The organism is Ruegeria sp. AB10, from assembly GCF_056542745.1.
Genome location: NZ_JBQGAI010000002.1, coordinates 223,111 through 335,068, shown reverse-complemented (window position 1 = coordinate 335,068; position 111,958 = coordinate 223,111). Strand labels below are relative to the sequence as shown.

At 59.8% G+C, this 111,958-nt stretch carries 106 protein-coding genes and 1 pseudogene (1 of these 107 cut by a window edge); 59 read left to right on the top strand and 48 right to left on the bottom strand.

Annotated features, from left to right (window positions below; translation table 11 throughout):
• A protein-coding gene (locus tag ACR0NT_RS06630; RefSeq protein WP_170671963.1) for an efflux RND transporter permease subunit crosses the window boundary here: on the bottom strand, nucleotides 1–906 show its 5' portion. It extends 2,898 nt beyond the left edge of the window; the window shows 906 of its 3,804 coding nt (coding positions 1–906); its start codon is at nucleotides 904–906; its stop codon lies off the left edge, out of view.
• A complete protein-coding gene (locus ACR0NT_RS06625; RefSeq protein ID WP_170443268.1) occupies nucleotides 903–2,135 on the bottom strand; it encodes an efflux RND transporter periplasmic adaptor subunit in 1,233 nt (410 codons plus the stop codon). The genes ACR0NT_RS06630 and ACR0NT_RS06625 overlap by 4 nt, the downstream gene beginning before the upstream one ends.
• 225 nt (nucleotides 2,136–2,360) lie before the next feature.
• Here ACR0NT_RS06625 and ACR0NT_RS06620 point away from each other — a divergent pair, with 225 nt between their 5' ends.
• The 5 genes from ACR0NT_RS06620 (at nucleotide 2,361) to ACR0NT_RS06600 (ending at nucleotide 7,761) form a co-directional block, all read left to right on the top strand.
• Complete coding sequence (locus ACR0NT_RS06620) at nucleotides 2,361–3,032, top strand: hypothetical protein (RefSeq protein WP_170443270.1); 672 nt, start codon at nucleotides 2,361–2,363, stop codon at nucleotides 3,030–3,032.
• Nucleotides 3,033–3,071: 39 nt separating this feature from the next.
• On the top strand, nucleotides 3,072–4,394 hold the full coding sequence (locus tag ACR0NT_RS06615; RefSeq protein WP_170443272.1) for a PQQ-like beta-propeller repeat protein: 1,323 nt from the start codon (nucleotides 3,072–3,074) through the stop codon (nucleotides 4,392–4,394).
• 48 nt (nucleotides 4,395–4,442) lie between these two features.
• Nucleotides 4,443–5,906, top strand: coding sequence for a ribosome biogenesis GTPase Der (der, locus tag ACR0NT_RS06610; RefSeq protein WP_170671961.1), 1,464 nt, complete (start codon nucleotides 4,443–4,445; stop codon nucleotides 5,904–5,906).
• Between the two features lie 164 nt (nucleotides 5,907–6,070).
• Nucleotides 6,071–7,057 carry a fatty acid desaturase gene (locus ACR0NT_RS06605; protein WP_170443275.1) on the top strand — a complete coding sequence of 329 codons (987 nt, stop codon included), beginning with the start codon at nucleotides 6,071–6,073 and terminating at the stop codon, nucleotides 7,055–7,057.
• Between the two features lie 92 nt (nucleotides 7,058–7,149).
• A complete protein-coding gene (locus ACR0NT_RS06600; RefSeq protein WP_170443277.1) occupies nucleotides 7,150–7,761 on the top strand; it encodes a helix-hairpin-helix domain-containing protein in 612 nt (203 codons plus the stop codon).
• 53 nt (nucleotides 7,762–7,814) lie between these two features.
• Here ACR0NT_RS06600 and serS read toward each other — a convergent pair whose 3' ends face one another.
• Both serS and ACR0NT_RS06590 read right to left on the bottom strand, forming a co-directional pair.
• Complete coding sequence (gene serS / locus ACR0NT_RS06595; RefSeq protein WP_170443279.1) at nucleotides 7,815–9,107, bottom strand: serine--tRNA ligase; 1,293 nt, start codon at nucleotides 9,105–9,107, stop codon at nucleotides 7,815–7,817.
• A 72-nt stretch (nucleotides 9,108–9,179) separates the two neighbouring features.
• Nucleotides 9,180–10,844 carry a mechanosensitive ion channel domain-containing protein gene (locus ACR0NT_RS06590; protein WP_170671959.1) on the bottom strand — a complete coding sequence of 555 codons (1,665 nt, stop codon included), beginning with the start codon at nucleotides 10,842–10,844 and terminating at the stop codon, nucleotides 9,180–9,182.
• A gap of 202 nt (nucleotides 10,845–11,046) precedes the next feature.
• On the opposite strand from ACR0NT_RS06590, the gene yajC reads away from it, so the two are divergent.
• The 10 genes from yajC (at nucleotide 11,047) to ACR0NT_RS06540 (ending at nucleotide 17,954) form a co-directional block, all read left to right on the top strand.
• On the top strand, nucleotides 11,047–11,334 hold the full coding sequence (gene yajC, locus ACR0NT_RS06585; RefSeq protein WP_170325331.1) for a preprotein translocase subunit YajC: 288 nt from the start codon (nucleotides 11,047–11,049) through the stop codon (nucleotides 11,332–11,334).
• A 33-nt stretch (nucleotides 11,335–11,367) separates the two neighbouring features.
• Nucleotides 11,368–13,029: a protein translocase subunit SecD gene (gene secD, locus ACR0NT_RS06580; protein WP_170671957.1), complete on the top strand. Its 1,662-nt coding sequence runs from the start codon at nucleotides 11,368–11,370 to the stop codon at nucleotides 13,027–13,029.
• A 1-nt stretch (nucleotide 13,030) separates the two neighbouring features.
• Nucleotides 13,031–13,999, top strand: a complete 969-nt coding sequence (gene secF, locus ACR0NT_RS06575; RefSeq protein ID WP_170443285.1) for a protein translocase subunit SecF — start codon at nucleotides 13,031–13,033, stop codon at nucleotides 13,997–13,999.
• Nucleotides 13,980–14,738: a sulfite exporter TauE/SafE family protein gene (locus ACR0NT_RS06570; protein WP_170443287.1), complete on the top strand. Its 759-nt coding sequence runs from the start codon at nucleotides 13,980–13,982 to the stop codon at nucleotides 14,736–14,738. The genes secF and ACR0NT_RS06570 overlap by 20 nt, the downstream gene beginning before the upstream one ends.
• Before the next feature lie 9 nt (nucleotides 14,739–14,747).
• Entirely contained in the window at nucleotides 14,748–15,101 is a 354-nt protein-coding gene (locus ACR0NT_RS06565; RefSeq protein WP_170671955.1) for an Mth938-like domain-containing protein, read from the top strand.
• A gap of 66 nt (nucleotides 15,102–15,167) precedes the next feature.
• Entirely contained in the window at nucleotides 15,168–15,782 is a 615-nt protein-coding gene (gene ccmA / locus ACR0NT_RS06560; protein ID WP_170671953.1) for a heme ABC exporter ATP-binding protein CcmA, read from the top strand.
• Entirely contained in the window at nucleotides 15,779–16,435 is a 657-nt protein-coding gene (gene ccmB, locus ACR0NT_RS06555; protein WP_170443293.1) for a heme exporter protein CcmB, read from the top strand. Before ccmA ends, ccmB begins: the two co-directional genes overlap by 4 nt.
• 61 nt (nucleotides 16,436–16,496) lie before the next feature.
• Nucleotides 16,497–17,270, top strand: coding sequence for a heme ABC transporter permease (locus tag ACR0NT_RS06550; protein ID WP_170443295.1), 774 nt, complete (start codon nucleotides 16,497–16,499; stop codon nucleotides 17,268–17,270).
• Nucleotides 17,267–17,425 (top strand): heme exporter protein CcmD, encoded by a 159-nt coding sequence (gene ccmD / locus ACR0NT_RS06545; protein WP_170443297.1) that lies wholly within the window; start codon nucleotides 17,267–17,269, stop codon nucleotides 17,423–17,425. The genes ACR0NT_RS06550 and ccmD overlap by 4 nt, the downstream gene beginning before the upstream one ends.
• Complete coding sequence (locus tag ACR0NT_RS06540; RefSeq protein ID WP_170671951.1) at nucleotides 17,418–17,954, top strand: DsbE family thiol:disulfide interchange protein; 537 nt, start codon at nucleotides 17,418–17,420, stop codon at nucleotides 17,952–17,954. Before ccmD ends, ACR0NT_RS06540 begins: the two co-directional genes overlap by 8 nt.
• A gap of 116 nt (nucleotides 17,955–18,070) precedes the next feature.
• Here ACR0NT_RS06540 and acnA read toward each other — a convergent pair whose 3' ends face one another.
• Entirely contained in the window at nucleotides 18,071–20,761 is a 2,691-nt protein-coding gene (acnA, locus tag ACR0NT_RS06535; protein ID WP_170671949.1) for an aconitate hydratase AcnA, read from the bottom strand.
• A 238-nt stretch (nucleotides 20,762–20,999) separates the two neighbouring features.
• Between acnA and ACR0NT_RS06530 the strand changes: the two genes are divergently transcribed.
• Entirely contained in the window at nucleotides 21,000–21,701 is a 702-nt protein-coding gene (locus ACR0NT_RS06530; RefSeq protein WP_170671947.1) for a DUF1223 domain-containing protein, read from the top strand.
• Here the strand turns inward: ACR0NT_RS06530 and ACR0NT_RS06525 are convergent, their stop codons facing one another.
• The 4 genes from ACR0NT_RS06525 to purB form a co-directional block, all read right to left on the bottom strand.
• Nucleotides 21,702–22,625: a lysophospholipid acyltransferase family protein gene (locus tag ACR0NT_RS06525; protein ID WP_170443305.1), complete on the bottom strand. Its 924-nt coding sequence runs from the start codon at nucleotides 22,623–22,625 to the stop codon at nucleotides 21,702–21,704. It lies immediately after the preceding gene.
• Between the two features lie 91 nt (nucleotides 22,626–22,716).
• Nucleotides 22,717–23,805 (bottom strand): FliG C-terminal domain-containing protein, encoded by a 1,089-nt coding sequence (locus ACR0NT_RS06520; protein ID WP_170671945.1) that lies wholly within the window; start codon nucleotides 23,803–23,805, stop codon nucleotides 22,717–22,719.
• 68 nt (nucleotides 23,806–23,873) lie between these two features.
• Nucleotides 23,874–24,419, bottom strand: coding sequence for a hypothetical protein (locus ACR0NT_RS06515; RefSeq protein WP_170443309.1), 546 nt, complete (start codon nucleotides 24,417–24,419; stop codon nucleotides 23,874–23,876).
• A gap of 380 nt (nucleotides 24,420–24,799) precedes the next feature.
• Complete coding sequence (gene purB, locus ACR0NT_RS06510; RefSeq protein ID WP_170671943.1) at nucleotides 24,800–26,104, bottom strand: adenylosuccinate lyase; 1,305 nt, start codon at nucleotides 26,102–26,104, stop codon at nucleotides 24,800–24,802.
• A 317-nt stretch (nucleotides 26,105–26,421) separates the two neighbouring features.
• On the opposite strand from purB, the gene ACR0NT_RS06505 reads away from it, so the two are divergent.
• Nucleotides 26,422–26,982, top strand: coding sequence for a hypothetical protein (locus ACR0NT_RS06505; RefSeq protein WP_170443313.1), 561 nt, complete (start codon nucleotides 26,422–26,424; stop codon nucleotides 26,980–26,982).
• Between the two features lie 12 nt (nucleotides 26,983–26,994).
• On the top strand, nucleotides 26,995–27,324 hold the full coding sequence (locus ACR0NT_RS06500; protein ID WP_170443315.1) for a hypothetical protein: 330 nt from the start codon (nucleotides 26,995–26,997) through the stop codon (nucleotides 27,322–27,324).
• Nucleotides 27,325–27,334: 10 nt separating this feature from the next.
• Here the strand turns inward: ACR0NT_RS06500 and ACR0NT_RS06495 are convergent, their stop codons facing one another.
• Nucleotides 27,335–28,549 (bottom strand): bifunctional alpha/beta hydrolase/OsmC family protein, encoded by a 1,215-nt coding sequence (locus ACR0NT_RS06495; protein WP_170443317.1) that lies wholly within the window; start codon nucleotides 28,547–28,549, stop codon nucleotides 27,335–27,337.
• A gap of 234 nt (nucleotides 28,550–28,783) precedes the next feature.
• Between ACR0NT_RS06495 and ACR0NT_RS06490 the strand changes: the two genes are divergently transcribed.
• Nucleotides 28,784–28,972, top strand: coding sequence for a hypothetical protein (locus ACR0NT_RS06490; protein ID WP_170443319.1), 189 nt, complete (start codon nucleotides 28,784–28,786; stop codon nucleotides 28,970–28,972).
• Between the two features lie 4 nt (nucleotides 28,973–28,976).
• On the opposite strand, the gene dddP is transcribed toward ACR0NT_RS06490, so the two are convergent.
• A complete protein-coding gene (dddP, locus tag ACR0NT_RS06485; RefSeq protein WP_170671941.1) occupies nucleotides 28,977–30,320 on the bottom strand; it encodes a dimethylsulfonioproprionate lyase DddP in 1,344 nt (447 codons plus the stop codon).
• Nucleotides 30,321–30,441: 121 nt separating this feature from the next.
• On the opposite strand from dddP, the gene ACR0NT_RS06480 reads away from it, so the two are divergent.
• The gene (locus tag ACR0NT_RS06480) at nucleotides 30,442–31,182 is read left to right on the top strand and encodes a heme-dependent oxidative N-demethylase family protein (protein WP_170671939.1); all 741 of its coding nucleotides are present in this window, start codon (nucleotides 30,442–30,444) and stop codon (nucleotides 31,180–31,182) included.
• Nucleotides 31,183–31,218: 36 nt separating this feature from the next.
• Here the strand turns inward: ACR0NT_RS06480 and ACR0NT_RS06475 are convergent, their stop codons facing one another.
• The 5 genes from ACR0NT_RS06475 to ACR0NT_RS06455 form a co-directional block, all read right to left on the bottom strand.
• A complete protein-coding gene (locus ACR0NT_RS06475) occupies nucleotides 31,219–32,133 on the bottom strand; it encodes a hypothetical protein (protein ID WP_480442762.1) in 915 nt (304 codons plus the stop codon).
• Nucleotides 32,134–32,332: 199 nt separating this feature from the next.
• Nucleotides 32,333–33,121 carry a lytic murein transglycosylase gene (locus ACR0NT_RS06470; RefSeq protein WP_170443327.1) on the bottom strand — a complete coding sequence of 263 codons (789 nt, stop codon included), beginning with the start codon at nucleotides 33,119–33,121 and terminating at the stop codon, nucleotides 32,333–32,335.
• Nucleotides 33,122–33,187: 66 nt separating this feature from the next.
• Entirely contained in the window at nucleotides 33,188–33,832 is a 645-nt protein-coding gene (locus tag ACR0NT_RS06465; protein ID WP_170443329.1) for an MSMEG_1061 family FMN-dependent PPOX-type flavoprotein, read from the bottom strand.
• Between the two features lie 102 nt (nucleotides 33,833–33,934).
• Nucleotides 33,935–35,341: a type I glutamate--ammonia ligase gene (glnA, locus tag ACR0NT_RS06460; protein ID WP_170443331.1), complete on the bottom strand. Its 1,407-nt coding sequence runs from the start codon at nucleotides 35,339–35,341 to the stop codon at nucleotides 33,935–33,937.
• 30 nt (nucleotides 35,342–35,371) lie between these two features.
• Nucleotides 35,372–35,710, bottom strand: a complete 339-nt coding sequence (locus ACR0NT_RS06455; protein ID WP_170443334.1) for a P-II family nitrogen regulator — start codon at nucleotides 35,708–35,710, stop codon at nucleotides 35,372–35,374.
• Between the two features lie 169 nt (nucleotides 35,711–35,879).
• Between ACR0NT_RS06455 and ACR0NT_RS06450 the strand changes: the two genes are divergently transcribed.
• From ACR0NT_RS06450 to tig, 3 genes are all read left to right on the top strand, one after another.
• Nucleotides 35,880–37,568 carry an NAD(P)H-hydrate dehydratase gene (locus ACR0NT_RS06450; protein WP_170443336.1) on the top strand — a complete coding sequence of 563 codons (1,689 nt, stop codon included), beginning with the start codon at nucleotides 35,880–35,882 and terminating at the stop codon, nucleotides 37,566–37,568.
• A 304-nt stretch (nucleotides 37,569–37,872) separates the two neighbouring features.
• On the top strand, nucleotides 37,873–38,997 hold the full coding sequence (locus ACR0NT_RS06445) for a porin (RefSeq protein ID WP_170671935.1): 1,125 nt from the start codon (nucleotides 37,873–37,875) through the stop codon (nucleotides 38,995–38,997).
• A 182-nt stretch (nucleotides 38,998–39,179) separates the two neighbouring features.
• Complete coding sequence (gene tig, locus ACR0NT_RS06440) at nucleotides 39,180–40,511, top strand: trigger factor (RefSeq protein ID WP_170443339.1); 1,332 nt, start codon at nucleotides 39,180–39,182, stop codon at nucleotides 40,509–40,511.
• Nucleotides 40,512–40,610: 99 nt separating this feature from the next.
• Here tig and ACR0NT_RS06435 read toward each other — a convergent pair whose 3' ends face one another.
• The 6 genes from ACR0NT_RS06435 to rpsF all read right to left on the bottom strand — a co-directional run bounded on the left by ACR0NT_RS06435 (nucleotide 40,611) and on the right by rpsF (nucleotide 44,383).
• A complete protein-coding gene (locus tag ACR0NT_RS06435) occupies nucleotides 40,611–41,465 on the bottom strand; it encodes an acyl-homoserine-lactone synthase (protein WP_170443341.1) in 855 nt (284 codons plus the stop codon).
• A gap of 107 nt (nucleotides 41,466–41,572) precedes the next feature.
• Nucleotides 41,573–42,274, bottom strand: a complete 702-nt coding sequence (locus tag ACR0NT_RS06430) for a LuxR family transcriptional regulator (RefSeq protein ID WP_170443343.1) — start codon at nucleotides 42,272–42,274, stop codon at nucleotides 41,573–41,575.
• Nucleotides 42,275–42,509: 235 nt separating this feature from the next.
• Nucleotides 42,510–42,989 carry a lytic transglycosylase domain-containing protein gene (locus ACR0NT_RS06425; RefSeq protein WP_170443345.1) on the bottom strand — a complete coding sequence of 160 codons (480 nt, stop codon included), beginning with the start codon at nucleotides 42,987–42,989 and terminating at the stop codon, nucleotides 42,510–42,512.
• Nucleotides 42,990–43,141: 152 nt separating this feature from the next.
• Entirely contained in the window at nucleotides 43,142–43,762 is a 621-nt protein-coding gene (gene rplI / locus ACR0NT_RS06420) for a 50S ribosomal protein L9 (RefSeq protein WP_170443347.1), read from the bottom strand.
• Between the two features lie 12 nt (nucleotides 43,763–43,774).
• Complete coding sequence (gene rpsR, locus ACR0NT_RS06415) at nucleotides 43,775–44,002, bottom strand: 30S ribosomal protein S18 (protein WP_005608650.1); 228 nt, start codon at nucleotides 44,000–44,002, stop codon at nucleotides 43,775–43,777.
• A gap of 27 nt (nucleotides 44,003–44,029) precedes the next feature.
• Complete coding sequence (gene rpsF / locus ACR0NT_RS06410) at nucleotides 44,030–44,383, bottom strand: 30S ribosomal protein S6 (protein ID WP_170354526.1); 354 nt, start codon at nucleotides 44,381–44,383, stop codon at nucleotides 44,030–44,032.
• A 283-nt stretch (nucleotides 44,384–44,666) separates the two neighbouring features.
• On the opposite strand from rpsF, the gene ACR0NT_RS06405 reads away from it, so the two are divergent.
• Together ACR0NT_RS06405 and ACR0NT_RS06400 are read left to right on the top strand one after the other, a co-directional pair.
• Nucleotides 44,667–45,185 (top strand): hypothetical protein, encoded by a 519-nt coding sequence (locus ACR0NT_RS06405; protein WP_170671933.1) that lies wholly within the window; start codon nucleotides 44,667–44,669, stop codon nucleotides 45,183–45,185.
• A gap of 126 nt (nucleotides 45,186–45,311) precedes the next feature.
• The gene (locus ACR0NT_RS06400) at nucleotides 45,312–45,884 is read left to right on the top strand and encodes a YceI family protein (protein WP_170325292.1); all 573 of its coding nucleotides are present in this window, start codon (nucleotides 45,312–45,314) and stop codon (nucleotides 45,882–45,884) included.
• Nucleotides 45,885–45,937: 53 nt separating this feature from the next.
• On the opposite strand, the gene ACR0NT_RS06395 is transcribed toward ACR0NT_RS06400, so the two are convergent.
• Nucleotides 45,938–47,164, bottom strand: coding sequence for a cytochrome b/b6 domain-containing protein (locus tag ACR0NT_RS06395; RefSeq protein ID WP_170671931.1), 1,227 nt, complete (start codon nucleotides 47,162–47,164; stop codon nucleotides 45,938–45,940).
• Nucleotides 47,165–47,335: 171 nt separating this feature from the next.
• Here ACR0NT_RS06395 and fabD point away from each other — a divergent pair, with 171 nt between their 5' ends.
• From fabD to mltG, 7 genes are all read left to right on the top strand, one after another.
• Nucleotides 47,336–48,274 carry an ACP S-malonyltransferase gene (fabD, locus tag ACR0NT_RS06390; protein ID WP_170671929.1) on the top strand — a complete coding sequence of 313 codons (939 nt, stop codon included), beginning with the start codon at nucleotides 47,336–47,338 and terminating at the stop codon, nucleotides 48,272–48,274.
• A gap of 41 nt (nucleotides 48,275–48,315) precedes the next feature.
• Nucleotides 48,316–49,053 (top strand): 3-oxoacyl-[acyl-carrier-protein] reductase, encoded by a 738-nt coding sequence (gene fabG / locus ACR0NT_RS06385; protein ID WP_170443354.1) that lies wholly within the window; start codon nucleotides 48,316–48,318, stop codon nucleotides 49,051–49,053.
• A gap of 211 nt (nucleotides 49,054–49,264) precedes the next feature.
• Nucleotides 49,265–49,498, top strand: a complete 234-nt coding sequence (locus ACR0NT_RS06380; protein ID WP_008756330.1) for an acyl carrier protein — start codon at nucleotides 49,265–49,267, stop codon at nucleotides 49,496–49,498.
• A 143-nt stretch (nucleotides 49,499–49,641) separates the two neighbouring features.
• A complete protein-coding gene (locus ACR0NT_RS06375) occupies nucleotides 49,642–50,181 on the top strand; it encodes a GNAT family N-acetyltransferase (protein ID WP_170443356.1) in 540 nt (179 codons plus the stop codon).
• 120 nt (nucleotides 50,182–50,301) lie between these two features.
• Nucleotides 50,302–51,045, top strand: a complete 744-nt coding sequence (locus tag ACR0NT_RS06370) for a 1-(5-phosphoribosyl)-5-[(5-phosphoribosylamino)methylideneamino] imidazole-4-carboxamide isomerase (protein ID WP_170443358.1) — start codon at nucleotides 50,302–50,304, stop codon at nucleotides 51,043–51,045.
• A 204-nt stretch (nucleotides 51,046–51,249) separates the two neighbouring features.
• On the top strand, nucleotides 51,250–52,515 hold the full coding sequence (fabF, locus tag ACR0NT_RS06365) for a beta-ketoacyl-ACP synthase II (RefSeq protein ID WP_170671927.1): 1,266 nt from the start codon (nucleotides 51,250–51,252) through the stop codon (nucleotides 52,513–52,515).
• Entirely contained in the window at nucleotides 52,516–53,676 is a 1,161-nt protein-coding gene (mltG, locus tag ACR0NT_RS06360; protein WP_170671925.1) for an endolytic transglycosylase MltG, read from the top strand.
• A gap of 37 nt (nucleotides 53,677–53,713) precedes the next feature.
• Here mltG and ACR0NT_RS06355 read toward each other — a convergent pair whose 3' ends face one another.
• On the bottom strand, nucleotides 53,714–54,970 hold the full coding sequence (locus tag ACR0NT_RS06355) for a DEAD/DEAH box helicase (protein WP_170671923.1): 1,257 nt from the start codon (nucleotides 54,968–54,970) through the stop codon (nucleotides 53,714–53,716).
• Nucleotides 54,971–55,970: 1,000 nt separating this feature from the next.
• Here ACR0NT_RS06355 and ACR0NT_RS06350 point away from each other — a divergent pair.
• The 6 genes and pseudogenes from ACR0NT_RS06350 to ACR0NT_RS06325 all read left to right on the top strand — a co-directional run bounded on the left by ACR0NT_RS06350 (nucleotide 55,971) and on the right by ACR0NT_RS06325 (nucleotide 62,953).
• Entirely contained in the window at nucleotides 55,971–57,341 is a 1,371-nt protein-coding gene (locus ACR0NT_RS06350) for a DNA-packaging protein (RefSeq protein WP_480442831.1), read from the top strand.
• A 92-nt stretch (nucleotides 57,342–57,433) separates the two neighbouring features.
• Nucleotides 57,434–57,976 carry an Imm26 family immunity protein gene (locus tag ACR0NT_RS06345; protein ID WP_170443366.1) on the top strand — a complete coding sequence of 181 codons (543 nt, stop codon included), beginning with the start codon at nucleotides 57,434–57,436 and terminating at the stop codon, nucleotides 57,974–57,976.
• A 35-nt stretch (nucleotides 57,977–58,011) separates the two neighbouring features.
• Nucleotides 58,012–58,371, top strand: coding sequence for an immunity protein Imm33 domain-containing protein (locus tag ACR0NT_RS06340; RefSeq protein ID WP_170443368.1), 360 nt, complete (start codon nucleotides 58,012–58,014; stop codon nucleotides 58,369–58,371).
• Between the two features lie 23 nt (nucleotides 58,372–58,394).
• Nucleotides 58,395–58,682 (top strand): annotated as a pseudogene (locus ACR0NT_RS06335) (C40 family peptidase); the annotation flags it as partial.
• Complete coding sequence (locus ACR0NT_RS06330; RefSeq protein WP_170671921.1) at nucleotides 58,683–62,648, top strand: baseplate multidomain protein megatron; 3,966 nt, start codon at nucleotides 58,683–58,685, stop codon at nucleotides 62,646–62,648.
• Between the two features lie 8 nt (nucleotides 62,649–62,656).
• On the top strand, nucleotides 62,657–62,953 hold the full coding sequence (locus ACR0NT_RS06325) for a DUF7742 family protein (protein WP_480442754.1): 297 nt from the start codon (nucleotides 62,657–62,659) through the stop codon (nucleotides 62,951–62,953).
• Here ACR0NT_RS06325 and ACR0NT_RS06320 read toward each other — a convergent pair.
• Nucleotides 62,934–63,272: a TraR/DksA C4-type zinc finger protein gene (locus ACR0NT_RS06320; RefSeq protein ID WP_170443377.1), complete on the bottom strand. Its 339-nt coding sequence runs from the start codon at nucleotides 63,270–63,272 to the stop codon at nucleotides 62,934–62,936. The genes ACR0NT_RS06325 and ACR0NT_RS06320 overlap by 20 nt on opposite strands.
• A gap of 84 nt (nucleotides 63,273–63,356) precedes the next feature.
• Here ACR0NT_RS06320 and cysE point away from each other — a divergent pair, with 84 nt between their 5' ends.
• Nucleotides 63,357–64,166, top strand: a complete 810-nt coding sequence (gene cysE, locus ACR0NT_RS06315; RefSeq protein WP_170443379.1) for a serine O-acetyltransferase — start codon at nucleotides 63,357–63,359, stop codon at nucleotides 64,164–64,166.
• Nucleotides 64,167–64,207: 41 nt separating this feature from the next.
• Here the strand turns inward: cysE and ACR0NT_RS06310 are convergent, their stop codons facing one another.
• From ACR0NT_RS06310 to ACR0NT_RS06280, 7 genes are all read right to left on the bottom strand, one after another.
• Nucleotides 64,208–64,450, bottom strand: a complete 243-nt coding sequence (locus ACR0NT_RS06310) for a hypothetical protein (RefSeq protein ID WP_170443381.1) — start codon at nucleotides 64,448–64,450, stop codon at nucleotides 64,208–64,210.
• Nucleotides 64,451–64,598: 148 nt separating this feature from the next.
• Nucleotides 64,599–65,900, bottom strand: coding sequence for a pyruvate dehydrogenase complex dihydrolipoamide acetyltransferase (locus ACR0NT_RS06305; protein WP_170671917.1), 1,302 nt, complete (start codon nucleotides 65,898–65,900; stop codon nucleotides 64,599–64,601).
• Between the two features lie 14 nt (nucleotides 65,901–65,914).
• Nucleotides 65,915–67,285: a pyruvate dehydrogenase complex E1 component subunit beta gene (locus tag ACR0NT_RS06300; RefSeq protein WP_170443385.1), complete on the bottom strand. Its 1,371-nt coding sequence runs from the start codon at nucleotides 67,283–67,285 to the stop codon at nucleotides 65,915–65,917.
• A gap of 15 nt (nucleotides 67,286–67,300) precedes the next feature.
• Nucleotides 67,301–68,290, bottom strand: coding sequence for a pyruvate dehydrogenase (acetyl-transferring) E1 component subunit alpha (gene pdhA / locus ACR0NT_RS06295; protein ID WP_170443387.1), 990 nt, complete (start codon nucleotides 68,288–68,290; stop codon nucleotides 67,301–67,303).
• Between the two features lie 176 nt (nucleotides 68,291–68,466).
• On the bottom strand, nucleotides 68,467–68,766 hold the full coding sequence (locus ACR0NT_RS06290) for an FtsB family cell division protein (RefSeq protein WP_170443389.1): 300 nt from the start codon (nucleotides 68,764–68,766) through the stop codon (nucleotides 68,467–68,469).
• 129 nt (nucleotides 68,767–68,895) lie between these two features.
• Nucleotides 68,896–69,240: a lysozyme inhibitor LprI family protein gene (locus tag ACR0NT_RS06285; protein WP_170671915.1), complete on the bottom strand. Its 345-nt coding sequence runs from the start codon at nucleotides 69,238–69,240 to the stop codon at nucleotides 68,896–68,898.
• 65 nt (nucleotides 69,241–69,305) lie between these two features.
• Nucleotides 69,306–70,496: a phosphoglycerate kinase gene (locus ACR0NT_RS06280; protein WP_170671913.1), complete on the bottom strand. Its 1,191-nt coding sequence runs from the start codon at nucleotides 70,494–70,496 to the stop codon at nucleotides 69,306–69,308.
• A gap of 134 nt (nucleotides 70,497–70,630) precedes the next feature.
• Here ACR0NT_RS06280 and ACR0NT_RS06275 point away from each other — a divergent pair, with 134 nt between their 5' ends.
• Both ACR0NT_RS06275 and ACR0NT_RS06270 read left to right on the top strand, forming a co-directional pair.
• Nucleotides 70,631–71,137: a peptidylprolyl isomerase gene (locus tag ACR0NT_RS06275; protein ID WP_170443396.1), complete on the top strand. Its 507-nt coding sequence runs from the start codon at nucleotides 70,631–70,633 to the stop codon at nucleotides 71,135–71,137.
• Complete coding sequence (locus ACR0NT_RS06270; protein WP_170443397.1) at nucleotides 71,130–71,678, top strand: peptidylprolyl isomerase; 549 nt, start codon at nucleotides 71,130–71,132, stop codon at nucleotides 71,676–71,678. The genes ACR0NT_RS06275 and ACR0NT_RS06270 overlap by 8 nt, the downstream gene beginning before the upstream one ends.
• A 43-nt stretch (nucleotides 71,679–71,721) precedes the next feature.
• Here ACR0NT_RS06270 and aqpZ read toward each other — a convergent pair whose 3' ends face one another.
• The 6 genes from aqpZ to ACR0NT_RS06240 all read right to left on the bottom strand — a co-directional run bounded on the left by aqpZ (nucleotide 71,722) and on the right by ACR0NT_RS06240 (nucleotide 76,796).
• Nucleotides 71,722–72,408, bottom strand: coding sequence for an aquaporin Z (gene aqpZ / locus ACR0NT_RS06265; RefSeq protein WP_170443399.1), 687 nt, complete (start codon nucleotides 72,406–72,408; stop codon nucleotides 71,722–71,724).
• A 123-nt stretch (nucleotides 72,409–72,531) separates the two neighbouring features.
• Nucleotides 72,532–73,341, bottom strand: coding sequence for a M90 family metallopeptidase (locus tag ACR0NT_RS06260; protein WP_170443401.1), 810 nt, complete (start codon nucleotides 73,339–73,341; stop codon nucleotides 72,532–72,534).
• 97 nt (nucleotides 73,342–73,438) lie between these two features.
• The gene (locus ACR0NT_RS06255; RefSeq protein WP_170443403.1) at nucleotides 73,439–73,939 is read right to left on the bottom strand and encodes a polymer-forming cytoskeletal protein; all 501 of its coding nucleotides are present in this window, start codon (nucleotides 73,937–73,939) and stop codon (nucleotides 73,439–73,441) included.
• Nucleotides 73,929–75,254 carry a DUF5930 domain-containing protein gene (locus tag ACR0NT_RS06250; protein WP_170443405.1) on the bottom strand — a complete coding sequence of 442 codons (1,326 nt, stop codon included), beginning with the start codon at nucleotides 75,252–75,254 and terminating at the stop codon, nucleotides 73,929–73,931. Before ACR0NT_RS06250 ends, ACR0NT_RS06255 begins: the two co-directional genes overlap by 11 nt.
• 179 nt (nucleotides 75,255–75,433) lie before the next feature.
• Nucleotides 75,434–76,249 (bottom strand): ferritin-like domain-containing protein, encoded by an 816-nt coding sequence (locus tag ACR0NT_RS06245; protein ID WP_170672444.1) that lies wholly within the window; start codon nucleotides 76,247–76,249, stop codon nucleotides 75,434–75,436.
• A gap of 85 nt (nucleotides 76,250–76,334) precedes the next feature.
• Nucleotides 76,335–76,796: a peroxiredoxin gene (locus tag ACR0NT_RS06240; protein ID WP_170671911.1), complete on the bottom strand. Its 462-nt coding sequence runs from the start codon at nucleotides 76,794–76,796 to the stop codon at nucleotides 76,335–76,337.
• A 68-nt stretch (nucleotides 76,797–76,864) separates the two neighbouring features.
• On the opposite strand from ACR0NT_RS06240, the gene ACR0NT_RS06235 reads away from it, so the two are divergent.
• The 4 genes from ACR0NT_RS06235 (at nucleotide 76,865) to ACR0NT_RS06220 (ending at nucleotide 83,397) form a co-directional block, all read left to right on the top strand.
• Nucleotides 76,865–80,245 carry a YhdP family protein gene (locus ACR0NT_RS06235; RefSeq protein WP_480442747.1) on the top strand — a complete coding sequence of 1,127 codons (3,381 nt, stop codon included), beginning with the start codon at nucleotides 76,865–76,867 and terminating at the stop codon, nucleotides 80,243–80,245.
• A gap of 31 nt (nucleotides 80,246–80,276) precedes the next feature.
• Nucleotides 80,277–81,323, top strand: coding sequence for a tRNA preQ1(34) S-adenosylmethionine ribosyltransferase-isomerase QueA (queA, locus tag ACR0NT_RS06230; RefSeq protein ID WP_170671907.1), 1,047 nt, complete (start codon nucleotides 80,277–80,279; stop codon nucleotides 81,321–81,323).
• Between the two features lie 114 nt (nucleotides 81,324–81,437).
• Complete coding sequence (locus tag ACR0NT_RS06225) at nucleotides 81,438–82,724, top strand: MFS transporter (protein ID WP_170671905.1); 1,287 nt, start codon at nucleotides 81,438–81,440, stop codon at nucleotides 82,722–82,724.
• Between the two features lie 94 nt (nucleotides 82,725–82,818).
• The gene (locus ACR0NT_RS06220; RefSeq protein ID WP_170671903.1) at nucleotides 82,819–83,397 is read left to right on the top strand and encodes a DUF924 family protein; all 579 of its coding nucleotides are present in this window, start codon (nucleotides 82,819–82,821) and stop codon (nucleotides 83,395–83,397) included.
• Here ACR0NT_RS06220 and ACR0NT_RS06215 read toward each other — a convergent pair.
• Entirely contained in the window at nucleotides 83,394–83,828 is a 435-nt protein-coding gene (locus ACR0NT_RS06215; protein ID WP_170671901.1) for a hypothetical protein, read from the bottom strand. The genes ACR0NT_RS06220 and ACR0NT_RS06215 overlap by 4 nt on opposite strands.
• 215 nt (nucleotides 83,829–84,043) lie before the next feature.
• On the opposite strand from ACR0NT_RS06215, the gene lpdA reads away from it, so the two are divergent.
• On the top strand, nucleotides 84,044–85,438 hold the full coding sequence (lpdA, locus tag ACR0NT_RS06210; RefSeq protein ID WP_170671899.1) for a dihydrolipoyl dehydrogenase: 1,395 nt from the start codon (nucleotides 84,044–84,046) through the stop codon (nucleotides 85,436–85,438).
• A gap of 138 nt (nucleotides 85,439–85,576) precedes the next feature.
• On the opposite strand, the gene ACR0NT_RS06205 is transcribed toward lpdA, so the two are convergent.
• Nucleotides 85,577–86,965: a M20/M25/M40 family metallo-hydrolase gene (locus ACR0NT_RS06205; RefSeq protein ID WP_170443420.1), complete on the bottom strand. Its 1,389-nt coding sequence runs from the start codon at nucleotides 86,963–86,965 to the stop codon at nucleotides 85,577–85,579.
• 323 nt (nucleotides 86,966–87,288) lie between these two features.
• Between ACR0NT_RS06205 and hemA the strand changes: the two genes are divergently transcribed.
• The 3 genes from hemA to ispG all read left to right on the top strand — a co-directional run bounded on the left by hemA (nucleotide 87,289) and on the right by ispG (nucleotide 91,042).
• Nucleotides 87,289–88,512, top strand: coding sequence for a 5-aminolevulinate synthase (gene hemA / locus ACR0NT_RS06200; protein WP_170443422.1), 1,224 nt, complete (start codon nucleotides 87,289–87,291; stop codon nucleotides 88,510–88,512).
• A gap of 128 nt (nucleotides 88,513–88,640) precedes the next feature.
• Nucleotides 88,641–89,849, top strand: coding sequence for a helix-turn-helix domain-containing protein (locus tag ACR0NT_RS06195; protein ID WP_170671897.1), 1,209 nt, complete (start codon nucleotides 88,641–88,643; stop codon nucleotides 89,847–89,849).
• 71 nt (nucleotides 89,850–89,920) lie between these two features.
• Entirely contained in the window at nucleotides 89,921–91,042 is a 1,122-nt protein-coding gene (gene ispG / locus ACR0NT_RS06190) for a flavodoxin-dependent (E)-4-hydroxy-3-methylbut-2-enyl-diphosphate synthase (RefSeq protein ID WP_170443426.1), read from the top strand.
• 87 nt (nucleotides 91,043–91,129) lie between these two features.
• On the opposite strand, the gene ACR0NT_RS06185 is transcribed toward ispG, so the two are convergent.
• Entirely contained in the window at nucleotides 91,130–92,026 is an 897-nt protein-coding gene (locus ACR0NT_RS06185) for an FkbM family methyltransferase (RefSeq protein ID WP_170671895.1), read from the bottom strand.
• A gap of 266 nt (nucleotides 92,027–92,292) precedes the next feature.
• On the opposite strand from ACR0NT_RS06185, the gene ACR0NT_RS06180 reads away from it, so the two are divergent.
• On the top strand, nucleotides 92,293–93,120 hold the full coding sequence (locus ACR0NT_RS06180) for a hypothetical protein (RefSeq protein WP_170671893.1): 828 nt from the start codon (nucleotides 92,293–92,295) through the stop codon (nucleotides 93,118–93,120).
• A gap of 33 nt (nucleotides 93,121–93,153) precedes the next feature.
• On the opposite strand, the gene ACR0NT_RS06175 is transcribed toward ACR0NT_RS06180, so the two are convergent.
• Nucleotides 93,154–93,912 carry a DsbA family protein gene (locus tag ACR0NT_RS06175; protein WP_170671891.1) on the bottom strand — a complete coding sequence of 253 codons (759 nt, stop codon included), beginning with the start codon at nucleotides 93,910–93,912 and terminating at the stop codon, nucleotides 93,154–93,156.
• On the bottom strand, nucleotides 93,909–95,291 hold the full coding sequence (locus ACR0NT_RS06170; RefSeq protein ID WP_170671889.1) for a M48 family metalloprotease: 1,383 nt from the start codon (nucleotides 95,289–95,291) through the stop codon (nucleotides 93,909–93,911). Before ACR0NT_RS06170 ends, ACR0NT_RS06175 begins: the two co-directional genes overlap by 4 nt.
• Between ACR0NT_RS06170 and ACR0NT_RS06165 the strand changes: the two genes are divergently transcribed.
• The 7 genes from ACR0NT_RS06165 (at nucleotide 95,290) to ACR0NT_RS06135 (ending at nucleotide 104,552) form a co-directional block, all read left to right on the top strand.
• Complete coding sequence (locus ACR0NT_RS06165; protein ID WP_170671887.1) at nucleotides 95,290–96,453, top strand: aminotransferase class I/II-fold pyridoxal phosphate-dependent enzyme; 1,164 nt, start codon at nucleotides 95,290–95,292, stop codon at nucleotides 96,451–96,453. The genes ACR0NT_RS06170 and ACR0NT_RS06165 overlap by 2 nt on opposite strands.
• 66 nt (nucleotides 96,454–96,519) lie before the next feature.
• The gene (locus ACR0NT_RS06160; protein ID WP_170671885.1) at nucleotides 96,520–97,740 is read left to right on the top strand and encodes an N-acetylmuramoyl-L-alanine amidase; all 1,221 of its coding nucleotides are present in this window, start codon (nucleotides 96,520–96,522) and stop codon (nucleotides 97,738–97,740) included.
• Nucleotides 97,741–97,835: 95 nt separating this feature from the next.
• Complete coding sequence (locus ACR0NT_RS06155; RefSeq protein ID WP_170671883.1) at nucleotides 97,836–100,322, top strand: PBP1A family penicillin-binding protein; 2,487 nt, start codon at nucleotides 97,836–97,838, stop codon at nucleotides 100,320–100,322.
• 90 nt (nucleotides 100,323–100,412) lie between these two features.
• Nucleotides 100,413–101,540, top strand: a complete 1,128-nt coding sequence (gene prfB, locus ACR0NT_RS06150) for a peptide chain release factor 2 (RefSeq protein WP_170671881.1) — start codon at nucleotides 100,413–100,415, stop codon at nucleotides 101,538–101,540.
• Nucleotides 101,541–101,564: 24 nt separating this feature from the next.
• A complete protein-coding gene (locus tag ACR0NT_RS06145; RefSeq protein WP_170443444.1) occupies nucleotides 101,565–102,248 on the top strand; it encodes a M50 family metallopeptidase in 684 nt (227 codons plus the stop codon).
• A 96-nt stretch (nucleotides 102,249–102,344) separates the two neighbouring features.
• Entirely contained in the window at nucleotides 102,345–103,739 is a 1,395-nt protein-coding gene (locus ACR0NT_RS06140) for an amidase (protein WP_170671880.1), read from the top strand.
• A 30-nt stretch (nucleotides 103,740–103,769) separates the two neighbouring features.
• A complete protein-coding gene (locus tag ACR0NT_RS06135; RefSeq protein ID WP_170671878.1) occupies nucleotides 103,770–104,552 on the top strand; it encodes a DUF2189 domain-containing protein in 783 nt (260 codons plus the stop codon).
• A gap of 1 nt (nucleotide 104,553) precedes the next feature.
• Here the strand turns inward: ACR0NT_RS06135 and ACR0NT_RS06130 are convergent, their stop codons facing one another.
• The 3 genes from ACR0NT_RS06130 to ACR0NT_RS06120 all read right to left on the bottom strand — a co-directional run bounded on the left by ACR0NT_RS06130 (nucleotide 104,554) and on the right by ACR0NT_RS06120 (nucleotide 107,960).
• Nucleotides 104,554–105,306: a helix-turn-helix domain-containing protein gene (locus ACR0NT_RS06130; protein ID WP_480442742.1), complete on the bottom strand. Its 753-nt coding sequence runs from the start codon at nucleotides 105,304–105,306 to the stop codon at nucleotides 104,554–104,556.
• 282 nt (nucleotides 105,307–105,588) lie between these two features.
• Nucleotides 105,589–106,149: an acetolactate synthase small subunit gene (gene ilvN, locus ACR0NT_RS06125; RefSeq protein ID WP_170443449.1), complete on the bottom strand. Its 561-nt coding sequence runs from the start codon at nucleotides 106,147–106,149 to the stop codon at nucleotides 105,589–105,591.
• Nucleotides 106,150–106,208: 59 nt separating this feature from the next.
• Nucleotides 106,209–107,960, bottom strand: a complete 1,752-nt coding sequence (locus tag ACR0NT_RS06120) for an acetolactate synthase 3 large subunit (protein ID WP_170443451.1) — start codon at nucleotides 107,958–107,960, stop codon at nucleotides 106,209–106,211.
• 424 nt (nucleotides 107,961–108,384) lie between these two features.
• Here ACR0NT_RS06120 and ACR0NT_RS06115 point away from each other — a divergent pair, with 424 nt between their 5' ends.
• Together ACR0NT_RS06115 and ACR0NT_RS06110 are read left to right on the top strand one after the other, a co-directional pair.
• Entirely contained in the window at nucleotides 108,385–109,230 is an 846-nt protein-coding gene (locus tag ACR0NT_RS06115; protein ID WP_170671876.1) for a HalD/BesD family halogenase, read from the top strand.
• 200 nt (nucleotides 109,231–109,430) lie between these two features.
• Nucleotides 109,431–109,658, top strand: a complete 228-nt coding sequence (locus ACR0NT_RS06110; protein WP_480442739.1) for a VOC family protein — start codon at nucleotides 109,431–109,433, stop codon at nucleotides 109,656–109,658.
• Nucleotides 109,659–109,739: 81 nt separating this feature from the next.
• Here ACR0NT_RS06110 and ACR0NT_RS06105 read toward each other — a convergent pair whose 3' ends face one another.
• Nucleotides 109,740–110,378 carry a response regulator transcription factor gene (locus tag ACR0NT_RS06105; RefSeq protein WP_170671873.1) on the bottom strand — a complete coding sequence of 213 codons (639 nt, stop codon included), beginning with the start codon at nucleotides 110,376–110,378 and terminating at the stop codon, nucleotides 109,740–109,742.
• Nucleotides 110,375–111,808, bottom strand: a complete 1,434-nt coding sequence (locus ACR0NT_RS06100; protein ID WP_170443459.1) for a cache domain-containing protein — start codon at nucleotides 111,806–111,808, stop codon at nucleotides 110,375–110,377. The genes ACR0NT_RS06105 and ACR0NT_RS06100 overlap by 4 nt, the downstream gene beginning before the upstream one ends.
• Between the last annotated feature and the right edge of the window lie 150 nt (nucleotides 111,809–111,958).

Here is a 111,958-nt window from a genome sequence, read left to right as displayed (position 1 = left end):
AAGAGTTTCTTTCACCTGCGCCACGGTGTCGATCAGGTTGAAGCCCTTGCGTTTGACCACCTGCAACGCCACGGTGGATTCGCCGTCGAACCGGGCGGTGCCTTCGCGGTCTTCAAAAGTATAGTTGATCTGCGCCAGCTCACCCATGGTCACGACACGGTCGCCATTGACCTTGACGGGCAGGCTGTAGACATCCTCAGCGGTTTTGAACGACGACGGGATCTTGACCGAGAATGTGCCTTGCGCGGTGTCGACCTCACCTGCGGCGATCAGCTGGTTGTTGTTTTGTACGACGCTGATCAACTCATCCGCCGATACGTCGTAGGCCTCAAGCCGCAGCGGGTCGATGATGACTTCAAGCAGTTCGTCGCGATTGCCCGCTATCCCGGCCTCAAGCACCGAATCCAGCGCTTCCAGATCGTCCTGCAGGTCTTTGGCAATGCGCGCCATCGTGCGTTCGGGCACAGCACCGGTCAGGTTGACGATGACGATGGGGAATTCGGAGAAATTGATTTCGAACAACGAATACTGCTCGGCTCCGTCCGGGAAATCGGCCTGAGCGCTGTTCATCGCATCACGCACATCCGCCATGATCGCGGTCTTGTCCCAGCCGAAATCGAATTCGAGCGCGATACCTGCGTATCCCTCGGCGGCAGTGGCGGTCATCTCTTTCAGACCGTCCAGATCCGCCAGCTCGGTTTCCATCGGCTTGATCAGCAGGTTTTCCGAATCCTCGGCAGAGATGCCAGGAAACTGGACCGAGACGAACAGGGCCGGGATTTCGATATCCGGCTCGCCTTCCTTGGGCAGGCTGACATAGGCAAACCCGCCGACAATCAGCGAGATCGCGATGAAGGCCAGAACCATGCGGGCCCTGTCGGCGGCCCATCCTACCAATCCGGTCATTGTTCAGCTTCCCGATAGGTGGGCTTGACCGTGACGCCCTGTGTCACAAATTCCTGCCCCACAACGATGACATCCGCGGTTTCCGGTAGCCCGTCGACCCAGACGCCCTCGGCCGTGTCGCGCAGCAAACGGATCGGCATGAAGCCGACCAAATTCTCGGCGCCTACGGTGCGGACGCCAACCTGACCTTCGTTATTCAGTGTCAGGGCAGACTGTGGCAGCAGATGCGCCTTGGCTCCTTCGGCCGAAATGCGGATATCGGCGGTCTGACCATCGCGGATAGTCAGGTTCGGATTCGGGACGGTGATCTCAACCTCGAAGGTACGGGTCGTTTCATCGGCAGACCGGCTCAGGAATGTGACACGGCCTGCGACCTGAAGACCGGTCACCAGCCGCGCCGACGCTTCCGAGCCGACAAGGATTTTGTTCACATCGACCTCGGGCACGAAACCGACCAGCTTGATCGGGTCCAGCTGAATGACGGTGGCACACAGTGAGCCGGGTTGCATCAGGCTGCCCAATTCGGCGGTGTCGCTTTCCAGCAGCCCTTTGAACGGGGCTTCGATGGTCTGACGGTCGATCTCGCGCTGGGCGGCCTTGACTTCGGCGATGGCGGCTTCGATGCCTGCACGGGTGGCTTCCAGACCGGCCTCGGCGGTTTTCACACCGGCCTCGGCCGAGCGCATTGCGGCCTCGCTGGAAATCCGGCGGGTTTCCGATCCGAATCCGGTTTCCGAAAGTTTCTGCGCGGCCGTCAGGTTGATCTGCGCCTCGGCGACCAGCGCGTGCGCTTCTTCCAGACGGGCCTCGGCCTCGGGGATGCGGCTTTCGGCCTCAAGCCGGGCGGCTTCGGCCTCGGCCAGACTGGCGGGGCGGGTGCCGGGGTCCAGCTCGCACAACAGGTCACCTGCCTCGACAAAGGTGCCCTTGCGCTTGGGTTCCGAAATCACGGTCGAGGTCGTTTCGGCCAGAACTTCGACCTGACGGTTGGCCTTGGTCTGCCCGCGCACCAGCACGGCACTGTCGATTTCCCGAGCGGCGGACCGCAGAACAACAACGCCAATGGCGTTCTGGCCTGACGTTACGTCGCCTGCGGATTCCGTGCTGGATGCCGCATCGGCCTCAGAGTCGCCACGACCGGCAAAAGCAAACAGCGCGTCCCGTTCGAAAACCAGAAAGAACAGTGCTGCAATCACCAAAATCGCATTCACGAATGAAATCAAACGCATACAGAGACTCTCCCAGAATTCGCCGCCGATTGTCCTTCGACGTGTATGCCTGAAAATGGAGTCAGGCACGTATCATTTCTACACTAAACTGAATAGTTCGGTTCACTTTTTTGCGCAAGGGTGGCGCGTTGCGGTGAAAATGCGCGAATTCCGGCCCTTGGCTTGGCAAAGGCGCCGGGGTATGACATGGCGCCATACGAACAGGTTACAGCCCAGGGAGCAGGGATGAGCGACACCGACAGTTTTATTGATGAGGTGACCGAAGAGGTCCGCCGCGACCGCCTGTTCCTGCTGCTGCGCCGCTGGGGCTGGATTGGCGTTCTGGCCGTCATCCTGATCGTGGGCGGTGCCGCCTTCAACGAGATCCGCAAGGCCCGGACCACAGGCGCCGCAGAAAAGCTGGGGGATCAGATTCTGAGCGCGCTGACGCAGAATGACTCGGCCGAACGTGCCGCCAGCCTGGCCAGCATCGACGCGGCCACGCCCGGTGGTGATGCGGTTTTGAACCTGCTGCTGTCGTCTTCGCAGATTGAGACCGGATCGCGCGAAGACGCTGTGAACAGCCTGAACGCCGTTGCTGTTCAGGGTGATCTGCCCGAGATTTACCGCGCCATTGCCGCCTTCAAGGCGCTGCTGCTGCAAAGCGACACTCTGCCGGTTGCTGACCGCCGCCAGCAGTTCGAAGCCCTTGCAGCACCGGGTGCCCCTTTGCGGTTGCTGGCCGAGGAACAGCTGGCTCTGATCGACATTTCCGAGGGCAACACCGATGCGGCGATTGAACGGCTGCAGGCGATGCGTCAGGACGCAGAGGTCGGCGTTGACCTTCAGCAGCGTGCTGCACAATTGATTGTCGCGCTTGGCGGCGAACCAGAACCGTTGGTCGCCCAGCAGGGCTGATCCGGCGGCGAAAAATATGACAGGCGAGTTCGGAGTACTATGGTGACAAGTCTTTTCTCCCGCGTTGGATTGACGGTTGCGGCGCTATCGCTGACGGTGCTTGCTGCCTGTGAGGAACAAGAACTCATCCTGCCTGGCGAGCGCGAAGATATCCGCCCGGCCTCGGATACCGAAAAGGTCGAAACCCGCGGCGCGAAGCCGATCAGCCTGCCGGCGCAAAAGGCGAATGCCAACTGGTCGCAAAGCGCCGGAACGCCGACCTACCGCACCACCAATGCTGCCCTGCGCGCCACGCCTCAGCGCATCTGGTCGACCTCGATCGGTGACGGGGATTCGCGCAAGCTGCGCATCACTGCCGAACCGGTCGTTGCTGGCGGCCTGATCTATACGCTGGATTCCCGCGCGACCGTTTCTGCGGTGACCCCGCAGGGGCAGGTGGCGTGGAACACGAACCTGATCCCCGCAACTGACGGGGATTCGGATGCGACGGGTGGCGGGCTGGCCTATGCCAATGGCGTGCTCTACGTGTCATCCGGGTTTGGGCGGCTGACGGCGCTGGATGCGAAATCCGGCGCGATCAAATGGCAGAAGCGCCTGAACGCCACCGGCAGCGGTGCGCCTCTGGTCAATGACGGCCTGCTGTATCTGGTTGCGGGTGACGAAACCGGATGGGCGGTGAATACCAAGGATGGTCGCATCGCGTGGCAGGTTCAGGGTACGCCGAGCGTCGGCAACGTGCTTGGCGCTCCGGCTCCGGTCATAGCGTCCGAGTTTGCCGTGTTTGCTTTTGGCTCGGGTGACGTGGCCGCAACGTTCCGCAAGGGCGGCATCCGGCGTTGGAATGCCTCGGTCGCGGGTGGGCGCCGGGGGCGTGCCGCAGCGCAGATCGTCGACGTGACTGGCGGACCCATGGTCGCTGGCGACAAGATCTATATCGGCAACCACTCGGGCCGGACCGTGGCATTTGACACGAATTCGGGCGAGCGGGTCTGGACTGCGGACGAAGGCGCGGTTGACACGGTTTGGCCAGCCGGCAACAGCCTGTTCCTGATCAGCGACCGCAGCCAGTTGGTCCGGCTGAATATCGCGGACGGCTCGATCGTCTGGGCGCAAGACCTGCCGGGTTTCGTGAAGGACAAACCGAAACGCCGTGGCCCGATCGTTGCACATTATGGTCCGATCATGGCGGGCGGTCGCATCGTGGTCGCTTCGAATGACGGTTATCTGCGGTTCTTCAATCCGGTGGACGGGACGTTGGTCAACAGGGTCGAAGTCCCCGGCGGCGCCACTACGGCCCCCGTTGTGGCGGGGCAAACGCTGTATGTCGTGTCGACCAAAGGTGATCTACACGCTTTCCGTTGACGACAAGATGCGTTAAAGGGCGCGTCTGAGTCTTGAAAGTTGAGTATCATGTCGCTGACCCTCGCCATCGTGGGGCGCCCGAATGTGGGCAAATCCACCCTGTTCAACCGCCTTGTGGGCAAACGTCTGGCTCTGGTCGACGACCAGCCCGGCGTGACGCGTGACCTGCGCGAGGGCGAAGGGCGTCTGGGCGATCTGCGTTTTACCGTGATCGATACGGCGGGTCTTGAGGACGCAACCGATGACAGCCTGCAGGGCCGGATGCGCCGCCTGACCGAGCGTGCAGTAGACATGGCCGATGTCTGCCTGTTCATGATTGACGCGCGGGTGGGCCTGACCCCGACCGACGAGATGTTCGCCGAGATTCTGCGGAAACGCTCGAAACACGTGATTTTGGCAGCCAACAAAGCCGAGGGCAGCGCGGCGGATGCGGGTGTGCTTGAGGCCTATAACCTGGGCCTTGGTGAGCCGGTTCGCTTGTCGGGCGAGCATGGCGAGGGGATGACCGACCTCTATGCGCAGCTGATGCCTCTGGCTGATGCAGCAGCCGAAAAAGCCGAGGACAACGCCCCGGAAACCGATATCGAACTGGATGAGGATGGTGAGGGCGAAACGCCTTTGATCACCGCAGCCAAGCCGTTGCAGGTGGCGGTCGTTGGGCGCCCGAATGCAGGAAAGTCCACTCTGATCAACAAGATCATCGGTGAAGATCGTCTGCTGACCGGCCCCGAGGCCGGAATTACCCGCGATGCCATCAGCCTGCGGATCGACTGGGCGGATCCGGATGGCGAAAGCACCCCGATGCGGATTTTCGACACGGCGGGGATGCGCAAGAAGGCCAAGGTGCAAGAGAAGCTGGAAAAGCTCTCGGTCTCTGACGGTCTGCGTGCAGTGAAATTCGCCGAGGTTGTAGTGGTTCTGCTGGACGCCGCCATTCCGTTCGAACAGCAGGACCTGCGCATTGCCGATCTGGCGGAACGCGAAGGCCGCGCCGTGGTTGTCGCCGTGAACAAATGGGACATCGAAGAAGACAAGCAGGAAAAGCTGCGCGATCTGAAAGAGTCCTTTGAACGTCTGCTGCCACAACTGCGTGGCGCACCTCTGATCACTGTGTCGGCCAAGACCGGCCGTGGGCTGGAACGCCTGCGCGCCGCAATCCTGCGCGCCCATGACGTCTGGAACCGTCGCGTCCCCACCGCGGCGCTGAACCGCTGGCTGACCGCGATGCTGGAACAGCACCCGCCGCCAGCCCCGCAAGGCCGCCGGATCAAGCTGCGCTATATGACCCAGGCCAAGACCCGCCCCCCCGGGTTCGTGGTCATGTGCTCGTATCCCGACAAGATGCCGGACAGCTATACGCGCTATCTGGTCAACGGCCTGCGCGAGGATTTCGACATGCCGGGTACCCCGATCCGCCTGACGTTGCGCGGGCAGGGCGACAAGAACCCCTACAAGGGGCGGCGCAAGAAAAACGCGGGCGCTCTGGCCAAGCATCTCAAAGGTCGCGCGTAACTGCGCCAATTTTCAGCATTTTTGGCTGAGGGGCGTGACAGCCCGCCTGCCGCAGGCTAACATTCGCCTGCGCGCATGTGTTTCTGTGCGCGCTGCTTGAATAACAGAAAGATGCAAATAGTTTCGTTGTGATATTAACTTGGCCACTCGTGGGGACAGGCTGAATGAATTTGCGGGAATATACACGACAATATGCAGTGCAGGACAATCGGCTGGCCGCGCTGAGCTATTTTGGAACATTCGCGGTTTATTTCACGTCGCTGGCACTGGCCATCATGTATGTCGACCGTTGGTACATCATGATCCCCGCCGGGATCGTCTTCGCCTTTTCCGCCGTGCGGCTTTATGTGTTGCAGCATGATTGCGGCCACCATTCCCTGTTTGAAACGCGTGAACAGAATGAATGGGCCGGACATGGGCTTTCGCCTTTCACCTTTGCTCCGTTCGAGGTGATGAAGCAGAACCACAACCTGCACCACGCGGGCATCGGCAATCTGGAGCACCGGGAAACCGGTGAGATCCACACCATGACCCTGCGCGAATGGAATGCGGCGGACTGGAAAACCCGCATGTTCTATCGGCTTTACCGCAACCCGTTCGTCCTGGTCCCGGTTGGTGCGCTGTTCACCTATTTCATCCGCTATCGCTGGCCCAAGAACACAGTGCGGTTCGGGATCACGGGCGTGGTGCTGCACAACCTGTCCATCGTGGTGTTTCTGGGCCTGCTTTATTTGATTGCGGGCACGACGGGCATTCTGGTCTGGCTGGTGTTTTCGCTGTTGGGCGGAATGCTGGGTGTGTTCCTTGTCTACCTGCAGCACAATTTCGAGGACACCTATTGGGACCGCCGCCCGGACCTGGACCCGCAACTGGCGGCGCTGCAGGGATCGTCCGCGTTGGATTTCGGCTGGTGGTTCGACAATGCGGTCGCGTGCATTACCTTGCACGACATCCATCACTTCAACGCGCGCATTCCGTCTTACCGGTTGCGGGCGTGTCACTATAACCTGCCGCCCGAATACACGCCGCGCCGGATCAAATTCCCCGAAGCGGTGGCGGCGCTGAACCTCAAACTCTGGGACGAGGACGCCAAGCGCCTCGTGCCATTTCCGAAAAAGGACACGACCGGTACGCTGGCACACAGCAGTTGACACCTTGAGACGGCTTTGACCGTCCATCGGCCTGCTGTTGTGTATAGGTAGCGTGCATATGGTTGTGCACAGGCAGAAAGAAAGGATTCGTAATGACCGCAGTGACCGACGTTAAGGGTGTAGGTGAGGCGCTGGGACAAGCGCTGGTCGCCAAGGGCTTCAAAACCGCCGAAGCCATCGCAAAAGCAAAGCCCGAAGATCTGGTCAAAGTGTCCGGAATTGGTGCTGCCCGTGCGCCGGTGCTGATCGCCGCAGCGAAACAGGCCATTGCGGCCAAGCCGGCTGTGAAACCTACGACCAGAAAGCCCGCTGCTGCCAGAACCTCAACACGAAGTGCCACGGCCCGCAAACCTGCCGCGCGCAGACCCGCAGCCCGCAAAACGGTCGCCGCCGCAGCAGCCGAAAAGCGCGCCGAGGAAGCCGCGCGCAAGGCGGCCGAGGAAAAAGCCGCAGCCGAGGCCGCCGAAGCAAAAGCCCGCAAGAAGGCCAAAGCAAAGGCCAAGGCCGAAAAGGCCGCCAAAAAGCTGCAAGAAATGGAAGCCGTGTTCTCGAAGGCCAAGGACAAGGTGAAGGCTAAGTCGAAAAAGGGCAAAAAGTCCAAGAAGGACGGCAAGAAAAAAGATCAGAAGAAAAAAGACGGCAAAAAGAAAGACAAGAGCAAAAGCAAAGACAAGAAGAAGGATAAGAAAAAGGCGAAGAAGTAAGCCCTCTCCGCCTTTTGGATTGTCGAACCGGTGCCGTTTGTGGCGCCGGTTTTTTAGGCCAGCGTGCCGTCCAGTTGCAGTGTCAGCTTGCCGCCCAGATAGGGGGCGAGAACCTCGGGCAGGGTGACGGTGCCGTCGGCGTTCTGGCCGTTTTCCAGCACAGCAATCAGGCAGCGCCCCACCGCCAGGCCCGAACCGTTCAGCGTGTGAACATATTCCGGTTTGCCACCGCCTTCGGGACGGAAGCGCGCGTTCATGCGGCGGGCCTGAAAGTCTCCGCAGGTCGAGACCGAGCTGATCTCACGGTACGTATCCTGACCGGGCAGCCATGCCTCGATGTCAAAGGTCCTGCGCGCGCCAAAGCCCATGTCGCCAGTGCACAGGATCACGGTGCGATAGGGGATGCCCAGCTTTTCCAGAATACCCTCGGCACAGCGGAGCATGCGCTTTTGTTCGTCGTCGGACTTGTCCGGATGCGTGACCGAGACCATCTCGACTTTCTCGAACTGGTGCTGGCGCAGCATCCCGCGGGTGTCCTTGCCCGCGCTGCCAGCCTCGGACCGGAAGCAAAGCGAATGCGCGGTGTAGCGGCGGGGCAAGTAGCTTTCCTCGATCATCGTGTCGTTGACGATATTGGTCAGCGAAACCTCAGAGGTCGGGATCAGCCACCAGCCCTCGCGGGTCTGATAGCTGTCTTCGCCGAATTTCGGCAGCTGGCCGGTGCCCTGCATCATCTCGGACAGAACCAGAACCGGGCCGTTCACCTCGGTCAGTTCATTCTCGTTGATATGTGTGTCCAGCATGAACTGCGCCAGCGCGCGGTGGATGCGTGCGACACCACCGGACAGCAGCACAAAACGCGAGCCGGAGAGTTTGGCGGCGGTTTCAAAATCCATACCGTTCTGAACGGCTTCGATCTCGAAATGCTCTTTGGGTGCGAAATCCAGTTCGCGCGGCGTGCCCCAGCGGTTGATCTCGACATTGTCGTTCTCATCTGCGCCTGCGGGGACATCCTCGGCGGGCAGGTTGGCGATGCGGATCAACTGGTCGATCAGCAGGGCGTCCAGATCCTTGGCTTCGGTCTGCATGCGCGAAACCTCGGCCTTTTTCTCGGCGACCAGTGCGCGCAGGCGTTCGAACTCGGCCTCATCGCCGCGCCCTTTGGCAGCGCCGACCTCTTTGCTGGCCTTGTTCTGTTCGGCCTGCGCGGTTTCTGCGGCCAGAATCTTGGCGCGGCGGCTTTCGTCCAGCCTCAGCAAATCTGACGACACCGGCGCGTCCCCACGGCGCGCAAGAGCGGCGTCGAAGGCGGCTGGGTTTTCGCGAATGGCGCGGATGTCGTGCATGGTTCAGATCCTTAAATGCGTGAATCACTGAAACCGCTTATGCACCATCTGAAAGGCAGGGTGTAGCACCGGTTACGACTTATCCGCGCCCTCGTGCGATTCATGCGCCAGGTGGCCATCCCATTCCTCTGCCGGGATTTTCGGCTCGGGCGGATCGGCCATGTAAGAGGGTGTCATGATCTGCACATTGTTCTCATTGAACACGGCCACGATGTTGCGATGCAGGTCCGAGCGGATTTTCGGGATGCTGCTACCGCGCGTGGTATAGCCGTTGATCTGATAGTTGATCGCGTAATCCGCCAGAGCGGTCCACAAAATAAAGGGTTCCGGCTTGGCCTTGATCCCCTTGGTCCGATGGGCGGCCTCGATCAGCATCGCTTCGACCTTTTCGGGCGGTTCTTCATACCCAATGCCGACGGTGGTGTGCAGCAGCAGACCGCTGCCGTCGGTTTTCTTCGAGAAATTCACCACGTCCGAATTCATCAACTGTGCGTTCGGGATCGAGATCAACTCGTTCTTGATCGACTTCAGATGTGTCTCCATCAACTTGATCTGCACCACGTCGCCAACGTGATCCCCGATCTGGATACGGTCCCCGATCGAGGTCGAGCGGCGGTAAATCACGAACAGCCCCGCCAGCATGTTCGACACGACCGAGTTCGCACCCAGCGACAGCATCGCACCCACCAGAATGGTCAGCCCCTGAAACGCGGCCGAATCCGACCCCGGAATGTAAGGCACCGCAAAGACCAGCGCGATCATGATGACGACGACGCGGGCGATATTGAAGGTGGGGTTGATCCAGTGTTTTTCAAAATCACCAAGATCGAACGAGCCCGCCTCGACCGCGTCAAAGAACACCCGCATCCCCTTGATGATATACAACGTCACCCAGGTGATCAGCGCCAGCATGATCAAGTTGGGGATATAGCTGATGATCCCCTTGAAAATCAGCAGGACCGGTTCAGTCAGGTAGGTCAGAAGCAGCTGCGCGAAATAGCGGGTTTCGGCAAAGGCCAGCAGGACGAAGGACAGGTAGTAGTAGAAGCCCAGAAAGAAGATTACCAGCAGGATGAAATTCAGGCCGTACCGGACCAGTGCGGCAATCGCCTCGGCCTGAACGCTTTTGGCTGTGGCGGTTTCCACGTCCTTGAGGTGGCGTTTGACGAATTTCAGCGTGCGCCGCCTGATCCGGCGGTGCAGCCACAGGATCGCCACGATGAACACGACAAATCCAACCGTCCAGGCCGCAGCTTCGATGGCACCGGACACGCGCGCCTGTTCGGTTCGGTTGGCGCGGTAGGCAATGATGGCCTCTTTGATGGCGTCGCCGTGCAGGAAGGTGAGAACGTCCAGCTCCATCTGGTCCAGTTCGGCGTCGGCCACTGTGACGATCGAAATGATGCTGCCGTCGGCCCGGATACGCGTTCCCAGATCGGTTTCTTCAAAGGTGATTTCGACGTCCGGAGACTCGGATGCTTCGGCAACCTCGATGATGCTGTTTTGCACGCGCTCCGCCCGCTCCGAGGCCGGAAGGGCGCTGGAGCCGCGCAAAAAGAACAGTGTGTCGCCATCGACGATAACTGGGGCCTTGAAAACCTCGGTGTCGCTTATCTCGGGGTCTGGTGGTTCAGCCGGTGCGTCCTGTGCCGCGATGGGTGTGGACAAAAGGACGATGACAACAGTCGCAAGCAACAGATGCAGCAACAACTGGAAGGGTTTGAAGTTTCTTGTCATTCGGCCTCCTTACCCTTGACTATATCCATGTCGACCGGCGTTCCTAGGACATATCTGCAACGCTTGGGAACATCCTTTGCACCGGCTGTGCCGAACCGAAACATTCCGGTGCCGCCTTTGCTTGCAAACGGCGGGTTCAAGGCATAGGTTCTCGCCAAATTTGCGGAGCCCTTCCGCATCTCCAAACCAAAAGGAATATCCCATGGAAGGTGGCGCAATCGCCCAGTTTCTCCCGCTGATCCTGATCTTTGCGATCATGTATTTCCTGCTGATCCGTCCGCAGCAGAAGAAGATGAAGGAACATCAGGCCATGGTCGAGGCCGTGCGCCGGGGCGATCAGGTGGTCACCCAGGGTGGTCTGATCGGCAAGGTGTCGAAGGTCAAGGAAGGCGAGAACGAGATCGAAGTCGAGCTGGCCGAGAACGTCAAGGTTCGCGTGGTCAAGTCGACCATCGCTCAGGTTCTGAACAAGACCGAACCGGCGAAGTAATTTCGCGCGACAATCCCTTGAAAAGGCAGGGTAATGCTGCAAATTGATACCTGGAAGCGGGTTCTGATCTGGCTGGTTTGCGTGACCGGTCTGCTGATGGCCCTGCCGAATGCGTTCTACACGCGCGTCGAGCAATCCAACGATGCCAAGGCCGCGATCGAGCTTGGCATCGACACCCCCGAAATGCAGGCGCAAGCGGCGCAGTGGCCGAACTGGCTGCCGTCGTCGCTGGTCAATCTTGGCCTCGACCTGCGCGGCGGGGCGCATCTGCTGGCCGAAGTGAAGGTCGAAGATGTCTACGAATCCCGGATGGAGGCGATGTGGCCGGAAATCCGCGACGCCCTGCGGGATGAGCGCGCAACGGTGGGCACGATCCGAAAACAGGAATCGGCCCCGGATGAGATTCGCGTTCGCATCAGCCAGCCCGAGGGCATGCCCCGCGCGTTGGAAGTCGTGCGTGGTCTGGCCCGTCAGGTACAGACGCTGACCGGCGTTGGTGCTACCGATATCGAAGCCCGTGCCGAGGGTGACACCATCGTCGTGCAACTGTCAGAGGCTGAGAAGCTGGCCTCGGACGACCGCACCGTACGTCAGGCGCTGGAAATCATCCGTCGCCGGATTGACGAGGTCGGTACCCGCGAGCCCACAATTCAGCGTCAGGGCGCGGATCGTATTCTGATTCAGGTGCCGGGCATCGGCAGCGCCGGTGAGCTGAAGGATATAATCGGCACCACCGCGCAGCTGACTTTCAACCCGGTTGTGGGGCGCGGCACCGATCCGGATGCCGTTCCGGGCATCGGGCAAGAAGTGGTTCCATCGATTGACGAAAGTGGCGTGTACTACATCATCGAATCCGCACCGGTCGTAACTGGTGAGGAACTGGTGGATGCGCAGCCTTCCTTCGACCAAAACGGCCGCCCGGCGGTCAGCTTCCGGTTCAACACGTCCGGCGCACGTAAGTTTGGCGACTACACCCGCGACAACATCGGTGCACCCTTCGCCATCGTGCTGGATGACGAGGTGATCTCGGCCCCGGTGATCCAAAGCCACATCCCGGGTGGGTCAGGCATCATCACCGGCAACTTCACTGTCGAGGAAAGCACCAATCTGGCCGTGTTGCTGCGCGCCGGTGCGCTGCCTGCCGGGTTGGAGTTCCTGGAAGAACGCACCATCGGCCCCGAGTTGGGGCAGGACAGTATCGACGCGGGTAAAACCGCGACCATCGTGGCCTTTGTTGCGGTGCTCAGCTTCATGGCGCTCAGCTATGGTCTGTTCGGCGTGTTTGCCAATATCGCGCTGATCATCAACGTGGGGCTGATCTTTGGCCTGCTGTCGCTGATCGGGGCCACGCTGACCCTGCCGGGTATTGCAGGCATCGTTCTGACGGTGGGTATGGCGGTGGACGCCAACGTGCTGATCTTTGAACGTATCCGCGAGGAACTGAAATCCGCCAGAGGCCCGGCGCGTGCGATCGAGCTGGGTTATGAAAAGGCGCTGTCGGCCATTGTCGACGCCAACGTGACCACCTTCATCACCGCCGTTATCCTGTTTGCCATGGGCAGCGGACCGGTGCGCGGTTTCGCGATTACGCTGGGTCTGGGTATTCTGACCTCGGCCTTCACTGCGATCTTCGTCACGCGCCTGTTTGTCGTGATGTGGTTCGAACGCCGCCGTCCGAAAACGATCGAGGTTTGACATGAGACTGAAACTCGTACCCCAGAACACCTCGTTCGATTTCTTCAGCCGCTGGAAGGTTTGGCTGGGCATCTCGGCCCTGATGATGGTTGTGGCGTTTACGTCCTTCATGCTGCAGGGGCTGAACTTTGGCATCGACTTCCGCGGCGGGACCACGATCCGGACCCAATCCACGCAAGAGATCGACATCGGCGCCTATCGTGACGCCATCGCGCCGTTGGAACTGGGTGATGTGACGATCACCGAGATTTTCGACCCGACCTTCGGCGCGGACGAAAATGTCGCCATGATCCGCATTCAGGCGCAGGCTGATGCCGAGGCGGTCTCGGCCGCCACGGTCAGCGCGGTAGAAGAGGCGCTAAAGGTTGCCGCGCCGGATATCGAATTTGTCTCGGTCGAATCCGTCGGCCCCAAAGTGTCGGGCGAGTTGATCCAGACCGCCGTGATTGCGGTGATGCTCGCCATCGGGGCGGTGCTGGTCTACATCTGGCTGCGCTTCGAATGGCAGTTTGCGCTGGGGGCCGTCGCTGCTTTGGTGCATGACGTGATCCTGACCATCGGCATCTTCTCAGAGCTGCAAATCCGGTTCGATCTGGCCATCATCGCGGCGCTTCTGACCATCGTGGGTTATTCGCTGAACGATACCGTGGTCGTGTTCGACCGGGTGCGCGAGAACCTGCGAAAGTACAAGAAGAAGGACCTGAAAGAGGTTCTGAACATCTCGATCAACGAAACGCTCAGCCGGACGGTGATGACCTCGGTTACCACGCTGTTGGCGCTGATCTCGCTTTACGTGCTGGGCGGCGACGTGATCCGCGGCTTTGTCTTCGCGATGATCTGGGGTGTGATCGTTGGGACCTATTCGTCGGTCTTCGTGGCCTCGACCATCCTGCTGTGGCTGGGGGTCAAGCGCGACTGGTCCAAACCGTCGAATACGGCGGGCAATCAGTTTGCCAACATCGACGCCTGAGATATTCGGCCAGTCCCCAACGGGGCTGGCCGTTATCGTTTTTGCGGCCTTTCTTGGCGGCATTGTGCGCGGGTTTTCCGGGTTCGGAACTGCGCTGATCTTTCTTCCCATTGCTACGCCGTTCCTTGGCCCGTTCGGAGCCCTGATCGGCCTGACCATCATGGATATATTCGGGCCGCTGCCGAACCTGCGCCGGGCCTGGCGTGTCGTGGACCGGGGTGATCTGGTGCGACTGGCGGCCGGATGCGCGCTGTTGTTGCCGGTGGGGTTGTGGGTGCTGACGCGGGTTGAACCCGAAGTGTTCCGCTATGCGGTCAGCTTTCTGGCGCTCTTCATGCTGGCCGTGTTGATTCTCGGGCTGCGGTATCACGGGCGGGTAGGTCGCGCGATGGTCACTGGCATCGGTGGCGCTGCCGGGTTTCTGGGCGGCGTGGCGGGCTTGCCCGGTCCGGCGGTGATCCTTTTCTACATGTCGCGGCCCTTACCGGTTGAGGTGATCCGCGCGACGATCCTGCTGTTCCTGTTCGTGTTCGATTTCCTCATCCTTGGGTACCTGACCGGCATGGGACGGGTCACGTGGCCCGCTGTGGCCTTGGGGCTGATGCTGTCGGTGCCGAACCTTCTGGGCAATTGGCTGGGAGGCTGGCTGTTTCGACCCGAATACGAACGGCTTTACCGCGCCGCTGCCTATTTGGCGATTGCGGTTGCGGCCTTGTCGGGCCTGCCGCTTTGGGGCTAGAAGGTGCCCATGCGCCTGAATGAGATATCCTATAACAACGCAGTTCCGATCGATGGCTACGGCCCCGGCTTCTTTCGCATTGGCGGGCAGGTCTACAATGGGGCTGTTTTGACAGGTCCCGCCGGAACCTCGGACTGGGGCGGATACACCGACGATGCGCCGCTGTTGGCGTTGTCCGAGGCGGTGGACGTTCTGTTCATCGGCACCGGAGAGGCGCTGACGCATATCCCATCCGAGCTGCGTACGGCGCTTGAGGATGCGGGAGTTGGGGTGGAGATCATGAACTCCCCTGCGGCGTGCCGCACTTACAATGTGCTGTTGTCCGAAGGCCGCCGTGTTGCGCTGGCGCTATTGCCGGTCTGACCCAGTCGCAGAGCCTGCGGCAAATCTTGCCTTTTGCCTCTGTCAGCAATCGGATAAGCGGAACCCATGACACTGACTGTGACCGATCTGGCCATCGCCCGTGGCGGCGTTCCCGTCCTAGAAGGGCTGAGCTTTGCGCTGCCACCCGGCAAGGCGCTGATCCTGCGCGGGCCGAACGGCATCGGCAAGACGACGCTGCTACGCACGCTGGCGGGGTTACAGCCGCCGCTGACCGGACAGATTGAAGGGGCCGAGGATCAGATCGCCTATGCCTCGCATTCCGATGGGCTGAAGCCGACGTTGACCGTCGTGGAAAACCTGACTTTCTGGGCCTCGGTCTTTGGCACGAATGGTATCCAGTCCGCGCTGGACGCCTTTGCGCTGAACGAGCTGTCGGACCGTCATGCAGGCAACCTGTCGGCAGGGCAGAAACGGCGGCTGGGTCTGGCGCGGATGCTGGTGACCGGGCGGCCGATCTGGATGCTGGACGAACCCACCGTATCGCTGGACCGTAATGCAGTGCAGATGTTCGCCGACGCTGTGCGTGCGCATCTAGGGCAGGGCGGGTCTGCGCTTATCGCCACCCATATCGACCTCGGCCTGGATGGCGAGGTTCTGGATGTCGGCCCCAATAAGGCAAAACCCAAACCCATCGACGATTTCGACGGAGGCTTCCTGTGATCGCTCTTTTGCTGCGTGACCTGAAACTGGCCCTCCGCGCGGGCGGGGGCTTTGGCCTTGGTCTGGCATTCTTTCTGATCGTGACCGTTCTGGTGCCGTTTTCGGTGGGGCCGCAATCTTCGCTGTTGTCCACTATCGCGCCAGGCATCCTGTGGCTGGGCGCGCTGCTGGCCTGCCTGTTGTCGCTGGACCGCCTGCTGGCGCTGGATTGGGAAGACGGCTCGCTGGACCTGCTGGCCACTGCGCCGCTGCCGCTTGAGTCAGTGGTTTCGATCAAGGCGCTGGCTCATTGGCTGACCACCGGTCTGCCGCTGGTGCTGGCCGCGCCGTTTCTGGGCGTGCTGCTGAACCTGCCGGTGCCGGGGTTCTTCTGGCTGGTGATTTCCCTGCTGATCGGCACCCCGGCGATGAGTGTCATCGGCACCTTTGGCGCAGCCCTGACGGTGGGTCTGAAACGCGGCGGGCTGCTGTTGTCGCTGCTGGTCCTGCCGCTTTACGTGCCGACGCTGATCTTTGGGGCAGAAGTCGCGCGCCGTGGCGCCACGGGGATGGAGACACAGACGCCCCTGCTGATGCTGGCGGGGATCACGGCGGCCACGATTGCCCTGCTGCCCTTTGCCAGCGCAGCTGTTCTGCGCATCAACCTTCGGTGACGCGTTCAAACTTTGACCAATGTCAATTGAGAACGCACCCGACTCGGACTAGATAAGGCCCATGTCTATCGCAGCCAAAGCCAACGCCCTCTGGGAATACGCCAACCCACGCAAGTTCCTTGCCACCAGCGAACGGGTGATGCCGTTTTTCTGGGTGACCTCGCTTGCGTGTATCGTTGTCGGACTGGTCTGGGGGTTCTTCTTCACGCCGGACGATTACAAGCAGGGTTCGACCGTCAAGATCATCTATCTGCATGTGCCAGCGGCGCTGATGGCGATCAATTGCTGGCTGATGATGCTGGCGACCTCGCTGGTCTGGCTTGTACGGCGGCACCATGTCAGCGCGCTGGCTGCCCGTGCTGCGGCACCCATTGGCATCGTCATGACGCTGATCGCCTTGGCGACCGGGGCGATCTGGGGGCAGCCGATGTGGGGCACTTGGTGGGCCTGGGATCCGCGCCTGACCTCGTTCCTGATCCTGTTTTTGTTCTACCTGGGCTACGTCGCCCTGTGGGAGGCAATCGAAGACCCCGATACGGCGGCTGATCTGACCTCGGTCCTGTGCCTTGTGGGCTCGGTCTTTGCGCTGCTCAGCCGCTATGCGGTGAACTTCTGGAACCAGGGCCTGCATCAGGGCGCATCGGTGATGCGTGCGGCGGCCGTAACCGGGGCGGATACCGAAGAGAAGGTCAGCAACATCTACTTCTATCCGCTGCTGCTGTGCATCATCGGGTTTGTGCTGCTGTTCATCGCGCTGGTTCTGTATCGCACCGGAACGGAAATCCGGGCGCGGCGGATCAAGGCGCTGCAGGCACGGGAAAGGGTAAACGGATGATCCCTGATCTTGGAAAATATGCCGATACGGTGCTGTGGTCCTATGCGGCCTCGATTGCGCTGCTGGTGGTGCTGGTCGTGTTCAGCATCGCGCGCGGGCGCAAGGTCCGGGCCGAGATGGAAAAGGTCGAACAAAGGATGACGCGCAATGGCTAAGATCTCGCCCCTGATGCTGGCGCCGCCGCTGATCTTTGGCGCGTTTGCCGTCGCGGCCTTGGTGCAGTTGAAGGATGGCTCGGACGACACGTTGCCGTCGGCCCGTCAGGGCCAGCCCGCACCGCCGGTCGTTCTGACCGAGTTTCCGGGCAAGACGATGTTCGACGATGCGACCCTGCGCGATGGCGAGGTCAAGCTGGTCAACTACTGGGCCAGTTGGTGTGCCCCCTGCCGCGCTGAACATCCGAATCTCGAGGCGCTGGCAGAGGAAGGCATCCCGGTCTACGGCATCAACTACAAGGATCCCTTGGGCAACGCCGAGACGTTCCTGACCGATCTGGGCGACCCGTACTCGGCCATCGGACGGGATGAACAGGGACGCATGGCGCTGGACTGGGGTCTGTATGGTGTGCCCGAAACCTATGTGATCGATGGTGAGGGCACGATCATCCTCCGGTTTGCCGGGCCGATCACCGAACGCGTGATCGAAAGCACCATCCGGCCTGCGCTGGAGAAAGCAGGCCAGTAGATTTAACCGTTGCCAAGCGGAGCGTGCCTGCGGCACGCGCTTGATTTCTGGTTGGCCCTAAGGATTGATATGAGCAGTTCAAAAGCCCCGGCACATTGGCCGGGGCTTTGTTGTTTTTAATCAGCTTTTGCCAGGTTCCGCAGCACGTATTGCAGCACGCCGCCATTTTCGATGTACTCGATTTCGGGCGCGGTATCGATGCGACACTTGAGGAGGATGGTTCTCTCGGCGCCGTCGGCATAGGTGATGGTGCAGGGCACCTCTTGCAGCGGCTCAACCGAGTCCAGCCCGTGGATCGAGACGGTCTCATCGCCGTTCAACCCCAGCGTCTTGCGGTTGTCGTTGCCGGTGAATTCGAACGGGATGACGCCCATACCAACAAGGTTCGAGCGGTGGATGCGCTCAAAGCTTTCGGCGATCACCGCTTTGACGCCCAGTAGCGCGGTGCCCTTGGCCGCCCAGTCGCGGGATGATCCCGCGCCATATTGCTCACCCCCGAACACCACCAGCGGCGTGCCCTGCGCCTGATAGGCCATCGACGCGTCATAGATCGAGGTCTGCTGGCCGTCCGGCCCCTTGGTATAGCCCCCCTCGACGCCGTCCAGCATCTCGTTCTTGATGCGGATATTGGCGAAGGTGCCGCGCATCATGACCTCGTGGTTGCCCCGGCGCGAGCCATACGAGTTGAACTCACGCGGTTGCACCTGCCGGTCGGTCAGATACTTGCCCGCAGGTGTGGTCGTCGCAAAGGACCCAGCGGGCGAGATGTGGTCGGTGGTGACCATATCACCCAGAATGGCCAGAACCTTGGCGCCTTCGATATTCGAGATCGTGCCCGGCTGCGGCCCCATGCCCTGAAAATAGGGCGGGTTCTGGATATAGGTCGAGTTCGGGGGCCAGTCATAGGTCTCGGCGTCGGTGGTCTCAACCGCTTGCCATTTCTCGTCGCCTTTGAAGACATCGGCATATTTCGACTGGAAGGCGTCGCGGGTAACGGTTTGTTGCACCAGATCGGCGATTTCGCTTTGGGTCGGCCAGATATCCTTCATGAAGACGTCGTTGCCGTCCTTGTCCTGCCCGATCGGTTCCGAGGTCAGGTCGATATCCATGGTGCCCGCCAGCGCGTAGACGACCACCAGCGGCGGTGAAGCCAAATAGTTGGCGCGCACGTCGGGCGAAATCCGCCCCTCGAAGTTGCGGTTGCCGGAAAGAACCGAGGTGGCGACCAGATCGCCCTCGGCAATGGCTTCGCTGATCTCTTTCTGAAGCGGGCCCGAGTTGCCGATGCAGGTGGTGCAGCCATAACCCACAAGGTTGAACCCGATGGCGTCCAGATGCTGTTGCAGACCGGCGGCCTCAAGGTATTCCGACACGACCTGCGAACCGGGCGCCAGCGAGGTTTTAACCCAGGGCTGGCGGTTCAGGCCCAGCTCATGCGCCTTTTTCGCCACCAGACCGGCACCGATCATCACGTAAGGATTCGACGTATTGGTGCAGGAGGTGATCGAGGCGATCACGACCTTGCCCGACTCCATCGCGTAGTTTTCGCCTTTGACCAAGACCTCCTTGCCCATCGGGCGCTTGAACGTCTTCTCCATCTCGTTCAGGAAAGCCGCCTTGGCATCGGTCAGCGCCACATAATCCTGCGGGCGTTTCGGGCCCGAGATCGCCGGAACGATGGTGCCCATGTCCAGCGTCAGTGTGTCGGTGTAGATTGGGGCGTAATTCTCGTCGCGCCAGAAACCGTTCTCTTTGGCATAGGCTTCGACCAGCGCCAGACGGTCCTCGTCGCGTCCGGTATTGCGCATATACCGCAGGGTCTCGCTGTCGATGGGGAAGAAGCCACAGGTCGCGCCGTATTCCGGCGCCATGTTGGCGATGGTCGCGCGGTCGGCCAGCGGCAGGCGGTCCAGACCTTCGCCGTAGAATTCGACAAACTTGCCGACCACGCCCTTTTCGCGCAGCATCTCGACAACTTTCAGCACAAGGTCCGTGCCGGTGGTGCCTTCGACCATCGCACCCGTCAGTTCAAAGCCGACAACTTCGGGTATCAGCATCGAGATCGGCTGACCCAGCATCGCGGCCTCGGCCTCAATCCCGCCGACGCCCCATCCCAGAACGGCCATGCCGTTGACCATGGTGGTGTGGCTGTCGGTGCCGACCAGCGTGTCGGGATAAGCGACCTCTTCACCGCTTTGGTCGGTGTCAGTCCAGACGGTTTGGGCCAAGTATTCCAGGTTCACCTGATGACAGATACCGGTGCCGGGGGGCACAACGCGGAAGTTGTTGAAGGCCGACTGACCCCATTTCAGGAACTGATAGCGTTCCATGTTGCGTTCATACTCGCGGTCCACATTTATCTGGAACGCGCGCGGGTTGCCGAATTCGTCGATCATGACCGAGTGGTCGATGACCAGATCCACCGGGTTCAGCGGGTTGATCTTTTGCGCGTCGCCACCCAGCCCCCTGATCCCGTCCCGCATTGCGGCCAGATCGACCACGGCGGGCACGCCGGTAAAGTCCTGCATCAGTACGCGGGCAGGACGATAGGCAATCTCACGCGGGTTCTTGCCGCCATTGGCCCCCCATTCACCAAAGGCCCTGATGTCATCGACCGAGACGGAAAAGCCGTCATCCTCGAACCGCAGCATGTTTTCCAACACCACTTTCAACGCGGCAGGGAGTTTCGAAAAATCGCCCAGACCGGCCTCTTGCGCGGCGGGAATCGAATAATAGGAAATGGATTTGCCATTCACGTTCAGGCTGCGGCGTGTCTTGGCGGTATCCTGTCCGACTTTAATGGGCATGTGTTGGCTCCCTCTCAAATGACTTGGGTAACGGGGTTTGCTAACAGCAATCTTTATCACGTTTCGTCAGGGTTCAAGGACCAAGACGCGCAAAGACGGTCTGGTTCTGCCTCTTCCAACATCCTTGGGTGTAGGGTGGTTTCAAGAAACCTTGATTGGAGGGTGAGGTCCAAAGGGTTTAAACCATTCAGGTATCTTATCGGTCACAGACAGAAAAGTTATCAGCCCGAGGTCACACATGCTCAGATCCGCCGTCATTGCCACTGCGCTTTCTCTCGCTCTTGCCGCGCCGGCAGCGGCTGAAAACGATCCCGTCGTGGTTGAGCTGTTTACGTCGCAGGGCTGTTCGTCCTGTCCGCCGGCTGATCGGCTGATGCATGATCTGGCCAAACGCGATGATGTGATCGGCCTGGCCCTGCATGTGGATTATTGGGATTACATCGGATGGGAAGACGAATACGCCAATCCGGACCATACCCAACGGCAGCGCGCCTATGCACGTCAGGGCGGGCGATCAATGATCTACACGCCACAGATGGTGGTTAACGGTCAGCAGGACGTGGTCGGCGCGCAATCGCGCGAATTGGAGCGCCTGATCAACGCGCATCTGACGGCCGCGCCCGAGGCCGAAGTTGCGGCAACCCGGTCGGGCAATGAGGTAACCGTCGAAGTCACCCCGGTCGAGTTGCCCGAAGGTCAGGCCTATGACGTGCGGGTGGTGCAGTATTCACCGATGCGCCACGCCTCGATCCGGCGGGGAGAGTTGGCCGGGCACGAGTTGGATTACGCGAATGTCGTGGACTCGTGGCAGGTGGCAGGGCAGTGGGATGGGGGCGCGCCGCAACGGTTTTCCGCCATGCTGACCTCAGACCTGCCAGCGGTTGTTCTGGTGCAGAGGGTCGGGCACGGCCCGATCGTTGCCGCCGCCAGAGTCAGGTGATCAGGGCATGTCCTCGGGCTGCACACCCAGCCCGTTCCAGGCCTTCCAGCGCCGGTGAATCCAGAACCACTGGCCCATATGCTGCCGGACCACGGCCTCGAGATCATCATTGGTGAACTGGGTCATGGTCTTGGGATCGGTATGCGGAACCGGATCGTGCAGCACGATCTCAAAATCAATGCCGTTTGGCTGGCGGATGGCGTAGCAGGGGATCAACTCGGCCTTGTATTTCATTGCCAGTTCGGCGTTCAGAACTGACGTGACCGCCGGTTTGCCGAAGAAAGTCAGCTCTTCCCCGCCATGGGCGTGAAGGTCCGAGACGATAGCGATGATGCCGCCCTTCTTGAGCGAGCGCACCATTTCAACCATGCCACGGCGCCCCTGTTCGAACATGGGTGCACCGGTTTTGTAAAACGCTTCCACGTATGCGTCGTTGAAATACGGGTTTGCCATGCGGCGATACAGGCAGCCGATTGGCTGTCCACTGCGGGCCTGAAGGGCAATCCGCGCGGCCAGGTAATGGCCGAAATGCGCCGTGATCATCATCACCGGGCGCCCTTCGGCCACGGCTGTGTCAAAGGCGGCAATGCCGGGGCCGGAAATCTTGGCCGTGCTTTGACGTTTGGTGAACCCTTCGGGCGAGAAATGCTCCATGATCGCGCGGCCCGCGTTGTCGGGGACGGCCCGACAGATGCGCTTCACCTCGGCATCCGGCAGATCAGGGCAGGTCAGTTTCAGGTTCCGGCGCACCCGCTCGGTAAACCCAACCAGAGGGGCAAGACCCCGCACGATGGCCCCCATCGTTGCAATGCGCCGCTCATACGGCAGCAGTCGCATCGCGCTGATCACACCTTTCATCAACAGACCGGTGACATAGTATTTTCTAAGCGCCCCGCGGCTTAGTTCCGACTTTTCGACGGGCATAATCTGGTCTCACCGGCTGTTGCGATTTGCCGGCCAGACATACAAGGCACATTCCCCGACCACAAGCGTTCCAGCGGATTGGGCCAAGCGCCTAGTCTTCATTTTCTTCTTCAATCAGCATTATCGTCCCTTCATCCACAAGGGCGCGGATGGCGCCCACGATCTGTGTCATCGCCTCTTCGGCGTCGGATTGTTTGACCTTGCCGCGTTCCGACATCTCTTCGCGCAGGTTGTCTGCCATCCGCGTTGACATATTTGACAACATGAATTCGGCCGCAGTTTTGTCGTCATCCGCCACGGCACCCGCCAGTGCTGTGACCAGATCGGCCTGGTCCACACCGCGCAGAATCGCAGGCACGTCGCGGGGCAAAATTCGGGCCGGGATATGCGCAAAGGTAAAGATCGAGCGGCGCACGACGCTGGCGAAATCCGAATCCTCTTCGTCCAGCGCGGTCAGCAGCCCGTCGCGGGTGGATGCTGCCGATTGGTTCAGGATTGCGCCAACCCGCGCCCCGGGACCATCGGCAAAAGCCTGAGACGGGCGCTGATCCAATTGCGCCGCCAGCGACCAGCCGATCCGCTCAACCGCTTCGGGGGTGACATTTGCGGTCTTGGAAATCGCATAGGTGATCCGCCGCGCAATAGGGCCGGGCAGGTGACCCAGTAACTGCGCAGCCTTCGCGGTCTCTAACTTGGACAGCATCACGGCGGCAATCTCGGTGCTTTCCGCCTGAGCCATCGCAGCGAGATCCTCGGTGGGAATTTCGCGCAGGCGCTGCCACGGATCACCGATCTGGCGCACTCCGGCCACCTTGCGCAGTCGCGCCGCCGTGGCCGAACCGATCTTGCCATCCACCGCATCCAGTGCCCCCGCCAGACCATGCGGGAAGGACAGGCCGACGCCGTCCAGAGCCTCGGCAAATTCCTGCGCCACTGCATCCAGCGTGATGCGGTCGACAAGACCCATCTGACCCAACTGATGAGTCAGCTTTTCCTGCAAATCATCGGGAAGCTCTTCCAGCGGGATATCGGCGCCTTCGTTTAGCAAAAGCCGGACGACAATGGCGGCCTTCTGCCGGTTGCTGAGGGCGCGGGGAACGACGCGGGGCGCGTCGTCCTTCTGATCGGCCACCGGAGCCGCGCCCGGTGCCACCTGTACCAAACTGTTCGTGTCCTGCATCTGCCTGCGGTGCCAAAGTTCTGTTCCACAGGCAGAGTACGGAGAGTCGGGTAAAGAAAGACTGAAGCTCAGTAGTTAAAGGTCAGCCCGGTGCGGATCGCTTCGCGCAGGGACGCCTCGGCCCAGGTGCCTTCACCGCCACGTGCCTTGATCTCGCGCCATTGCTCGATCGCCAGATCGGTTTTCCCTTCGGTCACGAAACCCTGACCCATATAGCTGCGGGCAAGGATGTTGTCGGGATTGGCCTCGATGGCGTTGGTGTAGAAGAGGTTCGCCAGTTCAAGCTCGCCCAGCTTGCGGTAGGTAAAGCCCCAATAGGTGAGCACGCGATCATCGTCCTGATCCATTATGCGCAGAATATCCTGCGCGTTTTCGAATTGGCCGTCATAAGCCAGCTCGCGCACGGCGTCGTACAGCTCATCTTGTGTAAAGTTGGTCTTGTTCGGTTTGACACAGCGCCCCGCATCTTTGTCATAGACACGGCCGAACAGGCATTTCCTTGTCGTGTTGGTGGGCTTCGGTGGGGTGGTGGCACCGCCACCGCCGGCCGCATATAGGGCCGGTGCGAAGGCAAAGGCCTGAAGGGCAATAGCTGAAACTAATACGAGGCGCATTTTCCTACTCCGTTCTCTGGGCTGCTCTGATCAAGCATAGCGTGATCTGATAAAAAGCTAACAATCGGCTGCTCGCTTTTATTCACAGGTAGGAAAGAAGTTTTTCAACTATTGGCGCTTTTCGCGCAGGTTTGGCTTTCAGAGTCCCAATATGTACCCGGTGCGCAGGACTGGGTTTGTTTGGAGTGCCCGCTGCAGGCCACAGCCACGGATGCGGAACACGCAAGGGCCAATGCGCAGAGAAGAGTGCGGATCATGCTGTTTCTCCTGTTCGGAAATACCCGCCCACCATAGCCGATTTTGCCCGTTTTGGCAAAAGAACAGGGCCCGGATCGCGTTGCGCAACCCGGGCCCTTTTGAACCGTTTGATCGGTCTGGATTTATTCGCCAAAGACGCGGGCGAAGATCGTGTCGACATGCTTGGTGTGATAGCCGAGGTCGAATTTTTCCTCGATCTCTTCGGGGCTCAGCGCGGCGGTGACGTCGGCATCTGCCAGCAGTTCCTCTTTGAAATCGGTGCGGTGTTCCCAAACCTTCAGCGCGTTGCGCTGAACCATGGCATAGGCATCTTCGCGGCTGACACCGGCTTGGGTCAGCGCCAGCAGAACACGCTGGCTCATCACCAGACCGGGGAACTTGTTCATGTTCTCGAGCATATTCTCGGGGAAGATCAGCATCTTGTCGATCACGCCGGTCAGCCGGGCCAGTGCGAAATCCAAGGTGATCGTGGCGTCCGGGCCGATCATGCGTTCGACCGAGGAGTGCGAAATATCACGCTCGTGCCACAGCGCCACGTTTTCCATCGCCGGGATCACCGCTGCGCGCACCATGCGCGCCAGACCGGTCAGGTTCTCGGTCAGCACCGGGTTTTTCTTGTGCGGCATGGCCGAGGAGCCTTTTTGACCCATCGAGAAGAACTCCGCCCCTTCCAGCACCTCGGTCCGCTGCATGTGGCGGATTTCGATGGCGACGTTTTCGATACTGCTGGCGATGACGCCCAGCGTGGCAAAGAACGCGGCGTGGCGGTCGCGGGGGATGACCTGCGTGCTGATCGGCTCGGGCACCAGACCCAGCTTGTCGCAGACGTGTTCTTCGACCGCCGGATCGATATTGGCGAAGGTACCGACCGCGCCGCTGATCGCGCCGGTGGCGATCTCGGCACGGGCATCGCGCATACGGGACAGGTTGCGGTCCATCTCGGCGTAGAAGCGGGCAAAGGTCAGGCCCATGGTGGTTGGCTCGGCGTGGATGCCGTGGCTGCGGCCGATGCGGACGGTGTTCTTGTGTTCAATCGCGCGGCGCTTGAGGGCAGCCAGCAGACCTTCGAGATCGGCGATCAGCAGGTCGGCGGCACGGGTGAGCTGCACGTTGAAACAGGTGTCCAGCACGTCCGAGCTGGTCATGCCCTGATGGACGAAACGCGCTTCTTCGCTGCCGACATGTTCGGCCAGGTGGGTCAGGAAGGCGATGACGTCGTGTTTGGTGACGGCCTCGATCTCATCAATACGCGCCACGTCGAATTCCACGTCCTTGGCTTTCCATACCGCCTCGGCATTTTCGCGCGGGATCACGCCCAGATCGGCCATGGCGTCGCAGGCATGGGCCTCGATCTCATACCAGATGCGGAACTTGGACTCGGGTGACCAGATGGCGACCATGTCGGGGCGGGAATAACGTGGGATCATTGGCAGCTGCACCTTATCGTGATTTGGCAGGAGGCGATGCCGCGGGGTTTAAACCCGAGCCGCCAAAGGAACAAGATGCGAGTGTGCAGATGAGACGGTTTGCCCTGATTTTAACCCTCTGACCCCATGTTTTGGCCGCCAAAGAGGTCCGCTATCTGACCGGAGATGTGATTCAGGTGCTTTGATCGGATCAGCGGGGCAAGAACATCCGCATATTTCCCGGGACACCGTGGGTTTCCCAACGTTTTTGAGAGGCTGGACAAATCCCGCCCGTAGCGGGCAATCTGAGGCCACAGAAATCATCAGGTTATTGAGATATGCGTATTTTATCTGGTTCGACCCTGGCTGCCTGCGCCGCGCTGTGGCTTGGGGCGGTGGCTCCGGCTTCGGCGGACACTCCGGTTACCTATACCGATGCGGGACGCGCGCTGTTCAGCTTTGCCGTACCCGACTTCTGGGCTGTGCGCACTGGCGGCCCGCGTGAGATTGAGGACACCGAATTGGGCGATCCACGTGCTGTTGCGCGCGTCATGGGGCTTCGGCCCGTGACCGATGACAATGTCTGGATGGGGTTTGTCTCTCCGGCGGGGGTCGCCTCGATCGAGGGCGGTCTGCGGTATTTGGAGGATATCGACAAGTTTCTGGCCAAGGACCCGACGGTGACCAGCACCTCCGACACCCGGATCGGCGGGTTGCCGGCGCGTGTGATCCGGGGCACCGGAACCCGCGACGGGAGTGGTATCAACTTCACCGCCACCGTGATCGACCTGCCAAGAGACCGCGTGGCCGTGATTGTCGCGATCCTGCGCGACGGTGCTGATCCGGCCTATGTCGACGTTCTGAACGACGTTTTCGCGTCGTTCCGGGCCCTGCAGTAAGGAGAGGCGCCGATGACCACCAAATCGATCAAACGTCTGTTTCTTGCGTTGGGCCTTGGGGCTGCGAGTTTTTCCCTGTCGGCCTGTGATGGTGTCACGGTCGGGGTCGGGTATGGCTATGACCCGTTTTATGACTCGATGCTGTGGAACGACTATTACCACGATGTCGATGTGGATATTGATGTCGATAGACCGGTGCGGCCGAACCCGCCGAACGGAAGGCCTCCGGTACGACCGACACCGCCGATCGCCAAACCTCCGGCGCGGCCAAGCCCGCCTGTGGCGCGTCCGCCCGTGGCCAGACCGCCGATTCACCGCCCTGCCGGGCGCCCGCGCCGATAGCGTGTCGGGGTCAGGCCAGCAATTCCGTCGTGATCTGGGCTGACCCTTCCAGCGTTCTGTGAACGGGGCATTTGTCGGCGATTTCCAACAGCCGGGCGCGCTGTTCCGGATCCAGCGGGCCTTCCAGACGGATCTTGCGGCGGAACTGGTCGATTTTGCCGTCGCTGGCCAACCCGGCATCCTGCCCGTGCACCTTGTTGTGGCAGACATCGACGGTGATGCCGGTCAACGGCCACCGTTTGCGCCGCGCATACATGCGGATCGTCATCGACGTACACGCCCCCAGACCCGAGGAAACGAACCCGTAAGGCGACATGCCTCTGTCGGTGCCACCATACGAGGCAGGCTCATCCGCCACCGTGTGATGCCGGGGACCGGACTGGATGTCCTGCAGGAACCCCGAGGGATCAACCTCGGTCACGCGCACCACGCCCTCGGGTGCGCCGGGGGGGGGTGCGGGCGGGCTAAGAGGGATATAGCGCGTCACCCATGCCGCAATCACGTCGGCAGCGTATTCCGCGTCCGAGGCGCGGGTGATCAGGTGATCGGCGTCGTCCAGCGTGACAAAGCTTTTTGGGTGTTTGGCGGCCAGAAAAATGGTGCTGGCATTGTCGATGCTGACGGTTTCATCACGCGGCGCGTGCAGGATCAGCAGGGCCGCTTTCAGATCGGCAATCGCCGGGGTCAGTGCGGATTCCGAGATGTCATCGACAAAGGCCTTTCCAATACGGAAGGGACGGCCCCCCAGCATCACCTCGGCCGATCCGTCCTGATCGATCTGGGGCAGGGCGCCCTCGAAATGGTGTGCGACATGACCGGGGTCGGCGGGTGCGCCCAATGTGACCACCGCCTTGACGCTGGGAATACCGGCCCGGGCGCGCAGAACAGCTGCACCCCCAAGCGAGTGACCGATCAGCAGGGCCGGGGCCATATTTCGCCCGGCCAGATAATGAGCAGCGGCGATCAGGTCCTCGACATTCGAGGTAAAGGTGGTGTTGGCGAACTCTCCGCCCGAATGGCCCAGCCCGGTGAAATCAAAGCGTAAGACGGCGATGCCCATCGCAGCCAGACGGGCGGCGATCCGGCGGGCGGCGGGGATGTCCTTGGAGCAGGTAAAACAATGCGCAAACAATGCGGTCGCCAGCACTGGCCCATCCGGCAGATCCAGGCGTGCAGCCAACTGGTTGCCGTCGTGACCGGCAAAAGTAATGCGTTCGGTGGGCATGGCTATTCCTTACGTGTCGGGATGGGGCCAATAGTGTGTGCTTCGGGCTGGTGCCTCAACCCCATTGTAAGACGCGTCACGGGAAGGTGAGGAAAGTGAGCGCTTTGGGGTCAGGCAGGCGGATTTTCAGATGTTCAATTTTTGTGATGAAATAAATGATAAATATTCGTTTTATTAATTTAAAGGAAACCCCCATCTTGCAGTTATCACACAGAGCAAGCCAAGGAGGCTCACATGTCTTTCACCGCATCCGCCCCGCGCGGCGTTGTTTTCCGCCCCGATCTTCTGATCGTTATCGCCCTGACCGGAGTTTTGGGCTTCACGCTGGGTCAGACCTGGCCGACGGCATCGGCCACACCTGAAATCACCATCCCGTCCGAGGACTGGCACGGCAACGTTCGGCGCTCTGCCTGGCCTGATTGAGGCCTTAAATCTGGCCCATCAACTGCGGATCAAACGGATAGGTTGTCAGGTTCTCATACCCGTTCTCGGTGATCAGAACCTGATCTTCGAGCTTGATCGAGAAGTCGCCGCCAACCTCACCGACGGCGGCTTCGACACACAGGACCATGCCGGGTTCGAGCGGATAGTCGTAAGCGCCCGCCACCGCCTTGTCCGGATAGGCGACCAATGGCCATTCATCACACAGGCCGACGCCATGCATCAGGCAGCCGTATTTCTGCGCCTGGAACTTGTCGTCCAGCTTGTGTGTATTGGCGGTCAGTTCGGGGATCATCACGCCGGGCTTCAGCATCTGCATATTGGTCATGATGTGCTCATGTGCGTGCTGCATGGCATAGACCATGTCAGGGCGGGGTTTCTCATCCCCGATCCACCATGTGCGCGAGATGTCGATGCAGATGCCATAGGACCCAATCAGGTCGGTGTCGAAGGCGATGATCTCATTCTTTTGGGTGATCCGAGGCCCGCATTCCTGAAACCACGGATTGGTGCGCTGCCCCGACGCCAGCAGACGGGTTTCGATCCATTCACCCCCACGCCGGATATTTTCGGCGTGCAGAACGGCCCAGATATCATCCTCGGATGTCTTGCCGTCGCCCACATTGGCGCGGGCGAATTTTTCCATCTCGGCCACGGCGGTTTCGCAGGCGTGGCTGGCGCAGCGCATGGCTAGAATCTCATCCGGCCCCTTGATGGCGCGGGTCTTTTCAGTGACCTCTTCGCCTTCCATGATCTCGAACCCCTGCGCCTCTAGCGCGCGCAGACCGTGCAGCATGATCTTGTCGACAGCCAGACGTTTGTTGCCGCCGCCGTGTTCGTCGATCAGCAACCGCACCTCGTTCGAGAACACATCGGCGGCCACATCCACCTTGTCGCCGCGGTCGAAATAGAACAGATCCGCGCCCGAGCGCTGTTCACGCACCAACGGGTTGAATTTCGACAGGAAGGGCGAGTTCTTGTAATCCCAGATAACCATGTACCCGTCTGCGCACAGCAACACCGCACGGAACGGATTATGGGTGTTCCACAGCTGCATGTTGGTGCTGTCGGTGGCGTAACGGATGTTGAGAGGATCAAACATCAGCAGCCCGCCATACCCCCGTTCAACGATTGCCTTAGTCAGGCGTTTCCACCGGAATTCCCGCATGCGCGCCAGATCGGGCAGGGCAAGGCCGGCCGCTTCCCATTCCGCAAAGGCCAGCTGCGTTGGGCCGATCTCGATCCGGTCAAGATCGTTTGGGGTGCCATCGCCCAGTGTTGCGCCCTTGCTTGGGTCGATCTTGCGGCTGTCGCGATAGTGCTGGTTCATGGTGGGTCTCCCTGCCTGCCTTTAGCGTGACGACTCATTTTCCAGGCGTCTTGAAAGTTTGCGACGGCGCACCCGTCGCTTTTGGGCCGACAAACCGGCGAACTGGTGATAGGTCGATGTCATGGCAATCCTTCAGACCTCAATCCCTTATGATCCGCTGACCCCGCGCCCTTTGCCGGGAATCCAACCGGCAAGCATGGATGACTGGCTGCATTGCGATGATGCGTTTTCTGGGCAGATGCAGCGGCGCGAGGTGCTATTGCGGGAACGGCGCTCGGACGTTCTGGCGCTGGATTCCGCGGCTGAACCTGCGGCGCAAGAGCTTTTGGAACTGGTCCTGCATCAGGTCTATCCGGGTTGCACCGATCAGGCTACCCGCCCGGACGGGCAGGTTGTTGAAATCGACCGCACACGCCCTTTGGACACGTTGTGCCATCTGGTGCAGGAGGATTTCTGCATTCTGCAAAAGCACGGGGATCAACACGTCCTTACCGGCGCCATTCTGTGTTTTCCCGCCAGTTGGTGCCTGTCGGAAAAGTTCATGCGGCCGCTGATCGACATCCACATCCCGGTGTCCGGTTATGACGCCAATATCGCCCGCCGGGTGCAACGCCTGTTCGACGGGATACGGCCGGGGCGGCCGCTTTGGCGGTTCAATGCGTTATGGTATGAGGACGCCGAACTGCACCAGCCCCGCAGCGCCAATGACCGGCGCGAGGTTCGCGACCCGGGGGCCGCGCGGTTCCTGCGCAGCGAACGCCAGACCCTGTTGCGCCTGCCGGAAACGCGGGCGGTGGTCTTTTCGATCCATACCTATGTGCTTGAGGCGCAGCGCCTGCACAAAATGGAAAACCCCGCCTGACGGCGGGGCCTCCTAGGAGGGTATTGAAGTTTAGTGCTACATGCCCAACGCGTTAGCGACACCGGCGAAAGCTCCGCTTGTGCTGAGAGCAGAGATTGCGACGGTGTAGGCAAGAACCTGAGTGTTAAGGCGAAAATCTTCGCCCCTGATCAGGTTCACGGCGGCCACAGAGACCGCGATGGGTACTGACACGCTGGCCACGGCGCCGGTCAATCCCCAACTGGTCAGTCGCAGGATATCACTGGGCTTGTCGTGGTCGAGGGGGCGCGTGTCTTCGTCCCTATCAGTAGGCTGCTCGTTGGTTTCTGTCCGAAAAGCGATGCTGAGCAATTGCTCGTCAGACAACTGGATCGGCCGGGCTGCTTGTGTCAGCGCCTTTTTTTGTGGCTCGCCCAGGTTTTCTTCGTCAGGAATGTTCAGCCCCGCGAACGGGCCTGTCACTGCCTCGAAAATCTGTTTTCTGTTTCGTGGTTTTGAGGGCGTCAAAGTGTCGAACGCGCTCATGAACTGTTCAACGGTCAGGATCGTATTGGGCGACAGCCACTCGACACGCTGCGTCGCGCAGATATCGACCATACGGTACAGAATGACCACCAGCATGAGCTCAGAGATTTCGCTGTCATCCAACAACGGAGAAACCGGCGAAAGCGTGATTGTCAGCCGGTTCTTCGGCAGAGTTACAACCGGTCTGCTAGCTGTCTTCAGCCCTGCAGCACGGTCAAGACGTCCGAACCGATCCTCTGCGCCAACCACCTGAGTGTCCAGAGTCAGGCGAACCAGATACTGGCTGGATACGATGCTGGCCTCGGTCTCGCTCAGCATGTTTTTGCGTTCGACCAGGTGACCATAGTCCCCCAAGGTCGTTGCAACGATGGCGCTGAAACGCTCAATCGCGCCCTCGGTTTCCCCGTTGAACTGAAGACCGCCGTGATAGCTGTGCTTCGAAGTCACCACGCATTCCTTTGTCGTATCCTGTCCTGAGAAACAGGTTAACAACGGATATGGGGCAGATTTTGGCGAAAATGGAAAAAAATGAAAAATCAGCAGGATTGATTACTCATTGGAAACCTAGGCATTTTAAGGGCCATTTAACGTCTGTGGCAATAATGTGGCCGGATTGCGGTGGATTGGCGCGGAAAACTGGCGCGTATCAGCCGTCGATTCGGGCCGCCATGATCGCGATGGATTGCTGATAGACCGAGGCCGCGTTCCATTGCTGGATCACCGTGTAATTGGGTTGCCCCGGTTGATAGCCGCGCCCCGGTTGCCACCCTTTCTGACGTAGAAAATTCGCGGTTGAGGCCAGTGCGTCAGTGATATTGTAGAAATCCACTTGGCCGTCGCCGGTGGCATCGACCCCATAGACCAGCGCATTGCCGGGCAGGAATTGAGTGTGCCCCAATTCGCCATGCTTTGCCCCTTTGGTGGCGGTCGTAATACTGCCTTGATCGACCAGTTTTAGCGCCCCTATGGCATGGGGTATAAAGAACTCGGATCGGCGACAATCATAGGCCAGTGTCGTGATTGCGGAAACAACCTGGCTATCGCCCATAAAGTTGCCAAACCCGGTTTCCATCCCGTGGATTGCGATCAGCACGCCGCTGGGGACGCCGTATTGCCGTTCCAGGGCGGCGTAGAATTCTGGATTGCGCGCCTTGCGCTTGCGCCCTTGAGCCACGATCGTATCGGCGCCGCGGACCCGCATGAATTTGTCCAGCGAGTATTTAAAGCTCTTCTGATTGCGATCTGCGGCAATGGTGCGCGTGGCGTATTGAGTTTGCGCCAAAGCTTGCAGCCCCTTCTTTTTTACGCCGGCGCGCTTGGCCTTTTTCGCGAAATCCTGTTTCCAGGTCTCGAAACCGCTGCTTGTATTGCCGCAGGGGGCAGCAGTTGCGAGCGTTGGCAGTGTGAGGGCGAAAATCAAAGCAAATCGTAACATCAGTAAAATCCGGTCAAATAAAGGCTGATAGCAAGGGTAAGCTGCAATTCCTGATCCTCAAAGGAGTTAATAAAGATCCAGTTCGCCGGTGTCTTTCAGAGTTTCAAACCACTCTTCGGGCGTTTTGTCGATTTTGGCGTGTTTGACCATCATCGCGTTCATATTCGGAAGGTTCGATGAGTCCGGCCATTTTTCGGGCTGCCACAGGTTCGATCGGATGACGCATTTGGGGCAATGGGCAAACACTGTCTCGACATGGATCAGCAGGGCCAGCTTGGGCGCATGGTCGGCCACCGCCATTCTTTTCAGCAGTTCGGGATCGGCGCAGATCCGGGCGGTGCCGCGAATGCGCAGCGTTTCCATCTTGCCGGGGACAAAGAAGATCAGGCTGACGCGGGGGTCCAGCAAAACGTTGTGAAACGTATCCACACGCTTGTTGCCTGGTCGGTCAGGGATCGCCATCAGCGTATCCGAGATCACCTGAACGAAACCGGCCGGGTCTCCGCGTGGTGAGATATCCAGATGCCCGTCCGGATTGGCCGAAGCGATCAGGCAGAACGGCGAGGCTGCGATAAAGTCCCGGCACATCTGATCCAGCGCGGATATTTCCTTGGCAATGATCTGGGGCAAGGGCGCGCCGATTACGCGCTCCAGTTCTTCGGGCGTCGTGACAAAGTCCGAGAATTGCGAGAAGGGATCGTCAGTTGGCATTGCATCTCTCCTGACCGGGATGGCCCCGAGTGTGAAAGATCGTGCCAAACGAAACAAGGGCGCCCGATTGGACGCCCTTGCAGATGTAAACCCAAAACCGGATCAGCAGCTGTAGTACATGCCGTATTCAACCGGGTGCGGGGTGTGCTCGTAGGTTTCGACCTCTTCCATCTTCAGTGCGATGTAGCCGTCGATCTGGTCTTTAGTGAACACGTCGCCCTGCAGCAGGAAGTCGTGATCGGATGCCAGAGCTTCCAGAGCCTCGCGCAGGCTGCCGCAGACGGTCGGGATGTCGGCCAGTTCTTCGGCAGGCAGATCGTACAGGTTCTTGTCCATGGCTTCGCCCGGATCGATCTTGTTCTTGATGCCGTCCAGGCCGGCCATCAGCAGCGCGGCAAACGCCAGATAGGGGTTTGCGGCCGGATCGGGGAAGCGGGCCTCGACGCGCTTGGCTTTCGGGCTTTCGGTCCACGGAATACGGACACAACCCGAACGGTTACGGGCCGAATAGGCGCGCAGAACAGGTGCTTCGAAGCCAGGGATCAGACGCTTGTAGCTGTTGGTCGCCGGGTTGGTGAAGGCATTCAGCGTTTTGGCGTGCTTCAGGATGCCGCCGATGAAGTACAGCGCTTCATCCGACAGATCGGCGTACTTGTCGCCGGCGAACAGCGGCTTGCCGTCTTTCCAGATCGACATGTTCACATGCATGCCGGTGCCGTTGTCACCTGCGATGGGCTTCGGCATGAAAGTTGCCGATTTGCCATAGGCATGCGCGACGTTGTGGATGATGTACTTGTACTTCTGCAGCTCATCAGCCTGTTTGGTCAGGCTGTCGAAGATCAGACCCAGCTCGTGCTGACACGAAGCAACCTCGTGGTGGTGCTTGTCGACCTTCATGCCCAGACGCTTCATGGTCGACAGCATTTCCGAACGCAGGTCTTGCGCTTCGTCGATCGGGTTGACCGGGAAGTAACCGCCTTTGACGCCCGGACGGTGGCCCATGTTGCCCATCTCGTACTCGGTGTCGGTGTTCCACGATGCGTCGGTTGCATCAACTTCGTAGGATACCTTGTTGATACTGTTCGAGAAACGGACGTCGTCGAACAGGAAGAACTCAGCTTCGGGGCCCATGTAGGCAACGTCGCCGATACCCGATGCTTTCAGGTATGCTTCGGCTTTCTGGGCGGTGCCGCGCGGATCACGCTCATAGGCTTCGCCGGTGTCGGGCTCGACCACCGAGCAGTGCACGCAGATGGTTTTTTCCGCGTAGAACGGATCGACATAGGCGCTGTCGGTGTCGACCATCAACTTCATGTCGGATGCTTCGATCGACTTCCAGCCCGCGATGGACGAACCGTCGAACATGAAGCCTTCTTCCAGGAAATCCTCGTCAACCTGATCAGCCATCAGTGTGACGTGCTGGAGCTTGCCGCGCGGGTCGGTGAAACGAACATCGACGTATTCGGCGCCTTCGTCCTTGATCAGCTGAAGAACTGCGTCCTTGCTCATATTCTCTATTCCTCTACTTGGAGTGTTCGATTACAGCGCTTCCGAGCCGGTTTCACCGGTCCGAATGCGAATGGCTTGCTCGATGGGCGAGACAAAAATCTTGCCGTCGCCAATCTTGTCGGTCTTGGCGGCCGATACGATGGCCTCGATGGCGGCATCGACCTGATCGTCGTCCAGCACGACCTCGACCTTCACCTTGGGCAGAAAGTCGACGACATATTCTGCACCGCGATACAGTTCGGTGTGGCCTTTCTGACGGCCAAAACCCTTGACCTCGATCACGCTGAGACCCTGGACACCCACGTCCTGCAGCGCCTCTTTCACTTCGTCCAGTTTGAACGGCTTGATGATCGCTTCGATCTTCTTCATCCCGGGCTCCCTATAACACTTGTCAGAAAGGCACTGATCACGTCTAAGATCGGTCGGCAATCTGATTGCGAAAATGGCGGCATGTGTGTGCCGAGAAAAAAGGCGGCAGGTGAAATTTTGATCGACTTGCACAAAAAGTAATCAGAATTGAATCGCCGAGGGATTTGAGATGACGGAATTGCTGACAGCAGCGCAAATGCGGGCCATCGAACAGGCCGCGATTGAGTCCGGTGAGGTGACTGGGCTGGAGCTGATGGAGCGGGCCGGGCGCGGCGTTGTCGAGGCGATATTTGAAGAGTGGCCGGATCTGGCAAAATCGCCTGGCCGGGCTGTGGTCCTGTGCGGGCCAGGGAACAATGGGGGCGATGGTTTTGTTGTTGCTCGACTGCTCAAAAGTCGGGGTTGGGAGGTTGAGGTCTTTCTATTCGGAGACCCAATGAAACTGCCTCCGGACGCGCGTAAGAATTATGGGCGGTGGAGTACGCTCGGACCGACCAAAAAATTGACCGCCGAAGCTGTGGGGCAGGGCGACCGTCCAGACGTTCTGGTTGACGCAATGTTTGGCACAGGTCTGTCCCGCGCCATCCCACTGGATTTGGCAAAAGCCTACCATTCGGTCGAGGCGCGCGAAGTGGGCGAAAGGCATCCGTGGCTTGTTCCATTTCACCGTGTCGCAGTTGATTGCCCATCCGGGTTCGACACAGACAGCGGCAAAATTCTCCTCCCAGAGATGCCGGAAAACGCGGGCGACGAAGAAAAGGACTTGGAGGCCAAATGGAACTGGTGGGAAACGGACGCGTCAAAAAGGCTGTTTCAAACCGATCTCACGGTTGTCTTTCACAGAAAGAAAATTGGTCACTCTCTGTCTGATAGCAGCAGGTCGGTTCGCGTCGTTGATATCGGGCTGGGGACCGAGGACAGACATCCCGGCCACCTCAAGTCCCCAAGGCCAAAAGACCGCGTCATAGGTTTGGAGTTTGATCGACCAAAAGGGCGGCACGGACGCATTTGGCCCTGGTACGATCTCGACAAGAAATCGGTATTGAGGCCACATAAGTACTCTTGCGGCCACGCGTTGATCCTCTCAGGTGGCGCGGGCAAAACCGGCGCTGCGCGGCTGGCGGCGCGGGGGGCTTTGCGCATTGGGGCGGGGTTGGTGACCTTGGGGGTGCCTCCGGCGGCTCAGATGGAGGCCGCGGCACAGGTCACTGCCATCATGTTGCAGCGGGTTGAAGGCACGGATGGTCTGACCGATGTGCTGGAGGATGAGCGGCTGAATGCTCTGTGCCTTGGCCCCGGATTGGGTCTTGAACGCGCACGGGAATTGGTGCCGGTTGCTCTGAGTGCTAAGCGCGCGACGGTTCTGGATGCCGATGCGTTGACGGCGTTTGCGGATGATCCGGCAGATCTGTTCTCTCGACTCCACGAAAACTGTGTGCTGACGCCGCATGGAGGAGAGTTCTCGCGGCTATTCCCGGATATTGCCGAGAAGCTGGCGGCAACACCTACCGCAGGCCCGGCCTATTCCAAAGTGGATGCAACGCGCGAGGCCGCCGAGCGGGCAGGCTGTTTGATCCTATTCAAGGGGCCGGATACAGTAATCGCAGCCCCGGATGGGAGGTGTTCCATCAATGCGGCCTTTTACGAGCGCGCGGCTCCGTGGTTGGCGACCGCAGGCTCGGGCGATGTTCTGGCCGGGTTCATCACCGGACTGCTGGCCCGAGGGTTCAGCCCGATGCAGGCGGCGGAAACGGCGGCGTGGCTGCACGTGGAGTGCGCGCGCACGTTTGGCCCGGGGCTTATCGCTGAAGACTTGCCCGAGCAGCTGCCCAAAGTTTTCAAACAACTTGATATATGATTTTGCAGGCGGTTTTTAGCCGATCCATCAGGCCTTCGGCGGCATTTGGCCGACCGGTCTGCTGTGGTGTCAAAGCGAGTGTTTGCCAGACGCGCAGCCGGGCGTCAGAATTCCTTTGGAGCGGGCCTCCATCTGCCGTCTTTATGCAGATAAAATGTTGATTGTAATGGGAATTAATTCTGGCTTTCGTGCTCTTAGTGGCAAGCATGCAATACTTTGAAAGTATTGGGGGCAGCTACTGGAGCATCGGCGCCATGCGCGCGATTGATGAACATCGAAAGCCGGAAATTTCAAGGTGAATGAAATGACGCAGAAACTAAAACTGTCCTCAATGGCTGCTGTGCTGGCGGCGACAACGGCAATTCCTGCCGCAGCCGATTTGAAATACGAAAACAACAGTGGCGGTTATGTAGAGCTATACGGTCAGTTCGACCCGGTGATCGTATCCGTCGATGATGGTGAGGAAACCGAGACTCGTTTGCTGGACAATGATCTGTCCAACAGCCGCGTTGGTCTGCGCCTGATGCAGCCCTACGGCAGCAACGAGTTCATGTTCCGGTTTGAATCCGGGCTGGGCCTGCCAAGCACGGGAACGGCCAACCAGGACGGGACAAATACCAATGGCTGGACGCGCAGCGATATCCGCCACGTCGATTTCTCGTTGAAAGGTGGCTACGGTAAATTCTCGGCCGGTCAGGGCAGCATGGCCTCGGATGGGGCTGCCGAAACCGATCTGTCCTATGTCGGAACGGCGTTGTATTCATTCACCAACGACGAAAACGGCGCCTTCTTCTATCGCGGAACTGACGGTGTCCTGAGCGATATCACCGTGGGCGATTCCTCCAGCAACTTTGATGGCGCACGTCGCGGGCGCATCCGCTATGACACTCCGGATTTCAACGGGTTCTCGGCCGCGATTGCCTATGGTCAGAACATCCTGTCCAGCAGCGATGACGACGACTATTACGATATCGCGTTTTCCTACGGCAACACCTTCGCCAACGGCGTCGAGTTCGCTGCGAGCGTGGCCTATGCGGTGCGTGATTTCGACGACAGCTCGGGTGAGCGGAAAGACACGATCGGGTCCGCTTCGGTTTTGTTGCCCAGCGGCTTCAGCTTTACGGCCGCCTTGGGCACGCGGGACGACACGGCGACCGGGGCCAGCGATCCGGATTATTGGTACACCAAGCTGGCCTATGAAGGGGACTGGGTGTCGTGGGGCAAAACCGGCGTCGGTATCGATTACTTTGACGGCTCGGATTTCGAAAACGAGGGATCCAGCACCAAGTCCTGGGGTATTGCAGTCGTTCAGCGGATCGACAGCATCAATACCGATGCCTACCTGAAATACCGCAACCACGATTTCGACGACACCGTCGATTTCGACAAAAACGAAGCGTGGGTTCTGGGCGCGCTCTGGAAGTTCTGATCCAGGTGGTCTGAGGGACAGGCGCTCCGGTTCGTTCCGGGGCGCTTTTTTGTTCAAATCGGCGGCAAAACAAGACCGATCCGGGCTTTGCCCCTTGCACGCGGGCGGCTGGGCAAATAGAAGGCGTCAAATTTGCCCGGCGCGCCGTTTTGCGCGCCCCGAATCCTATGGGGACTACCATAATGCAGGTTACCGAGACGCTGAACGAAGGTCTGAAACGCGGCTACAACATCGTCGTGTCCGCGGCTGAGCTGGACGACAAGGTGAACGAAAAACTGGTCGAAGCGCAGCCTGAGATTGAGATGAAGGGCTTCCGCAAAGGCAAGGTGCCGATGGCGCTGCTGAAAAAGCAGTTTGGCCAGCGCCTGCTGGGCGAAGCGATGCAGGAAAGCATCGACGGCGCCATGAACCAGCACTTCGAAGACAGCGGTGACCGTCCTGCGCTGCAGCCGCAGGTGAAGATGACCAACGAAGACTGGAAAGAGGGCGACGATGTCCACGTCGAGATGTCCTATGAGGCGCTGCCTGCAATCCCGGAAGTTGACCTGAAATCGGTCGAGCTGGAAAAGCTGGTTGTCAAAGCAGACGACGCGGCTGTCGAAGAAGCGCTGAACAACCTGGCCGAAACCGCTCAGGACTTCAAAGCGCGCCGCAAAGGTTCCAAAGCCAAGGATGGCGATCAGGTCGTGATCGACTTCGTCGGTAAAGTGGACGGCGAAGAGTTCGAAGGCGGTTCCGCCGAAGACTACCCGCTGGTTCTGGGCTCGAACAGCTTCATCCCCGGCTTTGAAGAGCAGCTGGTCGGCGTGAAGGCCGAGGAAGAAAAAGACGTCAACGTCAAGTTCCCCGAAGAATACGGTGCCGAGCATCTGGCGGGTAAAGACGCTGTCTTCACCTGCACCGTGAAAGAGGTGAAAGAGCCCGTCGCCGCCGAGATCAACGACGAACTGGCTACCAAGTTCGGTGCCGAAGACTTGGCCGCGCTGAAAGGTCAGATCGCCGAGCGTCTGGAAGCCGAATATGCCGGCGCGTCGCGCGCGGTGATGAAGCGCGCGCTGCTGGACATTCTGGACGAGAAAGTCTCGTTCGACCTGCCGCCGTCGCTGGTTGAAGCCGAGGCCAAGCAGATCGCTCACCAGCTGTGGCACGAGGAAAACCCGGAAGTCGAAGGTCACGACCACGGTGAGATCGAGCCCACCGACGAGCACAACAAGCTGGCCGAGCGCCGCGTGCGTCTGGGCCTGCTGCTGGCCGAGCTGGGCCAGAAGGCCGAGGTTGAGGTCACCGATGCCGAGATGACCCAGGCGATCATGAACCAGGCGCGTCAGTACCCGGGTCAAGAGCGCCAGTTCTTCGAGTTCGTGCAGCAGAACGCTCAGATGCAGCAGCAACTGCGCGCGCCGATCTTCGAAGACAAGGTCATCGACTACATCGTCGAGCTGGCTCAGGTTGCCGACAAAGAAGTCAGCAAAGACGACCTGCAAAAAGCCGTTGAGGCACTGGAAGAGGAGTAATCCTCTTCCGCCCATCAACAACATGGGCATAAAAAAAGCGGAGCCGCCTGTAAATCAGACGGCTCCGGTGGGTGGCTTTTGTACTATGAGGTGAGGGGGTCAGGCCTCATGAGCAAAAGCACGGGGGGTACTTAACAGAGCGGTCTTCTGCTCTGGTGTGAAACGGTCCGAAAGCGCTTCGATCAGTTTCAGGATATCGTTGACTTCGTCTTGCGTTGTTGCCGAATGCATTTGTTCGACAAAGTACTTTTCAAGCTCAGTCAGCGGTTGGTGGTCGCGGTTCGCAACGCTCGGGTCGGCCGGTTTCTTGCTGTTGAACAGAGCCAGAGCCTGATCTTCTGTTAGAAACACGCTCTCTTGGATGTCGGCAAATTCCCGGAGGCTGGCGATGCGCTCATCGGTGCAGTCCACCAGCGCCGCGAGGGCCGAAACCTTGCCCATCGGCACGGTTTTACCGACATAGTCGTAAGGCGCACAGGCCGAGCGTTTGAGGACCCGATCCATCACCGGATCAATGACTGTGACAATGTCCTGGACGCCTGCAGCTTTGGCATATTCCAGCGAACCAATCATCAGTTCACAAGTGGCGTAGGACAACGAGTTCTGGCCTTTGCCGCGGGTCAAACGTTGGGTGTCGACGCAGAAGCGGGTGGATTCCCACAGCGTCGCACTTCGAATTGGTGGTTCTCCGTCCAGAATGGCCGAGAAAACATCGGCCAGCATATGAGGGCCGGTGGTCTGAAGGGCACGCACGGCTGCGACGACATTCCCCTCGTCGTCGAACCCGATTACGTATGTCGGATCGAGGTGATCAAATTCGTCGATCTCTTTGCCATCTTCAATTTTGACATCCCATCCGAGACGGTCGCCAAATACGCGCGCTCTCAACTCGAACATTTCGTCAAGAACTTCGCCGAACAGATGTCTGTTCAGCCCATCTACTACGATGATCATTTCTTCCCCCTTCGAGTGGTTGTTCGGTAAACCAAACGTTACAGTTTCGAGGGGGAATATCTATTGGGGGTTTCCCGTATTTTGTTCAGATTGTGGGATTGTTGTGTTCAACCCGTGCCGATAAGCCCGACTGCGATGGCACGCCCCACGGCCTGAGGTGTGGTCAGCGCGCACAGCTTTTCCCGGCTTGAACGCAGATGGACCTCGACCGTACGGTGAGAGATAGAGAGGATGTCGCCTATGTCCTGCTGCGATTTCCCTGCTGCAACCCATTGCAGAATCTCTGCTTCACGGGTGGACAGGTTGGGGTGGTACAGCGCACCGGTGAACGCGTCCGAGGTCATCACATTGTCATGAATGTGTACTGCCATGGCCTGAAGGTCACTGATGGTGTGGGCAGAGAGTTTGCGCCATTCTTCCTGGGGGCAATTACGCGTCACACTTAGAAACCCTACATCGCCGTATGGTCCGCGGACGGGAATGGTAACCCCTTGACTGGACAAGCCAAAATCATGCGCATCCCGGAAAACGCGTTGGAAGTTGGGGCTGCGTTCCAAGCGACTCCAATCAACCGGAGCAATACTGCGCTTGGCCATATGCAGGGTCGGGTCAATCATTACCAGGTCGTGTTTCTGGTAATGTTCCTTCCAATCGTCATTATAGGTAACGTGGCCCGCAACTTTCCCCTCTGACGGGTTCATTCCGGCATAGGCTGCATGGTCCATTTCAAACTTTTCGCACACCTGTTGCAGAAACTCGGTAAACCGAGATTCTGAACCTGACAGTGTACTCAGATCGATTATTTCCATTTTGCGCCTGCGAACCACAACTAGATTTGAGACCCGATGGTGTCTTCGGACCAGAACCTTACCCAGGGTGTAACTGTCTTACCTTGAGTAAATTAGGACAGCACATTTTCCGGAATATGACAAGACAAGGGGAAACTGTCCGATCATTTCGGATAGGTATTGTTGGGAAATAAGCATTTTGGACACTATTTCATCGGTTGTACGCAAAATATCCTATGCGAAAGGATTCAAAATCCTACGGTGAAGGTTGAAGCCCGGTTTCGACCAGCATACCCCGCGCCTTGGCTTCGGGATAATACCCTTTGGCATACAGAAAAATCGCCCGTTGCTGGTCACCGTCCGAAAGCAGCCACGCACCGCGCAAGTACTTGCCCGCAAATTCCAGGTTGGTATCCGCGTCCAGCAGACCCTGAGCATTTCCGGAATAACCCATCGATCGCGCCGTGGCCGGCAGGATCTGCAGCAGGCCGTAATAGGGGCGGTTCACCGCCCAGGGGCGATGCGTGCTTTCGCGGATTGCCAGCTTGTGCACCAGTTCGCGCGGGACCTCGTAGTGGTCCGCCCAATGGTTGATCGATGCGCGCAGCTCGGGCGTCTCGTTGGGGTACAGCGGTGGATCGAATGCATCCTGTGTCGGCGTGTCTGGCCCGCCACAGGCGGCAAAGGGGGCTGTCAGCAGGATGGCGAGGACGCTGCGGCGCAAGAAAGATGTCATCTGAGTACTCCGAAATTCAGCCGCGATGATAGGAAACACGAAGCCGCGTGCAAGCATAGGTCTTAATTCTGGCTGAATTTTGCCCGTTTGGCTTGTGCAAGAAAAAAGGCCGCACAAATTGTGCGGCCTTTTCAAATCTCACCTCAGCCGGATCAGGCTTTGGCTTCGTCTTCTTCAGCCGGAGCTTCTTCGGCAACCAGCTCTTCGTCGTCGGAAGCGGCGGAACCGATATCGTCGAACAGTTCGGCGATCTCGAATTCAGCAGCGGCTTCTTCTTCCGCGGCCAGTTCCTGGATCGATTTGCCCGATGCCTGCAGTTCGGCTTCTTCTTCCGAACGGGCAACGTTCATCTTGATCTCAACTTCGACCTCGGGGTGCAGTTTGACTGCCAGCGAGTGCAGACCCAGTTCCTTGATCGGCGCGATCAGGGCAATCTGTTTCTTGTCGACGGTGAAACCAGCCTCGGTCGCGGCGTCTGCGGCGTCACGCGGGGTGACCGAGCCGTACAGAGCGCCGGCATCCGATGCCGAGCGAATCACGATGAACTGCTGACCGTCCAGCTTTTCAGCCAGTGCTTCAGCTTCTTTCTTGGTTTCCAGGTTGCGTGCCTCAAGCTGTGCTTTCTGGGCTTCGAACGACGCGATGTTGGCGTCCGATGCGCTCAGGGCTTTGCCTTGGGGCAGCAGGAAGTTGCGGGCGTAGCCGGGCTTGACGTCAACGACGTCGCCCATCTGACCCAGTTTCGCAACGCGTTCCAGCAGGATAACTTGCATGTCAGTCTCTCCTTACTTCACGGCGTAGGGCAGCAGGGCGAGGAAGCGGGCACGCTTGATAGCACGGGCCAGTTCACGCTGCTTTTTCGCCGAAACGGCGGTGATGCGCGAAGGTACGATCTTGCCGCGCTCAGAGATGTAGCGCTGCAGCAGACGGGTGTCTTTGTAGTCGATTTTCGGCGCGTTCTCACCCGAGAACGGGCAGACCTTGCGGCGGCGGAAAAATGGTTTTGCGGCCATGGTTTATGTCCTTTCGTCAGGCTTAGATCAGCGGCGCTCGCGGCGGCCTTCGCGCTCATCGCGCTTCTGCATCTGGACCGAGGGGCCCTCGGCATGCTCGTCGACCTTGATGGTCAGAACGCGCATGACATCTTCATGCAGGCGCATCAGGCGTTCCATTTCCTGAACCGCGCCAGCAGGCGAGTCGGTCTTCAGGAAGGCATAGTGGCCTTTGCGGTTCTTGTTGATCTTGTAGGCCATCGTCTTGACACCCCAGTACTCGCTTTCGACGACGTTGCCGCCGTTGTCAGCCAGAACGGTGCCGAAATGTTCGACGAGGCTTTCTGCCTGCGCGTTGGACAGGTCCTGACGCGCGATCATTACATGCTCATACAGTGGCATGTGCACTCCTGTTTCTATCAAGGCGCATTTCATAGGCGGGGCCGTTTGGTCCTTCGCGACCCTGCCACGAGAGGCTGCGCGATTCATGTGATTTGCGAAGGATGGCCCCATATACACGTTTCAGCCCGGGGGGCAAGCCCTGCCACAGGTGCCTTGGTGAAGTCGCGCTAATTCCACCGCACTGCCCAATTCCTGACGTTTTTCGGCTCAAAGTTGTTTTCATACCGGGGAACTTCCGGAGAAACCGGACCCAGGACGGCAACCTGAAAACAGGGTGAGAGATATGACCGCGATGAATACGAATACATTCGAAGAGTCCGCAAAATCCGCGAGCTATGAGAAATCCGTACCAGTGCTGATCGGGTTCGAGCCGAACTGGAAGGTCCGAATGGTATTGGCCCGCATTGCGGGGGCGTTTCTGATCGTGATGGCGTTTTCCATGTGGCTGATGGACGGTTCCGCCATGGGAACCGAGGTCTGGCCGATCAAACTGGCCGCGTCGCTGATGTTCCTGCTGGTCGGGGTCAGCCTGCTGACGATCCAGATCCTCGATGCCCGTCCTGATGCTTATTTCGACCCGATCCGCCGCGAGGTACGGGTATTGCAGAAGAACGAAAACGGACGGCCGCAAACCGTTCTGCGCCGCAGCTATGACACACTGGGTGGCGCGCGCTTTGACGACGAACAGGTCGAGCTGTTCGATGTCGATGGCAGCCTGCTGATGAAGCTGCCGCTGCAGTCGGCGGATGTCGGCCGGGCGCTGAAAGGGCAACTGAGCGGAAGTGTAACAATCTTCGCCTAAGTTTTATTCTGTTCACGAAAGAACAGAAACTGTGAGAGAATAATACTTGTGTGCTGCCTTTAGGCAGCACATTTTTGTTATTGAGCAACCCAACAGGTTTGCATTCACAAAATTGCGGAGATTGTCATGAAATCCACCCTTCTTGCTGCTGCACTGGCCGTTTCGGCGACCTCGGCGTTTGCAAGCGCCGAGAAATACACTCTGGACCCCAGCCACAGCCAGGTGGTCTTCACTTACAACCACCTTGGTTTCTCGACCACTACCGGCATGTTCTCGGGCTTTGAAGGCGAGATCATGTTCGATCAGGAAGACCCCGCCGCATCCAGCGTTTCCGTGTCGATGCCTGTGGTCGAGATGTTCACCGGCTGGAAACCGCGCGAAGATCACTTCATGACCGAGGATTTCTTCGGCGTGGCCGAAGGCGACATGATCACTTTTACCTCGACCGGTATTGAGGTCACTGGTGAAGGCACCGCCAACATTACTGGTGATCTGACCATGAACGGCGTGACCAAGTCGGTCGTTCTGGACGCCAAGCTCAACCAAGTTGCTGATCACCCGATGGCGAACAAGCCGTGGGCGGGTTTCGACGCGACCACCACGTTGGTGCGCAGCGATTTCGAATTGGGTCAGTTTGCACCCTTCGTCAGTGACGAAGTCGAAGTTCGGATTTCGATCGAGGCACAGAAGGCTGAATAAGCCGGTTTCGATCCTCTGAAATGAAACCGCCGGGGTGTTGCCCGGCGGTTTTTTTAGCTCTGCCGCTCGGCAGTCAGGTTGACTGAGACCACGACCCCAAAGCCCAGAGACTCTTCGGTCGGCTGAGAGGTGCCAACGTCGAAATCCAGACGGTTGAGCTCCAGTTCTCCGGCCATCGCGGCGATGTTCTCCTGCAGGTCCAGAGTGAACGGCAGCACGACATCCACCGATTTGTCTCGGATGGTCAGGGGGCCACGCGCCTCATATCCGGTGTCTGTCTTGTAAATGTCGGCTTTGAATTGCGCGGTCGGGAACTGGGCGCTGTTAAAGAAATCTGCGGCCATGGCCTGATCCGTCACCGTTCCCAATGTCAGGGACGTGATGGAGATTGTGACGTCCACGGTTCCGGCCAGCCCCGGTTCGGCTGGTTCTTCAAAGGCGATTGCGGCGGTCCAGTCGGCGAAACGGCCGGTCACCGGGCTGCCCAGCTGGGCGATGGTGATGGACAGGTCGCCGTCCTGCACTTGCCAGTCCGACTGTACCTCGGTCAGTTCGGCGGTGTCGGTCGCTGCGGCGGAGTGGTCCGAGAAGATGCCGATGGACCAACCACCGATCAGGACTGCCACCCAGACCGCCAGCGCCGCGACTGCCGGCATCATTGAATGGTGCTGCGCAGGGGGCTGGGGCGCGTCCGATTGGCCGGGCAACATGCGGCGCAGGGTGCTGTCCTTGTCGACCACATGATGCTTGAGGGCCCCGGCGATGTGCAGGACCAGAGACCCGGCCAGAACCCAGATGAACAGCCAGTGCAGGCCGGACGTGACCTCGGAGACAAAGGGCGACTTGGGTACGAAGGGCAGGTTTTGCCCGAAGGGCCACAGGATCGGCGCGAACCCTTCGGATGCGGCATGATGCAACCAGCCGGTCAGCGGCACCAGAACCAGCGAGGCATAGAGCATCCAATGAACGGTCTCGGCGGCGAAGGCTTCGGGTTTGTTCTCGGCGTTCAACAACCCCGGCTTGGTTTGCGTCACCGCCCACAGGATGCGGGCAAGGGCGACAAAGAAAACAGTGACCCCCACGGTCTTGTGCAGCGAGAACAGGCGGGTCGCCCGGGCGATATCGTCCTCGGTGGTCGGAATCGAGGGGTCATAGATCGCATGGGCCAGATCATTGGCGATCCATCCCAGCGGCAGCGCCGTGAATATCAGCAGGGCGGTCAGCCAGTGGAACGTCTTGGTCACGCTGCCATAATTGGAAAAGGTGTTGGTCGAGGACATCTGTTGCTCCGGGGCTGGGGTGGCTGACGTCAACCTAAAGCCATGGGATCAGGACTCAATAGCGTGATGCGCACATCAAAAGTGCCACAGTGCAGAGGTCAGGCAATGCTTGTGCCGCGTCCACACTCGGTTTACACCCCCCGGCAACCTAACGTCATCCAAGAGGTCGCAATGACACGCGCATTCGTTTTTCCGGGGCAGGGCGCCCAAACCATCGGGATGGGCAAGGCTCTGGCCGAGGCATACCCGGCAGCTCAGGCAGTGTTCGACGAGGTCGACGAAGCCCTGGGTGAAAAGCTGAGCAGCCTGATCTGGGAAGGTGATATTGCGGACCTGACGCTGACGCAGAATGCGCAACCGGCGCTGATGGCAACCTCGATCGCCGCGATGCGCGCGCTGGAGGCCGAGGGCGTTTCAGTGACAGACGCCTCTTTTGTGGCCGGCCACTCATTGGGTGAGTATTCCGCACTGGCCGCTGCCGGAGCGCTGTCGGTTGCCGATACCGCCCGTCTGCTGCGCACCCGTGGCCAGGCGATGCAGAGCGCCGTGCCGGTGGGCGAGGGCGCAATGGCCGCCATTCTTGGGCTGGATCTGGACGCGGTCCGCGCCGTTGCCGAAGCGGCCGCGCAGGGTGAGGTCTGTCAGGCCGCGAATGACAACGACCCGACGCAGGTTGTGGTTTCGGGCGCCAAGGCTGCCGTGGAACGCGCGGCAGAGATCGCCAAGGAAAAAGGCGCCAAACGGGCGGTAATGTTGCCTGTAAGTGCTCCATTTCACTGTGCGCTGATGCAACCTGCTGCAGATGTAATGGCAGAGGCTCTGGCTGCTGTTGAAATCAAGGCTCCTGCTGTGCCCCTGGTTGCGAATGTACGCGCCGAAGCGGTTGCCGACCCGGACCTGATCCGCCAGTTGCTGGTCGAACAGGTCACCGGTTCGGTCCGTTGGCGCGAAAGTGTGCAGTACATGGCCGCGCAGGGTGTGACCGAGACATGGGAGATCGGCGCAGGCAAGGCTCTGTCGGGCATGATCCGCAAGATCAATCGCGACATTGCGGGCAAGGCCGTCGGCACGCCGGAAGACGTGCAAAAGGTCACCCAGGCCGAATCGTAAGTTGAAAACGTCCCGTTGGGACGCACGAAAAGGGAAACCGAATGTTTGATTTGACAGGTAAGAACGCGCTGATCACAGGCGCTTCGGGTGGTATCGGGGGCGATATCGCGCGCGCGCTGCACGGCGCTGGCGCCACTGTCGGGCTGTCTGGTACACGGGTCGAGCCGCTGCAGGCACTGGCGGATGAGCTGGGCGAGCGTGTCCACGTGCTGCCCTGCAACCTGAGTGATCCCGAAGCCGTCGCGGCGCTGCCGAAGCAGGCGGCGGATGCAATGGGGTCGGTCGATATTCTGGTTAACAACGCGGGTATCACGCGGGACAACCTGTTCATGCGCATGTCGGACGAGGAATGGCAGAGCGTGATCGACGTGAACCTGACCGCCACCGCCAAGCTGTGCAAGGGCGTTCTGCGCGGCATGATGAAGGCGCGCTGGGGTCGGATCATCAATATCTCGTCCATTGTAGGTGCAACCGGAAACCCGGGTCAGGTCAACTATTCCGCGTCCAAGGCGGGCATGGTCGGCATGACCAAGTCTCTGGCCTGCGAGGTCGCAAGCCGCGGAATCACGGCCAACGCGGTGGCGCCAGGCTTCATCACGACGGCGATGACCGACAAGCTGACCGACGATCAGAAATCCGCCCTCCTGACACAGGTTCCGGCCGGTCGTATGGGTGAGCCATCGGAAATTGCTGCGGCAGTTCTGTACCTTGCCAGCCCTGAGGCGGGTTATGTTACAGGAGCGACCTTGCATGTGAATGGCGGCATGGCCATGTTGTGATCGCACGCCGAGGCAGGCGCGAAAGCGTTTGCCTCGGGCGTTGTCTGTGCTATAGGCGGCACATGTATGCAGGGGTCGGCCAAACGGTCGGCCTTCTACTTTCCCGGTAATTCGGGGACCCAACCGCCCGGACCGGGCAAAATCAAAGCCAGCCTGAGCGGGCAAGGGCTGAACCGGGCATTACGCCCTGAAAATGGAATGAGGAATAGACATGAGCGACGTCGCAGATCGCGTTAAAAAGATCGTTGTTGAGCACCTGGGTGTTGAAGAGGACAAAGTAGCCGAGAACGCTTCGTTCATCGACGATTTGGGTGCCGACAGCCTGGACACCGTTGAGCTGGTCATGGCCTTCGAAGAAGAGTTCGGCATCGAGATCCCGGATGACGCAGCTGAAACCATCCAGACCTTTGGCGACGCCGTCAAATTCATCTCCGAAGCGTCCTGATCGCTTCGAAATCTTATAAAAACGGCGCTTCCGGGCAACGGAGGCGCCGTTTTTTTATGCCTGTCCGGATTTCAGGCTTGTCAGAGTAAGGCTACGTTCGCAACGATCCCCCTGAGGCACAAAATATTTTATGCGGGCAGGGCATGATACGATCCACCCCGACGATAAACACATCGCGCCTGATGCTTTGCGGCATGAGGCCCGAGGATTTCAACCGGTTCGCCGAGATTTGGCGCAACCCATGTATCGTGCGCCATATTGGCGGCAAGCCGCGTTCGCGTGGTGAGGCATGGGATTCGTTTCTGCGCAATGCCGGGCATTGGCAGATGGCCGGGTTCGGGCAATGGGCCGTGTTGCAGCAATCGAATCGGCTGATGATCGGGCAGGCCGGTTTTTTCTATGGTAACCGGTCTTTGGGCGATGATTTCGACAGTTTTCCCGAAGCCGGATGGATTCTGGTGCCCGAGGCACAGGGTCAGGGGTTGGGGTTCGAGGCCGCCCAGGCCGCGCATGACTGGTTTGACCGCATCATGCCCGGACCATTGGTGGCAATGGTGAACTCAGCGAACCACGCCTCGCACAAGCTGGCAGAAAAGCTTGGCTACACGGTGATGCGTGAATGCAAATACAACGACACTCCGGTTGTGTTGCTGCGCCGGAACGGACCGCCCGCGCGCCTTTAGTCTCAACTTGGTTGTGATGCCGCAAAATGTCTCCAGTTTGCCGAAACTGGTAGCATTCGCGATTCTGCGGACGTGTATGGTACAGTGAATTGCAAAGCGATTGAGCGGAGGAGCGTGCTCATGAGGATTTACCCCACAATGGAACTGCAGAACGGCCGGTGTGTGACGCTGGAAAAGGGCCGTCTGGACGAAGCCATGATCTGGCACGTGGACCCTGTTGAAACAGCGCGTGGTTGGTCAGCCGCAGGTGCGGAATGGATGCAACTGACGGATTTCGACGCGATCGAAGGGCGGGACACCAACGCCGAGCTGGTCGAAGAGATCATTCGCTCGTCTGAAATGCCGGTGCAACTGGCTGGTGGTATGCGCACCCGCGAGCAGGTCGAGTATTGGATCGACAAGGGAGCTGGACGTATTGTCCTTGGTACGTTGGCCGCCTGGGATCCGATCCTGGTCAAGGAACTTGCCAAGCTTTATCCGGATCAGATCGTTCTGGCCGTGGATGTCTGGCAAGGTCAGGTGATGACCGAGGGCTGGCGCAGCCAGAGTGCTTTCACCCCGGAAGCCTATATCGAGGCGTTCGCCGATACCCCGTTTGCCGCCATTCTGGTAACGGATATCGACAGCGACATGGAGGACGTCGAGGCGCAACTGGGCCTGATCTCCGGTCTTGCTGAAAAATCCCGAACGCCGATCATCGCCAGCGGTGTGGTGCGCACGGCGGACGATATCTCGCGCTTGGCTTACATCTCGAATATCTCGGGCGCGATTGTTGGGCGGGCGCTGTTCCGCAAGTCGCTTGATCTGGCGGAGGCGCTGGAAGTGGCCAAAACCGCACATGAACCGGTTGCACAGTTCCAGTAACTGACGGACCATTCGGAAACCGCCTGTTGCCGATCGAGGCAGCGGGCGGTTTTTTCAATTCTGAGCCGTTCTTGTGGTGACAAGCTGAATTTCTTTCGATTTTGGCAGGATACCGCCGGAAGGGAATATGCCGTTGCTCTTGCCCCCGGCCCCCGGGCCGGGGTATGAGCGGTTCTCAAACAGGAAGCAGGCAAGAGGCATTTCATGCGCAGAGTCGTTGTAACCGGTCTGGGATTGGTCACTCCGTTGGCCAGCGGGGTCGAGGAAACCTGGTCGCGGCTGCTGGACGGAGAATCCGGTGCGGGCCCGATCACTCAGTTCGACGCCGAGGCAAGCGGGGTCACCACGACCTATGCCTGCGAAGTGCCGCGAGGAGACGGCACCAACGGGACCTTCAACCCCGACGATTGGATGCCGCCGAAAGAGCAGCGCAAGATCGAAGACTTTATCCTGTATTCCATCGCAGCGGCCGACATGGCCTGTGCGGATGCGGGCTGGACGCCCGAGGACGAAGAGGCGCGCCTGCGCACCGGCGTTCTGATCGGTTCCGGTATTGGTGGCCTCGGGTCGATTGCAGATACGGCCAACCTGATCCGCGACAAAGGTCCGCGCCGTGTGTCTCCCTTCTTTATTCCCGGCGCCCTGATCAACCTGGCTTCGGGGCAGGTCTCGATCCGTCACGGGTTCAAAGGTCCAAACCACTCGGTTGTAACGGCTTGTTCGACTGGTGCGCACGCAATTGGCGATGCCAGCCGAATTATTCGTGCTGGTGACGCTGACGTCATGGTTGCGGGTGGCGGTGAAGGCTGCATCTGCGAGATCGGCATTGCTGGCTTTAACGCCTGCAAGGCGCTATCGACCAAATACGCCGATGACCCCAAAAAGGCGAGCCGCCCCTATGACGTCGACCGTGACGGGTTCGTCATGGGCGAAGGCGCGGGCATTGTTGTTCTGGAAGAATACGAACACGCCAAGGCGCGCGGCGCGAAGATTTACGCCGAGGTTCTGGGCTATGGCATGTCCGGTGACGCCTATCACATCACCGCGCCGTCCGAGGATGGCGACGGGGCCGAGCGTTCGATGAAAGCCGCGTTGCGCAGCGCCGGGCTGGAGCCGAAGGATCTGGACTATATCAATGCCCACGGCACTTCGACCATGGCGGACACGATTGAGCTAGGCGCCGTAGAGCGTCTGCTGGGCGACCACGCCAGCAACGCGACCATGACCTCGACCAAATCGGCCACAGGTCACCTGCTGGGCGCAGCCGGCGCGATTGAGGCGATCTTCTCGATCCTCGCGATCCGCGATCAGGTTGCGCCGCCGACGATCAACCTGGACAACCCGGCGGTTGAAACCCCGATCGATCTGGCCCCGAATGCAAAACGTGAGCGAGAGATCAACGTGGCCCTGTCGAATTCGTTCGGCTTTGGCGGCACCAACGCGAGCGTGATCTTCGGAAAGGCCAGCTAAATGTGGCGGGCTTTGGCATCGAACGCGCTGACCATCCTGGTGGTCAGCCTGTTTCTGATCGGCGGTCTGATCCTGTGGGGGCAGTCGCAATACAAGGCCGAGGGCCCGCTGCAAACCGCCATGTGCCTGCAGGTCAAAAGCGGATCGAACATGACCCGCGTAAGCCAGCAGCTTGAAGATGATGGCGCGATCAGCAATGCCATGATCTTCCGGATGGGGGCGGATTACACCGACAAGGCCCAGCAATTGAAAGCCGGCAGCTTTCTGGTCCGCGAAGGCGCGTCGATGGAGCAGATCATCGATGAGATCACCAGCAGTGGCGCCAGCACTTGTGGGTCCGAGATTGAGTATCGCATTGGTGTGACACGGGTTCAGACCCGCGTGCGTGAGCTGAACCCGGCCACGCTGGACTTTGTCGAGATCGCCAGCTTTGAGGCCGGTGAAGAGGAAGCCCCTGCCGAGTATGCAGAGAAGCGTCAGGATTCCGACACTCGCTATCGTGTTTCGGTCGCCGAAGGTGTGACCTCGTGGCAAGTGGTTGAGGCGCTGAAGGGTATCGACGCGCTGACCGGTGAGGTGTCCGAGATCCCGGCCGAGGGGATGCTGGCCCCCGACAGCTATGAACTGGCCCCGGGCGATGACCGCGCTGCTGTGTTGCAGGATATGCAGGACAAGCAACAGTTGCGGATCAACGCGGTCTGGGAAAGTCGGCAGGACGACTTGCCGATCAGCAGCCCCGAAGAGATGCTGATCCTTGCCTCGATCATCGAGAAAGAGACCGGTGTCCCGCATGAGCGCGGGCAAGTGGCCAGTGTTTTTGTGAACCGGCTTGAGAAAGGCATGAAACTGCAGACGGACCCGACCGTGATCTATGGTGTAACCAAGGGTCAAGGCGTTCTGGGTCGCGGTCTGCGCCGGAGCGAGCTTCGTCGGGCAACGCCTTGGAATACATATGTAATCGATGGTTTGCCGCCGACGCCGATTGCAAATCCGGGACTTGCAAGCCTTGAGGCCGCCGTGGCGCCGGAAGAAACTGATTACGTCTTCTTTGTAGCGGATGGCACAGGCGGGCACGCCTTTGCGGAAACTCTGGATGAGCACAACCGCAACGTCGCCAAGTGGCGAGAGATCGAAGCCGAGAGAAACAACTCGAGCAACTAAGAAAAGGGCCGCGTCGGAAAACGCGGCCCTTTCTGTATTACGCGGCGGGGCGTCGGCGTGGACGGCGACGTTTGGACGGCGCTGGTTTTGACGCCTCATTTGCCCCGTGCGGTCTGCGACCCCTAAACCCGCCACGCTTGCGCGGTTTCTTGGGCTCAGCGAATTCGGGCATGGTGCCGCTGGCGACCGGGATTTCGATCTTCATCAGCTTCTGAATCTGGCGCAGCTGGTCCAGTTCGTCCGGTGCGCAGAATGCGATGCCTTCCCCCTCGCGTCCGGCGCGCGCGGTGCGGCCAATGCGGTGGACATAGTTGTCGGGCACTTCGGGCAGGTCATAGTTGATCACGTAGGCAACGCCCGGAATATCAATCCCACGCGCGGCGACATCCGTGGCGACCAGAACGTTGATTTCACCGGCGCGGAACGCCTTGATCGCGCGGTCGCGCTGACCCTGGCTTTTGTTCCCGTGGATCGAGGCGGCGTTGAAACCGTCCGCCACCAGACCTTTCATAAGTTTCTCTGCCCCGTGCTTGGTGCGGGCAAAGACCAGCGTCAAGGCGTCCATATCCGCTGAAAGAACCTCGCGCAGCTTCCGCGGTTTTTCAGCCCGATCTAGGAAATGGACAGACTGCGTGATCTTGTCCGCGGCCTTGCCCGGAGGTGACACCTGCACCCGCTGGGGGTTGGTCAGATAGGACTGGCTGAGTTCCTCCATCAGTTTCGGCATCGTCGCCGAAAACAGCATGGTCTGACGCGGCGTGCCCAAAGCGGGCTCGATTTTGCGCAAGGCGTGGATGAAACCCATGTCCAACATCTGGTCGGCCTCATCCAGCACCAGATGACGGACTGTGCTGAGGTCAACGGCGCCACGTTCCATCAGGTCGATCAGGCGGCCCGGGGTGGCGACCAGAATGTCGGTGCCGCGCGACAGGAACGAGATCTGCTTGCCGATGGATTGCCCGCCGACGACGGTGGCTACGCGCAGTTTCGTTTTTTGGGTCAGGTTGCGCAGGCTCTCGGCGATCTGGTTCACCAATTCGCGGGTCGGCGCCAGGATCAGGGCTTTGACCGTTTTGGGGGCCGGTTTGCTGGGTTGCGCCAGCAGGTGATCAATCAGCGGCAGGCCGAAGGCCAGCGTCTTGCCGGTGCCGGTCTGGGCCAGCCCGAGGATGTCGTGGCCCTGCAGGGCCAGCGGGATCGCCTGGTTCTGGATCGGCGTGGGTTGGGTAAAGTTGGCGCGTTGCAGCGCGTCATTCAGGGCTGGGGCAAGGCCCAGCATGTCGAAATCGAACAAGTATCATTCCTTTTTGATCCGGGACGGCTTTCCGCACCGGACACAAGCGTAAGGCCACGCAAGCAGCGCGACCGGCAGGGTTTATGCGAAGCCTCGGGACATACGGGCGAGTCCCATACGTCCGGCCGTCGCATCAAGAACCCTGCGTGAAGGGGAACTGAGAGATGTGTAGTGCGCTGTGGGGCCGTGTCGGCCAGATGCTCACGCGTCAGCGCTTGGTCTGCGGCACATGCGACTTATGTGCGGGTTTGTCAAGCTTTGATATGGGTCACTGATGGGGCGGGGGCAGGATAAGACCGCATCCCCGTCATTACCTGACCCCAGCGAGAACCGACCTCCGTGGTTTTGTTCCGACTGCAGAAAGCTCGTCTTTCGCCCGGTGTTTAAACTAGACTGAAGAGACACCGGCATCCTCATCCGCGTGAAGGTTTCATCGTCTCATTGGCGACCCGTTCCATCACATCAAAGGAATGCGTTGTGTAGGGAATGTCCTTCTGTCATCGCACCAGAGTAGCGGCCGGAAAGGCTGGCAATCCAACCGTAATGCGCGTGGTCTTTCAGGTATTCTTAACTCGGAGCGTACTCTGGGTGTTGCGCGCCTGTTGCGCAAATCATTGACTTTGCGTGCTTATTCTCGTATAAGTTGTGTCATGCTAGAAGAAGTGGGCAACGGCCCCGGGGGACACCCGGCGGCCGTTTTTCGTTTCTCTCGTGCGGAAAAACTCACGCATGAGGTCACAGGCAAACATGACTTTGATTACCCCGGAAGAGCGGATGTCCCAGACGGCGGAACTTTTGCAGTCGCTTGAGACGTCCATTCGCGGTTTGCGCCAAGCAGCGGAAGAACTGCACAGGCAAATCGGAACCGGGGAGGATGCAGACCTGGCTGGTACAGCCAAACAACTCGGGCAGTTAGAGGGGCTGATCCGAAGTTGTCAGAAAGTGGAGACAAGCTTTGTCGAACAACATCACAGACAAGCCGGAATTGCCCAAGGGGGGTATGCGCTCGACCTTGAGCGCGCTCGATTCGAAATCGGGTGCAGGTTGGCTCGCCTCCGCCGATGCTGCGGTTCGGGACCGATTTCTGAGTGAGATCGGGGAGGGGGGGCTATGTGCCCTCCCTTTCCTGTTCGAGTTCTGGGCGATGCCGCATCAATTGCCGCCCGAGGGTGACTGGCGGTCTTGGGTGATCATGGGTGGGCGCGGCGCAGGCAAGACACGCGCCGGGTCCGAATGGGTGCGATCGATGGTCGAGGGGTCCAAGCCGTTGGATAGGGGAGAGGCCAGCAGGGTGGCTTTGGTCGGTGAGACCTTCGATCAGGTGCGCGATGTGATGATCTTTGGCGACAGCGGGATTTTGCACTGTTCGCCCCCGGACCGGCGGCCGCAGTGGAAGGCATCGGAACGCAAGCTGATCTGGCCTAACGGGGCCGAGGCGCAGGCGTTCTCGGCGCATGACCCCGAGGGGTTGCGGGGGCCGCAATTCGATGCGGCATGGGTGGACGAACTGGCAAAGTGGAAAAAGGCTGAAGAGACCTGGGATATGCTGCAGTTTGCGTTGCGCCTGGGTGAAAGGCCTCGGGTCTGTGTGACGACCACGCCGCGCAATGTGAAGGTTTTGAAAGCGCTGCTGGCGTCTCCGTCCACCGTACAGACCCATGCGCCGACCGAGGCGAACCGGGCCAATCTGGCAGAGTCGTTTCTAAATGAGGTGCGCGCGCGCTATGCGGGCACGCGGCTGGGGCGGCAGGAATTGGACGGGGTGTTGCTGTCGGATGCTGAAGGCGCGTTGTGGACAGGCTCGATGCTGGACGCGGCGCGGGTCGAGGTTGTGCCGGAACTGGACCGTATCGTGGTGGCTTTGGACCCGGCGGTGACGGCTGGGTCCAGTGCGGATGCTTGCGGGATCGTGGTTGTCGGCGCGCAGCTACAGGGGCGGCCCGAGGACTGGCGCGCCTATGTGCTGGCCGACCGGACGGTGCAGGGCGCGGGTCCTGCGGGTTGGGCGCAGGCGGCGATTGACGCGATGGAGGAATTCGGAGCCGAGCGGCTGGTGGCCGAGGTCAATCAGGGCGGGCAACTGGTGGAAGAGGTCGTGCGGCAGGTGGACCCTCTGGTCCCGTTTCGCGCGGTGCGGGCGTCGCGCGGGAAGGTGGCGCGGGCCGAGCCTGTGGCGGCGTTGTACGAACAGGGGCGGGTGTCTCATACGGTCGGTCTGGACGCGCTTGAGGAGCAGATGTGCCAGATGACCGCGCGCGGGTTCGAGGGGCAGGGCTCACCCGACCGGGTCGATGCGCTGGTCTGGGCGCTGCATGAGTTGGTTGTTGGGCCTGCTGGGGCGTATCGGTGGCCTAGGGTGCGGAGTTTGTGAGTTTTGGGCATCCGGTAACAGCGCAAGCACCGTAGATGACTTGAGAGAATTATCATGTTGAAACAACGCCATACCTATGCAAATCACAATGCATGGAAAACAAAAGTTATCTTCGAGCTCAAAGAGGAAAGCCAAATAAGCGTCAGCGATGGAAAGCGGGCGCAATAGTCGAGATTCCTTTGGGAAACGAATGCTGGGCCTATGGACAATTGGGCGAAGAGTACTTTGTCGCCGTATTCGAAGGGTGCTTTTCTGCGCGGCCTTCAGTCGAAAAACTGATTCAATTACCAATCCTGTTCAAGAGCTTTATCTACCGGGATGTTGTCAGTCGCGGCTATTGGCCCAAAGTTGGCCAGGCCGAGCCTCGCAAGGACGTCCTGCAAGAAGACTACCGTTTCAAGCAAGACATGATAACTGGCGCGTTATCCCTTTATCATTCGGACTTTTCGCTGCATGGGTACGAAAAGCCAGCACTTCTCAGTGAGTGCTGCGGATTGGAACGTGTGGCGGTGTGGGAAGCAAGCCATGTTGAAGATAGGATCATTGCGACTCGTGATGGAAAGTTGTGCAAATGGGTAGAGAGCCTCGCAATTGACGTTTCAAAAGTTCCATCGTTTCAGAATGATCTCCACTGATTTTCAAGACAATACGTTCCCAACGGGCCATCATCATGATCTCAGATTTGCGAAAACTACAAAAAGCAGTCTGCGACGAATTTGATGTTGAACCCTGCGAGGTATTCCCCGGTGACAAAGTCGGAATATCACAATCAGCACTGGGTGGAGTGCTACCTCTCAATGGACTTAGACATCCATATACCTCCGGTACAACTGGTTGGTATCTGTGGGGAGGAAAAGAGCTTTCTGACGCAAAGGACTTTTTCGAACCAATTCATGTGGGTCACCTACAAGAGGTTTGTAAACTGAGCCTGAAGTATCTTCTTTTGCCTGCTGGATGGCGATTTTTGATCGATGGCTCGTATGAAGACATGTGGTTTGATGCGAGCCTGCTCAATGTGGACAGAGACTAGTTCAGAATACACCTAAACCCGTTGCCTACAGCATGGACTGGTCCGAACCTCAGGGAGAGGAACGCATGTGGGCCGCCGCCCGCCGGCATCTGATCGAAAAGAGATCCAACGATGTGGCTTCTGGCGATGTGCTGTTGTTCCGGATGCGCGATGGGAGTGTCGCCAAACATGTCGGCATCGTCAGCGCAACAGGGGCCGTACCGCGGTTCATTCACGCCTACTCTGGGCATGGCGTTGTCGAAAACACGCTGAGCGACCCCTGGCGCCGCCGGGTGGTCGCCTGTTTTGAATTCCCGCTGGAGGTTAAGTGAATGGCTACAATAGTTCTGTCTGCAGCAGGGGCCGCGATCGGCGGCGCGATTGGCGGTACTGTTGCGGGGCTGTCAACGGCTGTTATCGGCCGCGCAGTGGGCGCAACGCTGGGCCGGGTCATCGACCAAAGGCTGATGAGCCAATCGGTCATGGGGGGTGGCAGCGAAATTGTCGAAACCGGACGTCTGGACCGGTTTCGTTTGACGGAAACCGGAGAAGGTGCCCCCGTCGCCATGATTTTCGGGCGTATGCGGGTGGGCGGTCAGGTCATCTGGGCGTCGGATTTTCTGGAAACCAGAAGCACAAGCACAACCTCGCAATCCGGAGGCGGTGGCGGCAAAGGTTCCCCCAAAACGCCCGAGGTCACAACGACCACGCACAGCTACAGCTATTCGATTTCTTTGGCCATTGCGGTTGGCGCCGGCTGGATTTCGGATGTCGCGCGCATTTGGGCGGACGGTGAAGAACTGGAACGTGCAGGTCTAAACATGCGCATCTATCACGGGGGCAATCACCAATTGCCGGACCCTCTGATCGAGGCCATTGAGGGCGCGGGCAACGTTCCGGCCTATCGCGGCACGGCTTATGTGGTGATTGAGGACCTGCAACTGGCGTCCTTCGGCAACCGGGTGCCGCAATTTTCGTTCGAGGTTGTGCGGCAGGAACAACCGGGTTTGCCCGATACTCCGGACGCGCTGTCCAGAACGATCCGGGGCGTTGCGCTGATGCCGGGCACCGGCGAGTACGCTCTGGCCAGCGAACAGATCAACTATACTAAGGGCAGAGGACAGAGCTGGGCCGCGAATGTCAATTCTGCCTCGGGGGTGTCGGATCTGGTAACCGCCACCCGATCTCTGCAAACAGAGCTTGGGTCCTGCGACGCGGCCTCGTTGATCGTGTCCTGGTTCGGGGACGACCTGCGGTGCGGAACCTGTCAGTTGCAGCCGAAGGTTCTGCACAAGGACATCGAAGGTGAGAACATGCCCTGGCATGTGGCTGGTGTGTATCGCACCTCTGCCCAGCAGGTCCGGCACAAGGATGGTCTGCCGGTCTATGGCGCGACACCGGCCGATCAGTCGGTGGTCCAGGCGATCCGACACCTGAAGGCCTCGGGCAAACGCGTCATGTTCTATCCGTTCATTCTGATGGACCAGCTTGAGGGCAACGGTTTGCCCGACCCGTGGTCCGATGCCGGTGACCAGCCGCATCTGCCGTGGCGCGGCCGTATCACGTTGAGCGAGGCTCCAGGGCGTGCCGGGTCACCGGACCAGACAGCCGCCGCAGACGCGCAGGTCGCCGCGTTCTTCGGATCCGCGCAGGCCAGCGATTTTGCCGTCGGTGACGGAGTGGTTTCCTATACCGGCCCACAGGAATGGGGGCTGCGCCGGTTTATCCTGCACTATGCGGCCCTGTGCAAAGCCGCCGGAGGTGTGGCGTCCTTCTGTATCTCATCCGAGATGCGCGGCTCGACGCAAATCCGTGGCGCGTCCGGTTTTCCCGCTGTGGCGCATCTGCGGGCGCTTGCGGCAGAGGTGCGCGCGATTTTGGGGCCGGAAACCAAGATCGGCTATGCGGCGGATTGGAGCGAGTATTTTGGTTATCAGCCCGATGACGGATCGGGGGACCGCTATTTCCATCTCGATCCACTGTGGGCCGATGACAACATCGATTTTGTCGGTGTCGACAACTACATGCCGCTGTCCGACTGGCGAGACGGGGTGGAGCATCTGGATGCGCAGGCCGGGGCCGACGCGATCTATGACCTCGACTACCTGCGCGGCAACATCGAAGGCGGCGAGGGCTATGACTGGTACTACGCCTCACCGGAAGAGGCCGAAGCCCAGATCCGGGCTCCGATCACAGACGAGGATCACGATGAGCCGTGGGTCTGGCGATACAAGGACCTGCGCAACTGGTGGTCAAACCGGCACCACGAGCGCATCGGAGGTGTGCGGCAGACGAACCCGACGGATTGGGTGCCCGGGTCCAAGCCGATCTGGTTCACTGAGCTTGGCTGCGCCGCTATCGACAAAGGGTCCAATCAGCCGAACAAGTTTCTCGATCCCAAATCCTCGGAATCCAGCCTGCCGAAACACTCCAACGGTCTGCGTGACGATTTCATGCAGGTGCAGTATCTGAAGGCGATGTTGGGCTATTGGTCCGATCCGGCGATCAACCCGGTTTCGGATGAATATGGTGGGCCGATGGTAGACATGGCGAACGCTTATGTCTGGGCCTGGGACGCACGCCCCTTTCCCACCTTTCCCAACCTCCGCAGCCAGTGGAGCGATGGCGTCAAGTACCCGCGCGGTCATTGGCTGAACGGGCGATCGGGAACGCGTACTCTGGCCTCGGTTGTCATGGAAATCTGCCACGGAGCCGGGGTGATGCATATCGATGTATCGCGGCTGTATGGCGTGGTGCGGGGGTATGCGATTGAAGACGTATCCAGCGCGCGTGCGGCCTTGCAGCCGTTGATGTTGCGCTACGGCTTTGATGCGATTGAACGGGATGGCGTGTTGCTGTTTCGAATGCGCGATGGCCGCAGACCGGTTGAGCTGGACAGTGATTTGCTGGCCGACAGTGCGGACATTGAAGGACGTGTCGAATATCGCCGGGAGGCCGAGGCCGAATTGACGGGCCGCGTGCGGTTGCGGTTCGTGCAATCGGATGCCGACCATGACGTTGTGTCAGAAGAGGCTGTTCTGCCGGATACCCGCACGCATTCCGTGTCGGTGAACGAGATGCCTTTGTCGATGACACGCGCGGAAGGCCGCCAAACGGCCGAGCGCTGGCTGAGCGAAGCGCGGGTTTCGCGTGAAACGGCCCGGTTTGCGTTGCCGCCGTCGATGCTGCATCTGGGTGCGGGTGACGTCGTCACTCTGACCAAAGATGGGCAGGGTGCGCGGTATCGCATCGACCGTCTGGAACAGGCCGATCTGCAATTGGCTGACGCAGTGCGGATCGAGCCCGGCCTCTATGCGCCGTCCGATCTGCCCGATGACGAGGTGACCGCAAAGCCCTTTATCGCACCTGTTCCTGTCCTGCCCGTATTCATGGATTTGCCGCTGATTACCGGGTCAGAAGCACCGCACGCCCCGTATCTTGCCGCTTCGGCAAGCCCCTGGCCCGGTAGCGTTGCTGTCTACTCGGCGGCCAGCGACGAGGATTATTCGCTGCAAGAGCTCATCTCGGGGCAGGCGGTCATCGGGTACACCGAAACGCCGCTCAGGCAGGCGGGTGCGGGTATCTGGGACGAAGGTGCACCACTGCGGGTCAATCTGGTCGACGGGGTGCTGGAATCGCGCCCGCGTGAGGCTCTGTTAAACGGCGCCAATCTGGCAGCAATCGGCGATGGGACACCCGGCAACTGGGAGGTTTTCCAGTTCGCAAATGCCACTCTGCAGGAGGCTGGTACGTATACCTTGTCCGGGCGTTTGCGCGGCCAGTTGGGGACAGATGCGACGATGCCCGATATCTGGCCCGAAGGGTCGATGTTCGTTTTGCTGGATCAGCGGGTTTATCAGACAAGCCTACTGCGGTCCGAGCGGCGGGTGACCAAACACTATCGCATCGGCCCGGCGACGCGAGGATATGACGACCCGTCCTTCACTCACCTTGTCGAAACCTTTGATGGCAACGGATTGCGTCCCTATGCGCCGGTGCATCTCAGGGCGGTTTCCTCGGCCACAGGCGACCAGCTGTCCTGGATACGCCGCACTCGGTTGGATGGGGACGATTGGGCCGGTCTGGACGTGCCGTTGGCGGAAGAGAGCGAATCTTACCTTGTTCAAATTCGCGTCAACGGCGCGCCTGTACGCGAACAGGTCGTGAGCGCGCCGAACTGGTTCTATTCGGCCGCGGCACAAACGGCGGATGGGCTCAGCGGGGCCTATGAGGTTCGGGTGGCGCAGGTCTCGGCCAGCTACGGTCCGGGCCTGCCGACCAGCCTGGCAGTCGGGTAAACCGCGACATGCGCCCTGTTTTACACGGAGATGTCAGCGCTGCGGCGCGTGCCCTGCTGGCCGCGCCGCCGGTGGAGCGCAATCGCCTCTGCTCCCGCATGATCCACGAAGCGGAACTGGCCGACAAACATGTCGGCCAGACCGGGCGGATTCATCCAATGTTCGGAAATGGCTCGTTGATGGCAGCGGCGCGCAGCAGGCGGCTGGCGGATGAACCGGGTTTTGACGACCCGCAGTATTGTCAATGTTTTGAGACGGTTCTGCGCCATCTGGTCCGGTTTCAAATCAACCGGACGCACAGCTGACGCATTTGGTGGCGGCGAGGTCCAGGTTCAGTCGGCCTTTGGGGATCTCGTCGCCGCAATCCTCGCAATACCCGAATTCCCCTTCCTGAATGCGGGCCAGCGCGGCCTGCAAGCGTCGCGTCTCGATATCCCGATTGGCTTGCTGCGCTTTGGCCATGGCCTGATTCTGCAACGCGTCCATCCTGCTGAGACGGCCAACGGCCTGTTGGTCCAATTCGACAATGGCCTGCGCATCTTTTTCCGAGGCCGAATGATCCGCAATCTCGATCAATCGGGCCTGAATCCTTGCGGCAAAGCCTGCCAATTCGGTTTCATTCATTTTCGTTACCCTGCAAATCACGGGTTTGCGTTTGGTGTTTTTACAACTAAATGGCATTCTAGGCGCAGCAAAGGATCAAAAACCATGTTGGAAAAGCGCAGTCTCGTAAGACCGGTTGATCCGGTCTGGACCCGTATCACCACCGAAGCTCAGGCGGCCGTCGAGAGCGAGCCACTTATGGGTGGTCTGGTGCACGCCTGTATCCTGCACCACCGCAGCCTTGAACGGGCTTTGTCATACCGGGTGTCGGCCAAGCTGTGTTCGAACGAGATGTCGATGATGGTGCTGCGTGAAATCGTGGACGAGGCTTATGCGGATGACCCGTCGCTGATCGAGGCCGCGCGTGCGGACCTGATGGCCGTGTATGAACGCGACCCGGCGTGCCACCGCCTGTTGCAGCCGATCCTGTACTTCAAAGGCTATCAGGCGATGCAGGCCTATCGTGTGGCGCATTGGCTTTGGAACAAAGGCCGTCATGATCTGGCGTATTTCTTCCAGATGCGCTCGTCCGAGATTTTCGGGATCGACATTCATCCTGCCGCGAAGATCGGCAAGGGCATCATGATCGACCATGCCCATTCCATTGTGATCGGTGAAACGGCGGTTGTTGGCGACAATGTGTCGATGCTGCATTCTGTGACTCTAGGCGGAACCGGCAAGGAAGAGGAGCAGCGCCATCCCACGATCGGTGATGGCGTTCTGATCGGCGCCGGGGCCAAGGTTCTGGGTAATATCGAGGTGGGCCATTGCAGCCGCATCGCCGCAGGTTCAGTGGTGTTGCAAGAGGTTCCGGCCTGCACCACAGTCGCGGGCATCCCTGCCAAGATCGTGGGTGAAGCGGGCTGTGACCAACCTTCGGTTTCGATGGACCACATGCTGGGCAAGGACCAGTAAGAATCTAAAGCGTTTTGCGATTCAAATAAACGCAAAGCGATCTAGTTCGAGCGGTTGTTGCGCCGCTCCTGCCGCTCGCGCCTGCGTTCCTCGCGCCTTTGTTTCCGCAGTTCAATGCGCCGTTCGCGTTCGGCTTTCTGCTGCGCGATGACAGCGGGGTCGGTTGACTTGAATTTGGAATTTTCGCCGGGATAGCTGTTGGGTTTTGCGATGGCGGCGGCAGGTGCTGTGGTGGCCGTCAGCGCGACCAGAAGCAGGGTCTTGGTCAGATCAGAAAAGCACATGGTCCACCTTTAAGTTGCAAAGCCGTCTGCATCAAAGGTGGGGGACTGCGGTTGCTTGGGCAACCAGCCGGGCGATCACGCTTGCTCACATCGTGGCGGTGATCGTAAGAGCACCCGCCGAGGCCTGACCCCGGCGGATGATGTTTGATCAGGCCAGCATGACCATCGGGTTTTCCAGATTGTCGACGATGGCTTGCAGCAGCTCTGCGCCTAGCGCACCGTCAATCACCCGGTGATCGACCGACATTGTGACCGACATGACGGTAGCTACGGCAAGCTCGCCGTCAGCGCCGACAACCGGTTTCTTGACGCCGGAGCCCACAGCCAGAATACCGGCATGGGGCGGGTTCACGATGGCGTCGAAATTGTCGATGCCGAACATGCCGAGGTTCGAGATCGCAAATGTGCCGCCCTGATACTCATGCGGCGCCAGCTTGCGTTCACGGGCGCGACCGGCAAGGTCCTTCATCTCGGTCGACAGTGCGGACAGCGACTTGGTGTCGGCATCTTGAAGGACCGGCGTGAACAGGCCGCCTTCGATGGCGACGGCGACCGCCACATCCGAAGGTTTCAGTTGCAGAACGCGATCACCAGCCCAGACCGCATTGCAGGCGGGAACCTGCTGCAGCGCGTTGGCAACAGCCTTGATGATGAAATCATTAACGCTGAGCTTCACGCCACGGCCTTCCAACTGCTTGTTCAGTTGGCCGCGGAACTTCAGCAGAGCGTCCAGCTTGATATCGCGGCGCAGGTAGAAATGCGGGATGGTTTGCTTGGCTTCGGACAGGCGCGCGGCAATGGTTTTGCGCATCCCGTCGAGCTTGACTTCTTCGTAGTCGCGACCCTCGTACATTTTGGCCACGGCATCCGCCGACGGGCCTGCCGGTGCTGCGGCCGCCTGGGCGGCTGCGGCAGGTGCAGCGGCAGGGGCCGGAGCGGTTGCCGTGGCGCCTTCGACATCAGCCTTGACGATCCGGCCATGCGGGCCGGTGCCTGCGATCTGTGTCAGGTCCAGACCTTTTTGCGCAGCAATGCGTCGGGCCAGCGGGGAGGCGAAGATACGACCGCCATCGGCCTTGGCCGGTGCTGCCGGTGCAGGGGCGGGCGCCTCGGACGCCGCTGGCGCGGCAGCCTCGTTGCCCGCGGCGGCTGCGGGGGCAGCCGCGGGGGCAGCGGCAGGTGTGCTGCCAATGTCATCAGCGCTTTCGCCATCTTCCAGCAGGACCGCAATCGCGGTGTTGACCTTGACCCCTTCGGAGCCTTCGGGGATCAGAATCTTGCCGATGGTGCCTTCGTCGACGGCCTCGAACTCCATCGTCGCCTTGTCGGTTTCGATCTCGGCCAGCAGGTCGCCGGACGAGACAGTGTCGCCTTCTTTGACCAGCCATTTGGCAAGGGTGCCTTCCTCCATCGTAGGGGAAAGGGCGGGCATCAGAATTTCGGTGGGCATCTGTTTGTCGCTCCTTACCGGTAGGTCACTTGTTTGACGGCGGCGATCACCTCATCGGTGGTGATCAGGGCCAGCTTTTCGAGGTTCGCGGCGTAGGGCATCGGGACGTCCTTGCCGGTCAGCGTAATGACGGGTGCGTCGAGGTAATCGAACGCCTCCTGCATCACCACCGAGCTGATGTAGCTGCCGACCGAGCCTTGCGGCCAGCCCTCTTCGACGGTCACCAGACGGTTGGTCTTCATCACCGAGTTGATGATCGCGCCGGTGTCCATCGGACGGATGGTGCGCAGGTCGATGACCTCGGCGCTGATACCGTCTTCGGCCAGCTTGTCGGCGGCCTCCAGAGCGTATTGCATGCCGATGCCAAAGCTGACGATGGTCACGTCCGAGCCTTCGCGCCAGATGCGCGCCTTGCCCAGCGGGACGGTCAGGTCATCCACCTGCGGCACATCGAAGGAGCGACCGTAAAGGATTTCGTTCTCCAGGAACACGACCGGGTTGGGATCGCGGATTGCCGATTTCAGCAGGCCCTTGGCGTCGGCCGCCGAATAGGGCATCACAACCTTCAGGCCGGGAACCTGCATGTACCATGCGGCGTAGTCCTGAGAGTGCTGCGCAGCCACGCGGGCGGCGGCACCGTTGGGGCCACGGAACACGATCGGGCAGCCCATCTGGCCGCCGGACATATAGAGTGTCTTGGCAGCCGAGTTGATGATCTGGTCAATTGCCTGCATGGCGAAGTTGAAGGTCATGAACTCGACAATCGGTTTCAGACCGCCAAAGGCAGAACCAACCGCGATACCGGCGAAGCCGTGCTCGGTGATCGGGGTGTCGATCACACGTTTGGCACCGAATTCGTCGAGCAGACCTTGGGAAATTTTATACGCGCCCTGATATTCCGCGACTTCTTCGCCCATCAGGTAAACGTCTTCGTCGCCGCGCATTTCCTCGGCCATCGCATCGCGCAGGGCTTCGCGGACAGTCTGCTGCGCCATCTCGGCGTCGGCAGGCCAGTCGGGCGACAGGTCCACGACCGGAGCGGCAGGTGCGGCGGCAGGAGCGGGCGCCTCAACCGCCGCAGGGGCGGCTTCGGTCTCCGCTGCGGCAGCAGGTGCTGCCGCGGGCAGGGCCGAGGCGTCTTCGCCTTCTTCCACCAGAACGGCGATGGGGGTGTTGACCTTGACGCCTTCGGTGCCCTCGGCGATCAGGATCTTGCCGACGATGCCTTCGTCAACGGCTTCGAATTCCATCGTCGCCTTGTCGGTTTCGATCTCGGCCATGATATCGCCCGAGGATACGGTGTCGCCTTCCTTGACCAGCCATTTGGCCAGCGTGCCCTCTTCCATCGTGGGCGAAAGGGCGGGCATGAGAATTTCGGTTGCCATGTCTTAATCGTCCTCTCAGGCGTAGATATCTGTCCAGAGCTCGTCCAGCGACGGCTCGGGGCTTTCTTTCGAGAATTCGGCGGCCTGGTTCACGATCTCTTTGATCTCTTTGTCGATCGCCTTCAGGTCATCCTCGGATGCATGTTTGCCGGTCAGCAGCAGCTCGCGCACGTGTTCGATCGGGTCGCTTTGTTCGCGGACCTTCTGAACCTCTTCGCGGGTGCGGTACTTGGCCGGGTCCGACATCGAGTGGCCGCGATAGCGGTAGGTCTTGACCTCGAGGATGTAGGGACCCTTGCCTGCGCGGCAGTGTGCAACGGCTTTCTCACCAGCGGCTTTAACCGCCAGCACGTCCATGCCGTTGACGATCTCGCCGGGGATGCCGAACGCCTCACCACGGTGGTAGATATCCTTGGTCGAGGTCGAACGCGCCTGGGCCGTGCCCATGGCGTACTGGTTGTTCTCGATCACAAAGATCACCGGAAGGTCCCAGATCGCTGCCATGTTGAAGGTCTCGTAGACCTGGCCCTGGTTCGCTGCGCCATCACCGAAATAGGTGAAGGTCACGCCGCCGTTTTCCTTGTACTTGTCGGCAAAGGCCAGACCTGCACCCAGCGGGACCTGCGCGCCAACGATACCGTGCCCGCCGTAGAAATGCTTCTCTTTCGAGAACATGTGCATCGAGCCGCCCTTGCCCTTGGACAATCCGCCCTCGCGTCCGGTCAGCTCGGCCATCACGCCGCCCGGGTCCATGCCGCAGGCCAGCATGTGGCCGTGGTCGCGGTACGAGGTGATGCGCTTGTCGCCTTCCTTGGCTGCGGCCTCGAGGCCCACAACAACGGCTTCTTGCCCGATGTAAAGGTGGCAGAAGCCACCGATCAGACCCATGCCATAAAGTTGGCCCGCTTTTTCTTCGAATCGGCGGATCAAAAGCATTTCGCGGTAGTAGGTTTTGAGCTCTTCCGCAGAAACGTTTGGTTTCTTTGTGGTTTTTCGCGCAGCCATCGTGGCGATCTCCCCCTTTCGGACAGATAGTTTAGCGTTAAACTATCTCATAAAGCATTTCCTGCTTTCTGGCGAGGGGAAATGTGACGCAGCGTCCGTTCCTGCGGAAACAGGCCGTTTTTTGTTGAATAAGATACTGGCGTGCAGAGAGTTTTCGTTGAAAACTCTGGCCCGGATCAGCGGATGACGATCTCGTCCGAGCGGATCATGCCCAGAACCGAGCGTGCCTGCTGATCCAACAGGTCGAGGTCCAGATACGTATCCGACAAGCGGCGGGTCAGGTTTTCCATCTCGGTGATCTCAGCCTCGAGCTTGGCGAGGTCGCGTGACAGGGCGTCCCGTTCCGCCGCAATCTCGACCCGTCGGAACAGGCCGTAGTCGCCCTGCACGGCGGCAAAGGTGAAGTACACACCCAGCATAAACGCCACCATGAAGAAAACGACTGCGCCCAAACCGGGCCGATGAGAACGGGACACTCTGTTTACCGCCGTATGAATTGCCTCAATAACGTGCCCTTTGCGAGCATCTGTCCGCACTATGTCACAGGTGATTCGGGTTGTGAATCCCCTGATTCGCAATTTTCCAAATTTGTTGGCGGCGCATTGTCAGCGCCATGCGTTCAGCGCGTGATTGCGGATCAGGGTCTGCTCTTCCATACAGGCCCAGTAGAACATCGGCGCTGCACTGCCGTCGCTTTTCAGTTCAGGCTCACAGGTTGCGTCGCGGGTTTTCAGCCAGGCGCGCTGTTCGGTCAGCAGGGTTTGTCCATTTCCACGCGCATCCGCCAGAGGTTTGACCTCTTTCCAGATTCGGTTGAGCTCGCGGTCGGCGATTTCCCATTTTTCCTTGGCGCAGAAATTCGCATCCAGCTGAGTCTGACCACCGCAGGTGGATTGGGCAATAGCGGGCAGGGGAAACAGGGCAATGATCAGGCAGGCAAAAACTCTCATGGCAAAATCTCCACTGAATGTGAGGATTTTACCATGACTCTGAATACACGGCCAATTTGCGCGGTTCAGCCTTCCAGCGCGGCAACACCGGGCAGGGTTTTGCCTTCCATCCACTCCAGAAACGCGCCACCGGCGGTCGAGATATAGGAAAAGTCCTTTGCCGCCCCCGAGGCGTTCAACGCGGCGACCGTATCGCCGCCACCCGCGACCGACACCAACTTGCCCGAGCGGGTCAGCGCGGCGGCTTTCAATGCGGCGGCATTGGTGGCGGCGTCGAAGGGCTCGATCTCGAACGCGCCCAGCGGACCATTCCAAATCAGGGTCTGGCTTTTGGAGAATACTTCGGTGATGGCGGCAACGCTTTCGGGGCCGGCGTCCAGGATCATGCCGTCCTCGGTGCATTGGTCGGTGGGCAGTACCTGATGCGGGGCGCCCGCTTCGAACTTGTCCGCGACGACGATGTCGGTGGGCAGGACGATGGTGCAACCCGTGCTTTCCGCCTTGGCCAAAATTTCGGCCGCGGTGTCTTTCATCGCGGATTCGGCCAGCGATTTGCCGACGTTCAGGCCCTGAGCGACAAGGAACGTGTTCGCCATGCCGCCGCCGATCACCAGATAGTCCACCTTGGTGATCAGATTGCCCAGCAGCTCCAGCTTGGTCGAAACCTTCGCACCGCCGACCACGGCGGTCACCGGACGTTTGGGCGCACCCAGAGCGCCTTCCAGCGCCTCAAGCTCCGCCTGCATCAGGCGGCCAGCGCATGAGGGCAGCAGGCGGGCGATGGCTTCGGTCGAGCTGTGGGCGCGGTGGGCGGCCGAGAACGCATCGTTGCAATAGATCTCGCCCAGCTTGGCCATGCCTGCGGCCAGATCAGCATCGTTCTTGGTTTCAGCCGCGTGGAAGCGGGTGTTTTCCAGCAGCAGCACCTGGTCGGGTTGCAAGGCCTCGGCCGCCAGTTCGGCCTCGGTGCCGACGCAATCGGCGGCGAACAGAACCGTAGAGCCAAAAGCGTCTTCCAGCGTGGGGACGAGCTGCTTCAGCGACAGGTTTTCGCGCCGTTCACCACCCGGACGTCCAAAATGCGCCAGCAGGATGGGTTTGCCGTCGGCGGCCAGAATATCGCGAACCGTGGGCACGATGCGCTGAATGCGGGTGGCGTCGGTCACGACCCCGTCCACAACCGGCACGTTGATGTCGACGCGCACCAGCACGCGTTTGCCGTTCAGGTCCATGTCGTCGAGAGTTTTCCAGCCCATCGTGCAATCCTCGGAAATGTGAAACAGATTTAGGCGGTTCTTTTCCTGCATTTTGCCCTCAGGTCAATGCGTCACTTGGCATTCGCGCGCCCGCATCATAGGTATTTGCGCAAGTTAAACGACAGGAGGGCCTCATGGCCGAGATCAAGGATCCCGAAAACACCATCATCATCGAACTGAAGGGCGGCAATGTCGTCATCGAATTGCTGCCGGACGTGGCCCCTCTGCACTCGGCCCGGATGAAAGATCTGGCGCGCGGTGGTGAGTACGACAACGTGGCCTTCCATCGTGTGATCGACGGTTTCATGGCGCAGACCGGCGACGTGCAGCACGGCGATATGGAAGACGGGTTCAACCTGCGTATGGCGGGCACCGGCGGCTCGTCGCTGCCGAACGTTCCGGCCGAGTTTTCCAAGCTGCCGCATGACCGGGGTACGCTGGGCGCGGCACGCTCACAGAACCCGGATTCGGCCAACTCGCAGTTCTTCATCAATTTCAAGGACAACCACTTCCTGAACGGTCAGTACACCGTTTATGGCCGCGTTATTGACGGGATGGAGCATGTGGATGCCATCGTACGGGGTGAGCCGCCTGCGAACCCGGATCGTATGATCAGCGTCAAGGTGGCTGCCGATGTATAAGCTGGCCGCTGCCTTTGCCCTTCTGGCCAGCCCTGCGCTCGCCACCGGGCTTCAGATCGAGATCGAGGGCGAGGGCGCCAACGGCACTGTCACCGTCGACCTGTTCGAAGATATCGCCCCCAAACATGTTGAACAGATCAGTGCTCTGGCCGCTGAGGGCAAATATGATGGCGTGGTGTTTCACCGCGTGATCGACGGGTTCATGGCGCAGACCGGCGACGTTGAATTCGGTCGTATCGGCGGTGACATGCGCCGTGCCGGTACCGGTGGGTCTGATCGTCCTAACCTGCCTGCCGAGTTCTCGGATTACAATTATGACCGTGGTGTCGTGGGTATGGCGCGGGCACAGGATCCCGACAGCGCGAACTCGCAGTTCTTCATCATGTTCGAGCCGGGTCCGTTCCTGAACGGCCAGTACACGGTTGTTGGTCAAGTGACCGAGGGCATGGATGTGGTCGATGCGATCAAGCGCGGTGACGGCCCGAACGGCGCCGTCATCGGTCAGCCGGACGTGATGAAAAAAGTCACGGTCACCGAATAAAGTAGAAAGCCCCGACGCATTCCGCTTCGGGGCCTTTTTTGTATCAGTCGTCGCCCATCGCCTGCCAGATCAGCGCCCCGATGGCGGCACCGATCAGCGGCGCGACCCAGAACAGCCAAAGCTGACCAAGGGCCGGAGCATCCGCAAACAAGGCCACTCCGGTGGACCTCGCGGGGTTTACCGACGTGTTCGTCACCGGGATTGAGATCAGGTGGATCAGTGTCAGACACAGGCCAATGGCGATCGGGGCGAACCCGTCAGGCGCAAAGTTGGAAGTCGCGCCAAGAATGACGATGATGAAGAACGCGGTCATCACGATCTCGATTACCAGCGCGGACATCATCGAGTAGCCCTCGGGCGATGCCTCGCCATACCCGTTCGAGGCGAACCCGCCGACCCCCTCGAACCCCGGAGCACCGCTGACGATCAGATACAGGACAGCTGCGGCGGCAATTGCGCCGATGACCTGCGCGATCCAATAGGGGATCAGATCCTTGGCTGGAAACCGGCCGCCCATCATCAGGCCAAGGCTGACCGCCGGGTTGAAATGCCCACCCGAGATGTGACCGACCGCATAGGCCATGGTCAGAACCGTCAGGCCGAAGGCAAAGGAAACGCCCAGCCAGCCGATGCCGACATCTGCGACACCTGCCGCCAATACGGCGCTGCCGCAGCCGCCCAGAACCAGCCAGAACGTGCCGAAAAACTCGGCCATGAGTTTTGATGACATGAAAATCCCTCCTGAAAACACTGATTTAAGGTTAATTCAATAATCGCATTTTGTGAAATACCGAGAAACGGGGAAATTCCAGACAAGCCGTTCAGAAATGATCCGACGTGTTTGAATGGGCAGTTATGCCCAACTGACCGGGTCCAGACGGAACAGCTTCGACAGCTGTTCATATACCTCGGGCACGGAGGCTTTCAATTGTCGCGGCCGTTCGAAGAAAACCTCGACCGAGACGGCAAAGAACTCTTCGTGGCCAGTCGCGCCATAGGGATCGATGACAGTGTGTTGGCCGTGTTCCACCGCACGTACATGGGCGTCATAGGCGGTCAGAAAGACGCGTTCCCACTCGGCAAAGCTCTGCCCGTCATTCAGGATTGGAACGCCGTTGGTGCCGCCTGACAGGTCATCAATCTGATGCGCGAACTCGTGTAATACGACGTTTTGCCCGTCATGATCATTTGCCGCGCCTTTCTGGCTGTGTGACCATGAAAGGATCACCGGCCCGCGATCCCAGCTTTCGCCGGTACGCACGATTTCCTTTTCGCTGACCACATAGCCGTCCTGCCGACGCTGGCGCGATTTGAAAGCACTAGGGTAGATCAGGATCGTTGTCAGGTGGTCGTACCAGAGGTCGCTGTTCACCAGCAGCAGACTGGCTTGCGCGGCGATGGCCAGTTCCATCTCTTCGGTGACCTCCAGCCCGTCGCAGCCGTGGAACTGCACCTGATCCAGAAAAAGGTTCACCTTGCCATCCAGCTTGGCGCGCAGGTCAGGGGGCAGGCGGCGGATCAGCGGTACCTGCTGTTCGATCACGCGGCGTTGGTGGTCGGTCAGAGGGGTGGCCAGCAATTCTTGCCGCGCCTGTGACCTGGACCAGTGGCGATACAGGAAATAACCCGCGATCAGCAGCAGGAGTGAGAAAAAGATCAACATGTCAGAACCCTATACCGACCGGTCCCATCGGCAAGGTCAAAAGAAAAACGCCGCAGGGTGACCGGCGGCGTTTGATCATTCGGATATCGGGTCAGCGTTACTGCTTGACCTCGGCCGCCGGGTTGGCACCCGCCTTGGCGCTGCGGCCCGGGTTCAGCGGATCGTCCTGACGCTGCACCGAACCTTCGAAATGCGCGCCGCTTTCGATGGCGATGGTTTTGTGGATGATGTCGCCTTCGACACGTGCGGTCGAGGTCAGGCGGACTTTCAGACCACGCACACGGCCCACGATGCGGCCGTTGATCACGACGTCATCGGCGGTGACTTCACCCTTGATGGTGGCGGTTTCGCCGATGGTCAGCAGATGCGCGCGGATGTCGCCTTCGACGGTGCCTTCGACCTGAATGTCGCCGGTGGTCTTCAGGTTACCCGTGATGTGCAGGTCCGAGGACAGAACCGATGCCGGAGGCTTGGGCTTGGGCGCGGTGCTGGCCTTGGTTTCCGCCGGTGCAGGGGGCGCCGGTGTGGCCGGAGCGGCAGGTTTCGCCGCCTCGGGTGCATTGGATCCGGGCTCGTTGATTTTGCTCTTAGAAAACATTTCTCGCAGCCTTGATGTAAGTCATTGGGTTAACAGGTTTTCCGTTTACGCGCACCTCATAGTGCAGATGCGTGCCGGTAGACCGTCCGGTGCTACCCATATCAGCAATATGATCCCCGCGCGAGACCCTTTGACCAACCTTGACGCGGATCTTGGTGTTATGGGCGTAAAGTGTCTCAATTCCGAAGGCGTGGCGGATTTTGACCAGCCGCCCGAAACCGGATTGCCAGCCAGCATGTGTTACCACGCCGTCTGCGGTGGCGTAGATGTCCGTGCCCTGTGGGCCGGCAAAGTCGACGCCATTATGCATACGCCGTCCGCCGGTTTTCGGGTCGCGGCGGGTGCCGAAACCACTTGTAAACCGCACCACGGTCTTCACCGGATTGGCGAACGGCGCTTTCTCGGCGGCAAGGCGGTACAGGTTCAACTGATCCATCTGCTGCAGCAGAACATTTGCGCGAATCTCGTCGGGGGTCAGGTCCTCGCCGCGCGTGCTGAATGAGATGGGGGTCAGGGGTCCGCCCATACCGCTGTAACCGCGGCGGACCTCTTCGATAATACGGTCGGTGGGCATACCGGCCTGGCGGAACATCTTGTCCAGTGGCTCGACCGAGATCACCATCGCCTCTTCCAGCTGGCGGAAGATCTCGTCGCTGCGTTCCTGCATCAGCTGGATTTCCAGCTCAAGTTCGTCGCGCTGGTCCAGGGCATCCTTGGCATCGGCCGCGATCTGGTCGCGCTCTTGCGCGGTGCGGGCCAGTGCCTCGGTCATAAAGTTCATCTGTTCGGGGGTGGCCAGAGCGGTGACGTACATTTCGCCGTCATCGGCCTCGACCTGTACGCTGGCCAGTTCGGTGCGGGCCTCTTCGCGCTGTTTCATGGTCGCGCGCAGGGTGGTCTGGATGACCTCGATCCCGGTCTCAAGCTCGCGGCGGCGATTTTCCGAGGCCAGCAGTTCCGACTGCATCGCCGAAATCTGTTTCAGCGCAGCGTTGAACCGGTCTTGCGCGGCCAGTGCCTCTTGTGCGCGGGCGTCGCGTTCAGTGGACAGGATGTTCAGACGTTCCTGATAGGTCGCCTGATCCCGTTTGGCCTGTTCGCGGAAGTTGCCCGACCCGATGCTGTCCATCAGCAGGATCGCCGTGGCGACCGCTGTCCAGCCAACGATCACCGCAACACCGGCGACGGCAGCGACCTGCGTTTCCGAACTGAGCCGGATGAACCGCGTGTCGTTATCGGATTTCAGAAAGACCCGGCGTTCCGGGAAATACCGCTCGAACAGTGAGTGTAGTTTGATTGCCAGACGTGTTCGCACGCGTCTTCACCTCTCATCCCCAAGATCGGGACCGGTTGTGAGTGATGTCCGTCCCTTGGGCGAACTGCATAGAGGGCACTTGTGCCTTGGGCAAGTTTGTTAACCAGTTCACACAAGAAAGCCGGTATTTCCCGCCAATTCTCGGCGGGAAATTGCCGATAACGTCAAGTTGAGCGCGTTTATGGCGCGGTTCCGGGCGGTGGCAGGTCTTCGGTCAGCGGCCAGTAGAAGTCAGGCGGCAACCCGGCCTCGGCGCGTTTTTCTTCGTTGAACGGGGGTTTCAGCACCCCGTGGAAGTAGCGCCGTACCAATTGGTGAAACACGTCCTTGGGGTCGGCATTTTCGCGCCCGCACAGGAAATGGAACCATTTCGAGCCATAGGCCACATGGCCGACCTCTTCGGCATAGATGACCTCAAGCGCGGCGATGGCCCCGTCATCCTTGGCCTTGCGGAAGATGTCGATCATGCCGGGGGTGACGTCCAGCCCGCGTGCCTCAAGCACCATCGGAACCACGGCCAGCCGACCCATCAGGTCCTCGGCAGTGTCCTCGGCGGCGCGCCACATGCCGGCATGGGCGGGCAGGGCGCCATAGTGGCTGCCCATGCGTTCCAGACAATCGCAGACCATCTCGAAGTGGCGCGATTCCTCCTCGGCGCATTTGACCCAATCGTCATAGAAGCCGATGGGCATCGGTACGTGACCAAAGCGGGCGATGATGTCCCAATGCAGGTCCACCGCGTTCAGCTCGATATGAGCAACGGCGTGCAGCAGGGCGATGCGGCCGGCCTCGGTTCCGGGCTTGCGTTTCGGGACCTCGCGCGGAGACAGCAATTCGGGCCGGTCCGGTCGCGCCGGTTGCAGCGGAGGTGTCGCGGTGCCGATCTCAATCGCAGGGGCCTCGCCCTTGCGCGACGCGAACCACGCGGCGGCATGACTTTTGGACAGGGCGGTTTTTCCCCGCCCATCCGCCGTGGTCAGAACTTCGGTCGCCATCTGGGTCAGTGTTTTCGACACCGGGTTTCTCCGCTTGGTCAAGTGTGCGGGTCTTAGACCGGATGGCGACCGTGGTCGAGAGGGGTCACAGGGCGCGGACGGCCTCCAGCACCTCATCCACGTGACCGGGCACTTTGACCTTGCGCCAGACGCGGGCGATCTTGCCCTCGGCATCGATGACAAAGGTCGAACGCTCGATCCCCATCGACTTGCGCCCGTACATGTTCTTTTCGACCCATACGCCGTAATCCTCGCAGACCGAGGAGCCCTCATCCGACAATAGCGGCGTGGTCAGGCTGTGTTTGGCGACAAACTTGTCGTGCTTGGCAACACTATCGCGCGAGATGCCGAAAACTTGAGCGCCGGCATCGGCAAAGGCTTGAAGTTGTTCCGAGAAACCGATGGATTCCTTGGTGCAGCCCGGCGTATCATCACGGGGATAGAAGAACAGAACCACGGTGCCGCCGCGCAGGGCCGACAAGGTGACCTCGCCGCCTCCGTCGCGGGGCAAAGTGAAATCAGGGGCGATGTCTGAAACGTCGGGCATTGGAAACTCCGCTAAAGTTTTTTAAGGGCTGCCCGACATCATAGGGCGGCGCAAGCGGGTTGGAAGGCGTGGATAAAAAATTGGTGCAGCACGAAGACAAAAGTGCGACGCAGCCCGGGAAACCCCGGCGCCGCCGCTCGAAGCGTCGTATTGCTGCGCATTTTTCCATCTGGACGTGTCTGTCGATTGGCTTGCTGGTGTTTGCGGGCTGGTTCTTTCTGTTCGGCCAGAACCTGCACGCACCGGAATGGGTGCGCCACAAGGTCGAAAAACGGCTGGAGCAAAGCCTGGGTGGGCTGAAATTCAGCTTTGGCGACGCCAGTTTCATCGTCAACGAAGACTGGCGGCCGCGTCTGAAACTGACGGATGTAACGATCAGCGACGCCGCCGGGCAGCAGATCGCGCGGGTTTCGGACTTGCGCACTCGGCTGTCCATGCGTGGTTTGCTGCGGGGTCAGATTCGCCCGCGCCGCATCACTGTGCGGGGCGCGCAATTTGACCTGACCCGAGGTCTGGACGGGGCCCTGTCGCTGACCGTCGGGTCGGGCAGCGCCCCGGTACAGGAAGCCCCGGATCTAGCGCAACTGATCGAGCAGTCGGACGATGTGTTTCTGTCCCCGATCCTGTCAGGGCTGCGCTCGGTCGAACTTGAATCCCTGACGCTTGACTACAAGGACCTGCGATTGGGCCGCGCATGGGTGTTTGACGGCGGCCATATCACGGCCACCCGCAGCGGTGACGAAATGCATCTGGCCACCGGATTCTCGGTTCTGACTGGGCGCGACTATGCCAGTTCGATCGAGGCGAACTACACCAGTGTTCTGGGCACGCCCGAGGCACGGTTCGGCGTAGCGATAACCGATCTGCCCGCCGAAGACCTTGCCGGTCAGACCCTTGCACTGTCGTGGTTACAGGTCCTCAAGGCGCCGATCTCGGGCGCGCTGCGCGGCAGTGTTGACGGCAATGCCGCGTTGGGTCCGCTCTTTGCCACTCTGAACCTTGGCGCGGGCGCGGTACAGCCAACGCAAGAGACCCGCCCGATTCCGTTCGAGTCCGCCAGCACCTATTTCACCTACACCCCCCACCTTCAGGAGCTGGATTTCAACGAGGTGTCGGTGGTCTCGGCCTGGGGGGCATTTCAGGGCGAGGGCAAAGCCTTTCTGAACGGGATCGAAAATGGCGCGCTGGAAAGCCTGACCTCGCAGCTGAGCTTTAGCAGCATCAACATCAACCCGGCCAACCTCTTCCCAGAATCGCTGAAACTGGCGCGGGCGGAACTGGACATGCAGATGAAACTGGCCCCGTTCGAGCTGCACCTTGGTCAGATCATGGTTCAAGACGCCAACTACAGACTGCTGGGATCGGGCAAGCTGACGGGTGAACCAGAGGGCTGGGCGGTGCAGGTGGATGCGCATCTGGACCACATGAACGCGGATCAGCTGTTGAACTACTGGCCAGAGCGTCTGGCGCCAAAGCCACGGCTCTGGGTTGCGGACAACCTTTATGAGGGGCAGTTCTCGGACGTTGATTTTGCCTTGCGCCTGCGGCCCGAAAACAAGCCCGAGATCTATTTGGATTTCGGGTTCGATCAGGCAAAGATCAGATTTGCCAAGACCTTGCCGCCGCTTGTTGATGCGCAGGGGCAGGCCAGTCTGATCAACCGCCGGTTCACGGCTACGGCGGAATCCGGCGAGGTCATCGCCGATCAGGGCGGTGCGATTGATGCCACCGGCACGTCGTTCATCATCCCCGATACGGGCATCAAGGGGGTGTCTCCGTCGGTCACCCGGATCGCCGCCAAGGGCAGCGTTACGGCGGCAATGTCGCTGCTTGACCGGCCACCGCTTGAGTTGCTGACCAAGGCAAACCTGCCGGTTGATCTGGCAGACGGCGCAGTGAGCCTGACCGGAACGCTGTCTCTGCCGATGAAGAAGGGCCTGAAATTCGAAGAAACCGAATTCCACTTTGCGGGTCACGTTGATGATGTGCAAAGCGACAAGCTGGTCCCCGGCTTTTCTGTCAGTGCGGCGCGGCTGGAGTTGCAAGGCGACCAGACCGGGGTCGAGGTTTCGGGCAACGGGCTGTTTGGCGATGTTCCGCTTCGGGCCGCATGGCGCCAACCCATCGGCGGCACCGAACCGCAGCGCAGCGAGTTGACCGGGCAAATCGAACTGTCCCCCCGCCTGATGACCGAGTTGAAAGCCGGGTTGCCAAAGGGGATGCTGACCGGACAGGGTACAGCTGACATCACACTGGGTATCGGTGCGGGGACACCGCCGAAACTAACGGCGTCGTCCGATCTGGCGGGTATCGCACTGGCCATTCCGGAGCTGGGGTGGCGCAAGGGGGCAGGTACGACCGGCACGATGACCGTCGCGGCGACGCTGGGCAGCAACCTGCGGGTAGATGAGCTTAAGCTGGACGCCGCCGGGTTGCGCACCACAGCATCGATTTCGTTCCGCGACGGGGATTTCGACCGTGTGCAGTTCAGCTCGTTCGATCTGGGCAATTGGCTGGCGGTACCCGCCGAGCTGGTCAATAGCGGTGGTTCTGTGCCGGACATCCGTGTGCTGGGCGGCGTAATGAACCTTGGGCGCGCGAATTTCGGCAGTAGCGGCGGAGGCGGTGCGTCCGGCCCCGGACCCAGGCTGGATGTGGCGCTGGATCGTCTGCAAGTCACCGAGACCATAGCCCTGACCGGATTCAAGGGCACCTTTCAGACCACCGGGGGTGTCAACGGTGCCTTCACCGCCAATGTCAACGGCGGTGCTGCGGTGCGCGGACAGGTCTCGCCGCGCGCAGGGCGCAGTGCAGTGAAGCTGACCTCGGGCGATGCAGGGGCGGTTTTGCGATCGGCCGGTATGATCACGCAGGCGCGTGGTGGGGGAATGGATCTGCGATTGGAGCCGGTCGCGGGCCCCGGCAATTACGACGTGAACCTGAAAATCTCCAATACCCGCATCAAGGACGCCCCGGCGATGGCTGCGCTGCTGAATGCCATCAGCCTTGTGGGTCTGCTGGATGAAATGGCCGGGCAGGGCATCTTTTTCGCTACAATCGAAAGCCGGATGCGGATCACGCCAACGCAGGTCAAGGTTCTGAGCGGCAGTGCGGTCGGGCCATCGATGGGCCTGTCTTTTGACGGCACCATCGACACGGTTAACGGACTGCTGAACCTGCGCGGTGCGATCTCTCCGATCTATCTGGTCAATGCGATCGGCAGCGTCTTCACCAAGAAAGGTGAGGGCATCATTGGCTTTAACTACACCCTGACCGGGCCGTTGCGGCAGCCGAAGGTTTCGGTCAATCCGCTCTCGGGTCTGGCACCGCTGTTCCTGCGCAATTTGCTGAGGGCGCCTCCACCCAAGGTCACCGACGGACCAAACGCAGTGCCGGTCAAACCGGATAAGCCGAAACGAACTTTCGGGGCACCCGCATCAGACCGTTGAACTAGGATGGAGGGCGCTGTATGGCGCGGCCATGAAACTCAGCGATTTTGATTTCCACCTGCCCGAAGACCTGATTGCCACGCGGCCCGCCAACCCGCGGTCCTCGGCGCGTTTGCTGGTGGCCAACGGCGATGCGGTGACGGACGCGCATGTGTTCGATCTGCCCGATTGGCTGCAACCCGGCGATCGGCTGGTGCTGAACGACACCCGCGTGATCCCGGCGCGCCTGAACGGCCGCCGTCGCCGAAACAGCGCGCAGGGGCCGGTGTCTGCCGCGATTGAGGCCACCTTGCTGGACCCGCAGGCCGATGGCACATGGGCGGCGCTGATCAAACCGCTGAAAAAGGTAAAACTGGGCGAAGAGATACAGTTCTCTGATGACCTCAGTGCCACGCTGGACCGGGTTGAGGACGGGCAGGCATATCTGCGGTTCAACCTGACAGGTGACGATTTCGATACCGCGCTGGAACAGGCCGGCGCGATGCCGCTACCGCCCTATATCGCCGCCAAACGCCCGGCGGACGATCAGGACAAGACCGATTACCAGACGATCTGGGCGCGCAACTCGGGCGCGGTTGCGGCCCCCACGGCCTCGTTGCATTTCGATCAGGCGCTGATGCAGGCGCTTCAGGCGCGCGGCGTGACATTCAGCCATGTAACCCTGCATGTGGGCGCGGGCACCTTCCTGCCGGTCAAGGTCGAGGATGTGACCACGCACAAGATGCACGCCGAATGGGGCAGGGTCAGTGCCAGCGCGGTCGAGGAAATCCGCGCCACCAAAGCCGCTGGCGGGCGGGTCATCCCGGTCGGCACCACGGCGCTGCGGCTGATCGAAAGCGCGGCGCGCTCGGGTAAGATCGAACCGTGGGAGGGCGACACCGACATTTTCATCTATCCCGGCTTCCAGTTCCACGTCACCGACGCGCTGATGACCAATTTCCACCTGCCAAAATCTACATTGTTGATGTTGGTTTCGGCGCTGATGGGACAGGATCGGATGCGCGACGTCTATGTCCATGCGATTGAACGGAAATATCGGTTCTTCTCATATGGCGATGCGTCGCTTTTGATCCCGTAAAGGGCGCGATGTCGGGATCGCGTCCCCGCAATGTCGTAGACAAGCGGGTTCCAAGCCGTTTTTCATATCAAAACGAATCCTTAAGTCCGGTCGGCAAATAATACGGAGACCCCAATGCTTCAGGTCCTTTCCAGCGCGTGGGCGCTTCTTCTTGGTATGGGGCTTCTGATGGTCGGCAACGGCCTGCAGGGTACGATTCTGGGTGTCCGGGGCGAGATCGAGGGCTTTTCGACGCTTGAGATGTCCTTTGTGATGTCGGCCTATTTCATGGGCTTTCTGGGCGGATCGCGCCTTGCGCCCGAGATGATCCGGCGGGTCGGGCATGTGCGGGTGTTCGCGGCGCTGGCCTCGTTCATCTCGGCGGTCATGATCCTTTACCCGCTGATGACCAATCCGATTGTCTGGGTGCTGGGCCGTTTCGTCATCGGGTTCTGCTTTTCCGGCGTGTATGTCACCGCCGAAAGCTGGCTGAACAACGCCGCCAGCAACGAAAACCGCGGTCAGGCGCTGTCGCTGTATATGATCTTTCAGATGACCGGCATCATCAGCGCCCAAGGGTTGGTGGTGCTGGGCGACCCGGCCGGGTTTGACACCTTTGTAATCGCATCCATCCTGGTTTCGGTTTCTTTTGCCCCCATTCTCCTGTCGATTTCGCCCACACCGGCGTTTGACACAACCAAGCCGATGACCCTGCGCGAATTGTTCAATAGCTCTCCGCTGGGCTGTGTCGGCATGTTCCTTTTGGGCGGAGTGTTCTCGGCCCAGTTTGGCATGGCATCGGTTTATGGTGCCCGTGCGGGCCTGACGCTGGTGGAAATCTCAACCTTTGTCGCGGCGTTTTATATCGGTGCCCTGGTGCTGCAGTATCCGTTGGGCTGGATGTCGGATCGCATGGACCGCCGTTTCCTGATCATGCTGGTTGCGGGTGTAGGGGCGTGCGCTGCCGTGGTGGGCATGCTGTTCGGGTTGACCTTCCCGATCCTGCTGGGGGCGGCCTTTGTGATCGGTGGTATGTCGAACCCGCTATATTCGCTGCTGATCGCCCACGCGAACGACTTTCTCGACCACGAAGACATGGCTGCTGCGTCGGGCGGTCTGTTGTTCATCAACGGACTTGGCGCCATTGCCGGGCCGCTGATCACCGGTTGGCTTATGGGGGACGCTGTCTTTGGCCCTCCGGGCTTTTTCCTGTTCATCGCCGCGTTGCTGGCCACGATGGCGGCCTATGCGCTTTACCGCACGACGCAACGGGCTGCGATCCCAGTTGATGAGACCGGAACGATGTCGCCGTTCTACCCGACGGCCTCTCCGGTCGCGCTTGAGGTAGCCCAGGAAGTCGCTATTGAGGCCGCCGAAGCCGAGCAGGAAACGCAAGATATTGCCCATGACACAAGATTATGACGCAAGTGTTGCAATTTTTTACTGTTACAAATCTGTAAAACGTCATTAAATGACCTTACGTCCCTGGGGAGGGCAACACGACGGAGTTAGGGCAATGGTAGGGCCTGAAGACGTATTGAGTTTTTGGTTGGATGAGGTCGGTCCCGAGGGGTGGTATCTGCAAGACGACGCCTTGGATGCTAAAATTCGCGAACGGTTTTTGACCACCTGGGAAGCCGCGAATGAAGGCAAGTTTTCTCTTTGGCTGACCTATCCCAGCGGGGTACTGGCTTACATCATTCTGATGGATCAGTTCCCGCGAAACATGTTCCGCGGCAGCGCCAAGGCGTTCTCGTCAGATCGCGCGGCCCTGTCGGCCGCCAAATGCGCGGTGGACAAGGGGTGGGACCTCAAGATTGACGAACCGGCGCGGCAGTTCTTCTATCTGCCGATGATGCACTCGGAAAACCTGTGCGACCAGGAACGCTGTGTTCGCCTGATGTGCCAGAACATGACGGACAGCGATCCAAGCAATCTGTTGCACGCACGGGCGCATCGCGAGGTGATCCGCAAGTTCGGACGGTTCCCCTATCGCAACGAAGCTTTGGAACGCCCGATGACCGAGCACGAAGCGGCCTATGTCGACATGGGCGGATACGGTGCCACGGTGCGTGAACTGCAAGCTGGCGGCTAGGACGACGGCACACATCCCCGAATTGCGATAATTCGGTCGGCGACCACGTCGGCCGATTTTTCTATGGCGGTGCTGATCAGCGTGTCCGGGGACTCGGTGATTTCCTTGATGCGGGCTTGAGAATCCTGCATCCGCGCTTCGAGATTATCCAGCGTCACTAATGCGGTGGAAAGTCGTACTCTCTCGGCGATATCCGTCACGGCGCCGTCTGCCTGAAGTTCGGTAAGATCGCTGCGCAGGGCGGCAAGCTCGCCCCGAACACCGCGAATTTCATCCTTGAGGGGGGCAACAATCTCCAGTTTTTCCTCGAAAACCGTGGTAATGCCTTCCACGGTCGAGGCCAGTTTCCACCCCAAAAACAGGCAGAGCGCCACCAGAATAAGGGTGGCGTTGAGCAGAGCAATCAGCAGATCCTTTAGTGTTTTGGCCATGGTAAGCCTTTCGAATGACTTGTGTTAAGGAATGAACGGGCGGACCCGGCCCCTATGTTCTAGCCATTGAGACTTGTGCGGTATAGGCTGAAATCCGCAGAAACTGGTGTCGTTGACCTTGCGTCGCTTTTGTCGCGGGTAAGGCGTGTTGATGCGTTGTGAAAATTAGTTTAATGGTAAACTAAATTTCATTCGACCTGTGCCGAGAGGAAACCATGGCTGCACAATCTTTTGATCTGATCGTAATCGGCGCCGGTCCGGGCGGCTATGTGGCGGCTATCCGCGCGGCACAGCTGGGCCTGAAAACTGCCGTGGTTGAGCGTGAACATCTGGGCGGTATCTGTCTGAATTGGGGCTGTATCCCGACCAAGGCGCTGCTGCGGTCTTCGGAAGTGTTCCACCTGATGGAACGCGCCAAGGATTTCGGTCTGAAGGCGGACAAGATCGGCTATGATCTGGACGCTGTGGTCAAGCGCTCTCGTGGTGTGGCGGCGCAGCTTTCGGGCGGCATTGGCCACCTGCTGAAGAAAAACAAAGTGACCGTGGTGATGGGGGAGGCAACGATCCCCGCCAAGGGCAAGGTCTCGGTCAAGACCGACAAGGGAACCGAGGACCTGACTGCCAAGAACATCGTTCTGGCCACCGGCGCGCGGGCGCGCGAACTGCCGGGTCTCGAGGCGGACGGTGATCTGGTCTGGACTTACAAGCATGCGCTGCAGCCACCGCGGATGCCCAAGAAATTGCTGGTCATCGGCTCGGGCGCGATCGGCATCGAATTCGCCAGCTTCTACAACACGCTGGGCGCCGATACGACTGTTGTCGAGGTCATGGACCGCGTACTGCCGGTCGAAGACGCCGAAATCAGCGCCTTTGCCAAGAAAGCCTTTACCAAGCAGGGCATGACCATCATGGAAAAAGCGATGGTCAAGCAGCTGGACCGCGCCAAGGGCAAGGTCACCGCGCATATCGAGGTGAAAGGCAAGGTCGAGAAACACGACTTTGACACCGTCATCTCGGCCGTTGGCATCGTGGGCAATGTCGAGAACCTGGGGCTGGAAGCTCTGGGCGTGAAGATCGACCGCACCCATGTGGTGACCGACGAGTTCTGCCGGACCGGTGTCGAAGGTCTCTATGCGATCGGCGACATCGCGGGCGCGCCGTGGCTGGCGCACAAAGCAAGCCATGAAGGTGTCATGGTGGCCGAACTGATTGCAGGCAAACATGCGCATCCGGTGAAACCCGAAAGCATCGCGGGCTGCACCTATTGCCAGCCGCAGGTGGCCTCGGTCGGGTATTCCGAGGCGAAAGCCAAAGAGCTGGGGTATGACATCAAAGTGGGTCGCTTCCCCTTCATCGGCAACGGCAAGGCCATTGCTTTGGGCGAGCCTGAAGGCCTGATCAAGACGGTTTTCGATGCCAAAACGGGTGAATTGCTGGGCGCACATATGATCGGCGCCGAGGTGACCGAAATGATTCAGGGTTATGTGGTTGGCCGTCAGTTGGAGACCACGGAAGAAGACCTGATGAACACGGTCTTCCCGCACCCGACACTGTCGGAAATGATGCACGAAAGCGTTCTGGACGCTTACGGCAAGGTCATTCACATGTGATCAGCGCGGTTAGGGGGCTCTGCCCCCGCCGCCCTTTGGGCGACTCCCCCGGGATATTTATAGACAGATGAAGCAGGGGATCCGCACTTCATCTGTCCGAAAATATCCCGGAGCGCGAGGCAGAGCCTCGCTAAATGCTTACTTATTCGTCAGCGCATCGAGAATGCGGGCCCAGGACCGGATGCCTTTGTGAAAGCTTTTCACGTCGTATTTTTCGTTCGGTGAGTGGATAGCGTCGTCGTCATTGGCAAAGCCGACCAGCATCGAATCCAACCCGAGCTCGGTGTTGAAGTAACCCACAACCGGGATCGATCCGCCCATACCGGTGAATACGGCCTCGCGCCCCCATTCGTCGGACAACGCGCCGCGGGCGGCTTCGAATTCGGGGCGCTCGAGGTTCATGACCGAGGCGGGTGACCCTTCCAGGTCATTGTCCCATTCGACTGTGGCATCAGTCGACAGGCGCTCTTCCACGTGTTTGCGGACCTTGTTGCGTAGGGCGTCTGGGTCCATGTCGCCGACGAGGCGGCAGGTGATCTTGCAATGCGCCTGCGACGGGATCACTGTTTTTGAGCCTGCACCGTTGTAGCCGCCCCACAGGCCGTTGACCTCGAGCGTTGGGCGGGCCCATTGCTGTTCCAGCGTTGAATATCCCTTTTCGCCGTGTGGCTGCGAGTAACCAACGGAACTTAGGTATTCGGCCTCGTCGAAACCGCAGCCTTCCCATTGGCGCAGCTGGTCGTCCGGCACTTCGTGGACACCTTCATAGAAGCCTTCGACGGCCACACGCCCGGTTTCGTCATCATAGAACGAGGCGACGATTTTCGAAAGTTCCCGCAGCGGGTTCAGGCCGGGGCCGCCGTAATGTCCCGAGTGCAGGTCGATGCGGGGACCGGTGATGGTGAATTCATCCTTGAGCATACCGCGTAGCTGCGAGGCAATCGACGGCACGCCCCGCGACACCATCGAGGTATCGCAAACCAGTGCCAGGTCAGCTTTCAACTCGGCGGCGTTTTCGCGCAGGAACGGCACCAGGGAAGGAGAGCCGGACTCCTCTTCGCCCTCGAAGAAAAAGGTGATGCGGCAGGGCAGGGTGCCGTGCACTGCTTTCCATGCTCGGCAGGCCTCTACAAATGTCATCAACTGGCCTTTGTCATCCGAAGAACCGCGACCGCGAATGACCGGGCCGTTGTCGGTGTCTTCGATGGTCGGGTCGAAGGGGTCGCGGTTCCACAGCTCAAGCGGGTCGACCGGCTGCACGTCATAGTGCCCGTAGAACAGGACATGCGGCGCGTTCCTGTCTTCTCCGACATGGCCAACGACCATCGGGTGGCCGGATGTCTCGCGCTTTTCGGCGGTGATGCCGATGCTTTGCAGGTCGGTCACCAGCCAGTCGGCGGCCTGATCCACCTGCGCATTATAGGCCGGGTCAGTGGAAATCGACGGAATGCGAAGCAGTTCCATCAGGCGGTCGATCGAGGTTTGCAGATCAGCGTCGATGCGGTTCAGAACAGCGTCCAGCGACATGGGGGTCTCCTGCTTTTTGAGATTTGGCGGAACCCTATCAGCGCCACCGGCGCCGTCCAGTGCGCTTTGGCGGGAATATGATATAATATCGGAAACGCTGGCACAGGCCTGCGTCGTTTCCTCGCGTCCGATAGCCGTAACTTTACTTGTCGGAGCAAGTACGACGGGATATTTGATGCAAATCAAATATGTGATCCCAATGTTGTTTATACGTGATGGGCACAGGGGAACGCGTCGGCGCTCACTCGGATTCGTCCGACGCAGGCGTCAGAACAGGATGTCCGGCCGGTGGCGGCATTGGTCGGGCAGGTAAGGAGAAACCGGTGGACTATACTGCTCAGCTCGATACAGCGATTGCCAGGCTGCATGATGAAGGACGTTACAGGACTTTCATCGATATCGAACGCCGGAACGGCCATTTCCCGCATGCGGTGCGGACGCGTCCGGACGGATCGCAGCAGAACATCACTGTGTGGTGCGGCAATGATTATCTGGGCATGGGTCAAAACCCGGTTGTTCTGAACGCGATGCACGAAGCTGTTGAGGCAGCCGGAGCGGGATCGGGTGGCACGCGCAACATCTCGGGCACCACGGTCTACCACAAACAACTTGAGGCTGAACTGGCGGACCTGCATGGCAAAGAGGCCGCGCTGCTGTTCACCAGCGCCTATATCGCCAATGACGCGACGCTGAGCACGCTGCCGAAACTGTTCCCCGGTCTTATCATCTATTCCGACGCGCTGAATCACGCTTCGATGATCGAAGGCGTGCGTCGCAACGGTGGCGCCAAGCGTATCTTCCGTCACAATGATGTCGCGCATCTGCGGGAACTGCTGGAAGCGGACGATCCCAAAGCGCCCAAGCTGATTGCGTTCGAGTCGGTGTACTCAATGGACGGCGATTTCGGCCCGATCGAGGCGATTTGCGATCTGGCCGACGAATTCGGCGCCCTGACCTATATCGACGAAGTTCACGCGGTTGGCATGTACGGCCCGCGCGGCGGCGGTGTGACCGAGCGTGATAATCTGGCGCATCGCATCGACATCATCAACGGCACGCTTGCCAAGGCCTATGGGGTGATGGGCGGCTATATTGCGGCCAGTGAGAAAATGTGTGATGCGGTACGCTCTTATGCGCCGGGGTTCATCTTTACCACCTCGTTGCCGCCGGCGATCGCGGCGGGGGCAGCGGCGTCTGTCGCGCATCTCAAGACCGCGCCTGAATTGCGTGAGCAACACCAGACCCAGGCCAAAATCCTCAAGCTGCGGCTCAAGGGGCTGGGCCTGCCGCTGATCGACCACGGCAGCCATATCGTGCCGGTGATCGTGGGGAACCCGGTGCACACGAAAATCCTCAGCGACCGGCTGCTGGATGACTTTGGCATTTACGTGCAGCCGATCAATTTCCCGACCGTGCCCCGCGGGACCGAGCGCCTGCGCTTTACCCCGTCGCCTGTGCACGGGCCGGACGAAATGAACCGTCTGGTGGTGGCTATGGACGAACTTTGGTCACATTGTGCGCTAAATCGCGCCGAACTTGCGGGTTAATCTCACGCTAAAGTGTGCATCGTGTTTGCCGCGTGTTAAGCTTAGGCTAACAAAATTAACGGACGAATCGTTAGTGGAATGATTCGCCGTTGGCGCGAAACACGCGCAGGCAGAATGGGGCAGCAGGGATGATTGGGCGCAGATCTCAGCGCGATTCCGAAGATGATACCGACGTCAGGCCGAAGGGCTATGACGATTATGAGGTACGGCTTGGCGACAGGATGCGCGGTGAACGCGCCACCATGGGCAAGTCTCTTCTGGATGTGCAGCGGGAATTGCGGATCAAGGCCAACTATATCGCCGCCATCGAAGACGCCGATCCCGAGGCATTCGACACACCCGGCTTCATCGCCGGGTATGTGCGTTCTTATGCCCGTTACCTGGGGATGAACCCGGATGAAACTTTTGCCGCCTTTTGCAAGGAAAGCGGGTTCGAGGTCGCGCATGGCATGTCGGCAGAGGCGTCGGTTGTCCGTAAACCTGCGGGCGGTCTGCCCGCGCGGGGGCCGATGGGCCGCGATCCCTTCATTTCGCCCAACACGCCCTTTGTTCCGGGCAAGGAATCCCTTGTCAGTCAGATTGAGCCGCGGGCGATTGGCTCGTCGCTTGTGCTGATTGCCGTCATCTGTGGCATTGGCTATGGCGGTTGGTCGGTGTTGAACAAGATCCAGCAAGTGCAGGTCAGCCCGGTTGAACAAGCCCCGGTGGTTCTGTCCGACCTTGATCCGCTGGACACCGCTGGCACTGCCACGACCGAGGTTGCCGTCGCCGAAACCCCTAGCGCCGAGGCTCTGGACCGTCTGTATCGCCCGCAAGCTCTGGACGTTCCGGTACTGGTTGCCCGTGACGCGCCGATTTCCACGCTTGATCCGCGCACCGTCGGTACATTCCAGCCGCAGGAATTGCCCAAGGTCGAAGTGGCCGAGATTCACACCGTTGAACGCCCGGCGCTGCCGCAGGTGGTCGAGCAGATCGATACAACGCTCAAGATCGTTGCGGTCAACCCAGCCTGGATGCGGGTCACCGCTGCTGATGGCAGCGTGATTTTCGAAGGTACTCTGGGCACGGTCGAACAGGGCAGTGTGTTCGAAGTGCCCCTGACCGAAGAACCGCCTCTGCTGCGCGCGGGCGCGTCGGGGTCTGTGTTCTTCACGATGAACGGCGAACACTACGGGCCTGCTGGTGCACCGGGGACTGTCGCCAAAGGCGTGGTTCTGTCCAAGGATTCGGTTGCCGAGACCTATGCCGTGGCAGATCTTCCGGCCGAGCAGAACAGCACCATCACGCAGTTGGTCGCCGAGTTTCAGGCGCAGGACACCGAAGACACCGCCGAGTGATCTAGCCATTGCGATGCCCCTTTAGGCGGACTATTTAAAGACCCAACTCAGGCTGTCTTGGACCCGTCCTCATGTCGCTCAATCACGTTCGTCCGTGGCGCAATATCTATCGCCGCAAATCCCGTCAGGTCATGGTTGGTGACGTTGCCATTGGTGGCGATGCCCCTATCGCGGTCCAGACGATGACCAATACGCTGACGACCGATGTGGCGGCGACGATCGCGCAGGTGCAGGCGGCGGCCGAAGCGGGCGCGGATATCGTGCGCATTTCTGTCCCGGATGAGGCGTCGTCGAAGGCCCTGAAAGAGATCGTCCGCGAAAGCCCCGTGCCGATCGTGGCCGACATCCATTTCCACTACAAACGCGGGATTGAGGCCGCCGAGGCCGGTGCCGCCTGCCTGCGGATCAACCCCGGCAATATCGGCGACGAAAAGCGTGTCAAAGAGGTGATCAAAGCCGCGCGCGACCACAATTGCTCGATCCGGATCGGGGTGAATGCGGGCTCTTTGGAAAAGCACTTGCTTGAGAAATACGGCGAGCCGTGCCCCGAGGCGATGGTCGAAAGCGGTCTGGAGCATATCCGCATTCTGGAAGACAACGACTTTCACGACTTCAAGATCAGCGTCAAGGCCAGCGACGTTTTCCTGTCGGCGGCCGCCTATCAGGGCATTGCCGAGGCCACTGACGCGCCCATCCATCTGGGTATCACCGAAGCGGGGGGGCTGGTCAGCGGCACCATCAAGTCCGCGATTGGTCTGGGCAACCTTCTGTGGATGGGGATCGGCGACACGATCCGGGTCAGCCTGTCCGCCGATCCGGTCGAAGAGGTCAAGGTCGGCTATGAGATCCTGAAATCTCTGGGCCTACGCCATCGCGGCGTGAACATCATCTCGTGCCCCTCCTGCGCGCGGCAGGGGTTCGACGTGATCAAGACGGTCGAAGCGCTGGAACAGCGGCTGGAACACATCAAAACTCCGATGAGCCTGTCGATCATCGGTTGTGTTGTGAACGGCCCGGGTGAGGCCCTGATGACCGATGTCGGCTTTACCGGCGGTGGGGCCGGGTCGGGTATGGTCTACCTGGCGGGCAAAGCCAGCCACAAGATGTCCAACGACCAGATGATCGATCACATCGTCGAAGAGGTCGAGAGAAAAGCGGCAGAACTGGACGCGGCACAGGAAGCGGCCGAATAGGCATCTGGCATGCCCACCGTTCCGGGTATTGCGAACACGGCACGGCAGAATTTCCAGCACCCGCCCAAAAGGGCGGGGCTGACAGTGTTACTTGGCAGAAGAATGCTTGGCGTGCAGATCAAACCAGCCGATGACAACCGCAAACAGGTTGTTCGGCGCGTTCTGCGCAGCGAGGTTCAGACCTTTCTGAACCTTCATTGCGTCCTCATAAGACAGCCATTCGCCTTCTAGGTCCTCTCCGAACAGGCCGGACGCCCCGTCAGGGAACTGATAGTCAAAGACCTTGCCGTGCGGTGAGTGACGCGGAATAGTCTGGTAATGCGTGTACTTCTGGTTGGAGAACTTGAACTTGTCGTACCCGTTCTCATACAGAGTCTGCAGCATGTCCGAACTGCCATTCTCGACCGAAATATATGGGGGACGATCAGGCAATGACATGATTTGTGCCAGGGCAACGCTGTCCAGCCCTTCGATGTCGATCTTGGCATAGCGGATTTGTTTCGAAACATCCTTAAGCAGCTTCGAGACGTCAATCGCCGGTACGACGATCTTTTCCGCACCTTCCGCCCGGCTTCCGATCTCTTCGTCGACCGAACTCCACTCGGTGTCAAACTTGTTCACATAAAATGTGACTTCTTCCGCATCCGAGTCGGTGATCGCGAAATTTTTGATGTCGATACCATCGATACCCAACTCGTCAAACTTCTTGGACACCTCTGCACAAAGGTCGGGAATGGCCTCAACAGAAATGACCTGGAAACCCCTTTTGCGATAGTAATACGAGTCTGTACCGTCATTCATGCCGATATCGACGATGATGCCCTGATCCGCGGGCGGAAACGCCGGTTCAGCGGCCGTTTTGACTTCGGGTATGTTGCTCAGGGGTGCGGTTTTTTGAGCGTTGTTTTTTCCGCGAAGAACACGGCCAGCCTGGCGCACCTTGGCGGCTGCACGGGACAAACCAGATTTTGTGTTATTGCTCATTTGTGCCTCTGGCTTTGGATCAATTACTTTGGTGCGTTCAATGCCCGAGACCAAAGTAGCGTTCAACACAAAAATTGTGAACTTGAAACTTAGTTGGCGGGCCGTTCAGAAAATGCGCTGATTACTGCTGATTACCGGGCGTTCGGTCATCCTGACTTGGGTGCCGAATTTGCAAAACACCGTTTGTCAGGGCATTGACCCCATGTCTGTCAAACTCGCGCCTCAATTGCGGATCAAGAACACGCTATAGTTGATTGGAGTGTTCTATGATTTCATTGAGACGCCGCCTATTCCGGGAAAGACGCAGGCTGGTCGCTATTGCATTGATGATGTTCGTCGCGGGGCTTGTCGCCGGTATCAACCAAGACCGTGTTGTGTTTGGAATACCCTTTCAGTTGGCTTGCGCAGTAGCATTCCTATTGCTCTTGACGCCTGTGCTGATGGCCATCGCGCTGTTGTTCCCGAAAGTTCGTACGGCAACGGAGTCCGTGGCATTTTCGTTGCCGGTAATTTGCATATTCCTGGTTATCGAGAAATCGGACAGCAGCTTCACCGAATTCTTTTTTTTGGTCGTCGCCATTATGATCTGTCAGTTGACGTTTGCTGTTTACGGTGGCGGTTGGGTGGATCGGTTCTTTCCGGCTCGCAGCAGGACATTTTACAGCAAAGTCAGAACTCGCCTCGCACCCGAAGAGCTTTGGCCATTCCTTGTCGTGACACCTGATACAGTGGACACCTACGGAGATGAGAACACGGTGTCGATCGAATGGGTGGAGCCGGGCGCGAGTTTTCTGGAAGTCTCGCAGGTCGACGACCTGAGCCGCGTTGAAGAGTTGCAAACCATAGAACAGTTTGAACTTGGAGTGAAATTAGGAGTGCGCTTTAAGGCAATGAGCTCCAAAGAGGGCACGAACGGCTCAAGCGGAAGAATGACGCGGACGTTCGAAGAAACATCTACCGGCACCGACATGCAGACCACGCGCAGTTTTGACCGCATGTCGCCTATGGCCAGTTTTCGGTTTTGGTTGGATGATGGGTTTGCTCGGTTTGACGACAAGTACGTCGCCCGAGCCGAACAATTGTCTGGACTGTAGAAAGGCAAGGGGCGGTCAAACCGCCCCAATCCATCAGCTCTGATCTGCGCGCACACCGTCGGCGATCTGCTGCATCTGTGCGGCGGGAAGGAAACCGCGTAGCATTTCGGTACCCAGCACAAAGGACGGCGTGCCAGAGATTTTCATCCGTTGCGCCAGCGCGCGGGTCTGGGCGATTTCCTCAGTGACCTGATCGCTATCCATCGCCGCGATGATTGAGTCACTGTCCAGCCCAAGCCCGTCCGAGATGCGGCGCAGGGTGACCTCGGTCGGTTCTCCGCTGAATTCCAGCAGCGCGTCGTGGACCTGTTTATAGGCATCGTCACCGGCGACGTGTTTCGTGGCAACGGCAAAGCGCGCGGACATGACCGAAGCGTCGCCCAGAATCGGCAGTTCTTTGATCACAAGACGGATATTGCCGTCTTCGGCCAGCAGGCTGGCCACTTCGGGCACGGCCCGGCGGCAGTAGCCGCAGCGATAGTCCATGAACTCGACCAGGGTGATGTCCCCGTCGGGATTGCCGCCGACCCAGCTGTAGCCGTCATTGAACAGCTCATCGGCGTTGGTCTGAACCAGTTCCTTGTCGGCGGCCGCTTCGGCAACGGCATTGCGCTGTTCCAGGACGTCGATCGCCTCGATGATCACCTCGGGGTTTTCCAGCAGGTATTCGCGCACCTGTTTGCCGAACTCGGCCTTTTCGGCCTCGCTGAGGGCATTCAGGTCCAGTGCCTGTGCCGGGCCGGTGATCAGGGAAAGCCCCAGAAGGGCGGGTGCTGCAAGTCTGAGGATCATTTCCGTTTCCTTTTTGATTTCGTAGCGCGTTCCGAGGCAATCAGCACATCCTGTGCCCGTTGCCAACCCGGTGACCCTTCGGGCAATTGCCTGACGGCGCGTTTTGCGTGGATGCCTGCATCGGCCAATCGGCCCTGCAAGGCATATCGTTCTGCGGTCACGGCCGAGGCCATACCGTTGTTGCCGACCTTCGCGTAAGCGACCCCGAGGTCTTGCATCAGGCGGGCGTTTCGGTAGTCTCTCTGCCTTGCTTTTTCAAGCACTTGCAGGGCGTTCTTCGTCTGGCCTTGCGCCAACATGGCCCGTCCGTAACCGGCAAGGACCAAGGCGTTGTTCGGGGCCATGTCGACGGCCTGGCTATAGGCTGCAATCGCCTCTTGCACCTGCCGGTTTTCCAACAGGATCTGGCCTTTGAGCTCGTAATAATACGGATCGTCCGGACGTAGGGCCAATGCCGCGTCGATTGCCGCGCGGGCCCGCGCCAGATCGCGGTTTTGGTGATGGGCTGCGGCCTCGCGCATCAGGCGGATATCCTGCGCGCTTTCTTCCTTTGCGCGGCGCAGGGTCCAGCCCGGCGACCGCAGGAACGCCGACAATTTGCCTTTGACGCGGGCGAACCAGTAATCGGCATTCGGGTTCGGCTGCGCATTGTCCCCGAATTGTTCCATAAACGTCTCGGCAGCGCGCAGGCGTTCCCGGCTGGTGGGGTGCGAGCGCATATAAGGGTCCTGGTTGACCGTGCTAAGCAATTCCTGACCCGCGAATTTGCGATGCAGCGCCACCATGCCGCTGGGTGAGATACCGGCCCATCTGAGATAGCTGGCGGCGCTTTGATCGGCCGAGGATTCTTCGGCCCGCGTATGCCCCAGAAAGCCGCGCAGCGCGGCGCTTTGGGTGCCCGCAGCAATGCCCGCGGCGGCCTCACCGCCGCCCGCTGCGGCTGCGATCAGGGCAAGGGCGGTGCCCAAGCCCGCATTTCGATTTGCGGCGCGCAGGTTTTCCACCCGCCGCGCCAGATGGCCATTGGCGATATGGGCGGCCTCGTGGGCGATGACGGCCTGCAGCATCTCGGGGCTCTCAACCGTCAGAATCAGCCCGTAATTCACGTAGATCGCGCCATAGTCGATCACGAAGGCGTTGAACGTGCTGTCGTTGACCACCAGTATCCGAACCCGGTTGGTGTTCAGCCCGGCTGCGCGCAGGACGGGAAAGGCCAGCTCACGCAGTCCGTATTCGATATCGGGGTCCCGGATCAGGCTTTGCGCGGTTGACGGCACAGCACTTGCCATCCATGTCGCTGCAACCAGCAACAGGGCCGGGATTGACGGCACCCTGGATAAGCGTTCAAAAGCCATGGCTGCAACATGGGAGATGGGCATGAGAAACTCAACCCGATCCGGGGTCGATCCCTTCATCGTGATGGACGTGATGGAGGCTGCGCGCAAGGCTGAAGAGGCCGGGCGCCACATCATCCATATGGAGGTCGGCCAGCCCGGAACCGGTGCGCCCAAAGGGGCAACCGCTGCATTGGCCAGGGCGATGGAGCAAGCCCCGCTGGGCTATACGGTCGCGTTGGGCCTGCCTGCGCTGCGGCAACGGATCGCACGGCTGTATGGTGAATGGTACAATGTCGATCTGAACCCCGACCGCGTGGTGATCACGCCGGGTTCGTCAGGCGGGTTTCTGCTGACTTTCACGGCGTTGTTCGACAGTGGGGATCGCGTTGGCATCGGCGCGCCGGGCTATCCGTCTTACCGGCAGATACTCAAGGCGCTGGGTCTGGTGCCGGTCGACCTGCCCACCGCGCCGGAAAACCGCCTGCAGCCGGTGCCGGGGGATTTTGCTGGGCTGAACCTGCAGGGGCTGATGGTGGCCTCGCCCGCCAACCCCACCGGCACCATGCTGAATCACGCCGCGATGGGTTCGCTGATCGAGGCCGCGCATGGGCAGGGCGCCTCGTTCATCAGCGATGAGATTTATCACGGTCTGGAATATGAGGCCAAAGCCGTCACCGCGCTGGAACTGACGGATGAGTGCTATGTGATCAACTCGTTCTCCAAGTATTTTTCAATGACCGGTTGGCGCGTGGGGTGGATGGTCGTGCCCGAGGATCAGGTGCGGGTGGTCGAGCGGATTGCCCAGAACATGTTCATCTGCGCGCCCCACGCCAGTCAGGTGGCCGCGCTGGCGGCGATGGATTGCGAAGAGGAATTGCAGGGGAACCTGGACGTCTACCGCCGCAACCGCACGCTGATGCTGGACGGGCTTCCCAAGGCCGGGTTCACCAATATCGCACCGCCTGACGGGGCCTTTTACGTCTATGCGGATGTCTCGGACCTGACCGATGACAGCCGCGCCTTTGCAGCCGAAATTCTGGACAAGGCCGGAGTTGCCGTCACGCCGGGGCTGGATTTTGACCCGGCACGTGGGCATCACACGTTGCGGTTTTCCTATGCGCGATCTTCGGCAGATATCGAAGAAGGCCTACTACGGCTGCGTCGCTTCATGGCCGAACGCGGTGCGATCACCGAACAGGCCTAAGGCGTTCACAAAATCGCTCGGGTCGGGTAGGCTGGCGGTCAAACGATCTCGGGAAAACTTGAGGCCATGAGCAGGATTTTCTACGCTATAGCGCTGATCTGGGCGCTGACCGGTGCTGCGTACGCGCATGATTTCAGTGCGCTTGCCCGCATCGTACCGGACCAAAGCCGCATCACCGATGACGGGCGTGCCGGTGTTCGGGTTGACCTTGGTCTCAGCCAAGGGGTGCCGTACCGGGTATTCACTCTGCGCGATCCCTACCGCATGGTGCTGGATTTTCAGGAAGTTGACTGGACCGGGCTGGATGCCGATACCTTCTTGCAAACCGACCGGATCAGCGGCGTGCAATTTGGAGCCTATGTTCCGGGCTGGTCGCGCATGGTGCTGGAACTTGGCGCGCCGCTGGCCGTCGATACGTCGGAGCTGAGGGTGGATGAAGTCACGGGGACGGCGCATTTGTCATTGAACCTGCGCGGCACCGATTTCGACAGTTTCACCGCCGGTGCCGGTGCGCCGCGCCAGCCAGGCTGGGACTTGCCGGAACCCGCCGTGACACCGGCCAAGCCGGGCCGTGATGGTACGCGTCCCTTGCTGGTTATGCTGGACCCCGGCCATGGCGGGATCGACCCCGGGGCCGAGGCCGGGGGCACGGATGAGAAAACCCTGATGCTCACCTTCGCGCGCGAGTTGCGGGAAACGCTTTTGCGGGCAGGGGGGTATCAGGTGGTGTTGACGCGCGTGGATGACCATTTCGTCAGTCTGGAACGCCGCATTGCGTTGGCGCATCGGGCCGGGGCGGATGTGTTCATCTCGCTGCACGCGGACATCCTGTCGGAAGGGCGGGCGCACGGGGCTGCGGTTTACACGCTGTCCGACGATGCCTCGGACGTGGCCAGCCATAAACTGGCCGAACGGCACGATAGGGGCGACCTGATCTCGGGCGTGGACCTCAGCGGTGCGGACGATCAGGTGGCCGACGTCCTGCTGGACATCGCCCGCCAGGAAACCCGGCCGCGCACCGATGCGCTGGCGCGGGCTCTGGCCGACGGAATGACCCAGCAGGGCGGGCCGATGAACCGCCGACCAAACCGCACCGCGTCGTTTTCTGTGCTCAAGGCCGCGGACATTCCCTCGGTCCTGGTCGAGCTTGGATTTCTGTCCAGCCCCAGAGACCTGAAAAACATCCAGAATCCCGAATGGCGCAAGGGCATGGCGCTTGGCATTCTGAACGGGTTGGAGCAATGGCGTCAGGACGATCTGGTCAAACGGTCCCTGATTGGCCAGTGACCCTGCGGCACAAACCGGCTAATATTGGCCATCGTGTTTTGACCCGGCGCCGGCGCATCCCTATATAGGCGGCAGCGCGAGTAAAAGGCAGCAACGTGATCCGTTTCATTCTTTCCGTTTTCGGGGCGATCTTCAGCCTCGTCACCTTGGGTATTTTCATGGCCGCGCTGGTGATTGGCGCGGTGTTCTGGATGTATGGCCGCGACCTGCCCAGCCATGAATCGCTGGCGCAGTACAAACCGCCGACGATCAGCCGGATTTACTCGGGCGAAGGCCAACTGATCGACGAATTCGCGCAAGAACGCCGCCTGTTCACCCCGTCCGAGGAAATCCCCGATCTGGTGAAACAGGCGTTTATCTCGGCCGAGGACAAGAATTTCTATAGCCATCAGGGCTATGACCCGCGCGGGATCATTGCCGCCGGGGTTGAGGCGGTGAAGTCCAAGGGTGAAAACGTCCGTGGTGCGTCCACGATCACCCAGCAGGTGATGAAGAACTTCCTGCTGTCTGGTGACCGCCGTGCCGAGCGTAAGATCAAAGAGATCATCCTCGCCACTCGGCTTGAGGATACGCTGGACAAGGAACAGATTCTCGAGCTCTACATGAACGAGATATTTCTGGGTCAGAACTCTTATGGCGTGACGGCTGCTGCCCAGACCTATTTCAACAAGACGCTGCAGGAACTGGCTCCGCATGAGGCCGCAACCCTGGCGGCGATGCCTAAGGCACCGTCCGACTATCACCCGGTTCGCCAAAAGGAACGCCTGCTGGCGCGCCGGGACTATGTGCTGCGCGAGATGCGCCAGAACGGTTATATCGATCAGGCGACCTATGACGCCGAGGTCGAGATGCCGCTGCGCTCGGTCCAGAACGGCGACTTTGAGAGCTTCCGCACCGCACTGCCGCCGCGTGACTATTTCACCGATGAAATCCGCCGCCAGCTGAGCGAGGATTTCGGTGAGGGTGAGTTCTTTACCGGCGGCTTCACCGTCCGCGCCTCGGTTGATGAGGAAATGCAGGTCGAGGCCGCCAAGGCGCTGCGTACGGCCTTGCAGAAATACGACCGGTCGCGCGGTAAATGGCGCGGCACGGGCGAGGTGATGCCCGAGGAAAAACTGGCCGACGAATCTCAGTGGCGCGACGCACTGGCGGTCATGGAGATTCCGCGCGACGTGGTGCTGCCGACGCAGTGGTATCCGGCCGTTGTGATGAACGTAGGTGAACAGCAATTGACCGTCGGCATCGAGAATGGTCCGGCGGATGGTGCCATCCCGCGCTCGGATATCAAATGGATGCAGGGCGATTTCGCGGCCAATTTCAAACGTGGCGACGTCATTCTGGTGATGGCCGGGGAAGAGGGCCAATGGTCCGCCCGTCAGGTGCCCGAAGTGCAGGGCGGCTTTGTCGCGATGGACGTGAACTCGGGCCGTGTCCTGGCGATGCAGGGCGGGTTCTCGTATCAGGACTCGGTGTTCAACCGCGCCACGCAGGCGCAGCGCCAGCCGGGGTCGAGCTTTAAGCCCTTCGTTTATGCCGCCGCGCTGGACAGTGGCTATAGCCCGGCCACCATCGTTGTGGACGCGCCGATCGAGGTGAACACGCCACAAGGCCTCTGGCGGCCCAAGAACTCGTCCAACAAATTCTACGGCCCGACGCCCTTGCGTACCGGGATCGAGCAATCCCGGAACCTGATGACCATCCGTCTGGCGCAAGAGGTCACGATGCCGGTTGTGGCGGGCTACGCCGAACGTTTCGGAGTTTATGACCGGATGGGCGCATTCCTTGCGAACTCGCTGGGGTCCGAAGAAACCACGCTGTACAAAATGGTTGCCGCCTACGCGATGTTCGCCAATGGCGGGGAACGGGTCGAACCCACTCTGGTTGACCGTATTCAGGACCGGTTCGGCAAGACGATCTATCGCCACGATGACCGCCAGTGTCTGGATTGTAACTCGGCCTGGTTGGAGCCGGATGAGGCGCCAACCATCGAGACCAACCGCAGCCAGGTCATGGATGCGATTACGGCTTATCAGCTGACCTCGATGATGAAGGGCGTAGTCGACCGTGGTACCGCGTCGTCCGTTGTAAACCTGCCGGTGCCGACTGCGGGCAAGACCGGTACGACCAACGAATCCAAGGACGCGTGGTTCATCGGCTTCACCTCGAACATCGTGGCGGGCTGCTATATCGGCTATGACCGTCCGCGCCCGATGGGGCGGGGGGCCTATGGCGGCACAATGTGCGGTCCGGTATTCCAGAGCTTTATGGAAACTGCTGTCGAGAAATATGGTGGCGGTCCGTTTGAAGTGCCCGAGGGTGGCCATTTCATCAAGATCGACCGCTTCAGCGGTGCGCGCCTGCCTGCGGATGCAACCGGTGACTACGTCGTGGCCGAGTATTTCCGCGATGGCGTCGATGGCTTTATCGACCGCGTCTATGACGGTGGCTTTGCCATGGGATCGGACCTGCCGCTGTTCGAGGAAGCCAGTTCGGGCCGTCAGGTCACCACATCGACGGGCAACACCGTCACGGTTGGGCCCAATGCAAGCCAGGGCGATCTGTCAACCGGCGGCCTCTACTGACAACAGAAACGTTTCGGGTCACCGCTGTCTTGTGGTGACCTGAACCTCTTGCTATCACGCACACCTGATTGAGAAAGTTGGGACAAGACCATGCGCGCCGAAACCCAGAACACCGTGGCGGAAATCGAAAAGTCGCTGGAGCTGCTGGCGCAGCGTATGGACTATGAAACCGCGCCTCATCGCCTTGAGGAATTCAACGCCCGCGTCGAGGATCCCAACCTGTGGGACAACCCTGAGAACGCGCAGAAACTGATGCGAGAGCGTCAGATGTTGGTCGATGCTATCGAGACCTATGAGTCCATCAAGACCGATCTGAACGACAATATCGAGCTGATCGAACTGGGTGAGATGGAAGAGGACGAAGAGGTCGTCACCGACGCAGAAGACGCCATCAAAAAGCTGAAAGCTAAAGCCGCAAAGAAAGAGCTTGAGGCGCTGCTGGATGGCGAGGCGGACGGTAATGACACTTTCCTCGAGATCAACTCGGGCGCCGGTGGGACGGAAAGCTGTGACTGGGCTTCGATGCTGGCGCGTATGTATGTTCGTTGGGCTGAGAAAAAGGGCTATACGGTCGAGCTGCAGTCTGAGACCGCAGGGGAAGAGGCGGGGATCAAATCGGCCGCCTACAAGATTTCTGGTCATAACGCCTATGGCTGGCTGAAATCCGAAAGCGGCGTGCACCGGCTGGTGCGAATCTCGCCCTATGACTCGGCGGCCAAGCGGCATACCTCATTCAGCTCGGTCTGGGTCTATCCGGTCGTCGACGACAATATCGAGATCGAGGTGAACCCCTCGGAAATCCGCATTGATACCTACCGGTCTTCGGGTGCAGGTGGTCAGCACGTGAACACCACAGACTCGGCGGTGCGGATCACGCATATCCCGACCGGGATCGTGGTGACCTCGTCCGAGAAGTCGCAGCACCAGAACCGCGACATTGCGATGAAAGCCCTGAAGTCCCGTCTGTACCAGCAGGAGCTGGACCGCCGGAACGCGGATATCAACGCGGCGCATGAAGCCAAGGGCGATGCGGGCTGGGGCAACCAGATCCGGTCTTACGTGTTGCAGCCCTATCAGATGGTCAAGGACCTGCGGACGAACTTTGAAACCTCGGACACCAAAGGGGTGCTGGACGGTGACCTGGACGGGTTCATGGCGGCAACGCTGGCGTTGAACGTGGCGGGCAAAAGCCGGTCCGAGGCGCAGGGCGAAGGTTAACCGCAAACCTACGGGAAACTCGTGATGAACATGATCAAAGGCCATTGGCAACTGATCGTGATTGTCACGCTGGTGTTTGCGCTCTGGCATACTCCGGTCGTGCTTCCGCTGAAGATCCTTGTCGTTTTCCTGCACGAGCTTTCACACGCGATCGTGGTTGTTGTAACCGGCGGATCGGTGGAAAGCTTCAGCATCTCTCCGCGACAGGGCGGGCTTGTGACCGCCCGAGGAGGCAATCGCTTTCTAAGCCTGTCGGCGGGCTACCTCGGATCATTGGCGCTTGGCATGGGGCTCTTGTTCATTGCCCTGCGCACGCATTGGGATCGGGCCGTGCTGGGCGGCTTTGGCGCGGTCATGCTGTTGGTGACCTTGCTTTACGTCCGCGAGCCATTTGCGATGCTGTTCTGCTGTATTGTCGGTGCCGGGATGCTCGCCATGGCGTGGTATCTAAGTCGACCGCTATGCGATCTGTTTCTGCGGATCATTGGGCTGACCAGCATGATCTATGTTCCCTATGATATTTTCGACGACACGATCCGCCGCGCTGGCATACGTTCGGATGCGTATATGTTGGCCGAGGAATTCGGCGGCACCACCATGCTGTGGGGCGGTGTTTGGCTTATCCTCAGCTTCTTGTCGATCTTTCTGTGCCTGAAGTATTTTCTTGGGCACGACAGCAACCTGAGATTTGGTCAATCATCCAGTTGATCGCCAGTGAACATTGTCAAAAGATGTATTCAAACTGTGGGTTTAAATGGAGAAGTGCCCCGGCTAGGCTGACCCCCAAGGAGGGACGAGCCAGGGATGGATTTGAGCCAGACAACTGCAATCGATCTATTGAACGCGATCGCTGCGGGGCGGTTGTCGGCGGTTGAGGTGATGCAAGCGACATTGGACCGGATTGCCACTGTCAACGGGTCGGCAAATGCCATCGTTGCCTTGCGTGACCCGGATGATTTGCTGGCCGAGGCACGGGCATTGGATGCCGGGTCGAGCCGGGGGCCGCTGCACGGGTTGCCGATTGCGGTCAAGGATCTGGTCAATGTTGCCGGGATCGTGTCCTCTCAGGGCTCGCCGATTTTCAAGGATCATGTACCGCAGAAGGATGATCTGATTGCCGCGCGGATGCGGGCGGCGGGGGCGGTTCTGATCGGCAAGACCAATGTGCCGGAGTTCGGGTTGGGTTCTCATACCTTCAACCCGGTCTATGGTGCGACACGTAACCCCTACGACGCGACGCGGACCTGCGGCGGGTCGTCGGGCGGCGCGGCCGTGGCGCTGGCGACCGGTATGGTGGCGCTGGCGGATGGGTCCGACATGATGGGCAGCCTGCGCAACCCGGCCGCTTGGAACAATGTCTACGGGTTCCGGCCCAGTTGGGGTCGGGTGCCGTCCGAGCCTGCAGGCGACGGGTATCTGCATCAGCTCTCGACGCTTGGCCCGATGGCGCGCACCCCCGAGGATCTGGGGCTGTTGCTGGATGTGATCTCGGGACCGGATCCGCGGCAGCCTTATGGGGGTGCCAGCCCGTCAGCGTCGCCGGTTCAGGCCTGCGATATGCGGGGCCTGCGGATTGGTTGGCTGGATGACTGGGGCAGGGTCTATCCGTTTCAGCACGGAATTCGCGAATTATGTCGCAGCGCGCTGGACGTGTTTTCGCAACTTGGGGCCAAGGTCGACCCCGTTGCCCCCCCCTTTGCAGCTGAGCGGATTTGGGACAGTTGGGCCACGCTGCGCGCGTGGGGCGTGGCCGCCAGTCTTGCGCCGTTGGCCGAACAGCGGGCGGCGTTGAAGGATACCGCACAGTGGGAATTGGATCGGGGACAGGCCCTGACTGCGATGCAGGTGCATGAGGCCAGCGTAACGCGATCAGAATGGTTCCGGTGCGCGGCTGAACTGTTTCAGGACTATGACGCACTGATATTGCCCTCGGCACAGGTTTGGCCGTTCCAGATTGAAACGCCGTACCCGACGGATATCGCCGGTACTGAGATGGATACCTATCACCGATGGATGGAGGTCATGGTGCCGGTCAGCCTGATCGGCCTGCCATGCCTGTCAGTGCCTGTCGGGTTCGGGACCGAGGGGCTGCCGATGGGGATGCAGGTCTTTGGCCCGCGGGGATCGGACGCCCGTATCTTGTCAATCGGTGCGGCCTATCACGCCGCTACCAGATGGCCACAAAAACGACCGGCCTGATTTCAGGGCCGGCAAGGGAGGAGAGACATAATGGACAAACCTTTCGGCGTTCCCGACATGGGGCCGGTGAACACAGAGATGCTGCGCGAAGCGCTGCGCAGGGCCTGGGTCGATTTCCGGCGTGCGCCGGTCTTTGGTTTGATGTTCGCCGCTTTCTATGTGCTGGCCGGATGGGCGATCGCCTGGGTAACGGTGCGCACCGGAACCTCGTATTGGCTGGTGCTGGCGGCAATCGGGTTCCCCCTGCTGGGGCCGTTCGCTGCGGTCGGGATGTATGAGGTGTCACACCGATTGGAGCAGGGCGAGCCTCTGGATTTCAGCGCGATCTTTGGCGTTGTCATACAGCAGGGTCGGCGTCAGTTGCCCTCGATCTGCGCGATCATTGTGGTGATGTTCCTGTTCTGGTTCTTTCTGGGGCACATGATCTTTGCGCTGTTCATGGGGCTGTCGACGATGACCAATGTTTCGACGTCGCTGGAAGTGTATTTCACGGCAAACGGGCTGACGATGCTGGCCGTGGGAACTGCCGTGGGTGCGGCGTTTGCGACAATCCTGTATATGATCACCGTGCTTTCAATCCCGATGTTGCTGGACCGCGAGCTGGATTTCGTGACCGCCATGATCGCCAGCTTCAGCTATGTGCGGGATCATTTGGGCGTGATGCTGGTCTGGGGCGCGTGCATTGCTGCCCTGACCTTTGTGGCGATGATCCCGTGGTTTCTGGGCTTGCTGATCGTGTTGCCTCTGTTGGGGCACGCAAGCTGGCATCTCTATCGGTTGATCACGCAGGCTTCGGCACAAGGGGCGGGGTAGCTCAGCCGACAGCCTGCCGTGCCGGTTGCTCCGAGCGGCGCGCGGTGCGCGCCGCCGCCAGTATCGCCGAGGGGTTTTCGCCGAGATGGCGCAGCAGGATCCGACGCATAGTTGTTGCGCTGGCATTGGTTTTTGACAGGCAGATTGCAACCCCGCGCCAGCGGTCCGCGTTTTCGTCCGATCCGCGCGTTACCAGATAAATCCGGCTGTTCTGCGATTCCCGGCTGGACATCAGAATATAGATCTGACGGCCAGCGCAGGCCGCGATCCCCTGAACCTCGCGGTCGTTCGGGGCAGCTTCCGGCATTCCGGGGCGGGGCTCATACCCGCGCACCAGCGTGCATTGCGGAAGGCGGCGCGCGTGAAACAACCTGTGCCGCGAAGGCTGCGTTTCATCCAGCTCGGTTTCGGTGGCATAGTAAAATCCGGCCGGAAACAGGTTCTCGGTCAACGTTGCCGGGCCCGAGCCCAGAAAATCGGTCAGGGCTGAGGCCGCAGGATGCGATGGTGCGCGGTCGATCTCATCCAGGGGTCGCAGCAGAATACGGGCGTCGACTTCGAAAAAACGGCAGATACGATCCAACACATCCGGGCGGGGAAAGCTTTCGCCGCCGAGGTAACGGTTGAATTGCGTGCGGTTGATGCCCAGTTGCCGGCACAGTTCGGATACTGACGTGTATTGCCGCGCAAGAAGCCTGAGATTGGCACCGAACATTCGGCGCAGTTCGTCCGGGTTACGGATGTAATCGGTCATAGGCGTCTTCGGTTCCCGCGACTTGTTTCGATATACGCAACATGATCGACCAAGAGGTCGACTCAACGTAGAAATCGTACAGATGACACGAACGGGCGCATCCCAACACCGCGTCTTAATCCGAGGCTAACGTTCAATGCCACAAACGCAATAGGCTTTATCCCATTTTGCGTGATCTTTTTGGGCTGTATTGCACTGGGGACGGTGAAGGCAGCCAAATTCGGCGGACAAACCGGGGTTTCCCCACCCGCGCCGGACACGCCGACGGGGTGGGGGCCGTACTTACTCGCCGCGCAGCAGGGCCGCGACGCCGGTGCGGGCCACTTCGACCAGGCCCAGCGGGCGCATCAGATCGGCAAAAGCGTCGATCTTGTCCGGTGCGCCGGTGATTTCAAAGATGAAAGAGTTCAGCGTGCTGTCGACCACATTGGCGCGGAAGATATCGGCCAGGCGCAGCGCCTCGACCCGTTTATCGCCCGCGCCGACAACCTTGATGATGGCCAGTTCGCGTTCAACGGCGGGGCCTTCGACGGTCAGGTCGTGGACCTCGTGCACCGGGACAATTCGGCCCAGCTGAGCCTTGATCTGTTCGATCACCTGCGGGGTGCCGGTGGTGACGATGGTGATGCGGCTGAGGTGGCCAGTATGGTCCACCTCGGCCACGGTCAGGCTTTCGATGTTATAGCCACGGCCCGAGAACAACCCGATCACACGGGCCAGTACACCGGGTTCGTTTTCGACCAGAACCGCGATTGTGTGACGTTCCTGTACGTCCGAAAAGGTGGGCCGTAGGTTATAGGCCGAATGGCGGCTGGCGCCTTTTTTGATATGTAGGGCAGACATTTACGTCCCTTTCATCATCCTCGTGGTGTCGGGCGCGTGGGGCGCCCAACGGTATTTCGTCAAACCAGAACCGACCCTTTGGAATCGATTACGCCTTGCGTTTCGGCCTCGCCCAGCAGCATCTCGTTATGTGCCTTGCCCGATGGGATCATGGGGAAGCAGTTTTCATGCTTTTCAACCAGGCAGTCAAAGATCACCGGACCGTCATAGTTGATCATCTCCATGATCGCGTCATCCAGATCGGCAGGGTCCGAGCACAGGATACCCTTGGCGCCAAACGCCTCGGCGAGTTTGACGAAATCGGGCAGGGCCTCGGACCAGGAATGCGAGTAGCGCTCGCCATGCAGCAATTCCTGCCACTGGCGCACCATGCCCAGACGTTCGTTGTTCAGGATGAACTGCTTCACCGGCAGGCGGTACTGAACCGCGGTGCCCATTTCCTGCATGTTCATCAGCCACGAGGCCTCACCGGCCACGTTGATTACCAGTGCATCGGGATGGGCCATCTGCACGCCAACAGAGGCCGGGAAACCATAGCCCATCGTGCCCAGACCGCCCGAGGTCATCCAGCGGTTGGGGTCTTCGAACCCGAGGTATTGTGCCGCCCACATCTGGTGCTGGCCAACCTCGGTGGTGATGTAGCGATCATGCTTTTTCGTCAGCTCTTCAAGACGTTGCAGCGCGTATTGCGGTTTGATCGTCTTCTCACTGTTGGTGTAGGCCAGACAGTTGACCTTGCGCCAGTCGCTGATCTGCGCCTGCCACTTGGCGACCGCCGCCGCGTCGGTCTTGCGACCGCGCGCCTTCCAGACCTTGAGGATATCCTCAAGCACATGACCCACGTCGCCGACAATCGGAATGTCAACACGGATCACCTTGTTGATCGATGAGGGATCGATGTCGATATGCGCCTTTTTCGAATTCGGCGAGAATGCATCGATCCGCCCGGTGATCCGGTCGTCGAACCGTGCGCCGACATTGATCATCAGGTCGCAGTCATGCATCGCCAGATTGGCTTCGTAGAGCCCGTGCATCCCCAACATACCCAGCCAGTTTTCACCGGATGCCGGGTAGGCACCCAAGCCCATCAGGGTCGAGGTGATCGGGAAACCGGTCGCATCCACCAGCTCGCGCAGCAGCTGGCTGGCCGCCGGGCCCGAGTTGATGACGCCGCCACCGGTGTAGAACACGGGCTTTTTCGCCGTCTCCATCGCGGCGACCAGTTCGGTGATCTCTTCCAGATCGCCTTTCAGAACAGGCTGATAATGCGAGGTCGAGGGTTTGGGCGGCGAGTATTCGCCCGAGGCAAACTGAACGTCCTTCGGGACGTCGACCAGCACCGGACCGGGGCGGCCCGAGGTGGCGACGTGGAACGCTTCGTGCATCGTCTCGGCCAGCGAGTCCGTGTCTTTCACCAGCCAGTTATGCTTGGTGCAGGGGCGGGTGATACCAACGGTGTCGGCCTCTTGGAACGCGTCCGAGCCGATCATGAAGGTCGGAACCTGACCCGTCAGAACAACGATCGGGATCGAGTCCAGCAACGCATCGGTCAGGCCAGTCACCGCATTGGTGGCACCGGGGCCAGAGGTCACCAGCGCAACGCCGGGTTTGCCGGTCGACCGGGCATAGCCTTCGGCGGCGTGGATCGCGCCCTGTTCATGCCGCACCAGAATGTGACGGATGTCATTTTGCAGAAAAATCTCATCATAGATTGGTAGCACGGCGCCACCGGGGTATCCGAATACCGTGTCCACGCCCTGATCCTTGAGGGCCTGAACCACCATCTTTGCGCCGGTCATCTCACGTGTCATCTGCTTTGCTCCGTTCGCGACATGTGTCTTGCGTATTGCCAAAAAAAAGCCCCCGAGATTTTCGGAGGCGCATGGGTTCGATTATGGTTTACCGTTACCGGCCCATGCGCGTGGTTCCTACGATTACGACTAGCGTTTTCATCGCCAGAGGCTCCTCTTTTTGCGTGGAGGGACATTATGAGCGGTGCGACGGGGCGTCAACAGGCAATCGTACCAATTTTGTAACCCGCTGGGCGGTTTTTGCGACATTTTATTGCGCAGATTGCCGCAGGTGGGGAATTTCCGCCAATTGTCTCCCGCTGAAGGGGGGAGAATCTGAATTTGAACTGGTCAGTTTGCGTCAAGGCAATGTCTTAAACTGACATGAGGGCCTCTGGCGGCTGCGGCACGCTGATTTTAACGATCATAGTTAGGGAGGCGGTTCATGTTGGCAGATTTGGTTGATCTTGGTCGGTACCCTATCGATCGTCCGGGCTCACGCGCATATGACCAGATGATTACCGACTTGCGGCGGGAACTGGATGAGGATGGGTGCGCAGTTCTACCGGGATTTGTCCATGAGGCGGGGCTTGAGGTGCTGGTCAAGGAGGCTGACGCGGTCGCGCCGCAAGCACACCGGTCTTTCAATCGCACAAACGCCTATTTTACCAAGGATGATCCGAGCTTTGGGATCGGCCACCCGATCCGCCGCTTTTACGACCGCTCGAACGCGTTTGTTCCGGCAGACAACTTTCCGCGAACCGGCCCGCTGCGTCGCATCTACGAGTTCGAGGGCTTCATGCCGTTCATCCGCGACGCTCTGGACGAAAGTGAAGACCGGTTCTTTCGCTATGACGACCCGCTGGCCGATGTGATCATCAATGTAGTGGAAGAGGGGCAGGGGTTCCCCTGGCATTTCGACACCAACAACTACACCGTCACCTTGGCCATTCAGAACGGTGAGACCGGGGGCACCTTTGAATATGTCCCGAACCTGAGAACCTCCGAGGACGAGAACTTCAGGGAAGTGGCATCCATTCTGGACGGGGACATGTCGCGGGTGCGTGAACTGGAGTTGCAACCGGGCGACCTGCAGATTTTCAAAGGGAGATATGCGTTGCACAGAGTGGCCCCGGTCGAGGGCGCGCGCAGCCGCTATGTCGGGATTTTTTCGTTTGTCGAGGCTGAAGGGATGTGCGGCAGTGTTGAACGCACGCAGCAACTTTATGGGCGGGTGTTGCCGCGGCATCATGAACGGGAAGGGTTGAGAAAGGATCAGTTGCTGGACTGAGATGTGTTAGGCTGTGGCCATGTTTTTCAGCGGCCGGAGGAACTGGTGCCTCAGATTTTGCAGCTTACGCCATTTGTTTTGTGTTCTTCTCTGCAGAAGCAGATTGATTTCTATTGTGACCGGTTGGGGTTTTCCTGCGGGTTCCGGCAGGACAATTATGCTTTTCTGTCTTTGGGCTCCGTGGCCATCCGGTTATTGGAATGCCACCCCGCAAGGACGGTTCGCCGCTGGGGGATGATCAGTCGTTTTACATCGATGTGGACGGGATCGACGAGTTGTTTGAGAGCCTGCATCCGGGTTTGGCGAACCTGCCCGAGGGGCGTGTACGTCCGCCCTTCGACCAGCCCTACCAGCAGCGCGAGTTTCACGTCATCGATGAGGACGGCACGTTGGTGTTTTTCGGTCAGGACATCCGTCCGAGAGGGTAGGCCCTCCCGCCCGTTGTCGATGCGCCTGCGGCGCATCTCCGCCGGTTGGGCCGGGCAGCGCGTGCCGCGCTGCGGGTGCGCTTAGAAACCGGGGCTGGTGCCTTGCAGCACCCCATGTTCCAGCGCATAGCGCGTGAGGCCGGCGGTGGATGATATCCCCAGCTTGCGTTTGATGTTCTTGCGGTGGGTTTCCACCGTGCGCACCGAGATTTCCAGCGCCAGCGCGACCTCTTTGTTCGATTTGCCCTGTGCCAGTTCCAGCAGGATGGTTTGTTCGCGGCCCGTCAAAGCTTCGCGTGCGCTGTCCTTTTTGGGCTCCAACGATCCGCTCGCCCCGGTGCACAGGTATTGCTCGCCACGCATCACCGCGTCTATCGCCTGTTTGATCTCATCCGTCGGGACATCTTTCAGCACGTATCCCTTGGCGCCGTGGCTGAGCGCGGTCGAGATGTATTCCGGGCTGTCATGCATCGACAGGATCAGAATACGGGTGTCGGGCAGGCGCTCAAGGATCATCTCGGTTGCGCTGAGGCCACCCAGACCGGGCATGTTCAGATCCATCAGGATGACATCGGGGCACAGATCGGCGACCCGATCTACAGCCTCCTGACCGGTGCCGAGCGTGCCGACCACAGCGATTTCGGGATAGCTTTCCAGGATCGATTGAATCCCTTCGGCCACCATCGGGTGATCGTCTACAATGAGAACTCGGACTGTCATGTACCGGCCTTTCGGTTCGGAGATGAATCTTCCCGCGGCGGGAGCAGGTGGCTGAGCGGCAGGCTGGCCTCGATTACGGTGCCGCCACGCGGGCCGCGTGATGACAGAATGCGCAGGGTTCCATCAAGCTGTTCGATGCGTTCCTGCATGTTGCGCAGGCCGATCCCGGCGCTGGTCTGGTCCTGTCCGCTGGGCAGACCCCGACCGTTGTCGGTGATGCGCATCGTCGCGCCCTTTTTGTGACCGCGCAGGTCGATGTTAACACGGGTAGCGCCGGAGTGGCGTTCGATATTCGTCAGGGCCTCTTGCGCAATGCGATAGAGGGCGATCTTGCTGTCCTGATCCAGCCGGTTTCGGAACACCACCGTTGTGAACTCGGTCTCGATCCCGGTGCGTTCGCGGAAATCGTCGGTCAGCGTTTTCAGGGCAGGGCCGAGGCCCAGATCGTCCAAGACGCCGGGGCGCAGGTCGCGGCTGATGCGGCGGACCTCGGTGATGGCGGTGCCGAGATGGTCGATGCCTTTATCCAAGGGAGCACGGGCACCATCGTCATCGCCGCGATCCAGCCGTCGTCGTGTATTGTCCAACGCGTAGCGCACACCGACGAGGATCTGGCTGATCCCGTCATGCAGCTCGCGCGCCACGCGGCCACGCTCTTCTTCCTGCGCGTCGAATACGCGCTGGGTCAGTTCCTTGAGCTTGGCATCCGCCAGCCGCCGTTCGCGGACATTCAGCAGCATGCCCGAGGCAAAAACGATCAGCACCGCGGCCAGAACGATGCCGCCGATATACATGAAGGTGCGCTGCACGCGGGCTTCGACCTCGGCGCGGGCGTTGGCGACAGTGGCGACGATATCGTCGATGAACACGCCGGTGCCAACGGCCCATCGCCAGTCCTGCAAACCAACGACATAGGCGATCATCTGCGCCTCTTCCCCGGTCGAGGGTTTCTGCCACATGAAACTGTGCCATCCGGCGCCTTGCCGGGCCAGGCTGATGAATTCGTCCACAATCGGGGTGCCGTCGCTGTCCGTCAGGCCTTCCCAGTTGCGATTGATGAATTCGGTCTGGCGGGGGCTGACCAGATTGGTGCCGTCATAGTCATAGACGAAAAAGAACCCGTCTTTTCCGTAGATCATCGCCGACAGGATTTGCGTCACGAGGTTTTTTGCAATCGCGTCATCCGGGGAAGCGCGCCCGTAGATATAGGCAAACCCGTTTCGGGCCTGCGTGACATAGTTCTTCAGCTCTTCTTTCTTGGCCTCGATCAGGCGACGTTCCAGCGCCTGTATCTCGCGCTCAGCCGTGGCGCGGGATTCATGGGTCACCAGCACCGCGATTGCTGCCACCGCCACAACAAGCGGAATGGCAGCAACCAACGACAGTTTCTGGCCGTAGGTCAGCGAAATCAGGTTCCGGTATCCCCTCATGGTCGAATCGATACGCAAGACTGCGGAAAATTGCAAAATCTTTGGACAATCAGATGCAGATGCAGCCTGAGAGATAGAGGGCCAAAGGGATTTTCCACGGAATTGACCTGTCTCGCTTTCAAAAACCCAACCCTCTACGTAGTTGTTGGT

What these genes read in the sequence shown, in the direction of transcription:
- ACR0NT_RS06625 (WP_170443268.1), bottom strand. Translation starts at nt 2,135, where the DNA reads ATGCGTTTGATTTCATTCGTGAATGCGATTTTGGTGATTGCAGCACTG.
- ACR0NT_RS06620 (WP_170443270.1), top strand. Translation starts at nt 2,361, where the DNA reads ATGAGCGACACCGACAGTTTTATTGATGAGGTGACCGAAGAGGTCCGC.
- ACR0NT_RS06615 (WP_170443272.1), top strand. Translation starts at nt 3,072, where the DNA reads ATGGTGACAAGTCTTTTCTCCCGCGTTGGATTGACGGTTGCGGCGCTA.
- der (WP_170671961.1), top strand. Translation starts at nt 4,443, where the DNA reads ATGTCGCTGACCCTCGCCATCGTGGGGCGCCCGAATGTGGGCAAATCC.
- ACR0NT_RS06605 (WP_170443275.1), top strand. Translation starts at nt 6,071, where the DNA reads ATGAATTTGCGGGAATATACACGACAATATGCAGTGCAGGACAATCGG.
- ACR0NT_RS06600 (WP_170443277.1), top strand. Translation starts at nt 7,150, where the DNA reads ATGACCGCAGTGACCGACGTTAAGGGTGTAGGTGAGGCGCTGGGACAA.
- serS (WP_170443279.1), bottom strand. Translation starts at nt 9,107, where the DNA reads ATGCACGACATCCGCGCCATTCGCGAAAACCCAGCCGCCTTCGACGCC.
- ACR0NT_RS06590 (WP_170671959.1), bottom strand. Translation starts at nt 10,844, where the DNA reads ATGACAAGAAACTTCAAACCCTTCCAGTTGTTGCTGCATCTGTTGCTT.
- yajC (WP_170325331.1), top strand. Translation starts at nt 11,047, where the DNA reads ATGGAAGGTGGCGCAATCGCCCAGTTTCTCCCGCTGATCCTGATCTTT.
- secD (WP_170671957.1), top strand. Translation starts at nt 11,368, where the DNA reads ATGCTGCAAATTGATACCTGGAAGCGGGTTCTGATCTGGCTGGTTTGC.
- secF (WP_170443285.1), top strand. Translation starts at nt 13,031, where the DNA reads ATGAGACTGAAACTCGTACCCCAGAACACCTCGTTCGATTTCTTCAGC.
- ACR0NT_RS06565 (WP_170671955.1), top strand. Translation starts at nt 14,748, where the DNA reads ATGCGCCTGAATGAGATATCCTATAACAACGCAGTTCCGATCGATGGC.
- ccmA (WP_170671953.1), top strand. Translation starts at nt 15,168, where the DNA reads ATGACACTGACTGTGACCGATCTGGCCATCGCCCGTGGCGGCGTTCCC.
- ACR0NT_RS06550 (WP_170443295.1), top strand. Translation starts at nt 16,497, where the DNA reads ATGTCTATCGCAGCCAAAGCCAACGCCCTCTGGGAATACGCCAACCCA.
- ccmD (WP_170443297.1), top strand. Translation starts at nt 17,267, where the DNA reads ATGATCCCTGATCTTGGAAAATATGCCGATACGGTGCTGTGGTCCTAT.
- ACR0NT_RS06540 (WP_170671951.1), top strand. Translation starts at nt 17,418, where the DNA reads ATGGCTAAGATCTCGCCCCTGATGCTGGCGCCGCCGCTGATCTTTGGC.
- acnA (WP_170671949.1), bottom strand. Translation starts at nt 20,761, where the DNA reads ATGCCCATTAAAGTCGGACAGGATACCGCCAAGACACGCCGCAGCCTG.
- ACR0NT_RS06530 (WP_170671947.1), top strand. Translation starts at nt 21,000, where the DNA reads ATGCTCAGATCCGCCGTCATTGCCACTGCGCTTTCTCTCGCTCTTGCC.
- ACR0NT_RS06525 (WP_170443305.1), bottom strand. Translation starts at nt 22,625, where the DNA reads ATGCCCGTCGAAAAGTCGGAACTAAGCCGCGGGGCGCTTAGAAAATAC.
- ACR0NT_RS06520 (WP_170671945.1), bottom strand. Translation starts at nt 23,805, where the DNA reads ATGCAGGACACGAACAGTTTGGTACAGGTGGCACCGGGCGCGGCTCCG.
- ACR0NT_RS06515 (WP_170443309.1), bottom strand. Translation starts at nt 24,419, where the DNA reads ATGCGCCTCGTATTAGTTTCAGCTATTGCCCTTCAGGCCTTTGCCTTC.
- purB (WP_170671943.1), bottom strand. Translation starts at nt 26,104, where the DNA reads ATGATCCCACGTTATTCCCGCCCCGACATGGTCGCCATCTGGTCACCC.
- ACR0NT_RS06505 (WP_170443313.1), top strand. Translation starts at nt 26,422, where the DNA reads ATGCGTATTTTATCTGGTTCGACCCTGGCTGCCTGCGCCGCGCTGTGG.
- ACR0NT_RS06500 (WP_170443315.1), top strand. Translation starts at nt 26,995, where the DNA reads ATGACCACCAAATCGATCAAACGTCTGTTTCTTGCGTTGGGCCTTGGG.
- ACR0NT_RS06495 (WP_170443317.1), bottom strand. Translation starts at nt 28,549, where the DNA reads ATGCCCACCGAACGCATTACTTTTGCCGGTCACGACGGCAACCAGTTG.
- ACR0NT_RS06490 (WP_170443319.1), top strand. Translation starts at nt 28,784, where the DNA reads ATGTCTTTCACCGCATCCGCCCCGCGCGGCGTTGTTTTCCGCCCCGAT.
- dddP (WP_170671941.1), bottom strand. Translation starts at nt 30,320, where the DNA reads ATGAACCAGCACTATCGCGACAGCCGCAAGATCGACCCAAGCAAGGGC.
- ACR0NT_RS06480 (WP_170671939.1), top strand. Translation starts at nt 30,442, where the DNA reads ATGGCAATCCTTCAGACCTCAATCCCTTATGATCCGCTGACCCCGCGC.
- ACR0NT_RS06470 (WP_170443327.1), bottom strand. Translation starts at nt 33,121, where the DNA reads ATGTTACGATTTGCTTTGATTTTCGCCCTCACACTGCCAACGCTCGCA.
- ACR0NT_RS06465 (WP_170443329.1), bottom strand. Translation starts at nt 33,832, where the DNA reads ATGCCAACTGACGATCCCTTCTCGCAATTCTCGGACTTTGTCACGACG.
- glnA (WP_170443331.1), bottom strand. Translation starts at nt 35,341, where the DNA reads ATGAGCAAGGACGCAGTTCTTCAGCTGATCAAGGACGAAGGCGCCGAA.
- ACR0NT_RS06455 (WP_170443334.1), bottom strand. Translation starts at nt 35,710, where the DNA reads ATGAAGAAGATCGAAGCGATCATCAAGCCGTTCAAACTGGACGAAGTG.
- ACR0NT_RS06450 (WP_170443336.1), top strand. Translation starts at nt 35,880, where the DNA reads ATGACGGAATTGCTGACAGCAGCGCAAATGCGGGCCATCGAACAGGCC.
- ACR0NT_RS06445 (WP_170671935.1), top strand. Translation starts at nt 37,873, where the DNA reads ATGACGCAGAAACTAAAACTGTCCTCAATGGCTGCTGTGCTGGCGGCG.
- tig (WP_170443339.1), top strand. Translation starts at nt 39,180, where the DNA reads ATGCAGGTTACCGAGACGCTGAACGAAGGTCTGAAACGCGGCTACAAC.
- ACR0NT_RS06435 (WP_170443341.1), bottom strand. Translation starts at nt 41,465, where the DNA reads ATGATCATCGTAGTAGATGGGCTGAACAGACATCTGTTCGGCGAAGTT.
- ACR0NT_RS06430 (WP_170443343.1), bottom strand. Translation starts at nt 42,274, where the DNA reads ATGGAAATAATCGATCTGAGTACACTGTCAGGTTCAGAATCTCGGTTT.
- ACR0NT_RS06425 (WP_170443345.1), bottom strand. Translation starts at nt 42,989, where the DNA reads ATGACATCTTTCTTGCGCCGCAGCGTCCTCGCCATCCTGCTGACAGCC.
- rplI (WP_170443347.1), bottom strand. Translation starts at nt 43,762, where the DNA reads ATGCAAGTTATCCTGCTGGAACGCGTTGCGAAACTGGGTCAGATGGGC.
- rpsR (WP_005608650.1), bottom strand. Translation starts at nt 44,002, where the DNA reads ATGGCCGCAAAACCATTTTTCCGCCGCCGCAAGGTCTGCCCGTTCTCG.
- rpsF (WP_170354526.1), bottom strand. Translation starts at nt 44,383, where the DNA reads ATGCCACTGTATGAGCATGTAATGATCGCGCGTCAGGACCTGTCCAAC.
- ACR0NT_RS06405 (WP_170671933.1), top strand. Translation starts at nt 44,667, where the DNA reads ATGACCGCGATGAATACGAATACATTCGAAGAGTCCGCAAAATCCGCG.
- ACR0NT_RS06400 (WP_170325292.1), top strand. Translation starts at nt 45,312, where the DNA reads ATGAAATCCACCCTTCTTGCTGCTGCACTGGCCGTTTCGGCGACCTCG.
- ACR0NT_RS06395 (WP_170671931.1), bottom strand. Translation starts at nt 47,164, where the DNA reads ATGTCCTCGACCAACACCTTTTCCAATTATGGCAGCGTGACCAAGACG.
- fabD (WP_170671929.1), top strand. Translation starts at nt 47,336, where the DNA reads ATGACACGCGCATTCGTTTTTCCGGGGCAGGGCGCCCAAACCATCGGG.
- fabG (WP_170443354.1), top strand. Translation starts at nt 48,316, where the DNA reads ATGTTTGATTTGACAGGTAAGAACGCGCTGATCACAGGCGCTTCGGGT.
- ACR0NT_RS06380 (WP_008756330.1), top strand. Translation starts at nt 49,265, where the DNA reads ATGAGCGACGTCGCAGATCGCGTTAAAAAGATCGTTGTTGAGCACCTG.
- ACR0NT_RS06375 (WP_170443356.1), top strand. Translation starts at nt 49,642, where the DNA reads ATGATACGATCCACCCCGACGATAAACACATCGCGCCTGATGCTTTGC.
- ACR0NT_RS06370 (WP_170443358.1), top strand. Translation starts at nt 50,302, where the DNA reads ATGAGGATTTACCCCACAATGGAACTGCAGAACGGCCGGTGTGTGACG.
- fabF (WP_170671927.1), top strand. Translation starts at nt 51,250, where the DNA reads ATGCGCAGAGTCGTTGTAACCGGTCTGGGATTGGTCACTCCGTTGGCC.
- mltG (WP_170671925.1), top strand. Translation starts at nt 52,516, where the DNA reads ATGTGGCGGGCTTTGGCATCGAACGCGCTGACCATCCTGGTGGTCAGC.
- ACR0NT_RS06350 (WP_480442831.1), top strand. Translation starts at nt 55,971, where the DNA reads ATGCGCTCGACCTTGAGCGCGCTCGATTCGAAATCGGGTGCAGGTTGG.
- ACR0NT_RS06345 (WP_170443366.1), top strand. Translation starts at nt 57,434, where the DNA reads ATGGAAAACAAAAGTTATCTTCGAGCTCAAAGAGGAAAGCCAAATAAG.
- ACR0NT_RS06340 (WP_170443368.1), top strand. Translation starts at nt 58,012, where the DNA reads ATGATCTCAGATTTGCGAAAACTACAAAAAGCAGTCTGCGACGAATTT.
- ACR0NT_RS06330 (WP_170671921.1), top strand. Translation starts at nt 58,683, where the DNA reads ATGGCTACAATAGTTCTGTCTGCAGCAGGGGCCGCGATCGGCGGCGCG.
- ACR0NT_RS06325 (WP_480442754.1), top strand. Translation starts at nt 62,657, where the DNA reads ATGCGCCCTGTTTTACACGGAGATGTCAGCGCTGCGGCGCGTGCCCTG.
- ACR0NT_RS06320 (WP_170443377.1), bottom strand. Translation starts at nt 63,272, where the DNA reads ATGAATGAAACCGAATTGGCAGGCTTTGCCGCAAGGATTCAGGCCCGA.
- cysE (WP_170443379.1), top strand. Translation starts at nt 63,357, where the DNA reads ATGTTGGAAAAGCGCAGTCTCGTAAGACCGGTTGATCCGGTCTGGACC.
- ACR0NT_RS06310 (WP_170443381.1), bottom strand. Translation starts at nt 64,450, where the DNA reads ATGTGCTTTTCTGATCTGACCAAGACCCTGCTTCTGGTCGCGCTGACG.
- ACR0NT_RS06305 (WP_170671917.1), bottom strand. Translation starts at nt 65,900, where the DNA reads ATGCCCACCGAAATTCTGATGCCCGCCCTTTCCCCTACGATGGAGGAA.
- ACR0NT_RS06300 (WP_170443385.1), bottom strand. Translation starts at nt 67,285, where the DNA reads ATGGCAACCGAAATTCTCATGCCCGCCCTTTCGCCCACGATGGAAGAG.
- pdhA (WP_170443387.1), bottom strand. Translation starts at nt 68,290, where the DNA reads ATGGCTGCGCGAAAAACCACAAAGAAACCAAACGTTTCTGCGGAAGAG.
- ACR0NT_RS06285 (WP_170671915.1), bottom strand. Translation starts at nt 69,240, where the DNA reads ATGAGAGTTTTTGCCTGCCTGATCATTGCCCTGTTTCCCCTGCCCGCT.
- ACR0NT_RS06280 (WP_170671913.1), bottom strand. Translation starts at nt 70,496, where the DNA reads ATGGGCTGGAAAACTCTCGACGACATGGACCTGAACGGCAAACGCGTG.
- ACR0NT_RS06275 (WP_170443396.1), top strand. Translation starts at nt 70,631, where the DNA reads ATGGCCGAGATCAAGGATCCCGAAAACACCATCATCATCGAACTGAAG.
- ACR0NT_RS06270 (WP_170443397.1), top strand. Translation starts at nt 71,130, where the DNA reads ATGTATAAGCTGGCCGCTGCCTTTGCCCTTCTGGCCAGCCCTGCGCTC.
- aqpZ (WP_170443399.1), bottom strand. Translation starts at nt 72,408, where the DNA reads ATGTCATCAAAACTCATGGCCGAGTTTTTCGGCACGTTCTGGCTGGTT.
- ACR0NT_RS06260 (WP_170443401.1), bottom strand. Translation starts at nt 73,341, where the DNA reads ATGTTGATCTTTTTCTCACTCCTGCTGCTGATCGCGGGTTATTTCCTG.
- ACR0NT_RS06255 (WP_170443403.1), bottom strand. Translation starts at nt 73,939, where the DNA reads ATGTTTTCTAAGAGCAAAATCAACGAGCCCGGATCCAATGCACCCGAG.
- ACR0NT_RS06245 (WP_170672444.1), bottom strand. Translation starts at nt 76,249, where the DNA reads ATGGCGACCGAAGTTCTGACCACGGCGGATGGGCGGGGAAAAACCGCC.
- ACR0NT_RS06240 (WP_170671911.1), bottom strand. Translation starts at nt 76,796, where the DNA reads ATGCCCGACGTTTCAGACATCGCCCCTGATTTCACTTTGCCCCGCGAC.
- queA (WP_170671907.1), top strand. Translation starts at nt 80,277, where the DNA reads ATGAAACTCAGCGATTTTGATTTCCACCTGCCCGAAGACCTGATTGCC.
- ACR0NT_RS06225 (WP_170671905.1), top strand. Translation starts at nt 81,438, where the DNA reads ATGCTTCAGGTCCTTTCCAGCGCGTGGGCGCTTCTTCTTGGTATGGGG.
- ACR0NT_RS06220 (WP_170671903.1), top strand. Translation starts at nt 82,819, where the DNA reads ATGGTAGGGCCTGAAGACGTATTGAGTTTTTGGTTGGATGAGGTCGGT.
- ACR0NT_RS06215 (WP_170671901.1), bottom strand. Translation starts at nt 83,828, where the DNA reads ATGGCCAAAACACTAAAGGATCTGCTGATTGCTCTGCTCAACGCCACC.
- lpdA (WP_170671899.1), top strand. Translation starts at nt 84,044, where the DNA reads ATGGCTGCACAATCTTTTGATCTGATCGTAATCGGCGCCGGTCCGGGC.
- ACR0NT_RS06205 (WP_170443420.1), bottom strand. Translation starts at nt 86,965, where the DNA reads ATGTCGCTGGACGCTGTTCTGAACCGCATCGACGCTGATCTGCAAACC.
- ACR0NT_RS06195 (WP_170671897.1), top strand. Translation starts at nt 88,641, where the DNA reads ATGATTGGGCGCAGATCTCAGCGCGATTCCGAAGATGATACCGACGTC.
- ispG (WP_170443426.1), top strand. Translation starts at nt 89,921, where the DNA reads ATGTCGCTCAATCACGTTCGTCCGTGGCGCAATATCTATCGCCGCAAA.
- ACR0NT_RS06185 (WP_170671895.1), bottom strand. Translation starts at nt 92,026, where the DNA reads ATGAGCAATAACACAAAATCTGGTTTGTCCCGTGCAGCCGCCAAGGTG.
- ACR0NT_RS06180 (WP_170671893.1), top strand. Translation starts at nt 92,293, where the DNA reads ATGATTTCATTGAGACGCCGCCTATTCCGGGAAAGACGCAGGCTGGTC.
- ACR0NT_RS06175 (WP_170671891.1), bottom strand. Translation starts at nt 93,912, where the DNA reads ATGATCCTCAGACTTGCAGCACCCGCCCTTCTGGGGCTTTCCCTGATC.
- ACR0NT_RS06165 (WP_170671887.1), top strand. Translation starts at nt 95,290, where the DNA reads ATGAGAAACTCAACCCGATCCGGGGTCGATCCCTTCATCGTGATGGAC.
- ACR0NT_RS06170 (WP_170671889.1), bottom strand. Translation starts at nt 95,291, where the DNA reads ATGCCCATCTCCCATGTTGCAGCCATGGCTTTTGAACGCTTATCCAGG.
- ACR0NT_RS06160 (WP_170671885.1), top strand. Translation starts at nt 96,520, where the DNA reads ATGAGCAGGATTTTCTACGCTATAGCGCTGATCTGGGCGCTGACCGGT.
- prfB (WP_170671881.1), top strand. Translation starts at nt 100,413, where the DNA reads ATGCGCGCCGAAACCCAGAACACCGTGGCGGAAATCGAAAAGTCGCTG.
- ACR0NT_RS06145 (WP_170443444.1), top strand. Translation starts at nt 101,565, where the DNA reads ATGAACATGATCAAAGGCCATTGGCAACTGATCGTGATTGTCACGCTG.
- ACR0NT_RS06140 (WP_170671880.1), top strand. Translation starts at nt 102,345, where the DNA reads ATGGATTTGAGCCAGACAACTGCAATCGATCTATTGAACGCGATCGCT.
- ACR0NT_RS06135 (WP_170671878.1), top strand. Translation starts at nt 103,770, where the DNA reads ATGGACAAACCTTTCGGCGTTCCCGACATGGGGCCGGTGAACACAGAG.
- ACR0NT_RS06130 (WP_480442742.1), bottom strand. Translation starts at nt 105,306, where the DNA reads ATGACCGATTACATCCGTAACCCGGACGAACTGCGCCGAATGTTCGGT.
- ilvN (WP_170443449.1), bottom strand. Translation starts at nt 106,149, where the DNA reads ATGTCTGCCCTACATATCAAAAAAGGCGCCAGCCGCCATTCGGCCTAT.
- ACR0NT_RS06120 (WP_170443451.1), bottom strand. Translation starts at nt 107,960, where the DNA reads ATGACACGTGAGATGACCGGCGCAAAGATGGTGGTTCAGGCCCTCAAG.
- ACR0NT_RS06115 (WP_170671876.1), top strand. Translation starts at nt 108,385, where the DNA reads ATGTTGGCAGATTTGGTTGATCTTGGTCGGTACCCTATCGATCGTCCG.
- ACR0NT_RS06110 (WP_480442739.1), top strand. Translation starts at nt 109,431, where the DNA reads ATGCCACCCCGCAAGGACGGTTCGCCGCTGGGGGATGATCAGTCGTTT.
- ACR0NT_RS06105 (WP_170671873.1), bottom strand. Translation starts at nt 110,378, where the DNA reads ATGACAGTCCGAGTTCTCATTGTAGACGATCACCCGATGGTGGCCGAA.
- ACR0NT_RS06100 (WP_170443459.1), bottom strand. Translation starts at nt 111,808, where the DNA reads ATGAGGGGATACCGGAACCTGATTTCGCTGACCTACGGCCAGAAACTG.